At 57.3% G+C, this 109,426-nt stretch carries 115 protein-coding genes and 2 pseudogenes (1 of these 117 cut by a window edge); 68 read left to right on the top strand and 49 right to left on the bottom strand.

Features of this window, described 5'->3' with window-relative positions:
• The 3 genes from ACR0LN_RS16895 to ACR0LN_RS16885 all read left to right on the top strand — a co-directional run.
• Positions 1–419, top strand: the 3' portion of a protein-coding gene (locus ACR0LN_RS16895; protein ID WP_480431276.1) for a gamma-glutamylcyclotransferase. It extends 112 nt beyond the left edge of the window; 419 of the gene's 531 nt are visible here — the last part of the coding sequence; its start codon lies beyond the left edge, outside the window; the stop codon is at positions 417–419.
• 69 nt (positions 420–488) lie between these two features.
• On the top strand, positions 489–1,667 hold the full coding sequence (locus ACR0LN_RS16890) for a biopolymer transporter ExbB (protein ID WP_480431274.1): 1,179 nt from the start codon (positions 489–491) through the stop codon (positions 1,665–1,667).
• A 3-nt stretch (positions 1,668–1,670) separates the two neighbouring features.
• On the top strand, positions 1,671–3,329 hold the full coding sequence (locus ACR0LN_RS16885; RefSeq protein ID WP_480431272.1) for a peptidoglycan -binding protein: 1,659 nt from the start codon (positions 1,671–1,673) through the stop codon (positions 3,327–3,329).
• 3 nt (positions 3,330–3,332) lie between these two features.
• Here the strand turns inward: ACR0LN_RS16885 and ACR0LN_RS16880 are convergent, their stop codons facing one another.
• The 3 genes from ACR0LN_RS16880 to gloB form a co-directional block, all read right to left on the bottom strand.
• Entirely contained in the window at positions 3,333–4,148 is an 816-nt protein-coding gene (locus tag ACR0LN_RS16880; protein WP_480431270.1) for a M23 family metallopeptidase, read from the bottom strand.
• Between the two features lie 144 nt (positions 4,149–4,292).
• Positions 4,293–6,617, bottom strand: coding sequence for an ATP-dependent Clp protease ATP-binding subunit ClpA (gene clpA, locus ACR0LN_RS16875; protein WP_480431268.1), 2,325 nt, complete (start codon positions 6,615–6,617; stop codon positions 4,293–4,295).
• Between the two features lie 166 nt (positions 6,618–6,783).
• A complete protein-coding gene (gloB, locus tag ACR0LN_RS16870) occupies positions 6,784–7,551 on the bottom strand; it encodes a hydroxyacylglutathione hydrolase (RefSeq protein WP_480431266.1) in 768 nt (255 codons plus the stop codon).
• Positions 7,552–7,612: 61 nt separating this feature from the next.
• Here gloB and ACR0LN_RS16865 point away from each other — a divergent pair, with 61 nt between their 5' ends.
• From ACR0LN_RS16865 to ACR0LN_RS16835, 7 genes are all read left to right on the top strand, one after another.
• Positions 7,613–8,347, top strand: coding sequence for a methyltransferase domain-containing protein (locus tag ACR0LN_RS16865; RefSeq protein WP_480431264.1), 735 nt, complete (start codon positions 7,613–7,615; stop codon positions 8,345–8,347).
• Positions 8,348–8,658: 311 nt separating this feature from the next.
• Positions 8,659–9,219 (top strand): F0F1 ATP synthase subunit delta, encoded by a 561-nt coding sequence (locus tag ACR0LN_RS16860; protein WP_480431262.1) that lies wholly within the window; start codon positions 8,659–8,661, stop codon positions 9,217–9,219.
• The gene (atpA, locus tag ACR0LN_RS16855) at positions 9,220–10,758 is read left to right on the top strand and encodes a F0F1 ATP synthase subunit alpha (protein WP_480431260.1); all 1,539 of its coding nucleotides are present in this window, start codon (positions 9,220–9,222) and stop codon (positions 10,756–10,758) included.
• Between the two features lie 12 nt (positions 10,759–10,770).
• Positions 10,771–11,646, top strand: coding sequence for a F0F1 ATP synthase subunit gamma (locus ACR0LN_RS16850; RefSeq protein WP_480431258.1), 876 nt, complete (start codon positions 10,771–10,773; stop codon positions 11,644–11,646).
• Positions 11,647–11,664: 18 nt separating this feature from the next.
• The gene (gene atpD, locus ACR0LN_RS16845; protein ID WP_480431255.1) at positions 11,665–13,089 is read left to right on the top strand and encodes a F0F1 ATP synthase subunit beta; all 1,425 of its coding nucleotides are present in this window, start codon (positions 11,665–11,667) and stop codon (positions 13,087–13,089) included.
• Between the two features lie 12 nt (positions 13,090–13,101).
• Positions 13,102–13,512, top strand: coding sequence for a F0F1 ATP synthase subunit epsilon (locus ACR0LN_RS16840; RefSeq protein ID WP_480431253.1), 411 nt, complete (start codon positions 13,102–13,104; stop codon positions 13,510–13,512).
• A 114-nt stretch (positions 13,513–13,626) separates the two neighbouring features.
• On the top strand, positions 13,627–13,977 hold the full coding sequence (locus ACR0LN_RS16835) for an H-type lectin domain-containing protein (RefSeq protein WP_480431250.1): 351 nt from the start codon (positions 13,627–13,629) through the stop codon (positions 13,975–13,977).
• Positions 13,978–14,016: 39 nt separating this feature from the next.
• Here ACR0LN_RS16835 and rpiB read toward each other — a convergent pair whose 3' ends face one another.
• Complete coding sequence (gene rpiB, locus ACR0LN_RS16830) at positions 14,017–14,457, bottom strand: ribose 5-phosphate isomerase B (protein WP_480431247.1); 441 nt, start codon at positions 14,455–14,457, stop codon at positions 14,017–14,019.
• Positions 14,458–14,518: 61 nt separating this feature from the next.
• Entirely contained in the window at positions 14,519–15,538 is a 1,020-nt protein-coding gene (locus ACR0LN_RS16825; RefSeq protein ID WP_480431246.1) for a ribose-phosphate pyrophosphokinase, read from the bottom strand.
• Positions 15,539–15,647: 109 nt separating this feature from the next.
• On the opposite strand from ACR0LN_RS16825, the gene ACR0LN_RS16820 reads away from it, so the two are divergent.
• Positions 15,648–16,253: a DsbA family protein gene (locus ACR0LN_RS16820; protein ID WP_480431244.1), complete on the top strand. Its 606-nt coding sequence runs from the start codon at positions 15,648–15,650 to the stop codon at positions 16,251–16,253.
• Here ACR0LN_RS16820 and ACR0LN_RS16815 read toward each other — a convergent pair.
• From ACR0LN_RS16815 to ACR0LN_RS16805, 3 genes are read right to left on the bottom strand one after another with little or no spacing between them, the layout of a single operon-like run.
• Positions 16,250–17,284, bottom strand: coding sequence for a threonine aldolase family protein (locus ACR0LN_RS16815; RefSeq protein WP_480431242.1), 1,035 nt, complete (start codon positions 17,282–17,284; stop codon positions 16,250–16,252). The two genes, ACR0LN_RS16820 and ACR0LN_RS16815, sit on opposite strands and share 4 nt — an antisense overlap.
• Positions 17,284–17,757, bottom strand: a complete 474-nt coding sequence (locus ACR0LN_RS16810) for a YcgN family cysteine cluster protein (protein WP_480431240.1) — start codon at positions 17,755–17,757, stop codon at positions 17,284–17,286. The genes ACR0LN_RS16815 and ACR0LN_RS16810 overlap by 1 nt, the downstream gene beginning before the upstream one ends.
• Complete coding sequence (locus ACR0LN_RS16805; RefSeq protein ID WP_480431239.1) at positions 17,754–18,686, bottom strand: bifunctional riboflavin kinase/FAD synthetase; 933 nt, start codon at positions 18,684–18,686, stop codon at positions 17,754–17,756. Before ACR0LN_RS16805 ends, ACR0LN_RS16810 begins: the two co-directional genes overlap by 4 nt.
• Positions 18,687–18,947: 261 nt before the next feature.
• Between ACR0LN_RS16805 and ACR0LN_RS16800 the strand changes: the two genes are divergently transcribed.
• A complete protein-coding gene (locus tag ACR0LN_RS16800; protein ID WP_480431237.1) occupies positions 18,948–19,529 on the top strand; it encodes a methylenetetrahydrofolate reductase C-terminal domain-containing protein in 582 nt (193 codons plus the stop codon).
• Entirely contained in the window at positions 19,526–20,515 is a 990-nt protein-coding gene (locus tag ACR0LN_RS16795; RefSeq protein ID WP_480431235.1) for a methylenetetrahydrofolate reductase, read from the top strand. The genes ACR0LN_RS16800 and ACR0LN_RS16795 overlap by 4 nt, the downstream gene beginning before the upstream one ends.
• 84 nt (positions 20,516–20,599) lie before the next feature.
• Here ACR0LN_RS16795 and ACR0LN_RS16790 read toward each other — a convergent pair whose 3' ends face one another.
• From ACR0LN_RS16790 to ACR0LN_RS16770, 5 genes are all read right to left on the bottom strand, one after another.
• On the bottom strand, positions 20,600–21,043 hold the full coding sequence (locus ACR0LN_RS16790; RefSeq protein WP_480431234.1) for a MaoC family dehydratase: 444 nt from the start codon (positions 21,041–21,043) through the stop codon (positions 20,600–20,602).
• Positions 21,044–21,143: 100 nt separating this feature from the next.
• On the bottom strand, positions 21,144–22,019 hold the full coding sequence (locus ACR0LN_RS16785; protein WP_480431231.1) for an HAD family hydrolase: 876 nt from the start codon (positions 22,017–22,019) through the stop codon (positions 21,144–21,146).
• 102 nt (positions 22,020–22,121) lie between these two features.
• A complete protein-coding gene (locus ACR0LN_RS16780) occupies positions 22,122–23,198 on the bottom strand; it encodes a DUF389 domain-containing protein (RefSeq protein WP_480431230.1) in 1,077 nt (358 codons plus the stop codon).
• Between the two features lie 126 nt (positions 23,199–23,324).
• Entirely contained in the window at positions 23,325–24,245 is a 921-nt protein-coding gene (locus ACR0LN_RS16775) for a manganese-dependent inorganic pyrophosphatase (protein ID WP_480431228.1), read from the bottom strand.
• Between the two features lie 110 nt (positions 24,246–24,355).
• Positions 24,356–25,336, bottom strand: a complete 981-nt coding sequence (locus tag ACR0LN_RS16770; RefSeq protein ID WP_480431226.1) for a TraB/GumN family protein — start codon at positions 25,334–25,336, stop codon at positions 24,356–24,358.
• Between the two features lie 135 nt (positions 25,337–25,471).
• On the opposite strand from ACR0LN_RS16770, the gene ACR0LN_RS16765 reads away from it, so the two are divergent.
• The 6 genes from ACR0LN_RS16765 to ACR0LN_RS16740 all read left to right on the top strand — a co-directional run bounded on the left by ACR0LN_RS16765 (position 25,472) and on the right by ACR0LN_RS16740 (position 31,259).
• Positions 25,472–26,146 (top strand): DUF2161 domain-containing phosphodiesterase, encoded by a 675-nt coding sequence (locus tag ACR0LN_RS16765; RefSeq protein WP_480431224.1) that lies wholly within the window; start codon positions 25,472–25,474, stop codon positions 26,144–26,146.
• 150 nt (positions 26,147–26,296) lie between these two features.
• The gene (gene groES / locus ACR0LN_RS16760; protein ID WP_039523824.1) at positions 26,297–26,584 is read left to right on the top strand and encodes a co-chaperone GroES; all 288 of its coding nucleotides are present in this window, start codon (positions 26,297–26,299) and stop codon (positions 26,582–26,584) included.
• A 55-nt stretch (positions 26,585–26,639) separates the two neighbouring features.
• Positions 26,640–28,280: a chaperonin GroEL gene (groL, locus tag ACR0LN_RS16755; RefSeq protein ID WP_480431222.1), complete on the top strand. Its 1,641-nt coding sequence runs from the start codon at positions 26,640–26,642 to the stop codon at positions 28,278–28,280.
• A 176-nt stretch (positions 28,281–28,456) separates the two neighbouring features.
• The gene (locus tag ACR0LN_RS16750) at positions 28,457–29,299 is read left to right on the top strand and encodes a DMT family transporter (protein ID WP_480431220.1); all 843 of its coding nucleotides are present in this window, start codon (positions 28,457–28,459) and stop codon (positions 29,297–29,299) included.
• A 38-nt stretch (positions 29,300–29,337) separates the two neighbouring features.
• Entirely contained in the window at positions 29,338–30,111 is a 774-nt protein-coding gene (locus ACR0LN_RS16745; RefSeq protein WP_480431218.1) for an alpha/beta fold hydrolase, read from the top strand.
• Entirely contained in the window at positions 30,108–31,259 is a 1,152-nt protein-coding gene (locus ACR0LN_RS16740) for an alpha-D-ribose 1-methylphosphonate 5-triphosphate diphosphatase (RefSeq protein WP_480431217.1), read from the top strand. The genes ACR0LN_RS16745 and ACR0LN_RS16740 overlap by 4 nt, the downstream gene beginning before the upstream one ends.
• A 60-nt stretch (positions 31,260–31,319) precedes the next feature.
• Here ACR0LN_RS16740 and ACR0LN_RS16735 read toward each other — a convergent pair whose 3' ends face one another.
• The 3 genes from ACR0LN_RS16735 to purE are packed head-to-tail and all read right to left on the bottom strand — an operon-like array spanning position 31,320 to position 33,628.
• Entirely contained in the window at positions 31,320–32,387 is a 1,068-nt protein-coding gene (locus tag ACR0LN_RS16735) for a 5-(carboxyamino)imidazole ribonucleotide synthase (protein WP_480431216.1), read from the bottom strand.
• Positions 32,388–32,390: 3 nt separating this feature from the next.
• Complete coding sequence (locus ACR0LN_RS16730; protein ID WP_480431214.1) at positions 32,391–33,146, bottom strand: NAD(P)-binding domain-containing protein; 756 nt, start codon at positions 33,144–33,146, stop codon at positions 32,391–32,393.
• Complete coding sequence (gene purE / locus ACR0LN_RS16725; RefSeq protein ID WP_480431212.1) at positions 33,143–33,628, bottom strand: 5-(carboxyamino)imidazole ribonucleotide mutase; 486 nt, start codon at positions 33,626–33,628, stop codon at positions 33,143–33,145. The genes ACR0LN_RS16730 and purE overlap by 4 nt, the downstream gene beginning before the upstream one ends.
• A 159-nt stretch (positions 33,629–33,787) precedes the next feature.
• On the opposite strand from purE, the gene ACR0LN_RS16720 reads away from it, so the two are divergent.
• On the top strand, positions 33,788–35,173 hold the full coding sequence (locus ACR0LN_RS16720; RefSeq protein WP_480431210.1) for an FAD-binding oxidoreductase: 1,386 nt from the start codon (positions 33,788–33,790) through the stop codon (positions 35,171–35,173).
• A 45-nt stretch (positions 35,174–35,218) separates the two neighbouring features.
• On the opposite strand, the gene ACR0LN_RS16715 is transcribed toward ACR0LN_RS16720, so the two are convergent.
• On the bottom strand, positions 35,219–35,443 hold the full coding sequence (locus ACR0LN_RS16715; protein ID WP_170325931.1) for a YdcH family protein: 225 nt from the start codon (positions 35,441–35,443) through the stop codon (positions 35,219–35,221).
• A 164-nt stretch (positions 35,444–35,607) separates the two neighbouring features.
• Between ACR0LN_RS16715 and ACR0LN_RS16710 the strand changes: the two genes are divergently transcribed.
• From ACR0LN_RS16710 to ACR0LN_RS16700, 3 genes are all read left to right on the top strand, one after another.
• Positions 35,608–36,021, top strand: a complete 414-nt coding sequence (locus ACR0LN_RS16710) for an Hsp20 family protein (RefSeq protein WP_058275530.1) — start codon at positions 35,608–35,610, stop codon at positions 36,019–36,021.
• Positions 36,022–36,026: 5 nt separating this feature from the next.
• A complete protein-coding gene (locus ACR0LN_RS16705) occupies positions 36,027–36,251 on the top strand; it encodes a DUF1150 family protein (protein WP_480431208.1) in 225 nt (74 codons plus the stop codon).
• Between the two features lie 86 nt (positions 36,252–36,337).
• Complete coding sequence (locus tag ACR0LN_RS16700; protein WP_480431206.1) at positions 36,338–37,216, top strand: PhzF family phenazine biosynthesis protein; 879 nt, start codon at positions 36,338–36,340, stop codon at positions 37,214–37,216.
• Positions 37,217–37,454: 238 nt separating this feature from the next.
• Here the strand turns inward: ACR0LN_RS16700 and ACR0LN_RS16695 are convergent, their stop codons facing one another.
• The 3 genes from ACR0LN_RS16695 to trxB form a co-directional block, all read right to left on the bottom strand.
• Positions 37,455–39,173, bottom strand: a complete 1,719-nt coding sequence (locus ACR0LN_RS16695; RefSeq protein WP_480431204.1) for a bifunctional sulfate adenylyltransferase/adenylylsulfate kinase — start codon at positions 39,171–39,173, stop codon at positions 37,455–37,457.
• A 217-nt stretch (positions 39,174–39,390) separates the two neighbouring features.
• Entirely contained in the window at positions 39,391–41,061 is a 1,671-nt protein-coding gene (locus ACR0LN_RS16690) for an adenylate/guanylate cyclase domain-containing protein (protein ID WP_480431202.1), read from the bottom strand.
• Positions 41,062–41,185: 124 nt separating this feature from the next.
• Entirely contained in the window at positions 41,186–42,127 is a 942-nt protein-coding gene (trxB, locus tag ACR0LN_RS16685) for a thioredoxin-disulfide reductase (protein WP_480431200.1), read from the bottom strand.
• A 224-nt stretch (positions 42,128–42,351) separates the two neighbouring features.
• On the opposite strand from trxB, the gene ACR0LN_RS16680 reads away from it, so the two are divergent.
• The gene (locus ACR0LN_RS16680; RefSeq protein ID WP_058280045.1) at positions 42,352–42,852 is read left to right on the top strand and encodes an Lrp/AsnC family transcriptional regulator; all 501 of its coding nucleotides are present in this window, start codon (positions 42,352–42,354) and stop codon (positions 42,850–42,852) included.
• A 116-nt stretch (positions 42,853–42,968) separates the two neighbouring features.
• Here the strand turns inward: ACR0LN_RS16680 and ACR0LN_RS16675 are convergent, their stop codons facing one another.
• The 5 genes from ACR0LN_RS16675 to lgt form a co-directional block, all read right to left on the bottom strand.
• A complete protein-coding gene (locus ACR0LN_RS16675) occupies positions 42,969–43,751 on the bottom strand; it encodes a Hint domain-containing protein (protein ID WP_480431198.1) in 783 nt (260 codons plus the stop codon).
• Between the two features lie 331 nt (positions 43,752–44,082).
• Complete coding sequence (locus ACR0LN_RS16670) at positions 44,083–44,211, bottom strand: hypothetical protein (protein ID WP_480431196.1); 129 nt, start codon at positions 44,209–44,211, stop codon at positions 44,083–44,085.
• Positions 44,212–44,480: 269 nt separating this feature from the next.
• Positions 44,481–45,239 (bottom strand): peptidoglycan editing factor PgeF, encoded by a 759-nt coding sequence (pgeF, locus tag ACR0LN_RS16665; protein WP_480431194.1) that lies wholly within the window; start codon positions 45,237–45,239, stop codon positions 44,481–44,483.
• The gene (locus tag ACR0LN_RS16660) at positions 45,236–46,303 is read right to left on the bottom strand and encodes a class I SAM-dependent methyltransferase (protein WP_480431192.1); all 1,068 of its coding nucleotides are present in this window, start codon (positions 46,301–46,303) and stop codon (positions 45,236–45,238) included. Before ACR0LN_RS16660 ends, pgeF begins: the two co-directional genes overlap by 4 nt.
• Positions 46,300–47,187, bottom strand: coding sequence for a prolipoprotein diacylglyceryl transferase (gene lgt, locus ACR0LN_RS16655; protein ID WP_480431190.1), 888 nt, complete (start codon positions 47,185–47,187; stop codon positions 46,300–46,302). Before lgt ends, ACR0LN_RS16660 begins: the two co-directional genes overlap by 4 nt.
• A gap of 97 nt (positions 47,188–47,284) precedes the next feature.
• Between lgt and ACR0LN_RS16650 the strand changes: the two genes are divergently transcribed.
• The 5 genes from ACR0LN_RS16650 (at position 47,285) to ACR0LN_RS16630 (ending at position 50,477) form a co-directional block, all read left to right on the top strand.
• A complete protein-coding gene (locus tag ACR0LN_RS16650; protein ID WP_050604795.1) occupies positions 47,285–47,533 on the top strand; it encodes an accessory factor UbiK family protein in 249 nt (82 codons plus the stop codon).
• Positions 47,534–47,843: 310 nt separating this feature from the next.
• A complete protein-coding gene (locus tag ACR0LN_RS16645) occupies positions 47,844–48,344 on the top strand; it encodes a type III secretion system chaperone family protein (protein WP_480431188.1) in 501 nt (166 codons plus the stop codon).
• A 36-nt stretch (positions 48,345–48,380) separates the two neighbouring features.
• Positions 48,381–49,196: a pyrroline-5-carboxylate reductase gene (proC, locus tag ACR0LN_RS16640; RefSeq protein ID WP_480431186.1), complete on the top strand. Its 816-nt coding sequence runs from the start codon at positions 48,381–48,383 to the stop codon at positions 49,194–49,196.
• Positions 49,189–49,527, top strand: coding sequence for a tRNA-binding protein (locus ACR0LN_RS16635; protein WP_480431184.1), 339 nt, complete (start codon positions 49,189–49,191; stop codon positions 49,525–49,527). Before proC ends, ACR0LN_RS16635 begins: the two co-directional genes overlap by 8 nt.
• Positions 49,527–50,477, top strand: coding sequence for a 2-hydroxyacid dehydrogenase (locus ACR0LN_RS16630; RefSeq protein ID WP_480431183.1), 951 nt, complete (start codon positions 49,527–49,529; stop codon positions 50,475–50,477). Before ACR0LN_RS16635 ends, ACR0LN_RS16630 begins: the two co-directional genes overlap by 1 nt.
• On the opposite strand, the gene ACR0LN_RS16625 is transcribed toward ACR0LN_RS16630, so the two are convergent.
• Positions 50,474–51,052, bottom strand: a complete 579-nt coding sequence (locus ACR0LN_RS16625; protein WP_480431181.1) for a thymidine kinase — start codon at positions 51,050–51,052, stop codon at positions 50,474–50,476. The two genes, ACR0LN_RS16630 and ACR0LN_RS16625, sit on opposite strands and share 4 nt — an antisense overlap.
• 356 nt (positions 51,053–51,408) lie before the next feature.
• Here ACR0LN_RS16625 and ACR0LN_RS16620 point away from each other — a divergent pair, with 356 nt between their 5' ends.
• Positions 51,409–51,870, top strand: coding sequence for a hypothetical protein (locus ACR0LN_RS16620; protein ID WP_480431180.1), 462 nt, complete (start codon positions 51,409–51,411; stop codon positions 51,868–51,870).
• 107 nt (positions 51,871–51,977) lie between these two features.
• Here ACR0LN_RS16620 and ACR0LN_RS16615 read toward each other — a convergent pair whose 3' ends face one another.
• From ACR0LN_RS16615 to ACR0LN_RS16600, 4 genes are all read right to left on the bottom strand, one after another.
• Positions 51,978–53,687 carry an adenylate/guanylate cyclase domain-containing protein gene (locus ACR0LN_RS16615; protein WP_480431178.1) on the bottom strand — a complete coding sequence of 570 codons (1,710 nt, stop codon included), beginning with the start codon at positions 53,685–53,687 and terminating at the stop codon, positions 51,978–51,980.
• A 498-nt stretch (positions 53,688–54,185) separates the two neighbouring features.
• Positions 54,186–54,650, bottom strand: coding sequence for a CoA-binding protein (locus ACR0LN_RS16610; RefSeq protein WP_170389882.1), 465 nt, complete (start codon positions 54,648–54,650; stop codon positions 54,186–54,188).
• A gap of 3 nt (positions 54,651–54,653) precedes the next feature.
• Positions 54,654–55,013, bottom strand: coding sequence for a 2Fe-2S iron-sulfur cluster-binding protein (locus ACR0LN_RS16605; RefSeq protein WP_480431177.1), 360 nt, complete (start codon positions 55,011–55,013; stop codon positions 54,654–54,656).
• Between the two features lie 2 nt (positions 55,014–55,015).
• A complete protein-coding gene (locus tag ACR0LN_RS16600; protein WP_480431175.1) occupies positions 55,016–56,371 on the bottom strand; it encodes a selenium-binding family protein in 1,356 nt (451 codons plus the stop codon).
• Positions 56,372–56,441: 70 nt separating this feature from the next.
• Between ACR0LN_RS16600 and ACR0LN_RS16595 the strand changes: the two genes are divergently transcribed.
• The 3 genes and pseudogenes from ACR0LN_RS16595 to ACR0LN_RS16585 all read left to right on the top strand — a co-directional run bounded on the left by ACR0LN_RS16595 (position 56,442) and on the right by ACR0LN_RS16585 (position 58,493).
• On the top strand, positions 56,442–57,203 hold the full coding sequence (locus ACR0LN_RS16595) for an IclR family transcriptional regulator (protein ID WP_480431173.1): 762 nt from the start codon (positions 56,442–56,444) through the stop codon (positions 57,201–57,203).
• Between the two features lie 96 nt (positions 57,204–57,299).
• A complete protein-coding gene (locus ACR0LN_RS16590) occupies positions 57,300–57,653 on the top strand; it encodes a putative quinol monooxygenase (protein WP_010437910.1) in 354 nt (117 codons plus the stop codon).
• Positions 57,654–57,859: 206 nt separating this feature from the next.
• Positions 57,860–58,493: pseudogene (locus ACR0LN_RS16585) on the top strand (tyrosine-type recombinase/integrase).
• A gap of 369 nt (positions 58,494–58,862) precedes the next feature.
• On the opposite strand, the gene ACR0LN_RS16580 reads toward ACR0LN_RS16585, so the two are convergent.
• A complete protein-coding gene (locus ACR0LN_RS16580) occupies positions 58,863–59,789 on the bottom strand; it encodes a LysR family transcriptional regulator (protein ID WP_480431172.1) in 927 nt (308 codons plus the stop codon).
• Between the two features lie 103 nt (positions 59,790–59,892).
• Here ACR0LN_RS16580 and ACR0LN_RS16575 point away from each other — a divergent pair, with 103 nt between their 5' ends.
• The 11 genes from ACR0LN_RS16575 to ACR0LN_RS16525 are packed head-to-tail and all read left to right on the top strand — an operon-like array spanning position 59,893 to position 70,747.
• Positions 59,893–60,954 carry a maleylacetate reductase gene (locus ACR0LN_RS16575; RefSeq protein ID WP_480431170.1) on the top strand — a complete coding sequence of 354 codons (1,062 nt, stop codon included), beginning with the start codon at positions 59,893–59,895 and terminating at the stop codon, positions 60,952–60,954.
• A 25-nt stretch (positions 60,955–60,979) separates the two neighbouring features.
• Positions 60,980–62,254: an ABC transporter substrate-binding protein gene (locus ACR0LN_RS16570; protein WP_480431169.1), complete on the top strand. Its 1,275-nt coding sequence runs from the start codon at positions 60,980–60,982 to the stop codon at positions 62,252–62,254.
• A 49-nt stretch (positions 62,255–62,303) separates the two neighbouring features.
• Positions 62,304–63,023, top strand: coding sequence for an ABC transporter ATP-binding protein (locus tag ACR0LN_RS16565; protein WP_480431167.1), 720 nt, complete (start codon positions 62,304–62,306; stop codon positions 63,021–63,023).
• Positions 63,023–63,733, top strand: coding sequence for an ABC transporter ATP-binding protein (locus tag ACR0LN_RS16560; RefSeq protein ID WP_480431166.1), 711 nt, complete (start codon positions 63,023–63,025; stop codon positions 63,731–63,733). Before ACR0LN_RS16565 ends, ACR0LN_RS16560 begins: the two co-directional genes overlap by 1 nt.
• On the top strand, positions 63,730–64,593 hold the full coding sequence (locus ACR0LN_RS16555) for a branched-chain amino acid ABC transporter permease (RefSeq protein ID WP_480431164.1): 864 nt from the start codon (positions 63,730–63,732) through the stop codon (positions 64,591–64,593). The genes ACR0LN_RS16560 and ACR0LN_RS16555 overlap by 4 nt, the downstream gene beginning before the upstream one ends.
• Positions 64,593–65,660, top strand: coding sequence for a branched-chain amino acid ABC transporter permease (locus tag ACR0LN_RS16550; RefSeq protein ID WP_480431162.1), 1,068 nt, complete (start codon positions 64,593–64,595; stop codon positions 65,658–65,660). The genes ACR0LN_RS16555 and ACR0LN_RS16550 overlap by 1 nt, the downstream gene beginning before the upstream one ends.
• A gap of 3 nt (positions 65,661–65,663) precedes the next feature.
• The gene (locus tag ACR0LN_RS16545) at positions 65,664–66,245 is read left to right on the top strand and encodes a VOC family protein (protein WP_480431160.1); all 582 of its coding nucleotides are present in this window, start codon (positions 65,664–65,666) and stop codon (positions 66,243–66,245) included.
• A 28-nt stretch (positions 66,246–66,273) separates the two neighbouring features.
• Complete coding sequence (locus tag ACR0LN_RS16540) at positions 66,274–68,031, top strand: FAD-dependent oxidoreductase (protein ID WP_480431159.1); 1,758 nt, start codon at positions 66,274–66,276, stop codon at positions 68,029–68,031.
• 40 nt (positions 68,032–68,071) lie between these two features.
• Positions 68,072–68,956: an intradiol ring-cleavage dioxygenase gene (locus ACR0LN_RS16535; RefSeq protein WP_480431157.1), complete on the top strand. Its 885-nt coding sequence runs from the start codon at positions 68,072–68,074 to the stop codon at positions 68,954–68,956.
• Position 68,957: 1 nt separating this feature from the next.
• On the top strand, positions 68,958–69,788 hold the full coding sequence (locus tag ACR0LN_RS16530) for a 3-oxoadipate:acetyl-CoA acetyltransferase (protein ID WP_480431155.1): 831 nt from the start codon (positions 68,958–68,960) through the stop codon (positions 69,786–69,788).
• On the top strand, positions 69,785–70,747 hold the full coding sequence (locus ACR0LN_RS16525) for an alpha/beta fold hydrolase (RefSeq protein ID WP_480431153.1): 963 nt from the start codon (positions 69,785–69,787) through the stop codon (positions 70,745–70,747). The genes ACR0LN_RS16530 and ACR0LN_RS16525 overlap by 4 nt, the downstream gene beginning before the upstream one ends.
• A gap of 421 nt (positions 70,748–71,168) precedes the next feature.
• Here ACR0LN_RS16525 and ACR0LN_RS16520 read toward each other — a convergent pair whose 3' ends face one another.
• Positions 71,169–71,984 carry a TRAP transporter large permease subunit gene (locus tag ACR0LN_RS16520; protein ID WP_480431298.1) on the bottom strand — a complete coding sequence of 272 codons (816 nt, stop codon included), beginning with the start codon at positions 71,982–71,984 and terminating at the stop codon, positions 71,169–71,171.
• Between the two features lie 11 nt (positions 71,985–71,995).
• On the opposite strand from ACR0LN_RS16520, the pseudogene ACR0LN_RS16515 reads away from it, so the two are divergent.
• A pseudogene (locus tag ACR0LN_RS16515) lies at positions 71,996–72,325 on the top strand (transposase); the annotation flags it as partial.
• 297 nt (positions 72,326–72,622) lie between these two features.
• On the opposite strand, the gene ACR0LN_RS16510 reads toward ACR0LN_RS16515, so the two are convergent.
• On the bottom strand, positions 72,623–73,747 hold the full coding sequence (locus tag ACR0LN_RS16510) for a beta-ketoacyl-ACP synthase III (RefSeq protein WP_480431150.1): 1,125 nt from the start codon (positions 73,745–73,747) through the stop codon (positions 72,623–72,625).
• Positions 73,748–73,914: 167 nt separating this feature from the next.
• On the opposite strand from ACR0LN_RS16510, the gene ACR0LN_RS16505 reads away from it, so the two are divergent.
• Genes ACR0LN_RS16505 through ACR0LN_RS16495 form a run of 3 tightly spaced genes read left to right on the top strand, consistent with a single transcriptional unit; the run spans position 73,915 to position 78,468 of the window.
• On the top strand, positions 73,915–74,382 hold the full coding sequence (locus ACR0LN_RS16505; protein ID WP_480431148.1) for a MarR family winged helix-turn-helix transcriptional regulator: 468 nt from the start codon (positions 73,915–73,917) through the stop codon (positions 74,380–74,382).
• Positions 74,379–75,416 carry an efflux RND transporter periplasmic adaptor subunit gene (locus ACR0LN_RS16500; RefSeq protein ID WP_480431147.1) on the top strand — a complete coding sequence of 346 codons (1,038 nt, stop codon included), beginning with the start codon at positions 74,379–74,381 and terminating at the stop codon, positions 75,414–75,416. Before ACR0LN_RS16505 ends, ACR0LN_RS16500 begins: the two co-directional genes overlap by 4 nt.
• A 10-nt stretch (positions 75,417–75,426) precedes the next feature.
• Positions 75,427–78,468, top strand: coding sequence for an efflux RND transporter permease subunit (locus ACR0LN_RS16495; RefSeq protein WP_480431144.1), 3,042 nt, complete (start codon positions 75,427–75,429; stop codon positions 78,466–78,468).
• An 18-nt stretch (positions 78,469–78,486) separates the two neighbouring features.
• On the opposite strand, the gene ACR0LN_RS16490 is transcribed toward ACR0LN_RS16495, so the two are convergent.
• Positions 78,487–78,897, bottom strand: coding sequence for a VOC family protein (locus tag ACR0LN_RS16490; RefSeq protein WP_480431142.1), 411 nt, complete (start codon positions 78,895–78,897; stop codon positions 78,487–78,489).
• Between the two features lie 200 nt (positions 78,898–79,097).
• Positions 79,098–82,442: a carbamoyl-phosphate synthase large subunit gene (carB, locus tag ACR0LN_RS16485; RefSeq protein ID WP_480431141.1), complete on the bottom strand. Its 3,345-nt coding sequence runs from the start codon at positions 82,440–82,442 to the stop codon at positions 79,098–79,100.
• Between the two features lie 176 nt (positions 82,443–82,618).
• Here carB and ACR0LN_RS16480 point away from each other — a divergent pair, with 176 nt between their 5' ends.
• From ACR0LN_RS16480 to aspS, 4 genes are all read left to right on the top strand, one after another.
• The gene (locus ACR0LN_RS16480) at positions 82,619–83,746 is read left to right on the top strand and encodes an aminodeoxychorismate synthase component I (protein ID WP_480431139.1); all 1,128 of its coding nucleotides are present in this window, start codon (positions 82,619–82,621) and stop codon (positions 83,744–83,746) included.
• Positions 83,701–84,348, top strand: coding sequence for an aminotransferase class IV family protein (locus tag ACR0LN_RS16475; RefSeq protein ID WP_480431137.1), 648 nt, complete (start codon positions 83,701–83,703; stop codon positions 84,346–84,348). The genes ACR0LN_RS16480 and ACR0LN_RS16475 overlap by 46 nt, the downstream gene beginning before the upstream one ends.
• Entirely contained in the window at positions 84,345–85,016 is a 672-nt protein-coding gene (locus ACR0LN_RS16470; protein WP_480431135.1) for a CPBP family intramembrane glutamic endopeptidase, read from the top strand. Before ACR0LN_RS16475 ends, ACR0LN_RS16470 begins: the two co-directional genes overlap by 4 nt.
• 79 nt (positions 85,017–85,095) lie before the next feature.
• The gene (gene aspS / locus ACR0LN_RS16465; protein WP_480431133.1) at positions 85,096–86,871 is read left to right on the top strand and encodes an aspartate--tRNA ligase; all 1,776 of its coding nucleotides are present in this window, start codon (positions 85,096–85,098) and stop codon (positions 86,869–86,871) included.
• A 217-nt stretch (positions 86,872–87,088) separates the two neighbouring features.
• Here aspS and ACR0LN_RS16460 read toward each other — a convergent pair whose 3' ends face one another.
• A complete protein-coding gene (locus ACR0LN_RS16460) occupies positions 87,089–87,805 on the bottom strand; it encodes a response regulator (protein ID WP_480431131.1) in 717 nt (238 codons plus the stop codon).
• Between the two features lie 134 nt (positions 87,806–87,939).
• Here ACR0LN_RS16460 and mce point away from each other — a divergent pair, with 134 nt between their 5' ends.
• A complete protein-coding gene (mce, locus tag ACR0LN_RS16455; protein WP_109313240.1) occupies positions 87,940–88,344 on the top strand; it encodes a methylmalonyl-CoA epimerase in 405 nt (134 codons plus the stop codon).
• 16 nt (positions 88,345–88,360) lie between these two features.
• The gene (locus tag ACR0LN_RS16450) at positions 88,361–88,636 is read left to right on the top strand and encodes a DUF1467 family protein (protein ID WP_480431129.1); all 276 of its coding nucleotides are present in this window, start codon (positions 88,361–88,363) and stop codon (positions 88,634–88,636) included.
• A gap of 3 nt (positions 88,637–88,639) precedes the next feature.
• Here the strand turns inward: ACR0LN_RS16450 and ACR0LN_RS16445 are convergent, their stop codons facing one another.
• Together ACR0LN_RS16445 and ACR0LN_RS16440 are read right to left on the bottom strand one after the other, a co-directional pair.
• Entirely contained in the window at positions 88,640–89,335 is a 696-nt protein-coding gene (locus tag ACR0LN_RS16445) for an EI24 domain-containing protein (RefSeq protein WP_480431296.1), read from the bottom strand.
• Positions 89,335–89,913, bottom strand: a complete 579-nt coding sequence (locus tag ACR0LN_RS16440) for a nitroreductase family protein (protein WP_480431127.1) — start codon at positions 89,911–89,913, stop codon at positions 89,335–89,337. Before ACR0LN_RS16440 ends, ACR0LN_RS16445 begins: the two co-directional genes overlap by 1 nt.
• 137 nt (positions 89,914–90,050) lie before the next feature.
• Between ACR0LN_RS16440 and ACR0LN_RS16435 the strand changes: the two genes are divergently transcribed.
• Entirely contained in the window at positions 90,051–90,326 is a 276-nt protein-coding gene (locus ACR0LN_RS16435) for a DUF167 domain-containing protein (protein WP_480431125.1), read from the top strand.
• Here the strand turns inward: ACR0LN_RS16435 and ACR0LN_RS16430 are convergent.
• Positions 90,314–90,562: a hypothetical protein gene (locus ACR0LN_RS16430; protein WP_480431124.1), complete on the bottom strand. Its 249-nt coding sequence runs from the start codon at positions 90,560–90,562 to the stop codon at positions 90,314–90,316. The two genes, ACR0LN_RS16435 and ACR0LN_RS16430, sit on opposite strands and share 13 nt — an antisense overlap.
• Before the next feature lie 122 nt (positions 90,563–90,684).
• Between ACR0LN_RS16430 and ACR0LN_RS16425 the strand changes: the two genes are divergently transcribed.
• From ACR0LN_RS16425 to ACR0LN_RS16405, 5 genes are all read left to right on the top strand, one after another.
• Entirely contained in the window at positions 90,685–91,392 is a 708-nt protein-coding gene (locus ACR0LN_RS16425) for a M48 family metallopeptidase (RefSeq protein ID WP_480431122.1), read from the top strand.
• Positions 91,389–91,757: a YigZ family protein gene (locus tag ACR0LN_RS16420; protein ID WP_480431120.1), complete on the top strand. Its 369-nt coding sequence runs from the start codon at positions 91,389–91,391 to the stop codon at positions 91,755–91,757. The genes ACR0LN_RS16425 and ACR0LN_RS16420 overlap by 4 nt, the downstream gene beginning before the upstream one ends.
• Positions 91,758–91,827: 70 nt before the next feature.
• Positions 91,828–92,079 carry a DUF6455 family protein gene (locus ACR0LN_RS16415; protein ID WP_480431118.1) on the top strand — a complete coding sequence of 84 codons (252 nt, stop codon included), beginning with the start codon at positions 91,828–91,830 and terminating at the stop codon, positions 92,077–92,079.
• Positions 92,080–92,094: 15 nt separating this feature from the next.
• On the top strand, positions 92,095–92,364 hold the full coding sequence (locus tag ACR0LN_RS16410; protein ID WP_480431117.1) for a DUF6455 family protein: 270 nt from the start codon (positions 92,095–92,097) through the stop codon (positions 92,362–92,364).
• The gene (locus ACR0LN_RS16405; RefSeq protein WP_480431115.1) at positions 92,364–92,624 is read left to right on the top strand and encodes a DUF6455 family protein; all 261 of its coding nucleotides are present in this window, start codon (positions 92,364–92,366) and stop codon (positions 92,622–92,624) included. Before ACR0LN_RS16410 ends, ACR0LN_RS16405 begins: the two co-directional genes overlap by 1 nt.
• Here the strand turns inward: ACR0LN_RS16405 and ACR0LN_RS16400 are convergent, their stop codons facing one another.
• Positions 92,625–92,867, bottom strand: coding sequence for a CDGSH iron-sulfur domain-containing protein (locus ACR0LN_RS16400; protein ID WP_480431113.1), 243 nt, complete (start codon positions 92,865–92,867; stop codon positions 92,625–92,627).
• Between the two features lie 229 nt (positions 92,868–93,096).
• Here ACR0LN_RS16400 and ACR0LN_RS16395 point away from each other — a divergent pair, with 229 nt between their 5' ends.
• Together ACR0LN_RS16395 and ACR0LN_RS16390 are read left to right on the top strand one after the other, a co-directional pair.
• On the top strand, positions 93,097–93,285 hold the full coding sequence (locus ACR0LN_RS16395) for a hypothetical protein (protein WP_480431111.1): 189 nt from the start codon (positions 93,097–93,099) through the stop codon (positions 93,283–93,285).
• Positions 93,286–93,416: 131 nt separating this feature from the next.
• The gene (locus tag ACR0LN_RS16390; RefSeq protein WP_480431110.1) at positions 93,417–93,773 is read left to right on the top strand and encodes a diacylglycerol kinase; all 357 of its coding nucleotides are present in this window, start codon (positions 93,417–93,419) and stop codon (positions 93,771–93,773) included.
• Positions 93,774–93,788: 15 nt separating this feature from the next.
• On the opposite strand, the gene ACR0LN_RS16385 is transcribed toward ACR0LN_RS16390, so the two are convergent.
• Positions 93,789–94,193 (bottom strand): hypothetical protein, encoded by a 405-nt coding sequence (locus ACR0LN_RS16385; protein ID WP_480431108.1) that lies wholly within the window; start codon positions 94,191–94,193, stop codon positions 93,789–93,791.
• 104 nt (positions 94,194–94,297) lie between these two features.
• Entirely contained in the window at positions 94,298–95,686 is a 1,389-nt protein-coding gene (gene rimO, locus ACR0LN_RS16380) for a 30S ribosomal protein S12 methylthiotransferase RimO (protein WP_480431107.1), read from the bottom strand.
• A gap of 96 nt (positions 95,687–95,782) precedes the next feature.
• On the opposite strand from rimO, the gene ACR0LN_RS16375 reads away from it, so the two are divergent.
• A complete protein-coding gene (locus tag ACR0LN_RS16375; protein ID WP_480431106.1) occupies positions 95,783–97,744 on the top strand; it encodes an AsmA family protein in 1,962 nt (653 codons plus the stop codon).
• Positions 97,745–97,777: 33 nt separating this feature from the next.
• Here the strand turns inward: ACR0LN_RS16375 and ACR0LN_RS16370 are convergent, their stop codons facing one another.
• Genes ACR0LN_RS16370 through ACR0LN_RS16355 form a run of 4 tightly spaced genes read right to left on the bottom strand, consistent with a single transcriptional unit; the run spans position 97,778 to position 102,339 of the window.
• Entirely contained in the window at positions 97,778–99,274 is a 1,497-nt protein-coding gene (locus ACR0LN_RS16370) for a phosphomannomutase/phosphoglucomutase (RefSeq protein WP_480431104.1), read from the bottom strand.
• Positions 99,275–99,288: 14 nt separating this feature from the next.
• Complete coding sequence (gene kdsA, locus ACR0LN_RS16365) at positions 99,289–100,122, bottom strand: 3-deoxy-8-phosphooctulonate synthase (protein ID WP_480431102.1); 834 nt, start codon at positions 100,120–100,122, stop codon at positions 99,289–99,291.
• Positions 100,123–100,127: 5 nt separating this feature from the next.
• Positions 100,128–101,702 carry a KpsE/RkpR family capsule polysaccharide export protein gene (locus ACR0LN_RS16360; protein WP_480431101.1) on the bottom strand — a complete coding sequence of 525 codons (1,575 nt, stop codon included), beginning with the start codon at positions 101,700–101,702 and terminating at the stop codon, positions 100,128–100,130.
• Entirely contained in the window at positions 101,680–102,339 is a 660-nt protein-coding gene (locus ACR0LN_RS16355) for an ABC transporter ATP-binding protein (protein WP_480431099.1), read from the bottom strand. Before ACR0LN_RS16355 ends, ACR0LN_RS16360 begins: the two co-directional genes overlap by 23 nt.
• A gap of 232 nt (positions 102,340–102,571) precedes the next feature.
• Here ACR0LN_RS16355 and ACR0LN_RS16350 point away from each other — a divergent pair, with 232 nt between their 5' ends.
• A complete protein-coding gene (locus ACR0LN_RS16350; RefSeq protein WP_480431098.1) occupies positions 102,572–103,159 on the top strand; it encodes a uracil-DNA glycosylase family protein in 588 nt (195 codons plus the stop codon).
• Positions 103,152–103,940 carry an SseB family protein gene (locus ACR0LN_RS16345; RefSeq protein ID WP_480431096.1) on the top strand — a complete coding sequence of 263 codons (789 nt, stop codon included), beginning with the start codon at positions 103,152–103,154 and terminating at the stop codon, positions 103,938–103,940. Before ACR0LN_RS16350 ends, ACR0LN_RS16345 begins: the two co-directional genes overlap by 8 nt.
• A 38-nt stretch (positions 103,941–103,978) precedes the next feature.
• Here ACR0LN_RS16345 and yghU read toward each other — a convergent pair whose 3' ends face one another.
• The gene (gene yghU, locus ACR0LN_RS16340; protein ID WP_480431094.1) at positions 103,979–104,857 is read right to left on the bottom strand and encodes a glutathione-dependent disulfide-bond oxidoreductase; all 879 of its coding nucleotides are present in this window, start codon (positions 104,855–104,857) and stop codon (positions 103,979–103,981) included.
• A 231-nt stretch (positions 104,858–105,088) separates the two neighbouring features.
• Between yghU and ACR0LN_RS16335 the strand changes: the two genes are divergently transcribed.
• Positions 105,089–105,607 (top strand): YHS domain-containing (seleno)protein, encoded by a 519-nt coding sequence (locus tag ACR0LN_RS16335; RefSeq protein WP_480431092.1) that lies wholly within the window; start codon positions 105,089–105,091, stop codon positions 105,605–105,607.
• A gap of 47 nt (positions 105,608–105,654) precedes the next feature.
• On the opposite strand, the gene ACR0LN_RS16330 is transcribed toward ACR0LN_RS16335, so the two are convergent.
• The gene (locus ACR0LN_RS16330) at positions 105,655–106,254 is read right to left on the bottom strand and encodes a J domain-containing protein (protein WP_480431091.1); all 600 of its coding nucleotides are present in this window, start codon (positions 106,252–106,254) and stop codon (positions 105,655–105,657) included.
• Between the two features lie 266 nt (positions 106,255–106,520).
• Complete coding sequence (gene metF, locus ACR0LN_RS16325; RefSeq protein ID WP_480431089.1) at positions 106,521–107,387, bottom strand: methylenetetrahydrofolate reductase [NAD(P)H]; 867 nt, start codon at positions 107,385–107,387, stop codon at positions 106,521–106,523.
• 94 nt (positions 107,388–107,481) lie between these two features.
• Between metF and ACR0LN_RS16320 the strand changes: the two genes are divergently transcribed.
• Positions 107,482–108,387 carry a LysR family transcriptional regulator gene (locus tag ACR0LN_RS16320; protein ID WP_480431087.1) on the top strand — a complete coding sequence of 302 codons (906 nt, stop codon included), beginning with the start codon at positions 107,482–107,484 and terminating at the stop codon, positions 108,385–108,387.
• 96 nt (positions 108,388–108,483) lie between these two features.
• Positions 108,484–109,269: an inositol monophosphatase family protein gene (locus ACR0LN_RS16315; RefSeq protein WP_480431085.1), complete on the top strand. Its 786-nt coding sequence runs from the start codon at positions 108,484–108,486 to the stop codon at positions 109,267–109,269.
• Positions 109,270–109,426: the final 157 nt, after the last annotated feature.

Here is a 109,426-nt window from a genome sequence, read left to right as displayed (position 1 = left end):
CGATCCACCACCGCGGTACCGAAGACCACCCAGGTCTGGTGCTGGCGCTGGATGAACAGGACGATGCCCACTGTAAAGGGTTGGCCCTGGCTGTTGAGCCCGGTCATGAAGACCGTACCCTGCACGAGCTGCGCGAGCGTGAATTGGTCTCTTCGGCCTATCTGGAAAAGATGCTGGATGTGCATTTGGACAATGGTGAGGTCGTCAATGCGGTCACCTATGTGATTGATGCCGACCACGTGCAATATTGCGGCGGCATGCCGCTTGAGGAGCAGGCCCAGATCATTGCGCATGCCGTTGGGGGGCGGGGGCCGAACACCGAATACCTCTATAACACCGCCGAACATCTGGCCGAGATCGATCTGCGTGACTCCGATCTTGAGTGGTTGGCGCAACGGGTGCGGACCATCACCGCATAAACCCTTGGCGTCAACGGTGTTATTTCGCTAGATTCGTCACAGAGCAGGCAAAAATCGGGAGCCACGCGCATGGCGCAGGCACATCAGGGCGCGAGACCGCATTTCTCGCAACCCATTCGTCAGATCGTTACGATGCTGGTCGCGATTGGTTTGGCGGGGCTGGGCATCTTTTTGGCGCTGCCCTATGTTTTGCCGGTTTTCTACGCCAACCCTTACCTCAACGGCTTTATCCTGATGGTCTTTGTGATCGGTGTTTTCGCCTGTTTCTATCAGGTGACTCAGCTGATCGGTTCAGTCCGCTGGATCGAGGGTTTTGTCGGCGGCGTAGTTCGCGAGGATGCGCGTACTCCGCAATTGCTTGCGCCGCTGGCTTCGCTTCTGCGTGAACGGGGCGCGCGCTCTCAGATCAGTTCGACGTCCACCCGGTCTATTCTGGACTCGGTCGCCGAGCGGATCGAGGAAGAGCGTGAGATAACCCGATACATCACCAACGTACTGATCTATTTGGGGCTTTTGGGCACGTTCTTTGGGCTTGCCACGACAGTCCCAGCCATCGTCGACACCATCCGCAGCCTCAACCCGCAAGAGGGCGAAGAGGGGATGGCCGTGTTCAATCGCCTCATGGTCGGGCTGGAATCGCAATTGCAAGGCATGGGCGTGGCGTTTGGATCATCGCTTTTGGGTCTGGCCGGATCACTGATCGTTGGCTTGCTGGAGGTGTTTGCAGGCCATGGTCAAAACAGGTTTTACCGCGAGCTTGAGGAATGGTTATCCTCGATCACCCGCGTTGGCTTTGCAGCCAGTGACGAAGGTGGCGCTGAGCTGGCTGTTTTGACGCCGGTTCTGGATGCCATGTCCGAGCAAATGAACGCATTGCAGGATTTGTTTGCTGCACAAGAGGCGGATCGCGCAGCGGTATCATCCCGTCTGGGCCAGTTGGCGGACTCGATTGGCGAGATGAACCAGCGGCAACAGAACACTGACGGCGTAACCGCAGCCTTGGAGCGGGTTGCACTTGGTCAGGACGCCCTTTTGGATCACATGCGCGATCAGGGCTCTGGTGAGGGGATTGATGCGGAAAGCCGCATGCGCCTGCGTTCAATGGACGTGCAGTTGCTACGCATTCTCGAAGAAATCTCGGCTGGTCGACAGGAGAGCATGAGCGAGCTGCGCAAGGACATAGAATTGCTTGTCAAAGCCCTGACATTGCCCCGAGGCGCCGTACGTACCGCTCCGGAAGGAGAGTAACTTATGGCCCTTTCCCGACGCACAGGTCAGCGTTTCCAGGGGTCTGTCTGGCCCGGATTCGTGGATGCTATTACCGGGCTGTTGATGGTGCTGACCTTCGTATTGACCATCTTCATGGTGGTTCAATACGTGTTGCGGGAAACCATTTCCGGGCAAGAGGATGAGCTGACCGCTCTGTCTGACGAAGTCGCTGCACTGGCCGGAGCGCTTGGATTGGAGGAGCGGGAGAACAGCCGACTGCAAGCGCGGCTAGGTGTGCTGAATTCTACCCTGAACCAGGTCGAAACAGAGTTGGAGCAGGCGCAGGGGCAGCTGACCGATTTTGAGGCGCAAGTTGCCGCTCTGCTGTTGGAACAGGAGCAGGCGCAAGGTGAAATCGCCGAGCTGCAAGGCGAACAGGACGCATTAAATCTGGCTTTGGCACAAAGCCGGGCCGAGATCGACGAACAGACCGAAGCGGCCCGGTTGGCTGCGGCCCAACGTGAAGCGCTAGAGGCGTTGGTCGCTGATCTGGAACAAAGCGACGCAACGCAGGCCACTCGGATTTCCGAACTGGAAGAGCAGTTAAGTGCAGAAGAGGCCGCGAAACTGGCCGAAGCTGCCGCTGCGGAAAACCTGCGCAATCGGTTGCAGAATGCCGATGCCGAACTAACGGCAATGACACTGGCTCTTGAGGCGCAGCGTAAAGAAGCTGAGGAAACGTTGACTCTCCTGGCAGCTGCGCAGTCCGCCAAGGCGGAGCTTGAGCGTCAATTCGGTGAGCTAAACGCAGAAGACCTGAAGGCCCAGCTTGAGGCGGCGCTTGCAGCGCGGACAGAGGCACAGGCTGAAGCTCAGGAACAACGCTCTCTGGCCGAACAGCGTGCAGCTCTGCTGGCTGTGGCGCGTGACACGTTGTCGGCTGAACAGGTCATTTCTGAAAAGGCGCAGCGCGAAACCGCTTTGCTAAATCAGCAAATGACAGCATTGCGCGAACAATTGGGCGGTTTGCAGGCCCTTTTGGACGACTATGAAGAGCGAAACGCCGCCGCCGATATCCGTATCCAGACCTTGGGCCAGGACCTGAATGCCGCGTTAGCCCGAGCCGCCTCGGAAGAACGTCGACGTCGATTGTTGGAAGAAGCCGAACGTGTCCGCCTTGAAGCAGAGGCTGAAGAACTGGCCGCGCAGGCAGAAAACCTTGCGGCCCAGGCCGAGGATCTGCAGCGATACCGGTCCGAGTTCTTCGGCCGCTTGCGTGACGTGCTGGGGGATGAGGAGGGCGTGAGGATTGAAGGCGATCGGTTCGTTTTTTCATCTGAGGTTTTGTTTGATACAGGATCCGCGGTTTTGTCGCCGATCGGTCGGCAGGAGGTGGCGAAAGTGGCCAATATCTTGCGTGGCGTTGCGGCGGAGATCCCAGAGGGGCTCAATTGGGTGATCCGGGTGGATGGCCACACGGACAACGTGCCTTTGGCCGGGTCAGGGCGGTATCGCGACAATTGGGAGCTTAGCCAAGGCAGGGCGTTGTCGGTTGTGCGCTACATGGTTGAAGGGCTGGGCATTCCACCGAACCGGCTGGCGGCCAACGGCTTTGGAGAATTCCAGCCGGTTGACCCGGCCGACACGCCCGAAGCCCGTGCCCAGAACCGTAGGATCGAATTGAAACTGACCGAAAGATAGCAGTTATTGCAGTTCAACCATCGTGGATTCGCGGCTGATTACGCGCCCGTCCCGGATCATTGACACTGTGCCAGTGTAAGCACCCGTTGGCCAACTCGGCTGCTTCAATCGCAGCCCGGTCGCGCGATAGACCTGCGCCTGTGTTTTTTCCAGTTCGACATCGTGGTCGAATACATTTCCTTGCGGCCCAACAACCTCGAGCCGAAGAATATCGCCAGCTTGGCTGCCAAATGCATGGCCATACAGAACCAGTGCTGGCGCTTCCCCTGGCAAGCTGTCACGCGCAGCGGTCCCGGCCAGTACCGCGTCATAGTCAGGAATACCATCTGCAAATCCCAGCGAAACTATCCCGCCCGGGACATAGTCGGGGGGGGTCTGCCACAGGGTATTCGTTGATGGTTGGCAATCCAGCTCGCCGTCGGGTACGAATGGGTCAACAACCTCGCCATCCTTGCGTACGGATAAATGCAGGTGGGGGAACTGAGTTAATCCGCTCAGCCCGATTTTTCCCAATACTGCGCCAGCTTCAACCCTATCGCCCTTCGTAACGGTGACAGAACCACGTTGCAGGTGGCAATATTGCGTTTCCCACCCATTTTCATGTTCGATCACCATGCCGTTACCGCATTCCCGTCCAGACACCGAGGGCGTATTTCCGGGGTCGTATCGCTGGTCGACCATTCCGTCGCGTACGCCCCGAATAATCCCAGGGGCAGCGGCCAAGACGTCAACGCCCTTTGCCATTTCAGCCAAGGTCGGCAACGCAAAATCTGTGCCTTTGTGTCCGTCGTACACCAAGTCACCGCACCGAAAATCCATTGCCGCCTCAGACGGCTGGTGGTCGACATAGTTCTGGATGTGACAGGTCTCACCCAAGTCGCAATCAACGGGTATCTGCAAAAGAAAATCGCTCGCTGCCGGTGAGGCAGCGAGCGATATCGCAAATATCAGACCAGACCGCATTTAGTCTGCGGTCAGCAGAGGTGGTTTATCACCCGGGATACGGCGCTGATCCGGGCCGAGGATTTCAAGGTCCAGCTCGCCTTTCTTGACCGACACACGCACAACCCCGCCTTTGGCAAGCTTGCCGAACAGCAACTCTTCGGCCAACGGCTTTTTGATATGCTCCTGGATCACCCGACCCAGCGGACGCGCGCCCATCTTGTCGTCATAACCTTTGTCGGCCAGCCATTCGGCAGCCTTCGGCGTCAGGTCGATGGTCACGTTGCGATCCAACAACTGCGCCTCAAGCTGCAGCACGAACTTTTCGACCACCTGCAGGATGACCTCTTTCGGCAGTGGCGCGAAGGAAATCACCGCGTCCAGACGGTTGCGGAATTCCGGCGTGAACATACGCTCGATCGCGGCTGTGTCTTCGCCTTCGCGGCGATCGCGGCCAAAGCCGATGGCGGCCTTGGCCTGTTCCTGCGCACCTGCGTTTGAGGTCATGATCAGTACCACGTTGCGGAAGTTCACAGTGCGGCCGTTGTGATCAGTCAACTCGCCGTGGTCCATTACCTGCAACAGAATATTGAACACGTCCGGGTGCGCTTTTTCAATCTCGTCCAGCAGCAGAACGCAGTGCGGATGCTGGTCGACGCCGTCGGTTAGTAGACCGCCCTGATCAAAGCCGACATAGCCCGGAGGCGCACCGATCAGACGGGAAACCGCATGTTTCTCCATGTATTCGGACATGTCGAAGCGCAGCAGTTCCACACCCAGCGTATCCGCCAGCTGTTTCGCCACTTCGGTTTTACCGACACCGGTGGGGCCGGCGAACAGATAGTTGCCGATGGGCTTTTCAGGCTCACGCAGACCGGCACGTGCCAGTTTGATCGCACTGGACAGCGCCTCAATCGCTTCATCCTGACCGAACACTACGCGTTTCAGCGAGGCTTCGAGGTCTTTCAGAACCTCGGCATCGTCCTTTGTGACGTTCTTGGGCGGAATGCGGGCGATCTTGGCAACCACGGCCTCAATCTCTTTCACGCCGATGGTCTTGCGGCGTTTGCTTTCCGCAACCAGATGTTGCGCGGCACCGGCCTCATCAATCACGTCGATCGCCTTGTCGGGCAATTTGCGGTCATTGATATACCGCGCCGACAGTTCCACCGCGGTTTTGATCGCATCCGCTGTGTATTTGATCTCGTGATGCTTCTCGAAATAGGGTTTCAGGCCGCGCAGGATTTTTACGCTGTCCTCGACCGAAGGTTCGTTCACGTCGATCTTCTGGAACCGGCGGCTCAGCGCGCGGTCTTTTTCGAAATGCTGACGGAACTCTTTGTAAGTGGTCGAGCCCATGGTGCGCAGCTTGCCGCCCTGCAGAGCAGGCTTAAGCAGGTTCGACGCGTCCATCGCGCCGCCCGAGGTGGCACCAGCACCAATCACGGTGTGAATCTCGTCAATGAACAGCACCGCGTCGGGGTGTTCTTCCAACTCGGTCACCACTGCTTTCAGGCGTTCTTCGAAATCGCCACGATAGCGGGTGCCTGCAAGCAGCGCGCCCATGTCCAGTGAATAGATTGTGGTGTTGGACAGAACATCGGGCGCTTCACCGGCCACGATCTTATGGGCTAGCCCCTCGGCAATTGCAGTTTTGCCCACACCCGGATCACCCACCAGCAGCGGGTTGTTCTTGCGGCGACGGCACAGCACTTGGATGCAGCGTTCAACCTCGTCGGCGCGACCAATCAGCGGATCAACGTCGCCTGCGCGCGATTTCGCGTTCAGATCGATGCAGTATTTACCAAGCGCGCTTTCCTTTTGCTCGCCATCGCCTGCGGTTGCCTGCGCTTCTTCTTCCACCTGGTCCGCGCCCGACACCGAGCGGTTTTCACCATATGCCGGGTCTTTGGCTACACCGTGCGCTATGAAGTTCACCGCGTCATAGCGGGTCATGTCCTGTTCCTGCAGGAAGTAAGCCGCGTTGCTTTCACGTTCGGCAAAGATGGCGACAAGTACGTTGGCGCCAGTCACTTCGGTCCGGCCCGAGCTTTGGACGTGGATCGCGGCACGTTGAATGACACGCTGGAAGGCGGCTGTTGGTACAGCCTCGGACCCGTCTATATCGGTCACCAGATTCGACAAATCCTCATCAATGAATTCGACCAGAGTGCTGCGCAGCTCATCCAGATCGACGCTGCAGGCTTTCATGACGCGGATGGCATCAGGTTCCTCAAGCAGCGCCAGCAGCAGATGCTCCAGCGTTGCAAATTCATGGCGCCGTTCATTCGCAGCCGCCAAGGCCGCGTGAATGGCTTGTTCTAATGTGCTCGAGAATGAAGGCACGCGGGTGCTCCTCTGTCTTGGGTCGCAAGGGGGCTGATACGGCCCCGCTCCAACCATGTCCTCATACTATTAGAGTTTGGTTGATCGTGGCCCGGCTTCAAGGGTTTTCTTTCACTTGACAGTCACATTTAACGTGACCGTTGCCGTGAAGAGAGCGAAATAGGCATTAGAACCGATCTTTTCTAGCCCTGATTTCAGCAAAAACCGCGACCGGTTCCGCATTTTCCATGCCCAAATGGGCCTGAATCGCCGGATCAGTGGCGCGCAGAAAGGGATTTGTTGCTTTTTCCAGCGCCAAAGTCGACGGTACGGTGGGTTGTCCAGCGGCTCGGGCAGTGTCAATTTCGGCCATACGTTGCCGCAGTGCGGCATTGTCCGGGTCGACGGTAACAGCAAATTTGGCGTTGGATTGTGTATATTCGTGGCCAGAGCAGACGATTGTTTCGTCAGGCAAGGCGGCCAGTTTGGATAGCGACGCCCACATTTGCTGAGGTGTGCCTTCAAACAGGCGCCCGCATCCAAGGGCCATCAGGCTGTCGGCAGTGAACACAGCGCCGCTTTCCGGCATATAGTAAGCAACGTGCCCGACCGTGTGGCCTGACACATCCAGCACCTGCACTGGCTCGCCGCCAACTTCAAACGAGTCGCCCTCGGCCACTTGTTGATCCAGCGAGGGCAGGCGGTAGGCGTCGGCAGCTGCACCAATGACCTTGGCTGATTGCTGTTCCAGTATGGCACCCAGACCGTCCACGTGATCCCAGTGGTGATGGGTCAGCAACACATGGCTGAGGCTCCAGCCTCGCGCGTCCAACTCGGCTAATATCGGGCCAGCCTCGGGCGCGTCGACCAACGCGGTCTGGCCATTGACGGCATCATGCGCCAGAAATGCGTAGTTGTCGCTAAGGCAGGGGATGGTGACGATCTCAAGAGGCATGGCCTTTTGCCCTTTCGTTGCTAGACTGCGCCCAGCTAAGCCGATTGACCGGGTGTCCGCAATGCATCTTGATGTGCAGGATTTGAGGAATTTCTACTACCGCAGCACTCTGGGTCGTGCGGCGCAGGCGGCTATACGCGGGCGGCTTACCGAAGTGTGGCCCGAGGCCAAAGGGCAGACTGTGGTGGGCTTCGGCTTTGCAGTGCCGCTGTTGCGGCCCTATCTGGCAGACGCGCGACGCGTGATTGGCCTGATGCCGGGCCCGCAGGGGGTGATGCCATGGCCCGCCGGAATGCCTAATGTTTCGGTCCTGACCGAAGAGACGCTGTGGCCAGTCGAAACCGGTCACGTCGACAAGTTGGTGGTTATGCATGGGCTTGAAACCTCAAGCCGCCCCAGCGAATTGCTGAATGAGTGTTGGCGGGTTCTTGGCCCCGGTGGTCGCGCGGTTTTCATTGTGCCGAACAGGGCCGGGCTATGGTCACGTACCGACAAGACACCGTTTGGTTTTGGGCGTCCGTATTCCGCGTCGCAGCTTGAGAGCCAGCTGAAGGCTCATCATTTCATCCCGGAAAGCCATTGTTCGGCACTCTATATGCCACCTTCATTTCGCCGTTTCTGGCTGAAGTCGGGAAGTCTTATCGAAAAAACCGGTCAGCGAGTGCCAACCGTAATGGCAGGAGGGGTTTTGATGGTCGAGGCGACCAAACATATCCGGCCACCCAGCGGCAGCGTCACCAAAGATGCTGAGCGCCGTCCGATCAAGGCGCTGGATGGGTTATTGAAACCCGCTTAAGCGGCAGTCGCGTTATGAGACGCGAAAACTGCGGAAATTGCGGGAAAAAGGTCACAGGAATCGCAAAAACCTACACTTTGGTAACATTTTTCTCGTGCCCCAATCGGATAAAAGGGTCGCACCCGGCTTAACTATTTGAAAAATAACGTTTTGTGGATAAAGTGCTTGCCGTGATAATATATTGCTAGGTTGGTTCACCTCTGCTACATCCCCGGTGATTTTGATCCCCGGCCAACTGGACGGGGTTTCCTCACGCCCCGAAGTAGCGGCCGCTACACAAACTCGGGGCCTCAAATATCGGAAGGGTGGACGTGTCCGAACCAGCTTCGATTTCCACGGGCATTGCCGAGCGCTATGCCACGGCGATCTTCGAGATCGCGAAAGAGAATAATGACCTTGCGGGTCTGGAAACCGGAATCAATGATCTGTCAGCAGCATTGGGCGAAAGCGCCGAATTGCGCGACCTGATTGCGTCGCCTTTGGTTTCCCGCGCGGAACAAGAAGGCGCAATCACCGCCGTCGCTGACAAGATGGGTCTGCACGCGATCCTGCGCAACACGCTGGGTCTAATGGCGCAAAAACGCCGCCTGTTCGTCGTGCCGCAACTTGTTCAGGTATTGCGCGACATGCTGGCCGATGAGCGTGGCGAAGTGACCGCCGATGTCGCATCTGCCAAGGCGTTGACCAAAACCCAAATGGATAAACTGTCCAAGACGCTGTCTGAGCGTGTGGGCAAGACCGTGACAATCAATGCGACCGTGGATGAAAGCCTCATCGGCGGTCTTGTCGTTAAAGTGGGCTCGAAAATGATCGATAGCTCGATCCGTTCGAAGCTGAACTCCCTACAGAATGCAATGAAAGAGGTCGGATAAATGGGAATCCAAGCTGCAGAGATTTCTGCAATCCTGAAGGACCAGATCAAGAATTTTGGTCAGGAAGCCGAAGTGGCCGAGATCGGCCGCGTGCTGAGCGTCGGTGACGGGATTGCCCGTGTATACGGCCTGGACAACGTGCAAGCGGGTGAGATGGTCGAATTCCCCGGTGGCATCATGGGCATGGCCCTGAACCTTGAAAGCGACAACGTCGGTGTCGTTATCTTCGGTTCTGACCGTGACATCAAAGAAGGTGACACTGTTAAGCGCACCAACTCGATCGTGGACGTTCCGATCGGCGACGAGCTGCTGGGCCGCGTTGTTGACGGTCTGGGCAACCCGCTGGACGGCAAGGGCCCGATTAACGCGTCGAAGCGTGGCGTTGCAGACGTCAAAGCCCCCGGCATCATCCCGCGTAAATCGGTGCACGAGCCGATGGCAACCGGCCTTAAATCGGTTGACGCGATGATCCCGATTGGCCGTGGCCAGCGTGAGCTGATCATTGGTGACCGTCAGACCGGTAAAACTGCCGTCGCTTTGGACACCATCCTGAACCAGAAAACCTACAACGACGCAGCAGGCGACGACGAGTCGAAGAAACTCTACTGCGTCTACGTTGCGGTGGGTCAGAAGCGTTCGACCGTTGCCCAGCTGGTGAAGAAACTGGAAGAGTCCGGCGCGATTGAATATTCGATCGTTGTGGCCGCGACCGCGTCCGACCCGGCGCCGATGCAGTTCCTGGCGCCTTACGCCGCGACCGCGATGGCCGAGTACTTCCGCGACAACGGCCGCCACGCGCTGATCATCTATGATGACCTGTCGAAGCAGGCTGTTTCTTATCGTCAGATGTCGCTGCTGCTGCGCCGTCCGCCGGGACGTGAAGCGTATCCGGGTGACGTTTTCTACCTCCACTCCCGTCTGCTGGAACGTTCGGCGAAGCTGAACGAAGACTTCGGTGCAGGCTCGCTGACCGCTCTGCCGGTTATCGAAACTCAGGGTGGTGACGTTTCGGCCTTTATTCCGACCAACGTGATTTCGATCACCGACGGTCAGATCTTCCTGGAAACCGAACTTTTCTACCAGGGTATCCGTCCTGCTGTGAACACCGGTCTGTCGGTTTCGCGTGTGGGCTCTTCGGCTCAGACCAACGCAATGAAATCGGTTGCTGGTCCGGTTAAACTGGAACTGGCTCAGTACCGCGAAATGGCTGCGTTTGCGCAGTTTGGTTCCGACCTCGATGCCGCAACCCAGCAGCTGCTGAACCGTGGCGCGCGTCTGACCGAGCTGATGAAACAGCCGCAGTACTCGCCGCTGACCAACGCGGAAATCGTCTGCGTCATCTTCGCGGGCACCAACGGTTACCTCGACAAGATCGAAGTGTCCGACGTTGGCCGCTATGAGGCCGGTCTGCTGGCGCACCTGCGCGGCAAGCACGCTGACCTGCTACAGTGGCTCACCGACGAAGATCCGAAGATCAAAGGTGACGCGTCCGACAAGATCAAGGCAGCGATCGACGAATACGCCGCGACCTTCGCTTGATAGGAGGTTCCGATGCCTAGTCTGAAGGACCTTAAAAACAGGATCGAGTCGGTCAAATCGACCCGCAAGATCACCAAGGCCATGCAGATGGTCGCGGCCGCTAAACTGCGCCGCGCCCAGGAATCTGCCGAAGCCTCGCGCCCCTATGCCGAGCGGTTCAATGCCGTGATGGCGGGGCTGGCGGCTTCGGTCGGGGGCAGCGACAGCGCCCCCAAACTGCTCCGTGGTACGGGCAGTGATGATGTGCATCTGCTGGTTGTGATGACAGCTGAACGCGGCCTGTGCGGCGGCTTCAATGCGAACATCGCCAAGCTCGCCCGCGCCAAAGCGGAAGAGCTGCGCGGCAAAGGCAAGACGGTCAAGGTTCTGACCGTCGGCAAGAAAGGCCGCGACGCGCTCAAGCGTGATTTTGGCGATCTGTTTGTTGGGCATATCGACCTGAGCGAGGTCAAGCGCATTGGCTATATCAACGCGCAAGACATCGCCAAGGACGTCCTGTCCCGCTTTGACGGGGGTGAGTTCGACGTTGCCACGATCTTCTACTCGAAGTTCGTCAACGTTGTGACCCAGATCCCGACGGCACAGCAGGTCATCCCCGCCTCGTTCGAGGACACCGAGGGTGACGACAGCGGTGCGGTATTCGACTACGAGCCCAGCGAAGAGGCCATTCTGGCCGACCTGCTGCCCAAGGGGGTTGCGACCGCGATCTTCTCGGCTCTGCTCGAAAACGGAGCGTCTGAACAGGGTGCACGGATGTCCGCGATGGACAACGCTACACGCAACGCGGGTGAGATGATCGATAAGCTGACGATCCAGTTCAACCGCTCGCGTCAGGCCGTGATCACCAACGAGCTGATTGAAATTATTTCCGGCGCCGAAGCGCTGTAAGAAAACCGGAGACGAAACATGGCGAATGCAAAAGGCAAAGTCACACAGATCATCGGGGCCGTCGTCGACGTGCACTTCGAAGATCAGCTGCCTGAAATTCTGAACGCGCTGGAAACCACCAACAACGGCAAGCGCCTGGTGTTGGAAGTTGCTCAGCACCTGGGTGAAAACACTGTCCGCACCATCGCGATGGACGCGACCGAAGGTCTGGTCCGTGGCGAGGCCGTCACCGACACCGGCGCACCGATCTCGGTTCCGGTTGGCAACGCAACCTTGGGCCGCATCCTGAACGTTGTCGGCGAGCCGATCGACGAAAAAGGCCCGGTCGAAGCTTCTGAGGCCCGTGCGATCCACCAGCCTGCGCCGACCTTCGACGAACAGTCGACTGAATCGGAAGTTCTGGTGACCGGCATCAAGGTTGTTGACCTGCTGGCCCCCTATGCCAAAGGCGGTAAGATCGGCCTGTTCGGCGGTGCCGGCGTTGGTAAAACCGTTCTGATCATGGAACTGATCAACAACATCGCAAAAGTACACTCGGGCTTCTCGGTGTTCGCGGGTGTTGGTGAACGGACCCGTGAAGGGAACGACCTGTACCACGAGATGATCGAATCGAACGTTATTAAACCGGACAACCTGTCGGAATCGCAGGTGGCCCTGGTTTACGGTCAGATGAACGAACCTCCGGGAGCCCGTGCACGTGTTGCTCTGACCGGTCTGACCCTGGCCGAGCAGTTCCGCGACCAGTCCGGTACCGACGTTCTGTTCTTCGTCGACAACATCTTCCGCTTCACGCAGGCGGGTTCCGAGGTTTCGGCTCTGCTGGGTCGTATTCCTTCCGCTGTGGGCTATCAGCCGACACTGGCCACCGACATGGGCGCCCTGCAGGAACGCATCACCTCGACCAAGTCGGGCTCGATCACCTCGGTGCAGGCGATCTACGTGCCTGCGGACGACTTGACCGACCCCGCGCCGGCAACCTCGTTTGCGCACCTGGACGCGACCACCGTTCTTAACCGTGCGATCTCGGAAAAGGGTATTTACCCTGCGGTTGACCCGCTTGACTCGACCTCGCGTCTGCTGGATCCGGCTATCGTTGGTGAAGAGCACTACAAGGTTGCGACCGACGTTCAGCAGATCCTCCAGCGCTACAAGTCGCTGCAGGACATCATCGCCATCCTTGGCATGGACGAACTGTCGGAAGAGGACAAACTGACCGTGGCCCGCGCTCGTAAGATCGAACGCTTCCTGTCGCAGCCGTTCGACGTGGCCGAAGTCTTCACCGGTTCGCCCGGTGTTCAGGTTCCTCTGGATGTCACCATCTCGTCGTTCAAGGCCGTTGTGGCTGGCGAATACGATCACCTGCCCGAAGCGGCCTTCCTGATGGTTGGCGGCATCGAAGAAGTGATCGCGAAAGCCGAGAAGATGGCAGCAGAAGCCGCCTAAGGAGTATCCCTGATGGCAAACACGATGCAATTCGACCTCGTCAGCCCCGAGCGGAGCCTTGCTTCGCTTGAGGCCACCGCGGTCCAGATTCCCGGCGCGGACGGGGACATGACTGCGATGCCGGATCATGCCCCCACCATCACCACGCTGCGCCCGGGCATCCTAAAGGTCGAGGCACCCGAAGGGGCCAGCGAATACCTGGTCACCGGAGGGTTTGCCCAGATCAACGGCGATAGCCTGTCGGTTCTGGCTGAAAAGGCCATTCCGGTTGCCGAAGTAACCCGGTCGCATCTGGACGACCTGATCGCCGAGGCCCGCGCCTCGCACGAGGCGGCAAAGGAAGGCGATGACCAAACCATCGTTGACGACGCCGCCAAGCTGCTGGCCGATATGGAAGCCCTTGGAACGCATATGAGCCTGTAAGGCTCAGTAAATGCTAAAGAAAAAAACGGCTCCGCCAGCGCGGGGCCGTTTTTTGTCGTGATTTTGCCGAAGGCGCAGGGTAAGTGTATTGGATAATTAGACAAAGATATCAGAATGAAGACATTTCGAACCCACCCGATTGGTATTGACCAAGGCGAGGCAGTGCTATTTTCCGATTTTGCTGATGGCGGGGATATGTGGACAGGTGAGGGCCCGCGTGAGCGGCGTTCAACCATCACATTCAGCCAACCGTTCCGCTCGGCGCCCGTTGTTCAAATCGGCGTATCACTGTGGGATGTGGATACGTCCTCGGTGCTGCGCGCCGAAGTGGCAACTTGTGACATCACACCTGAAGGATTTATTGCGGTCTTCCGAACCTGGTCTGACACGCGTATTGCCCGGACCCGGGTGAACTGGACCGCAATTGGAGAGATCAGCCACGAGGATGACTGGCATGTATTCTAGCGCGCCAGCAGCGACGCGCTAGACGAGGCGTCCGCCGTTTTACGCTTCAATCATATCCACGCGAGTTGCGTGGCGGCCACCTTCGAATTCGGCGCTCAAAAACGCATCGACGATATCAAGTGCCGTTCCTTCACCGATAACGCGCGCGCCGATGGACAGCATGTTGGCGTCGTTGTGCTGACGGATCATCCGAGCCGAGAAGGTGTCCGAGCACACGCCACAGCGGATGCCGGGCACTTTGTTGGCGGCCATCATAATGCCCTGACCAGTGCCGCACAGAATGATCCCAAGCGCGCAATCACCTGAGGCCACCGCCTCGGCCGCGGCTTTACCGTGCAGAGGGTAGTGCGTGCTTTCCGGTGTGGTTGGGCCGATATCGACCACGTCCCAGCCCTGTGCGGCAATGTGGTTGGCTATAGCCTGGCGCAGTTCAATGGCTGCGTGGTCGCTTGAGAGGACGATGCGTTTTGAAGAGGTCACGAAAAGGTCCTGCTTTTGTGTGTGAGCGTAAAAGGGCGACCCACTGGGCCGCCCATCAGACTTAATCCATGTGGTACATGGATTCGTAGATCGGGGTCAGGGTCTTGTCCTCGAACAGGGACGACACGCTGGTGCCGTTCCAGATGTTCAGGATTGCCTGTGTAAAGATCGGTGCCGTCGGCACGATCCGGATGTTCTTGGCTTTGTTGATCTCGGGCGTCGGTTGGATCGTGTCGGTCAGCACCAGGGATTTCATAACCGAGTTCGTCACACGCTCGACCGCAGGGCCGCTCATGACGCCGTGAGTGATGTAGGAGTGGACCTCTTTCGCGCCATTATCCATCAGAACCTGCGCCGCTTTGCACAAAGTGCCAGCAGTGTCACACATGTCGTCCACGATCAGGCAGATCTTGTCTTTAACGTCGCCAATCACAGTCATCTCGGCCACTTCGCCCGCCTTTTCGCGACGTTTGTCGACGATCGACAAGGGGGCATTTATCCGTTTGGCAAGCTCACGGGCACGTGCCACGCCGCCAACATCCGGTGAAACAACCATGATTTCGTCCAGTCTGTCCTTAAACTGATGTTTCACATCAAGGGCAAAGACCGGCGAAGCATAGAGGTTGTCGACCGGAATATCGAAGAAACCCTGAATCTGGGCGGCGTGCAGGTCCATGGTCAGAACGCGCTCGATCCCGGCGCCGGTCAGCATGTTGGCGACCAGTTTGGCGGAAATAGGCGTACGGGCCTTTGTGCGGCGGTCCTGACGGGCATAGCCAAAATAGGGGATGACTGCGGTGATCCGCTGGGCCGAAGACCGACGCAGTGCATCGGCGATGATCAGCAGTTCCATCAGGTTGTCATTGGCGGGGTTCGAGGTTGGCTGGACAATGAACATGTCCTCGCCCCGGACGTTTTCGAACACTTCGACGAAAATCTCGCCGTCATTGAACCGTTCGACCCGCGCATCGACCAGACCCTGATCGACACCGCGATACAGGCTCATTCGGCGAGCAATGGATTCGGCAAGCGGAAGATTGGCGTTCCCAGCGATAAGCTTGGGTTCGTTGAGTGTCGGCATCGGCTGAGGTCCCCGGGCAGCAATGGCAGAATGTGACAGATTCGTGATGTTGACACCGCTTAGCATGGCCTTACCGTCCAGCAAAGATAACGCAGTGGAGAAAGTGCACATGGCCGATATTGACTACTTTTTTGCGACAATCTCGCCATACACGTATCTGGCGGGCAACCGGCTTGAGGAGATTGCGGCCAAGCATGGTGCAACGATCAACTACAAACCGCTGGACATCATGTCGCTGTTCGGGCGCACGGGTGGAACACCCCCGAAAGATCGGCATAAGTCGCGCGTCGAATACCGAGTACAGGAACTGCTGCGCCAGTCAAGAAACCTGGGAATGGCGTTCAATCTGCAACCGGCGCATTGGCCGACCAATGCCGCGCCGTCCTCTTACGCGGTGATCGCTGCATCGAAAGACGGTGCAGGAGATGTGGGGAAGCTGGTTCATTCCCTCCTACGAGCCTGCTGGGCCGAAGAAAAGGACATCGCGCAGGACGATGTGATCCGCGATTGCCTGACGCAAGCTGGGTTTGATCCGAACCTTGCCGATAGCGGCCTGTTGGTCGGAGCCGAGACTTATGCCGCCAATCTGGAAGAGGCCGTTGACCGCGGTGTTTTCGGCGCGCCGTTCTATATCACCGAAGATGATCAAAGGTTCTGGGGACAGGATCGTCTTGACGATCTGGACCGGCACCTGACCGAGATGAAGGGCGCCTAAAGCAGGGCGAGGAACCGGTCGATTTCATCTGCGCTGATAGACCAATCGCAGACAAGACGGCAGGCAAGTATCTCGTCATCATTCGCGCCGTCCAACTCGGCCCCCCAGAGGTGATAGACAGCCCCGGCCTCGTGTAGTTGCTTGTGCCGGGCGCGGGAAAACTGGGCAAAGATCATGTTGGCATGCGGTTCGTGCAGGAACGAGGCACCTTTGGCGCGCAGTCCATCGGCCAGACGGGCACAATTGGCATTGGCCTGACGCGCCAATTGCAGCCACAAGTCGTCCTGTAAATAGGCCGCCATCTGGGCCGACAGGTAGCGGTGCTTCGAGAACAGATGCGCGCCGCGTTTGCGGCGCAGCTCAAACTCCCAGGCTTTGGATTCGTCAAAGAAAACGACGGCCTCAACGCCCATCAAGCCGTTCTTGGTGCCGCCAAAACTGACCACATCGACACCCGCTTTCCAGGTCATATCAGCCGGAGAGCAGTTCAGCGCCACCAATGCGTTGGTAAAGCGCGCACCGTCCAGATGAACAGGCAGACCATATTCCTTGGCTACGCCGCATAGTGTTTGCAGTTCTTCCAACGTGTAGACCGAGCCGCGCTCGGTTACTTGAGTGATCGAAACAGGGCCACGCTGCGGGCCGTGCACGCCACGGGTCTCTTCGGCCAGAATCGAGCGACGCAGAGCCACAGGCTCCATCTTGTCGCCGCCGGGCACCAGGGTCAGCTTAGCGCCGCTATAGAATTCCGGCGCGTTGCACTCATCTTCGTGGATATGGGCCACGGGAGAGCAAAACACGGTATCCCACGGGTTCGACAGCGTTGCCAATGCCAGCGAATTCGCCGCAGTGCCAGTCGCCACCAGATAAACCGCCGCGCCCGGAGCCTCAAAGATACCGCGGATGCGATCCCGTACCTCGTTCATCAGCGTATCGGCCCCATAGGCCATCTGATACCCTTGATTGGCTTCGTTCAACGCGGCCATGACATTTGGGTGAACCGGACCGGAATTGTCAGAAGCGAAGTACATCAGTTGGGCTCCTCGATAATATAGTCTTCCCATTCTTCCATGGGTGTCTCGAACTCGGACACTGTGCGCCCCTGAACCGAAACGCCCGCGGCGTGCACGCTGTCCGGCGTACCAGATATCAAAGGGTGCCAGTCGTAAAGAGGTTTCCCTTCCCACAACAGCCGATAGGCACAAGTCTGCGGCAGCCAGTAGGCGTGGTCGTCGATGTTGTCAGGCTTCATCACGATACATTCCGGCACAAATTGATGGCGGATATCGTATTGCGTGCAGCGGCAACTCTCATCGTCCAGCAGGCGGCAGGCAACGCAAGTCAGTGCGACCTCGCCGGTGTCTTCGTCTTCCAGCTTGTTCAGGCAGCATTTGCCGCAGCCGTCACACAACGCCTCCCATTCGCGCTGATTCATTTTGGTCAGCGGTTTACGCTCCCAGAACCGGGGGCTCAGGCCGTTGCGATCAATCGGGTCGGTCGTCATAACGCTGCCAACAGGGCGCGGGCCTTGTCGCAATCGGCATCCATTTGCGTGATAAGACCATCCAGCCCGTCAAATGTCATCTCGGGGCGCAAGTATTCGACCAGTCCAACCGACAAGGTTGCGCCATATAGATCGCCCGAGAAGTCGAACAGGAAGGTTTCGATATTGGGCACCTCTCCGTTGAACATCGGTCGGGTGCCAACGGACGCAGCGCCGTGATAGCTGCCTTCGTGCGGCCCATCCAATACATCAACCAGCACAGCGTAGACGCCGAATTTCGGTGGGTGCAGCCCTTCGATGGACATATTCGCAGTGGGGAAACCCAAATCGCGCCCGCGTTGTTCGCCGCCGATCACTTCGCCCTCGATCCGGTGCCAATGGCCCAGCATCGCGGCTGCATTGCGGGGGCGGCCTTCGGTCAATGCAGTGCGGATCGCCGTTGAAGAGACCACATTCTCGGACCGTTCCATCAGTGGCGCGATGGTGACGCCAAAGCCCATTTGTTGCCCAAAACGGACCATGTCTTCCGCCGTTCCGCTGCGGCCCTTGCCGAAACAGAAATCGGACCCAACGACCACATGCGAGATACCCAGCCCGTCGCAGATCACGTCGCGCGCGAATTCCGCCGGGGTCAGCCCTGCCAAGGCCGCGTTGAAAGGCAGTTCATAGAGTTGTTGAACCCCAAGCTTCTCAAGTCGGTGCGCCCGCGCATTGCTGCGCATCAGGCGAAAGGGTGGGGCATCGGGGGCGAAATATTCACGCGGATGCGGCTCGAAAGTTAGCACACCCAACGGCGCGTCCGGGGCAGCACTACGCGCCAGTTCGATCACCGACTGGTGACCGACGTGAACGCCGTCAAAATTCCCGATCGCCACACTGGCGCCGCGGTCTTCAGGTTCGGTAAATTGGAAATCCCGGATGATGCGCATAGGCGAGTGCGTAGCGGCGCGAGTCAATTTGTTCAAGCTGCAGTTTGAATTTGAAGAACGCGACCCGACAAAATAACGCTAAACTGACCAATATGCCGGATAATGCTGGCGGTGATATCAAGCAAAACACGCTGATTGCGGACAACAGCTTGATTCGAAAAAAAACTTAAGTGTAGACTACATACCCGGTTTTCAGAAATTGCTGCGATCCGGATCGAGGCCCGGCCAGGTTCACATGAACCCAGCACAGGAGGCAGACCCATGTATCGATTGCGATTGTTCGCGATCCGCCATGCCCGCACTTTCGAGTGGATTTACAAATGTGTCGAACGCGGCATGGTCGCTATGGACCCGGTCTTTGCTAAGATCGGTTACAACCGCGTCGAACGTCCGATCGCGCTGGTCGAGAAAGGCGTCAAAACCCTGCTGTTTGACTGCAAGATGTGTGGGCAATGCGTGTTGTCTTCTACCGGCATGTCCTGTCCGATGAATTGCCCAAAGCAATTGCGTAATGGCCCGTGTGGCGGCGTACGTCCCGGTGGATTCTGCGAGGTAAAGCCAGACATGAAATGTGTCTGGGCATTGGCGTGGGATGGGGCGAGCCGCATGCGTGACGGAGGCGACAAGATCAAAGAAGTCTTGCCGCCGGTGGAACATACGTTACGCGGATCTTCATCCTGGTTGCGCGTCAGCCGAGAGATTGCTGCACATGAACGCGAAGCCCGTGACGCCGCGCGAGTGACCCTGGCGCAAGCGTTCCCAGAGGCGCGCGAGAATGAACCCTCAGCGGCACCTCTGGCCGCCGAGCCGCCCAACGCCGTGAATCGGGAGCTGAAGAAATGAACGACGCCCCCCGCAGCGAGATCGAGCCGATCGGCTACGTTCCCGTTCCCGAAGGATATGTGTCGCACAGTCGTTTGGAGAGAGTTTTGCGCTCGGGTCGTTTCGCGGTTACGGCAGAGTTGAACCCACCCGACAGCGCGGACCCCGAGGACGTCTTTCAGGCGGCTCAGCCGCTTGGTGAAGTAGCCGACGCTATCAATGCAACTGATGCTTCAGGTGCCAATTGCCATATGTCTTCCATCGGAATTTGTGCGTTGCTTACGCGTGCGGGCTATTCTCCCGTCTATCAGATTTCTTGCCGAGATCGAAACCGGATCGCAATTCAGGGCGACGTGTTAGGTGCCGCGGCGTTGGGTGTGAGCAATGTGCTTTGTTTGACCGGTGACGGCGTAGGTGTAGGGGATCAGCCGGGGGCAAAGCCGGTGTTCGACTTCGATTCCCTGACTTTGTTGCGTACAATCCGCACAATGCGCGATCAGGGAACGTTTCTTTCTGGCCGTAAGATCACCCGCGCGCCTCAGTTGTTTCTTGGGGCGGCGGAAAATCCTTGCATACCACCTTATGACTGGCGTCCGGACCGGCTGGCAAAGAAGGTTGAAGCAGGTGCCGAATATATTCAGACCAACTATATCTACGACATTCCGTTATTTGAGAAATTCATGGCTCGGGTGCGGGATGCCGGTCTGGACAAAAAAGTTTTCATTATTGCTGGTGTAGGTCCTCTCGCCTCGGCGCGTGCGGCACGCTGGATGCGCAGCAATGTGCCTGGAATTCACATCCCGGATCAGGTCATTGAGCGGATGGAAAAGGCGGAAAAGCCTGGTGACGAGGGAAAAAAGATTTGTATAGAACTGATCCAGCAGATCCGGGATATCGCCGGTGTTTCTGGTGTTCACGTGATGGCTTACAGGCGTGAGCATGTAGTTTCGGAGATCATTCTAGAATCCGGGGCGTTGAAGGGGCGAAATCGTGCGCGCTCAACTTGAAAACCGTATGGAATTCAGTAATTTTTATGGGAGCTAACAGCAAAAGGCACAAGTTCTGCGCCTTTGCTTGGGTTGCTTCGCCAATCAGTCGAATTTGCGTGACGGGGCAAGAACCATCGCTTCGCCAATCAAAACTTTCTTGCCATCAACGGCGCAGTGACAATCCAGTTTAACCCGGCGCTTAGCGAAGTCGATGTCGATCACCTTGACCTCAGCATAAACCATGTCGCCAGGGCGGACAGGGGCAAGGAACTTCAGCGACTGGCCCATATAAACCGTGCCGTGACCGGGCAATTGCTCACCAATCACAGCCGAGATCAGACCGGCGGTCAGCATGCCATGCGCGATGCGGCCTTCGAATATCGTGTCACGGGCATATTCGTCATCCAGATGCACCGGATTCCGGTCGGTCGACACCTGCGCGAACATCTCGATATCTTCATCTGTCACCACTTTGCGCAGGTGACGGGTCATGCCCATTTCGATGTCTTCAATACAGATCGTGCCGCGCGGAAGATTGTCCAACATGTCGCCCTCACTTCGATTCATTGGGCAACAAAACAATCAAAGTTGCCCGTGTTCGGCAACTTTATTACTTCGCAGTCGCAGAAAATCAAGCATTTTCTGCTTACCTCAGACGGCCGATCGTATAGGTTGGATTGATGTTTTCCCTTGCAATATAATCGGTTAGAGATTCATGGTGCGGATGGTGCGACGTTTTGGTTTCGGCGGCAGCCAATCCGCCCGATATGAACAGAGAATCAATCCCCTCTCCCATGCCTCCCAGAATGTCGGTATGGGGGCCGTCGCCGATCACCAGAATGTCGCCGTCGGGGATATCGTGACCCAGTTCCTGCAGCCGGCGCCGGGCCAGATCGTAAATCGGCGGGTGCGGCTTGCCGAAATAAAGGCTCTCTCCGCCCATTTCGGTATAGAGTTTTGCCAACGCCCCGGCGCACCATTCCCGTACCTCGCCGCGATCAACCACAATGTCAGGATTGGCGCAGAGCAGTTTCATGCCTTTCTGTTTGGCGTACAGAAAATCCGGACGGTTCACCGCCGGGTCCGCCATAGGATCAAACGGGCCACAGCAGACGATCCCTTCGGCCTCATCCAGAGGCACACGTTCGATGTGGATCGGTTGGTGCAGCAGCTTGAGCGGCTCAAAAAAGCCTGCATCCCGCTGCCATTCGCCCATGAAATAAACCTTTTCACCAACCGCGCCCCGAAACATCGCCGAGCGTGCCGAGTCGCCGCTGGTGGCGATGGTGTCATAGGCGTCGGCGGGAACGTTGAAGTGAACCAATTGCTCGGCCACGCCCGCGCGGGGTTTCGGAGAGTTCGTGACCAGCACCACAACTCCACCCTTTGCGCGGTATTCCTTGAGGGCGGCAACGGCCTCCGGGAAGGCGGTAATCCCGTTATGAACACAGCCCCAAAGGTCGACGAACAGAGCCTTATAACGGTCAGAAACTTCGGACAGGGCGTGGATGATCTGGGTCATTGAAGGCCTCGGGGAATAAATTGAGAAGTTGCGTCAGCTATCGCAAAGCTGGAGCGTTTTGACCATCCCGCAAAGTGGATTGCCGTTGAAATACGGCTGCTGTCAGTTTTCTTCTGTGATTTTTTGTACGTCTGGTGCTTGCTGAACGGCGTCGGTGCCCAGAATGATCTGCGCACCTATTCGGTTCTGGAAACGAACAACAACCAGATAGCCCGGTCCAAGTTCCCCCCTCAGAACGTCAACCAAAGGTGTCTCGCGCAGGCTTTCTGGCAGAAGTCCCACGATCGAAGAAACTTTGTAAGCCGCTTCGATGGGAAGGTCGACGATCAGCCAGATATCGGCATGTTTGTTTTTGGCGTTCACGTCGACACGGATGATCTCGACCGATACGGGATCGGCCCAATCGCGGATGGTTTGTGCAAGCTGCGCCTCGGTCCGGGTTTCGAGGTAACGGTTGTACGTTGATTTGCCCAGTTGAAGGACGACGAAGGCAAGAAAGGCCAATGTCACCACAACGCTGGCGGTAAAGTTCAGTTTGCGGCGCCCCTTGCTGAACACGACCGAGCGGGCTGCATAAACGATATAGACGGCACACGCGGACAGGATGATCGCGCCCAGGTTTGTGGCGAACAGCAAACCTGCCTCGTATGCTTCGGCCGGTTCGCCGAAATAGAGCAGAACGCCCGAGGCTGATAGTGGGGGCACCAGTGAAACGCCGATGGCCGCACCGGGCAGCAGGCTGGCCTCGGACCTGTTGATCTGCACATATGCACCTGCCACGCCTGCGGCTAGGGCGACGATCAGGTCTTCGGTGCCTGGATCGGTACGGGCCAGAACCTGGTCGGGGATCAGGATGCCACGCGGAACGTCGGCGACATATACCAGACACCAAGCGAGCAAAACGCACAGAACGGCCGCGCCGCAGACGATCAGCGCGAGGCTAAACGCGCGGCCCAACCACCCCATGACCATAGCGGCAGCTACGCCAAGAATGGGTGTCATCAGCGGGGCCACCAGCATCGCGGCGATGACCACAGCTCCGGAATTACGCAACATTCCCATTGTGGCAATCACGACGGACAGCGTCAGCAGCATGGCAAAGCGCCGCCAATAGGCCGCTTTGTCACTGCCTTCGAACCGCAGGATGCTGCGCGTTATACTTAACTTACGCGTACTCATACTTTGGATTTGATCCGGTACCCCTTGTGTCAACCAGCTTAACAACGGATGTGGTTCGAGCAAATCCTGGAAGGCAATGAAAAAAGGCGCCCACTTGGGGCGCCTTATTCTGAAGTGTTCCGAAGATCAGACTTTGAGGTTCGGGATGATCTGTTTTTTACGGCTCATGATGCCGGGCAGGACCACGGCGTCGCCGTCGACGCTTGCGCCAAAGCTTTTCTCGGCTACGCCCTTCACCAGATCATTGGGAACCAGCAGGGTGGCTTCTTCGTTCAGGATGTCGACGACGAACAGCAGAACCTGATCAACGCCGTCTTCCTTGGCGACGTCGACCATCGAACCCGCCAGGCTGGCTTTGCGGTCCAGCACGACGCCCGGCGCGGTGGTTTCCAGAACCGAGACGCGGAACTTGGTGCCATCGACTTCGTATTCCTTGCTGTCCATGCGGATCAGTTCAGCGTCCGAGAACGAGGAGACGTCGGATTTCGCCGCGAACATGTCGGCGGCATAGGCCGAGACGTCCAGACCCAGATCGGCAGCCAGTTTCTCGGCCACGTCGCGGTCATGCGCGGTGGTGGTGGGCGAGCGGAATTCCAGTGTGTCCGACAGGATGCAGGTCAGCGCAGCGCCCTTGACGGCGTCGGGCATCTTGGCGGCGTCGTCACCCATCAGGTCGACCATGATGGTCGCAGTGCAGGCCAGCGGGCGCACGGTGATGTCGATCGGGCCCTTGGTTTCCAGACCACCGACCAGCTTGTGGTGGTCGATGATGGCGCGGATGTCGGCGCTGTTGACGTTGGCCGGCAACTCGGCCGGGTTGTTGGTGTCAACAATGACAACCGGCGCGTCCGCTTCGACATCGTCGATGATGCGCGGCTTCGGCAGGTCCCAGCGATGCAGCATGAACGCGGCTTCGGTGTTGGGTTCGCCCAGCAACACAGGCTCGGCCTGTTCGCCTTTGATTTCGTTCAGGTACCACGACCACAGGATCGGAGAGCCGGTGGAATCGGTATCGGGGGATTTGTGACCAAATACGAGGGTTGTCATGTCAACGTCCTGAGGATGATAAATTTGCGCGCCTTATAGGGCGCTCTGCCGGGGTTGTCACCCGGCAGTGATCATGCTGCGACGGTTGGTCTGATTTTTAGTTCGTTCGGTCAGAAAGGCGCACGCGTCAGCGAATAACCGGCTTGCTGCAACTGGTTCAGAAGACCGTGTTCTCCTCCCAGATGTCCGGCACCCACTGCGATCACCGCAGTCTGATCCTGGATGTTCAGAATATGTTTCATCCAGTTATTGTTTCGCTCGACAAGAAGCCGCTGTTCGAACCCATCCCACTCTTCGTCGAAAACCTCGTGCGACAGCCCCGAGGCATCGCGCCCCTGCAGGCGCGCCAACTGAATGATCTCGGCGTGCTGTTCTTCGATATAGGCATTGGCCATCGTCGCCAACTGATCCTCGCTGCCCCCAAACGCATCGGCCATTCGAACAAGGGACTGCACTTGTTTCTCGATGGGATGACTATCGAACATGGTCATCAGATCTTCGATCTCTTCAAGCGAGTATTGTGGAATGCCATATTCTTCGGCCAGATCACTCAGGCGCGCATCCATTCCGTGTTTGGCAGTTGGGTCCTGGATCATGCAGGGTGGAATGCCCAGCATCATACTGAGGAACCACGGACGCATTTTTGCAGCCATCCAACTGGGGATTCCGCGTTCGGCCAGCCCGCCGGAAAGGGCGGCCCAGTCCTTATCTGACATCATTTCTATCAGAGTCGGCCCCGAGGTTATCAGAACGGGGCTAAGGTCGCTGGCCAGGGTCTTTTCAAATGCCGTCAACTTATCTTCGGTGACTTCAAAGAAAAATGCGTCAGCTTGGCTGAGTGTGGGTGTCAGACGTTCGACCACCGTATCCATACGCGGGTCGTTGCTGTGAAGGGTTCCGATCAGGTGCAGCACCGTGTCGTCTTTGGTTGCGATCCAGTGGTTGCCTTCGGGAAAGGGGGTCTCAGCCAGCGTGTGTTCGATTTCGGCCCGCAGTTCGGGCGCTAAGTCTGCTCTTAGATCCTGACCTTCACAAGCTGCATAGGCGCAGACCGGCAGGAACAAGGAAATGAAGAGGAACAACAGTCGCATCAGAGTCATCCAGTATACTCAGCAAGGGTTTCTTAGGTGACCTTGCAGTGGCCGAGGCGTTGGTTCAAGCAACTTGCTGTGTTGTTCGGCTCATCTGTGTCTGGCATTCCACAACAATTCGCCTAGCATGCGGATATGGAGCGTGAGCAGGATCTTTATCCCCCGATCAAGGCGCTGTTAGAGCGCCAGGGCTATACCGTGAAAGGCGAGGTCGGTGCAGCCGATATCGTGGCCGTTCGGCTCGGGGAAGAGCCCGTGATTGTCGAACTGAAACTGCGGTTTTCTCTGGCACTGTTCCATCAGGCTATCACGCGGCTCAAGGCGACCGATCAGGTTTATATCGGCGTCTGCAAACCCAAGGGCCGTACGGCGCGGCGGGCTCTGAAAGATAATCTGGCATTGTGCAGGCGGCTGGGTCTTGGGCTGATTACCGTACGCTCTGATGGCGCTGTCGAGGTTCAGTGCGATCCCGGCCCCTACGCACCACGTAAGAACAAAGCCAAGGCCGCCCGGCTGCTGCGTGAGTTTGACCGGCTGGAGGGCGATCCCAATGCGGGCGGTGCTACGCGACATGGAATTGTAACGGCTTATCGTCAGGACGCTTTGAAATGCGCGGCGCATCTCGCCGAATGTGGTGCGACCAAAGGATCGGACGTGGCCAAGGCGACCGGCGTTACAGCGGCCACCCGTCTGATGCGGGAAAATCACTATGGCTGGTTCGACAAGGTTGAAACGGGAATTTACGCCCTGACCGAAGCCGGACAGGAGGGTCTGAAACACTGGGCTTATAGTTGGGAAACGACCGACTGAGGCTGATTGTCAAAAAATCCATCACAGCTTGTTGACTCGGGGTTTTAGACCCCCTAGCTATTCGTCGTTATCACTCGCAAGGGTCGAGTGCTAACGCCTCGCCAGATGGCGGGGGGGATAAACAAACTTTGAGCCCAAGGAGCTGCAAAGATGGCATTGAAACCGCTTCATGACCGCGTGCTGGTTCGCCGTACCGAAAGCGAAGAGAAAACCGCAGGCGGCCTGATCATTCCTGACAGCGCAAAAGAAAAGCCCAGCGAAGGCGAAGTCGTTGCAACCGGCGAAGGCGCACGCAAGGACAGCGGCGAACTGATCGCAATGGCTGTAAAAGCTGGTGACAAGATCCTGTTCGGCAAATGGTCGGGCACTGAGGTTCAGGTCAACGGCGAAGAGCTGCTGATGATGAAAGAAAGCGACATCATGGGGATCATCGAGTAAGCCCGCGCGCTTCCTCTGATCTTCATTCCAATACATTTTCTCAAGGAGAAACGACATGGCTGCAAAGGACGTCAAGTTCGACACCGATGCCCGTAACCGCATGCTGGCAGGTGTGAACATCCTGGCCGATGCTGTTAAAGTGACCCTCGGCCCCAAAGGCCGCAATGTGGTTCTGGACAAATCCTTCGGCGCACCGCGCATCACCAAAGACGGTGTATCGGTTGCCAAGGAAATCGAACTGGAAGACAAGTTCGAAAACATGGGCGCGCAAATGGTGAAAGAAGTCGCCAGCCGCACCAATGACGAAGCCGGTGACGGCACCACCACCGCGACCGTTCTGGCCCAAGCCATCGTTCGCGAGGGTCTGAAGCAGGTTGCTGCTGGCCTGAACCCGATGGACCTGAAGCGCGGCATCGACCTGGCGACAGCCAAAGTTGTTGCAGGCATCAAAGACGCGTCGCGTGAAGTCAAAGACTCGGCAGAAGTTGCTCAGGTTGGCACCATCTCGGCCAACGGCGAAGCCGAAATCGGCCAGCAGATCGCAGACGCGATGCAAAAGGTTGGCAACGAAGGCGTTATCACCGTCGAAGAAAACAAAGGTCTGGAAACCGAGACCGATGTTGTCGAAGGTATGCAGTTCGACCGTGGTTACCTGTCGCCTTACTTCGTCACCAACGCAGACAAGATGATCGCAGAACTCGACGACTGCATGATCCTGCTGCACGAAAAGAAACTGTCCTCGCTGCAGCCGATGGTTCCGCTGCTCGAGCAGGTGATCCAGTCGCAGAAGCCTCTGCTCATCATTGCCGAGGATGTTGAAGGCGAAGCGTTGGCAACTCTGGTTGTCAACAAACTGCGCGGCGGCCTGAAAATTGCTGCTGTCAAAGCACCGGGCTTCGGCGATCGCCGCAAAGCGATGCTGCAGGACATCGCGATCCTGACCGGCGGTCAGGTCATCAGCGAAGATCTGGGCATGAAGCTCGAGTCCGTCACCATGGACATGCTGGGCACCGCCAAGAAAATCGAAATCACCAAAGACGAAACCACTATCGTCGACGGTGCTGGCGAGAAGGCCGAGATCGAAGCACGTGTTGCTCAGATCCGTACCCAGATCGAAGAAACCTCGTCGGACTATGACCGTGAGAAGCTGCAAGAGCGCGTTGCCAAGCTGGCAGGCGGTGTTGCCGTGATCCGCGTCGGCGGCATGACTGAAGTTGAAGTGAAAGAGCGTAAAGACCGTGTGGACGATGCTCTGAACGCAACCCGCGCTGCCGTACAGGAAGGCGTTGTTGTCGGCGGTGGTGTTGCTCTGGTTCAGGCCGGTAAAGCACTGAACGATCTGGAAGGCGCAAACGCAGACCAGAACGCAGGCATCAATATCGTTCGTAAGGCAATCGAAGCGCCTCTGCGCCAGATCGCTGAGAACGCAGGCGTGGACGGTGCCGTTGTTGCTGGCAAAGTGCGCGAGTCCTCGGACGCGGCCTTCGGCTTCAACGCGCAGACCGAAGAATATGGCGACATGTTCTCGTTCGGCGTGATCGACCCGGCCAAAGTTGTCCGTACCGCTCTGGAAGACGCGGCATCGGTTGCTGGTTTGCTGGTCACAACCGAAGCGATGGTTGCAGACAAGCCGCAGAAAGACGCACCTGCCGCAGGCGGCATGCCCGACATGGGCGGCATGGGCGGCATGATGTAAGCTGCTTAGGCCATAGTGCTTAAGAGCGGGGTCGCCTTCGGGCGGCCCCGTTTCGCGTTGAATGGCCGCTCTGCGGCCATACCTCCGGCGGGAGTATTTTCGAAAAGATGAAGCGCGCGTGGTTTTCCGTGGGAAAGTAAGTGTGCAAACCCCCTTGAAATCGCTATGCGGTTGATATGCGACTGTTCCTACTCACCGCGCTGACCATGTGCGCCTTTGCGGCGAATTCGATCCTGAATCGTCTGGCTATTGATAGCGGCGCCAGTGATCCGGCGGGGTTTGCCGTTGTTCGTGTTCTGACCGGTGCCTTGGTGCTGACCGGTCTCGTTTGGTTGAGGCGCGGGCATCTGCCGCTAGGCAATCGGCGAAGGGTCGCTGGGGCAGGATCACTTGCGCTCTATATGATTGGGTTTTCCATCGCCTATCTTACGCTGGACGCCGGGCTTGGGGCGTTGATCCTGTTCGGCGTGGTGCAGATTACCATGTTTGTGGTGACATCCGTGACGGGCAATAGCCCAACCGCGCGCCAGATTGCCGGAGCTGCGATCGCTCTGGCGGGTTTAGCCTATGTGCTTTGGCCGTCGGGCACGGTGCAGGTCGATCCGACTGGCGCGGCTCTGATGACCGCAGCCGGGATCGGCTGGGGATTCTACTCGCTGGTCGGTCGGTCTGAACCAGACGCACTGGCGGGGACGGCCGCCAATTTTGTCGTTTCGCTGCCAGTGACGGCACTGGCGCTTGTGATGGTCGGAGGGGATTGGCAGATGACTGGCACAGGCTATGTGCTAGCAGCGGTTTCCGGTGGGATCACGTCAGGCATGGGGTATGCGCTCTGGTATCGAGTGCTGCCGCAATTGACGTCAGCAACAGCAGCAGTAGTACAACTGAGCGTGCCGATCATCGCCATTCTCGGCGGCGTTCTCCTGCTGGGTGAGGTCGCCAGCTTGCGTCTGATCTTGGGGGCATTGCTGGTTCTGGGTGGCATTGCGTTGGCCGTCCTGCGCCTAACGCCGCGCTAGGGGTTTCATCGCCAGCGCTTAGGGCTTATCTGGCGGCTATGAGATACCTGCTTGCACTGATATTGTTCCTTGTCCCCGCCGTGGTCCACGCGAAATGCGTGGTGCTGCTGCATGGGCTGGCGCGTACAGAAGCATCCTTCACAGTTATGGAGCAACTTTTCCAAGCGCACGGTTACAGCGTGGTCAGGCCGGGATACCCATCGACCGACCTTCCGATCCCGGAGCTGGCTGACCAGACGCTTCCGAATGCCTTTGCAGAATGCGGCGATGATACGGTGAACGTCGTGGCCCATTCGATGGGCGGCATCCTGCTGCGCTATTGGCTGCAGGACCATACCCCTGAAAATTTGGGCCGCGTTGTCATGCTCGGGCCGCCAAACCAAGGCAGTCAGTTGGTGGATGAGCTTGGTGCGTGGGAGGTGTTCGGCATGCTGAATGGCCCCGCCGGGCTGGCCCTGGGCACTGGCCCCGAAGGTATCCCGCGAAAACTGCCGCCGGTAGAATTCGAACTGGGTGTGATTGCGGGCGAAAACTCATTGAACCCATTGTTTTCTTCGATGATTGACGGTCGGGATGATGGCAAAGTGTCGATCGAGACCACAAAGGTCGAAGGTATGGCGGATCACATCGTTTTGCCGGTGACCCATACCTTCATGATGAACAACCCCCGCGTGATGGCGCAGGCGTTGCATTTTATCGAATATGGTCAATTTGATCCGCAGATCACCTGGCTGGACGGCGTAATGGACGTCATCGACGAAATTTGTATCGGGCAGGACTGTTCAGAGCCCGTGTCGGAGCTATCCCAATGACAGCATTGAACCTGACCCTGACCGGTGCGGAGGTGCTGTTGCCAGAGCAGGGCCTTGTGCCCACCGATCTGTCATTAGCTGAGGGTAAAATTCAAAACGACCCGAGCGAACGTCGGATCGACCTGTCAGGTTACCTTGTGCTGCCCGGAATCATCGACCTGCACGGTGACGGGTTCGAACGCCACATCGCGCCGCGTCGTGGGGCGATGAAGCAAATGGACGAAGGCATTCTGTCGGTCGAAGCTGAATTGGCCGCCAATGGCATTACCACCGCTGTTCTGGCCCAGTTCCATAGTTGGGAAGGTGGCGTGCGCGGCCCTGAATTTGCCGGGCAGGTGTTTAACGCCATCGCTTCGGTCAAGGACCGGGTTGTTACCGATCTAATGCCGCAGCTCCGGTTCGAGACGCATATGCTGGATGACTATGAGGGCCTGCCCGAACGTATTGCCGCGTGGCAAGTTCCCTACGTTGTGTTCAACGATCACCTACCGCATGACCGTTTGGCGGAAGGGCGCAAACCGCCTCGTCTTACTGGCCAAGCGCTAAAGGCAGGAAGAAACCCGAACGCCCATTTTGAGATGCTGTTGTCCATGCATGCCCGCAGCGGCGAAGTTCCGGCCGCGCTGGATGAACTTTGCGCCCAATTGGCCAATCAAGGCGTTTGCATGGGCAGCCACGACGACGCCACCGCCCAAACACGCGCCGAATGGCGCGCACGCGGGGCGCAGATTGCCGAATTCCCCGAAACGATTGAAGCAGCCGAGGCCGCCCGGTCTGCGGGTGACTACATCATCCTTGGATCACCCAATGTCGTACGCGGTGGCTCGCACAAGGGAAATGCCAGTGCGCTGGACTTGATCACAATGGGGTATTGCGACGCGCTGGCCTCGGACTATCACTACCCCAGCCCCAGACGGGCGGCGCTGATGCTGGCCAGGTCCGGGTTGGTGGATATGGCTGCGGCCTGGGCATTGGTATCGTCAGGCCCCGCACGAGTGCTTGGATTGGATGATCGGGGAACATTGGCAGCCGGAAAACGCGCCGATCTGACCATATTGGACAGGCAGACCCACCGCGTTGCCGCAACTCTGTCAAGTGGCCGCGTCAGCTATTTGGCCGGAGATATCGCGGCCCGGTTCATCGGCTGATCCGCGCTTCATCTGGCCCAAAATATCTCCGCCGGAGGCATCGCGCGGCAGCGCGATTCCCTAGCGCGAAATTCGATTGAAATGCCCCATCTTGCGACCGGCCTTGACTTCGGCCTTTCCATATAGGTGCAGGGCCACGTCGCGTTCCTGTGCCAGTTCGGGCACGCGGTCCATGTCGGCTCCGATCAGGTTCTCCATGACCACATCCGAATGGCGTTGTCCATCGCCCAGAGGCCATCCGGCTACGGCACGGATATGCTGTTCGAACTGGTCCACCGCGCAACCATTCTGCGTCCAATGGCCCGAGTTATGTACCCGTGGCGCGATTTCGTTCACGATCAGACCAGCGGGCGTCACGAACAACTCGACCCCCATCACACCTACATAGTCCAGTGCGTTCAAGATATTGGCCGCCAACAGAACCGCGTCGGTGCGCTGCGACGGAGGCAGACGGGCAGGGACTGTCGTGGTGTGCAGAATGCCGTCGCGATGGACGTTCTCACCGGGGTCGAAACAGGCGACCTGACCGTCCAGCCCACGGGCTGCGATGATCGAGACCTCGTGAGTAAATTCCACGAACCCCTCAAGGATCGCCGGGGCACCAGCCATATCGGCCAGAGCTGACACGGCATCTTCGGGCGTACGCAGCCGTGCCTGTCCTTTGCCGTCATAACCAAAACGGCGTGTTTTCAGGATCGCAGGTACGCCAATCTGTTCGATTGCCGCATTCAGGCTGGCCAGGTCGGTGATATCCGCAAACGGCGCGGTTTGCAGGCCGAGCCCTTGCAGGAAATTCTTCTCGGTCAGGCGATCCTGACTTACCCGCAGCGCCTCGCGCCCCGGACGGATGGGGCGGTGGGCCTCAAGAATATCCAGCGCCTCGGTCGGAATGTTTTCGAACTCGTACGTGATAACGTCGACCGACTCGGCGAAGGCTTTCAATGCCTCGGCATCGTCATAGGCCGCAGTGGTCACGCGGTCGGCCACCTGCCCAGCGGGCGGGTTGGCACCGGGTTCGTAAATATGGGTCACAAACCCAAGGCGGGCCGCTGCAACAGACAGCATCCGGCCCAGTTGCCCGCCGCCAAGAATGCCAATTGTGGCACCGGGTGTAAGCATGTCGGTCATTAATCAGGTCTCCAGCCGTTTGCCGATTGCAGTCAGGGCATCGCGCAAGGCTTCATGGGCCTTGTCCGTTTGCAGGGCCTGCGTCATCTGCAGGCTAAGGGTTCCGTCAGTTGCCAGTGCGTCACGTTCGGCGGCAAGACGCCCAGCCTGCCCCTTGTTCATGGTCGCAAGAAAGCCTGCCATCAATTGGGTCGTGTAAAACTCAGCCCCGTCGGCATCACCCGTCTGATCGGCCAGCCATTCCGAGCCGGTCGCCAACAGATCCAGAATGCCGGGAACCATCGCGCAGATCGCAAAATGTGCGTTCAATGATGCTTCGGTCGCCACTTTGACGACCGGGTTCTCGGGGGCAAGCAGGTCGGCCAACAGCTGATCGTTTCCGTAAGCCGCCATGGGGCAACCGCCCTGTTCCAGAAAGCCAAGAGGGATCGTTTGAACGAAAACTTCAGCAGGCGCGCAAAGCGATCTGAGTTCTGCTTCGGAAACCGCTGCCATTACCGAAACGATCCGTTGCTCGGGCCTGAATGTCAGGGGGGCAAGCACCTCGGTCGCGATATGGGGGCGCAGGCACAGAAACACGATTTCGGACTGGTCGATCACAGATTGCGGATCGCTGACCGTAGCGTTGATTTCGGCTTTCAATGCTGCCGAGACCGAGGCGTTACGCTCGGTGACATAAATCTCGTGCCCCTTGCGGGCCAACAGGCGTGCGATCGGCGCCGCGATATGGCCAGTGCCGATGAACCCGACGCGGCTCATTCTTGAGGCTCCTCGGGGATCGAAGCCGACAACGCTTCGCGCCATGCGTCCAGCCGTTTAGCCAGGGCCTCATCCTGCAGGGCCAGAATTCCGGCGGCCATCAGGCCCGCATTCGCGCCGCCCGCTGATCCGATTGCCATGGTTGCCACCGGGAACCCCTTGGGCATCTGAACGATGGAATACAACGAGTCGACGCCCGACAGCGCCCGTGTCTGTACCGGGACGCCAATCACCGGAACTCGGGTTTTCGAGGCCATCATGCCGGGCAGATGCGCGGCGCCTCCGGCCCCGGCAATGATCACATCCAGACCACGCGCAACGGCGGTTTTGCCATAGTCCCACAAGCGGTCGGGCGTTCGGTGTGCCGAGACGATGCGTTTTTCGTACGAGACGCCCAGCTCCTCCAGAATGTCTGCGGCTTCTTTCATCGTGGGCCAGTCCGATTGGCTGCCCATGATGATCCCCACTTTCACGTCGCTCATCCGCTTGTGTCCCTGCCTTTCGAAAGAGCGCGCACTATAGCCAAACCGGTTCCAGAGGCAATGTGGTATGCGGTTCTGACGGTCATTTGCTGGCGTACTGAAAATATATTCAAATTCGTGTATAATTGCTTGGGGGCATTGGCCCCCGAGGAGGTACCCATGTCAACCAAAGTTCTGAAAGATCGGGACGGTAAGACCGTGCCGAAAGACAGTATTGAAGAATTCAAAACACAGATTCGCGGGACCCTGATTTTGCCCGAGGATGCAGAATATGACGGTGCGCGCAGTATATGGAACGCGCTGATCGACAAATATCCTGGCGCTATTTTACGATGTCATGGCACCGCGGATGTCGCTGCGGCCGCGAAATTCGCATCTGCCAACAACATTTTGGTTTCGATCCGAGGGGGCGGTCACAATGTTGGCGGACGCGCAGTATGTGACGACGGGCTTGTCATTGATCTGTCGAATATGCGCGCGGTTCACGTCGACCCGGACGCCCAGACCGTGCGCGCGCAGGGCGGCGCACTTCTGGGTGATGTGGATCGTGAAACCCATCAGCACGGCCTCGCCGTGCCTTTGGGTGTTGTCTCGCAAACCGGAATCGGGGGGCTGACAACTGGCGGAGGGTTCGGTTGGCTGGCCCGCAAATATGGTCCGGCTTGCGATAACGTTATCGAAGCCGAAGTGGTCACGGCGGACGGGTCGATCCGAACAGCCAGCGCAAACAGCAATCCTGATCTGTATTGGGGGATTTGTGGCGGCAGTGGCAATTTCGGAGTGGTGACGTCTTTTCTGTATAAGGCTTACCCGCTGTCTACCGTATTGGGGGGCATGATTGCGTACCCGCGTGCAGCGGCGCCCGAAGTTCTTCGAGGCTACCGGGACGTCATGTCACGGGCACCGGATGAGCTCACGACATATGCCGGTCTGTTGTGGGGGCCGGACGGAACACCGCTGACTGCGTTGGTGCCGTGTTGGATCGGTGATGACAAAGAAGCGGGGCGCCAAGCCATCAAGCCGTTGACCGAAATCGGGGAGCCACTGGTCGCCGATATTCAGGAAATGCCTTTCCCTACCAAGCAATCCATGTTGGATGCAGCTTACGGCCCGGGCAGCCGGAACTATTGGAAATCAGCTTACCTGAGCACCCTGACGGACGAAGCGATTGACACGATCGTCGCGCATTCCGAAGGCATGACCATACCCGGCTCGGGTATTCTGATCGAACATTGTGCCGGGGCGGCGAAGTCCAATGCAAATGGCAATAACGCTTTTGCGCAGCGGGGACATGACTACCTGATCGCGATCCTGCCGCTTTGGACAGACCCGACCGACGACGCAGATCAGATTGCATGGGCGCGAAAGATGCACGATGCGCTGACACCGCATTCAACGGGCGGGACCTATCTGAACTATCTTGGCGCCGATGAAGACAGTGCGATTGAAACGGCTTTTGGTGACAATCTGGGTCAATTGAAAGAGGTTAAACGGAAATACGATCCAACCAATTTCTTCAGCGCCAACACGAACATATCGCCTTGATTGCGGGGATCGACCGACCGGCTGCGGGCAGTGTCCGCAGCCAGATTATGCAATGATATCCGGTGTAAGGCGGTCTTCGATCAGTCGAATGATGTCCTTCAACCGCAGTTTCTGCTTTTTCAGCCGTTTGATTGTCAATTGATCAGCCGTACCAGTGGCTTGCAGCGCCTCGATTGCCTCATCCAGATCGCGGTGCTGGCGGCGAAAAACCTCCAGCTCAACCCGCAAAACCTCGTCTGTTTTCATAGAAAGATCGGTGGGCGCGTTCATAGGCGACTCAGTGGTTGTTGTGGTGCTTGCCACACAAGATAGTGTGTCAGAGTTTATCCGGCCAGACCTTGTGGACATCCCAGCATATTCCCATATTCTATTCTACGCGGTTGCCGGAACGGGGCCGCAAAACACGTCGCTTTGGCAATAAAGGACGATAATACGTGTCAAAACTTACTCTTGGCTCATACCCGCATCTTTTGGGGTTCGAGCAATTGGAACGCCTTCTGGAACGGTCTGCAAAGGCTGGTAACGAAGGATACCCGCCGTATAACATCGAGCAGACCTCGGACTTTTCATACCGCATTACACTGGCCGTCGCCGGTTTCGCGGAAGAGGATCTGTCGATCACCATCGAGGATCGCCAACTGGTGATCCGGGGCCGTCAACGCGACGACAGCGAGGGGCGTATTTTCCTGCACCGCGGCATCGCGGCGCGTCAGTTTCAGCGCATGTTCGTGCTGGCCGACGGTGTCGAGGTTGGCGAAGCGATCATGGAAAATGGTCTGCTGCACGTGGATCTAACCCGCGCCGTGCCCGAAACTGTGGTGCAAACGATCAATATAAGAAAGGGGTAAGAGCTATGGATACACCGATTGAACTCAACGCCGAAGGCGACCGGATCGTTTATGTGAAAGCCGTAGACGTAGCCGATCTGCCTCGGGAAGTGCGTGAACAGGCCGGTGATCTGGATCAGCTGTATGCGGTCCACGATTCCGAAGGCCAGCAACTGGCGCTGGTCGCTGACCGCAAGCTGGCGTTCGTTCTGGCGCGCGAACACGACTTTTCACCGGTGGCCGTGCACTGACTGGCACGATTTCTCCGTGACATCTGATGCCCCGCAGGCGAGATATGCGAACTTGAAACAGTTCGCATATCGAAAAGGGGCGAAGCATGAGCTGGTTTGACTTTGACTGGGTAGACGCCTTTAGCGACCGCGCATTTGGCGGCAACGGTTGTGCCGTTGTTCACGGTGGAGCGGTTCTGTCCGAAGAGGTTTGTACCGCCTATGTCCGCGAAACCTCGTTGGTCGAATGCACGTTTACCGGGCCATCTGACGTCGCAGATATCCGGGTTCGATATTTCCTTGCCAGTCAGGAAATCCCATTTGCCGGTCACCCCACCATTGCGACGGTGGCAGCAATGCGGTCACGCGGTCTGTTTCAGGGAGACGCGCTGACGTTGGAGACAGGTGCAGGTATCGTTGCGATCCGGTTGAACGGTGACGAGATTGAGATGACGCAAGTCGCGCCGCAATTCGGCAACCTCGTCCCCACGGATATGGTGGCTGCCGCTGTCAGCCTCCCCGAGGACGCAATCGTTTCGCCTCCGCAATTTGTGTCTACTGGATTGCCGTTCTGCATTACGGTGCTGCGCGATCATGACGCTCTGCGCGCGGCCAAGCTGGATGTGGACGCGCTGCGAAATGTTGCTGCAAAAGCCGGGTATTCCGGGTCTGACATGGCCGAACCCTTCCTCGTGACCCTCAAAGGCGCAACCGATGAAGGAGACACGTTTTCGCGTCTTCTGATGGCGCCTCCAAGCCCATCCGAGGACCCCTTCACTGGATCAGCGACAGGTGCGATGGCGGCTTATCTGTGGAAACACGGTTTGATGCCAAAGGACAGTTTCATCGCCGAACAGGGCCATGATATGGGGCGTCCGGGTCAGGCCGTTGTTACGCGTGTCGGGTCAGCTGACGCCATGACCGGCATCAAGGTCGCAGGGCGTGGTCATGTTCTGATGCGGGGCCAAGTCGACCTGCCGACCTAGACTAAGTGGTCGGCATTCCACAAAAGTGAAACCGGTCCGTTAAATCAGGTGCAGGCTGAAACTGTCAGAAAGCAAGGCGAACCCTAGCCCCCCGACGGCAAGTTTTGATGGCGCAGTTCACAGAACGATTGGACGTCTGTGATTGCGCCACTGCACCATGTGGATATCGCGATTCGTATAAGACAAAACGAAAACGGCCCCCGGAAACCGGAGGCCGTCAGCATATTGTCAAAAGCGTTTAGGACGCAGCAATCAGGCCCATGCTTTCCAGCTTGAGCAGCACCTGGTGGGCGCAGTTGTCGACGTCGACGTTTTCGGTTTCGACGCTCAGTTCCGGGTTCTGGGGCACGTCATAGGGGTCCGAGATGCCGGTGAACTCTTTGATTTTGCCTTCGCGCGCCAGCTTATACAGCCCTTTGCGGTCACGGCGTTCGCATTCCTCGATGCTGGTCGCAACATGCACTTCGCAGAAGGCACCAAACTGTTCGATCTCTTCCCGAACCGCGCGGCGCGTGGTTGCATAAGGCGCGATCGGCGCGCAGATGGCGATGCCGCCGTTCTTGGTGATTTCGGATGCCACATAGCCGATCCGGCGGATGTTCAGGTCGCGGTGCTCTTTTGAGAAGCCCAGCTCTGACGACAAGTTCTTACGCACAATGTCACCATCCAGCAACGTCACCGGACGACCACCCATCTCCATCAGTTTGACCATCAGCGCGTTCGCGATGGTGGATTTGCCAGAACCCGAGAAGCCGGTGAAGAACACGGTAAAGCCCTGCTGGCTGCGCGGGGGCTTGGTCTTGCGCAACTCGGCTACAACTTCGGGGAAGCTGAACCATTCAGGGATTTCCAGACCTTCGGCCAGACGGCGGCGCAGTTCGGTGCCCGAGATGTTCAGAATCGTGACGTTGTCCTTGTCTTCGATCTCGTCATTCGGCTCGTACTGGGCGCGTTCCTGCACGTAGACCATGTGTTTGAAGTCGACCATCTCGAGGCCGATCTCGTCCTGGTACTGGCGGAACAGATCCTGAGCGTCATAGGGGCCGTAGAAATCCTCACCGGCCGAGTTCTTGCCTGGGCCCGCGTGGTCACGACCAACGATAAAGTGGGTGCAGCCGTGGTTGGCGCGGATCAGGCCGTGCCAAACCGCCTCACGCGGGCCAGCCATGCGCATAGCAAGGTTCAGCAAGCTCATCGAGGTGGTCGATGCCGGGTATTTGTCCAGCACCGCTTCATAACAGCGCACGCGAGTAAAGTGGTCGACATCGCCCGGCTTAGTCATGCCAACGACAGGGTGGATCAGCAGGTTGGCCTGCGCTTCTTTCGCAGCGCGAAAGGTCAGCTCCTGGTGCGCGCGGTGCAGCGGGTTGCGGGTCTGGAACGCAACGATACGGCGCCAGCCCAGCTTGCGGAAATAGGCGCGCAGTTCGTTCGGAGTGTCGCGGCGGCCACGGAAGTCATAGTGAACCGGCTGCTGGATACCGGTTACCGGGCCGCCCAGATAAACCTTGCCCGCGACATTGTGCAGGTAGTTCACCGCAGGGTGCGCGTCGTCGTCGGCACCAAAGACCTTCTCGGCCTCGCGTGCCTTGTTCGGAGTCCAGCGATCGGTCACCGTCATGGTGCCGAGGATCACGCCCTCCTGATCGCGCAGAGCGATGTCCTGACCCAGTTCGATCTGGCCGGCAAATTCTTCGTTGACGTCCAGTGTGATCGGCATCGGCCAAAGGGTACCATCGGCTAGACGCATGTTTTCGACGACGTTGTCGTAGTCGGCTTCGCTCAGGAAACCTTTAAGCGGGTTAAAGCCGCCGTTCATCAGAAGTTCCAGATCGCAGATCTGACGTGGGCTCAGGTCCCAGCTGGTCAGGTCGGCGGCTTCCACTTTCAGTTTCTGCGCCGACTCGTACGAAACGTATAGTTCGGGGATCGGTGCCAGATTGCTTAACATCGTCATAGGAATACTCTTGTCGAAGTTCGGTTTTACCGGTGATTCAGGGGTGTTTGAGGGCGCATTTGCCCCGGCTTTTTGTCGAAGTCCATATACATTCACGAAACAAAGGACGATATGCGCGGTTTTTGCTCGGATTGGAAGGATTTTCCGATGTGGGCGCCTTTTTGCGATCATGTTCCTGCTGGCGCACGACAAATGGCTGGATTTTGCGCGTGTGTTCTTATGTTGCTCCCTGAGCGGCAAGTTCAGCGGCATGCTTTAAAGGAAGGGCGGAAACCGGTTGGTTCACACCACGTAAGGTGAAGGAGCGCATTTCGTTTAGGTCTTCGTCGTGGCCGGCGGCGTGCAGCAATTCCGCCGAGACCAAAAGCTCGACCCCCAGAGCCTTGGTTTCACCTTCCAAGCGGCTGGCCACGTTGACCGCGTCGCCGATGATTGTACGGGCGGCATTGCCTGCTGCACCGATTTCACCAAGTACCAGATCGCCTAAGTGAAGCCCCATTCCTATGCGAATCCGAGGGCTGCCCTCAGCCTCAAGTTGCTGGTTAAACCGATCTAACGCGCGGCTGACATCTGCGGCAGCCTTCAGTGCAGACCGGGCCGAGCTTTGGACGTCGGGCGTTTCAAATACAGCGAGAAGACCGTCTCCCATGTATTTGTCCACTACACCGCCATCCGCCGTGATTGCCGGGACAATCGCATCAAAGAACCGGTTCAAGAGGAAAACGATATCATAGGGCAATTGACCGGTCGTTCGCGATGTGAATCCGCGCATGTCCAAAAAAAGAACCGCCAGTTTGCGTTCCTGACCTTGGCTGGCGTGCGCGCGACGGCGCCCGCCATCCGGGCGAAACATGCGAAACGCCGTAATCGGTTCGGTCGGGCGAATCTGACAGGCCAGCCTTGCACCTTCGGGGGCGCTGACGGCAGCAAGGCTGCGAGCTTCGACATCGCTGGGCTCGGGCAGGTTGTCACCGCCGTTTTCAACGATCACGCGGCAGGTGGTGCAGCGCCCTTTGCCTCCGCACAGGGATGTATGTGGGATGCCGTTAGCCTGCGAAATCTCAAGCAGGGTCATACCCTTTTCTGCCACAACCTCGGGCCCATCGACATATTTGACTCTGACCGAATGCCGACGCCGCCACAGCTTGCGGATGACGAAGACGGCCAGAGAAACTCCCAAGGCCACCCAGAACGCCGTCAGAGCATTGTTTTTGACGCTGAACATGGATTGAAAGGCTTCGGGTGACGGCCAGTTGTAATGTTCTATGTATTGGTCGCGCAGGAACGGGTCTGCGAAATCGGCCCAGATCCGTCGCCCTTCGGTCAATAACCCAGCCAGTGCAAACGATGGCACGAAGACTGCTGCTCCGACCAGGTAAGGCATTACCTTGGACCACCAGCGCGTTAGCCGCAGCCACATGTGCAGGCCGATGCAGCTGTGAATCCAGACCACCAGCAACAGCAGGCTTTGCATCCAGATTGCCGAGTTAGGCCACATCAAAGCGATGATATAGCCCATCTCGTCATTGACGTCGTATATTTCATGGGCATAGCGCGTGTGCACGATATGAGAAATCAGTTGCAGCGGGATCAGCAGGCCCAAAATCACCTGTAACGCCGTGCTGAATGGCATGCGAAAAGTACGGCGCTGGCTGATGGAGTAGAGAGCCAATCCGGCGTGAACGAACAGCGCCAGATAGAGGATCATACTGCCCAGATCATGTCGGGTGACGGTGTGGCGACCATCTTGCATGCCGTGCAAATAGTCGGTGTGGAACAGGCCCAGCCCGATATTAATGAAGTGAAAGAATGCAAATGCGAACAGGATCAGGCCGCTGCTGATCCTCAGCCGGGTTGTCCACCCGCCTTGCCATAACACGCTTTTCACTCACGCCACCTGCATTCGCTGTGCTTGAGGCCGAGTCTGATACGGGCGCGCCAAGGGGTCAAGCGTAGGTTGAATGGGGCAGGGGCAGAATTCCCCGCATCGGTCGGGGAAATCTGTAAGCAGGTTACTCGTGTTCGGCCAGGAACCGTTCGGCATCCAACGCGGCCATACAGCCCATGCCGGCGCTGGTGACCGCTTGACGATAGACGTGGTCGGTCAGGTCGCCTGCTGCGAATACACCGGGCACGGATGTCTCGGTCGTGCCCGGCTTGGTCACGACATAACCACCCATATGAGTTTCCAGCGAATCCTTGACCAACTCGTTAGCTGGCGCGTGGCCGATGGCTACGAATACGCCTTTACAAGGGATTTCGGTGATTTCGCCGCTTTTCACGTTCTTGACGCGTACGCCTTCGACGCCCAGCGGGGCATCGGTGCCAACCACTTCTTCCAACTCGTGAAACCACAGCGGTTTGATCTTTTCGTGCTTCAGCAGGCGGTCCTGCAGGATCTTCTCGGCGCGCAGTTCATCGCGACGGTGGATCAGAGTGACCTTGCTGGCGAAGTTGGTCAGGAACAGCGCCTCTTCCACAGCGGTGTTGCCGCCGCCGATCACCACGATTTCCTGTCCGCGATAGAAAAAGCCGTCACAGGTTGCACAGGCCGAAACGCCAAAGCCCTTGAATTTCTCTTCCGACGGAAGGCCAAGCCACTTGGCCCGCGCGCCGGTGGCCAGAATGACCGCGTCGGCGGTATATACCGTCCCGCTGTCACCTTTCGCGGTGAAGGGGCGTTTCGAGACGTCGAGATCGCTGATGATGTCTCCGATAACCTCGCAACCCATCGCCTTGGCGTGGTCCTGCATACGCACCATCAGGTCGGGGCCCTGAACCTCGGTGTCGCCGGGCCAATTCTCGACCTCGGTGGTAGTGGTCAACTGACCGCCGGGTTCGATACCCTGAACCAGGATCGGATTAAGCATCGCGCGGCTCGCGTAGACGCCCGCAGTATAACCGGCCGGTCCCGACCCGATGATCAGAACCTTAGTGTGACGTGTTTCGGCCATGGTACCCCCAACTCGATCTGCCTGATATGGGCGCGCAGCCCTTGGCGGATGGATATAGCGACCCCTGTGCCGCGCTTAAAGCCCCTTCCTGTCTGGCATCCGTTATGCGCTTGACGCAGGGGGGTAAAAAAGAACATTGAAAATAAACAATATTGCGCATTCGCGAAAGATTATTGCGCATCCTCCGGGTGCTGATATAACAACCGAAAAATCAGGAGTATTCGATGGTCGCGATACGGCTGGATGAAATTGACCGCAAGATTCTGGCAGAATTGCAGGCCGACGGTCGCATGACCAACGTCGAGCTGGCGAAACGTGTGGGTATTTCAGCCCCGCCTTGCCTGCGCCGCGTGCGAACGCTGGAAGAATCGGGTCTGATCCGCGGCTACCACGCCGAGGTAAATTCACGCGAATTGGGATTTGAGGTTCAGGTGTTTGCGATGGTCGGTCTGGAAAGTCAGGCCGAATCCGAATTGAGCGCATTCGAAGAACGCTGCCGGGAATGGCCGCTCGTCCGGGAATGCCACATGCTGAACGGCGAGGTGGACTTTATCCTGAAATGCGTCGCACCGGACCTCAGCAGCTTTCAGCAGTTCCTGACGGGCGAGCTGCTGACCACGCCGAACGTGGCCAGCGTTAAAACGTCGCTGGTCATTCGCGGCGCAAAAGACGAACCCGGCGTTCCCTTTGACGTCCTCGAAGAACGGATGAGCCGAACGGCCTAGCACCCATTGAAGCAGGATGCGGTTTTGTCGGTGGTAGCAAAGCTGTCACCATTAAACATAAAATCCAACTCAGAAATAACTGCATAATGCCCCCACATTGCAGAACTCGTTAAGGTTTAAGCGGTAATCGCATCCACTTCTCCATCCCCGGCGCGCGGATAGACCAACGGCCCGAAATCGTTCAGTGATTCGACATGCGCGAACAGGTTCAGGTAAATCGAACGCAGTGAATGGCTAACCCTACGGACCGCGCTTAGGCCGGGGTGATAGGTTTCGAACTGCAATCCATCGACTTTGATGACCGCGTGCCGTTTGAGGCAGATGTGAAACAACTCAATCGGTGTCGGTGGCAGCGTTTCGATAACACTCGTGCCATCCTGAAACTCATGCACCGGTGTCAAAACTGGGTCGCCTCCGTGCAGATGCCGCAGATGCCCGGGTGTGCCCAGCAGTCGCGCGGCAGGACCGGCGATCACGCCAGACATTGGCTTTTGCATCCCGAACGTATCGGCCATGATGCGCGTTAGCGGGCGCGTTCGACCGTGCGAATCCTGGCGACCAGGAATAAGGGTGACGGAGCCCTTCCATAACACGGTTTCCGATGTGTTGTTCTGCGTCAGAACTGTGTCGCCGGGTAACAGATCTTCGATTGCCGTCGGTCCGTATTCCGTTTCGACAAGCGATCCCCGGGTAAAGGCGCAAAATGCGTCCTCGAAAACTGGCAATGCTGGCGCAATGTGGCGGGTCTGTGCCACATCTCCGTTATCCATCAGTGCACTGACTTCGTAGCGCCGCAGCTGCGCCTTGGGCTTTGTTGTCGTTCTCGGCGTGTCCCGCAGTAGTGCCGAGGTCTCAACGGCATTTCTAGCAGCACGCGCTAAAGAATTTGGAATAGCCATTATAATTCCGTCCCCTCTAGTTTCCGTGCAGGCAGGTTGAACCCCCGTGCAGGCCCGCCTGTTCGGTTCCTTTTTTGCCTTGAAAGAGAACGGTGACCGCAGGATTACAAACGCAAGGAACGTCTGTTTTTTCAAATTTTCCTACACTCTTGGTCATCACATTGACCCCCCAGACAAACTCATACCAACGCAGGCGAAATTGCCGGCGACACACGCCCCGAACCTGGACCGCGCAAAATACTGGCGGCAGGTCACGCAGCGGATCGGAGCACCCCTCCGTTGCGTGTCTTGTACCCCCTGAAGCCGGCAGCTTGGTTCCAAGGGGGGGTGATCAGCGTCTCGTCGCCAGGCGGCGCACAACCCTGATCGATTGACTGGAAACCCGTTTCCACGGCATCTCCAGCTGCTGCTTTCCGGTGGCCGCGATCACGGCGCTGAGAAAGCGTGATTTCGTCTTCATCAAATTGTCCTGCTCGCATTGGGGCGTTCACCCCACTTTCCTCTCATCCTCCAATGTGCCGCGCCAATGCGGCGGCGATAAGGCTGATCCGAGATGAATTCAGGACACACGAAGGTTTGCGATTCCTCTTGGCTTGTATTGCCGCGCTTTACTGGAGCATCGACTGATAAACACCTGACAGCGGACAATAAATGTCGAATTGTTGGGAATCACAAAACACAAAAAATGTGGCAGAAAAGCGGCGAAATCGCCACAATTCAGGCTTAACCTTAAAGTTTTATGGCGGAAATCAGGCGGCCATAGTCAACTTCCTTCGCGTGCGTCGAACGGCGATAGGAATAGAATCTGTCAGGATCAGAGTAGGTACAATGGCGAGTCCATTCAGCTTGACCAATGCCCGCCTGGCGAAGTCTGTGCAGCCCAAAACCTGGTAGATCAAACTGCAGCCTGTCCTCTTTCCCATTTGCAAAGAACTTCAGGTTTTCCTGAGAATTCGCGACAAATTCGTCCAGAAAATCTGGGCCGACTTCGTAGGCGGCTTGCGAGATCGACGGGCCGATCACCGCCATCGTGTTTTCTCGCTTTGCGCCCAGAGCCTCCATCGCATCCAGCGTCGCCTCAAGCACACCATCCAGCGCGCCACGCCACCCGGCATGGGCGGCCCCAATCACATTTGCGTCAGTGTCTGCAAAAAGGACCGGTTGGCAGTCTGCGGTGAGAATCGTCAGAGCCAGACCGGGGGTTGCCGTGACTACGGCATCAGCCTTGGGTTTCTCGCCGTTGATCGGGGCGTCCACAGTGAGAACCACAGGCGAATGAATCTGGTGTACACCGATCATCGCGTCGGGTTCGACCTCCATCGCGCTGGCCACTCGGTTGCGATTAATCGTGACGGCTTCGGTCTGATCAGACGAGCCGTAACCGCAGTTGAGCCCCGCAAAGATACCCGAAGACGCACCACCGCGGCGGCTGAAAAAACCGTGGCGCACGGGGGCCAGCAAATCTGAGGTCAGAATTTCCAAGGTCATGGTTCCAGTCCCGGTGGGGGTGAGGAAGGGGAAGGATAGAGGCCCAGTACTTTGAACAGGTTTCCCATTTCTTCAGGGTGCGTCAACCTGCGATGTGCGGCCATCAGTTCATCACGCTTTGGTCCGTCAAGCTGCGCGGCCAGAACTTCCGCGCGGGTGGAGATCCCCAAACGCTCGAGAAAAACGCCTTGTGGTGTCACGCGCGAATGCGCGCATCCGGCTGCGCGGGTCGCCAATGCCAGCGGTTCAAAGTCCACATGCGCGGTAAGATCGGCTTGTCCGGGCATCGTTAGCGGGTCAAAATGTTCATGCGCGCGCAGCGCCTGAAATGTATCCCCCTGCGAATGCCAGTCGCCGTAATCAACGATCACGCCTGCACCGCCATGCGTCGCGATTCGCCCTGCGATTACGGTAATAATTGGGATCGCCGCCGCGCAAAGCTCGACAACATCGCCGTTCTTGGTGTCGTCCAGCCGATCCGTCAGCGCTACCTGTTCGGCACTTGGGCCCAGCCCCCAGATCAAAGCGCCGCCTTCCGCGCCGATCAGCCGTTCCCGCCATCCATCGTCTTCACGCTGGAACTGGCGGATAGGTAGGGCATCGAAGAACTCATTCGCGACCAGAAACAGAGGTGCTTCGGGCAGGTCCGCCACCGAGTCGATCCAGCGCGGATCGAACTCCATCAATGTTTGCGCCTGAATGCTTCGGAGAGTAGGGGACGCTTCCAGCAGCACGACTTCAGCGGCGTCGAGAAACCCCGGCACGCGGGATGTCGCACGCAGTACGTCCGCCATCAATGTCCCACGGCCAGGTCCAAGTTCAGCCAATATGAAACGGGTGGGGTGCCCCTGATCCAACCAGCTTTGGGCCAGCGACAGACCGATCAATTCTCCGAACATCTGGCTGATTTCGGGGGCGGTGATGAAATCTCCCTGCGCACCCAGCGGGTCGCGGGTAGTGTAGTAGCCGTGCGTTGGGTGCAGAAGGCAGTCAGTCATGAAGTCGGCCACGGTCATCGGGCCGTCCTGTGCGATGCGCGCCAGCAGATGATCCTTGAGACTCATGTTGTCGATCTTGCCCGTAATGCGAACCACAAGCCAAGAGCGATCATCGGCAGCGACAGCAATTGGCCCATCGTCAAGCCGTAGCCGCCGACATGCCACGCCAGCCCCAGCGGATTGTCAGGAGAGATGAACTGCGCATCGGGTTGCCGGAAGAACTCAACAATGAACCGCGAAGCACCATAGCCCACCAGAAACAGGCCCATGATCAAGCCGGGCTTTTGAAAGGCGCCACGGCGATAGGCTAACCACAGCAGCAGCGCGCCGAGCAAAAGCCCCTCCAACGCTGCTTCGTAGAGTTGCGAAGGGTGCCGCGCGCACATTCCGGCTAAAACGCCGGGGCAATTCTGAGCGGCCGCACCGGGGAAAATCACAGCCCACGGTAATTCGCTGGGCCGCCCCCAAAGCTCGGCGTTGATGAAATTTGACAGACGCCCCAACAACAACCCAGGAGGCACCGCGTGGGCGATCAGGTCTGCTAGGGACAAAACCGAAATGTGGTGACGCCGCGCATATATATAGGACGCGATCACAACCCCCAGCAGCCCGCCGTGGAACGACATGCCACCCTGCCACACCTTCAGAATCTCAATTGGATTCGAAAGGTAATAGCCCGGCTGGTAAAACAGCACGAAGCCCAGCCTTCCGCCCAGAATCACGCCAAGGATGATCCAGGTGATCAGGTCCTCAAGCTGTTCAGGCTTCATTGGCGGCGTCTTGTCAGGCCACAAGGCAGGACGCCGCAACGCCATCACCCCCAATCGCCATGCAATCAAGATGCCGACGATATAGGCCAGTGCGTACCATCTCAGGGCGAACTCCATCCCGAACAGAGAGATCGAGAACAATTCGGGCGACAGATCGGGGAAATTCAGAACAGCCTGCATGTGCGTCTCATTGCCCGGGGTTTGCAGGGCAAGTCAACCTTGAGCCCGCGCCAATCATTCCCCATATAGAGACCAACCGCGATTTCGGAGTAAAGCCATGCAAACCCGCAACAAGATCCTCGACGATGTATCCCAGCTGATGACCAACGCCATGGGCGTGGCACAGGGCGCGCGGGAAGAGGCCGAAAATGCGATGAAGTCGATGATTGACCGCTGGCTGGCCGACCGTGATTTCGTCACACGCGAAGAATTCGATGCCGTTCGCGCGATGGCGCAGAAAGCGCGTGAAGAAAACGCGGCGCTTGAAGCCCGCATTGCTGCGCTTGAGGCGAAACTGGACAAGTAACGTCCCTGAACTGGTTTTCGGCTAAAGATATCTGCCGCGCAATCCGGCCTCGGATTGTGCGGTGTTGTGCATTTTGCCGCCCTGCACATTTAAATCAAGACAAAGCTACAAGGCCCGCCAATATTTTGGGCGGCGTTGCCATTCGTCCACAACTTATTGCTGTTATCCCCAAGAAATAGGGTTGCCAGAACACATCTCGCATCGCACCATATTTAGTACAGGCCTATGGGGGAAGCCCGGCTTGTAGAGCAGGCAACTAGCGCTGGGGCGCTGCCAGCCCCGAAATGCTAGAGTATAGTGAGGTGGCATTATGGCCCTTTCCGAGCAGTTTCTCGAAGAAGACCTTCATCCGATCGATATTGTTGAACATCTTGCCGAACATCACGACTGGGACTTTGACCGGATCGGTGATGATCAGATTGCTATGGCTGTCGAAGGGCAGTGGCGCACATACTCGATCACTTTGGCTTGGTCGAACTATGACGAAACCCTGCGCATGGTGTGCTCGTTCGAGATGGAACCTCCATCGGATCGTGAATCCGAATTGTACGAGCTGTTGAACAAGATGAACGATCAGTGCTGGGCCGGGGCGTTTACCTATTGGGCCAATCAGAAGCTGATGGTTTATCGTTACGGTCTGGTTCTGGCCGGAGGTCAGATGGCCAGCCCGGATCAGATTGACACGATGATCACCGCCGCCGTGCTGAGCGCCGAGCGCTACTACCCGGCGATCCAACTGGTCACGTGGGGCAACCGTACCCCCGAAGAAGCAATGCAAGTCGCCATTGCAGAGGCTTACGGCCGCGCGTAAAGCTTTGCCCCAAGCCGAATAAGGGGAGGGGCAATCATGGACATGTCACGCGTCGCCGAACAGGGGCTGGTGCTTCTGGGATGCGGCAAGATGGGATCGGCTATGCTCGCCGGATGGTTGGAGCATGGCCTTCCTGTTTCCTCGGTCTGGGTAATTGATCCGAAACCTTCGGACTGGCTGAAGGAGCAGGGCGTCAATATCAACACGCCTTTGCCCGAAGCGCCCGCTGTGGTGATGGTGGCTGTTAAACCGCAGATGATGGGCGAGGCTTTGCCCGCGATCAAAGCGCTGGGCGGCGGCGGTAGCCTTTTCGTATCAGTTGCCGCGGGGACGTCGATTGCGACGTTTGAAAACGTGCTGGGTTCAAACACTCCGATCGTGCGGGCCATGCCGAACACACCGGCGGCGATCCGGCAGGGGATCACCGCGCTGATCGGTAATGCGAATGCCTCGGATGATGACGTTACGCTGGCTGAGGAGCTGCTGTCTGCCATTGGTGAAACCGTCCTGCTTGAGGATGAGGCACAGATGGACGCCGTCACCGGCCTCAGCGGTTCGGGGCCAGCCTATGTTTTCCACCTGATCGAAACGCTGGCTGCCGCCGGACAGGCGCAGGGCCTGTCGCATGAGTTGGCGATGAAATTGGCGAAATCCACCGTGGCGGGGGCAGGGGCACTGGCCATGGCAGCCGAGGAAGACCCCTCGCAACTTCGCGTCAACGTGACCTCGCCCAACGGCACCACTCAGGCTGCGCTTGAGGTGCTGATGCACGAAGAAGAAGGCTTTCCCGACCTGCTACACCGCGCGGTCAAAGCTGCAACTGACCGATCCAAGGAGCTGTCTCGTGAGTGAGATTACTTTCGATGATTTCCTCAAAGTCGATATCCGCGTAGGCGAGGTGATCCGCGCCGAGCCGTACCCCGAGGCCCGTAAGCCTGCGATCAAAATGTGGATCGACTTTGGCGATGAGATTGGGGAGCGCAAAACCTCGGCCCAAGTCACCGCGCATTATGATCCAGCGTCGCTGGTGGGCAAACAGGTGATGGCCGTGGTGAACTTCCCTCCGCGCCAGATCGGCCGCTTCATGTCCGAGGTCCTTGTGCTGGGCCTGCCCGATGAAAACGGCGAGATCGTCCTGATCGGCCCGGATGGCGAGGTTCCAATCGGCGGGCGGATGCACTAGTGAAACTGCTGATAGCCCGCCCGATGACCGCCGCAGTCGAGGCCCGCGCCCGCGTCGAGTTTGACGTGGAAATTCGCGGAAGCACCCTACCGATGTCGATTGAAGAAATGCTGCGTGCTTTGCGCGAATTTGACGTCGTTGTGCCAACTCTAGGAGATCAGTTCTCAGCTCAGGTTTTCGCTGAGGTGTTTGAGCCCCGCTGCAAACTGATGGCCAACTTTGGTGTCGGATACAATCATATCGACGTGGATGCCGCACGAACCGCAGGTGTTGCCGTTACGAACACCCCGGGAGCCGTGACTGACGCCACCGCCGACATCGCCATGACACTGCTGCTTTCGACTGCCCGCCGCGCGGGTGAGGGCGAACGGCTGGTTCGCGCCGGAGGCTGGCAGGGCTGGCATCCAACGCAAATGCTGGGTCACCACGTGACGGGGAAACGTGTAGGTATCGTCGGAATGGGGCGCATCGGTCAGGCGATTGCGCGCCGGTGTCATTTTGGGTTCGGGATGCAGGTCGCGTATCAGTCTCGCAGCCCAAAGGAAGTAGAGTTCCCAGCCGAATACGTCCCTGATCTGGCAGCTTTGGCAGCGTCAGTCGATTTTGTCGTCCTCGCTGTGCCCGGCGGTGCTGAAACTCGCCACCTGATTGACGCGGATGTTCTGCAGGCCATGAACCCCGCAGGCATCTTGATCAACATCGCACGCGGAGAAGTCATCCACGAAGCCGCGCTGATCGCTGCTCTACAAGCAGGTCAGATCGCAGGGGCAGGGTTGGACGTATACGAATTCGAGCCCGCCGTTCCTCAGACCTTGCGTGAGATGGAGAATGTGACCCTTCTGCCGCATCTTGGCACCGCGACCGAGGAAGTGCGCTCAGATATGGGACACATGGCGCTGGATAACGTTGCGGCCTTTGTCGCAGGCCGCCCGTTGCCGAATCCGGTCTAGGAGCCCACCGCCTCGCGCCAATGTTTGCGGCAGAGCGAAACATAGGTCTCGTTCCCGCCGATCTGCACCTGTGCGCCCTCGGTGATGGTGTTGCCGTTCTCGTCCTGTCGAATCACCATCGTTGCCTTGCGCCCACATTTGCAGATCGTGCGAACTTCTCGCATCTCGTCGGCCAGTGCCAGCAACGCCGCAGAACCTGGGAACAGATGTCCCTGAAAATCGACCCGCAGCCCGTAGGCAAGCACCGGAACTTTCAGGTCGTCCACCGCACGGGCCAGTTGCCAGACCTGTTCCTCGGTCAGGAACTGCGCTTCGTCGACAAAGACACAGGCGATTTCACCCTGGTTCAGTCGCACTTGGATCATGGCAAACACATCATCATTGGTCGCGAACGTATCAGCGTCAGCGGAAATCCCGATCCGTGATGCGATCTTCCCGACACCGGCGCGCCCGTCCAGTGCAGCCGTGATCAGATAGGTGTCCATCCCCCGTTCACGGTAATTGTGTGAGGCTTGCAGCAACACGGTCGATTTGCCCGCGTTCATAGTGGAATAATTGAAATAGAGCTTTGCCATGCGCCCGGGTCTAATTCGCCAGGCCAATCTGGGCAAGGTACCAAAACCCGTAAAGGAAGCGACGTCGCCGTTGTCGTTGCAGAGGCTGAGCGGATGCTCAAAGGGGATGGATCCCCCGCGCCTACAACAGCGACGCCGTCGGCCTACATGCGGCCTATACACAGCAGGGCTGAAATAGCGCCCCACACACACTCGTTACCGGCCAGAACGGCCTCCACTCACTCACAAAACCCCTGCATATCTGAGGGATAGCCAATATATGACATTTCAATTATGACTGGGATATGGGAATTTTCCTGTCCCTTTCCCCCACACTGGCAAATGTTGTGGGTGACGCAGGCAGAAAAGGTAAAAGCATGGCAGATATCGGGGCCTATCTGAAAAAGCATACAGAAGCATTGGTCAAAGACGTAGGCATTGAATCCGCTTGTGAGATCACCGGCAAGTCCAAGGCGACTCTGGGTCGGTATTATTCGGACAATGCCGAACACGCCGACCGGTTCATGCCAGTGGATGCCGTGGCCCGGCTTGAGGCGGTTTCAACCTACCCGCATGTGACCTCGGCGTTAGCGGATCTGAAGAACATCACCCTGTCCTATGACGGTCGCAATACAGATACCCCAAGGACCGGAGGGGTGAACGCAGACGTCATCGCGCTGAGCCAGCGGTTCGCGATGCTGATGACCGAGTATCAGGCCGCCATCGAAGACGGCATCATCACCGTGAACGAGGCCAAGCGCCTGCTGAAGGAAACCAGCTTGCTGCAACAGGTGCTGATCGAGATGAAGCTGCATCTGGAAGAGGAAAGCGTAAGCTGAGGTCTGATCGCGAACCTTGTCTTTACGAATACCTGCTGACACGGGCTTCAAAGGTCTGATTTGCGGACGAAGCCGCCGGACTGCATAGCCTGCTTGATTTTGTTTTCTCAGATTGGAAGGCCTGCTCTTAGCCATCCATCCCTCCATTGCTCCGAGCATTCGGGAACGCTGAAAATGGGGAGTCTCGTTTGTTCTTTAATGTCTAGATCCGGACGAAGCTCCTTCAGTTCAGATACCGCAGCCCTCGCTGACTCTAGGTCTCCGTTTTGAGCCAATGATGCGATGAGCATGAGATGCGTAATCACGAATTTCGCCCTAATGGCCAAGGCGTTTCGATTGGCCTCAACGGCTTCAGCATAGCGGCCAAGTTGGAAAAATGCGGAGGCCTGCCCGACATAGGCTGCGTGCCGCATCGGATCTTTCGGACTGAGATTGATTGAGTGTGTCGCGTGTTCCAGGGCTTCTTCGGGTCTGTCGAGAAAACTCAGATTGATGCTAGCGAGCATGTGAACGGTCGCAGCGTTCGGATTTTCAGCGAGTGCTTGTTTGAAAACTTCGCGAGCTCGCGGCAAGTCTTGTGCAAGCATAGAGATCGAGTGTGCGGCGTAAGCCAACGCAATTCCATCCGCGCGATCACTTAACAATACACGTTCTGCCGCGGCTACGGCGGCCTTCGGCCCTTCTTCAATCGGTTTCAGTCCCTGCACCATCCTTTGGATATGCAACCACGCAAGCAATCCAGCTGCTGACGAATAATCAGGATCACGCTCCAACGCCAAACGTGTAAGGCGAATGGCCTCACGGTTGTCTTCGTCTGTCAGCAGGTGAAAGTGTGATTGAGCCTGGAGGTAAAGTTCATACGCATCGAGGTTTTCTGTCGGTTTCGCCCGAGCGCGGACTGTCTCGGCATGGCGAACGGACGGTTCGATCGCCGCAACAACTTCCTGTGTGACCTGATCTTGAAGGTCAAAAACATCGTCCAGCATTCCATCGAAACGATCGGCCCAAAGATGGCTGCCATTCTTCGCATCAATTAGCTGTCCTGTTATCCGAAGACGCTGGCCTGCGCGCCTTACCGAACCCTCAAGCACATACCTCACGCCGAGCGCCTGCCCAACTTCGCGAATGTCGGTGCTCTTACCTTTAAAAGTAAAAGATGAGTTTCGCGCTACGACCATCAACCAACGAAAACGAGACAACTCTGTTATGATGTCCTCGGTAATTCCATCAGCGAAAAACTCTTGTTCCGGGTCGCCTGACATATTGTCAAACGGCAGCACGGCAATACCGGGTTTCTCAGATTTGACAGTTGCACTTGTAGCCGTCGAACCGACAGGCCACTGCCACACGCCAACTGGGCGTGCAATGTTCTTCAACTCAGTCTTCCGACCGCCAGAGAACGAGGCGGCGGCTTTCCGGTCTAGGCTGTTGTGTGCTGTGTCTGAAAGCAATATCTGCCCCGGTTCCGCTAATGCCTCGAGACGGGCAGCTATGTTGATACCGTCACCGAATATGTCATCGCCTTCCGAAACTACTTCCCCTGTATGTATGCCGATGCGGACTTGAATCTCCTGTGGGCGGTCAGCCGTCTGAACAGCAATCGCGCATTCTGTCGCAGCCGATGCGGAGCGAAACTCAGCAATCCAACCGTCACCCATGCTTTTGATCAATCGCCCTTCATGAATAGCCAAAGCGGGCATTAGATGATCCTCACGGAAAGCCTTAAGCGCTTTGAGTGTTCCGTCGCTATCCTGATCCATCAACGCCGAGTATCCAGCGACATCAGCCGCCAGCACAGCCGCAAGCCTCTTTTCCATGTTTCTCTCCCCGCTTGTTGGAAGCTAGCCTGCAGAGAGAGCACTGTCAGCCCGGTATTTAGAGCAAAGTGGTCCCATCAAGAAAGCGCGATCGCTTTGGGCTCTCAACAGACACGGGAGCCCGTGCAGCATGTGTGATCACAAGGCGCCCTGCCCTTCGAGGACGACCAAAAGCGGCCGTTTGACCTTGACCTCTGTCGCCGCGGTGCGGCCCGTCAAAGGAGATACTCGTTGCACGAGTGAGGCTGGAAGAGGGACGGAGGTCCGAAGAGCGCACAAAGCTGCCGTTCGCCGCTGCGCGGCGCTGGGACGTAGCCTGAATATCCGGTTCGCGGACAAGGTGGCCGTTGGTTCTATATATAAAACGGCCATTCTTGGGTTTAGAGTACGCGGATTTCGTAAAGCGGGCAGGATTATGTGTCTTCTCTTCCGTAAGCACAATATCTCAATTGGCACCCTTATTCGATGCTGAGGAGGCCGCTACCAATCGAATTTCCATCATATCTTTAGGTCCAGGCGCGGCTTCCAAAAAGGGCGGAAGAGTTCAATCTTGGGGCATCGGTTCATCACGACTTTAAGGCCCGCCGCTTCGGCGAGTTGCGCTGCTTTGTCGTCGTACACACCGATTTGACCCCAAAGAACTTTTGCCCCGATTGCGATAGCCTTCTCGGCAAAGGCATACAACTCTTCCTTTGGACGAAAAACGTCTACCATATCAACACGTTTGTCGATCTCTTCCAGCGAGTGGTAGACCTTGAGCCCTCTAATTTCCGAAACATTCGGGTTAGGATTCACCGGTAGAATATCATAGCCGATTTCACTCAGCTGTCGCAGAACGCCATAGCTGAATTTCGTTTTGTCCGCGCTAGCCCCCACCATTGCAATGGTTTTAACCGACTGCAGGATGTCGGCGAGGTATTTGGGGTCGTAATCGTAGATGCGGTCGATATCTGCTTCGGGCATCGGTTAACCTTCCTTCGGCGTCGCAATGTCAGCCTTGAGTTCGTGGGGTTTTAGAGGGTCGAGAAACGGATTGCGGTACAGCTTGTCATGGCTCTCGACCCCGATCTCAAGCGTGATGTCGGATGTCGGACGTGCCACGCAAAGGATCACATAGCCGTTCGCGATTTGCCGATTATTCAGCGCAACCTGTCGGCGTTGATCGATCGCACCACTCTGTAGTTTTGCCGCGCAGGTAATGCAGCCGCCATACTTGCACCCAAAAGGCAAGTCGACGCCCTGTTCTCTCAGCGTTTCCAGAAGTGGACGCCGCGCATCCACACAGTATTGCGCGCCATCTCTGTTCGCGATCGTCACGGTATACATAATCATAGCCAGATGTCGCTTGTGCAATCACCGCCAGGATACCGGCTCTCGTGACAGCGCGATGGACCATTCGGTTCTTTGCCAAAGTCCACAATGAAATCCTCGTTGATCTTCATACCACCGTTTTCAGGGTCGCAATCGATCATCACCATAACCCCGCCCTTTTCGCGGATCTCGGGATAGAACTGGTTATCCCAAGTCGAGAACAGCGAGGTCGTGACATAAAGCCTTCGTCCGTCGAGAGAGAGCTGGAACATTTGTGGACCACCCGCGACCTCGACCCCGTTAACGATCGGAGCTTTACCCAAAAGGCCCCCCATAAACACTTGCCCGGTCAGCTTGGGATTATGCGGGTCGGTGACGTCATACTGGCGCATATCTCCATGCAGCCAATTGTTCAGGTACAAGTATTTGTCGTCCATCGAGATCAGGATCGCCGACATAACCCCCGGCAACGGGATCGGCCATTCGGGGTGCATCTCGTTTTCCACATCGATGATCTTTTCCCACCGCCACTTCTTAGCATCGTCTTGCCACCAATGGATCACATTGGTCGAAAGAGCTGCGCCACAGAACCCATGCGTGCTGTCGGGGTCATGGTGGAACTTAACTTCCAGTGGCAACAGCCCGTCTTCACCCAGATAGAAGCTTTCGACCGGTTCGCGTTTTTCGAAATCCCAAAAATGCAGCTCCCGCCCATATTTCAGATGGCCCACTTCTTCCAGATCGAAGCCCGGCATGAAGGTATTGGGCGCAGCCCATTCGGAACTGACCATCACGTTGTGGCGCGGTTGGTACCAGAAATCGTAGCCAAACTTGATATCGCCCATCGAGGTTTCCCAGCGACCGACGATGTTGAACTCTTTGTCGAGATGCAGATAGCCTCCAGGAGCCTCACCCTTGGCATTTCCAAGGAAGGAAATGATGATTTCCGAGCCCAAACAATGCACCGTATGCGGGCCCGATAAATCTGCCTTGGCCTTGATCTCGGCCCCGTCGATGATCTTATGCAACCGCGGCGCACGCGGGTCAGTGGCTGTATCAACGATGTGAAGGTTGTTAGAGCGTACGCCCGGCAGGATCAGGTATTTGCGGGACATCGAGCCGTCGTCGTGACAGGACGAACAGGCGTTCCACCCCATGTGGTGAAGCTCGTCCCCAATCCCCGGCATTTCCAGCCTATGGATTACCTGAGAATAGGTCGGGCTGTCAGGGTCGACATCCACTGTAGCAAGATAATCAGGTTTCTGGATCCCTGTCCCGGTGTAGATGGCGATCGTGTAGAGTAGCTTTTCTCGGGGGGCTTTGATGGCTTCTTGCGGACTCTTGAAGCCCGGCCCACAGCATTGTCCATCCATCGAGTGCTCCTCCCTTGATTCCCTAAATTTTATCGTATATCGAAAACTTAGTTATCATAAAGTGAGAAAAATGCATCTCGAACGATTAGCGCTGATTTTGGAAATCGTGGGTCAAAAAGGACGTGCGTCTGTAGCGGATATCTGTGCCCAGTCCGATATACCTAAACCGACGGCCTACAGGCTGGTTCAAGACCTTGTTTTGTCCGGCCTCCTTGAATCACCAACCCGCGGTGAGTTCGCGATTGGGATTAGGCTAAAGCGTATCACGTTGAGCGATCACTCTGATCCCGCACTTTTGCAAGTGATTGCGCCTGTCCTCTCTGGCGCCGCGAATGACCATGGCGCTGCGTTTTTCTTGTCTCGGCTACGGGGCCATTGGGTTGAGATTATTCATGTGGAGACACCGCAGACGGGCGTGTCTTTTCTTCATCCAGGTATGGGCAAACGACCAATGCACGCGTGCTCTTGCGCCAAGGCAATCGCCGCTGTGTCGCCTGAGCTGCTGTCTCAAGACCGATTGGATGGGCAGCTTAAGCGGTACACAGATCGCACGATTACAGACCCCAAGGATCTGGCCGCGGAACTCGATGTCATTCGAGCCAAAGGGTATGCCGAATGTGTTGAAGAGCTCGAGCGCGGAATCAGTTCTGTCGCAACAACGCTGACTAAGACAGGTGTTGGTGCGACGCTTTCAATCGGCGCTACGGCGTCTCTTCGGGTGTTTACACCTTCGGAGCGAGAAAAGATTGGCCATACACTTACCACAATGTCACACGAACTTTCTCGCGCGCTAGGATGGGGTGAAGCAGATGAAGAAAGGATATCCGCTTAGGTTCATGGGTATCGCAGTGCTGTAGGTTAATGCCATCCAGCAGGACAGGTGTGTTTTGCGACCTTCGCCGCTTTCAGATCAATGAGGGAGACAAATATGGACGATGCAATGTTTGGTGGGTTCTTCGTGATCAACGTAAAACCTGAGTATCGGCAGCCCTTTTTGGACGCCAGCATCTTCCAAGCGCAAAATGTTGTCAGTGAAGAACCCGAAGTTTTCCAGTTTCATATTATGGTGGATGAAACAAACCCAAATCGTTTCTATTTCTACGAAGTGTTCCGGAACGAAGCCGCAGTCCAGGATCATTGGGAATCTGAAACCTTCAATAACTGGTTAAACACTGTCCGAAAGATGCTGGATGGAGAGATCGAACTTGTTGCTAGGATGCGCTCGCTTTTTCCGACGCCAAAAGGTTTCGAGGCGCAAAAAGCAAGCCTGCTACTATGGTAAAATTGACCGACGTTTGAAACTACCACCGGTACGAGAAAATTATGAGATTTGGTGCTTGTCCGCTTTGGGCTCAAACCAGCCCAATGCACCCGCAGCGTTTCCCGAAGAACAAGCAATCGGACAACGGCCATTCGAACCAACAGTAATATTCTGCTGTCAGCGCGGTGCTGATGTCTGGGCTCGGCGGGGGGATTGGAGGGCCCAATATGCCAAGAGTTCAACTTCCCGCTGTCACCCCCAAAAACGAACAGCCTGGAACAAAGGCCGGATAATCGGGCAGAAGCGGCCGCTGTTGCCGAAACAAGTGTGGGCAATCCGCGCGCTGCTCGAATTGGCCAGGAATCTGCGTGATCTCACTCTGTTCAACGTGCGATTGATAGCAAGCTACGCGGATGCGATTTGGTGAAACTATACGTCAGCGATTTGGTCAGAGATGACCGCGTTCGCGAGAGGGTGTCTGTGATCCAGAGCAAAACCCAGCGACCCGTTCAGTTCGAACTCTCTGAAAACACACGGGACACCATTGCCGCATGGATCAAGTCGCCGGAACTGATCGGCTGCCATTTCATGTTTCCTAGCCGGTTTCATGACAGCCCACATATTTCAACCCGCCAATATGGCCGACTTGTGCGGGGTTGGGTGGCCGTGATTGGGTTAGAGTCCAGCGGCTACGGTACTCATTCGCTGCGCCGGGCCAAGGCGGCGGAGATCTACCGCAAAACCGGAAATCTCAGGGCAGTTCAACTGCTGCTCGGGCAAACAAAGGTTGACAGTATTGTCAGATATCTTGGTGTCGAACTTGAAGATGCGTTGAGCATCGCCGAGCAAATCGACATTTGAACCATGTTGGCGGGCGGCATTTGCCGTTCGCCAATCCAAACCAGACTTACGGCCGCACCGCGGCAGTGGTCCCGTATGAGCCCAAATTGACCTGCGCTGTGAGATCCCCGATGACAGCAATGCGCAGAAAACTGATTTTGAAAAGGCCGGCTGTCGTTCCAGGGTCGACTTATAACGCCCGACCAGAATTCTATGAGAGTAACGAGCGTCATTGTCATTCTAGTTCTCAATGCGTGAAGCAACAAAAAAGGAAATTATCCGTACGATTGAGCCCCGTGGCTGTGCAATACGAAGAAACTTCTCAACAAATGCCGCGGGGAAGTCGAAGTTGCCTTAGGCTGGAGTCATTGACCTGCATTGGCGATAAACTCAGGCCTTACAAATCAGTCGATCCAGGACCTGAAATTTTTGTTCAACAAAATTTATGAACCGGCTTGATGACGGGGACATTCTGCGATCGCAAAGCGTAATACAGCCCAGGTGGCGGTCCGGGTCGCCGATCTTAATTGGAAGGGATGCCAGGGTGTTTTGGCGTTGCATCATAAAGACGACAGAAAACGGCAAAACGGTCAGAGAGTCTGAGCCCGTCAAAACATTTGCAACTGCACTAAGAGACCCTCCGGTGAAGCTTATCTTGAGGTCACGCACACCAATTCCATCCAAGGTATTTCTCAGGTCGCGGAAAAGTGGGCTGTTCGCGGGCGGGGCGATCCAAGGATAGTTGGTAATATCATCGAGTTTCACCTCTTTCTTGCGCGCCAAAGGGTGCCCAATGCGGCAAGCAATAACATTTCGCCCTGGAAGGATTTGGCGAAACTCGTATTCTTCAGACACGTCGGCCGGACGAATGGGAAGAATTGCCACATCCAATGTCTCATTGGAAATTTTCGACAACAGGTCAGCAGGGTATCCATAGGACTGATCAATCCGGATGTTTGGGTGCTCCGACTGAAATTCTGCGATCACGCTCGAGATAACGCCGTCCATGAAGATCGGCGTGCCCGCTACCCGCACCGCGCCGGTAAGACCTTGCCGGTACTCGCCTACCAGACGGCTCGCATGACGACCCGCATCCAGGATCCTCTGCCCCTCACGCGCCAATGAAAGACCAAGTTCGGTCGGTTGCAGAGGTCGTCGAGTGGGCAGGAACAAAGGTTCTCCCACGCGATCTTCCAGCAAGGACACGCTGCGCGAGACGCTGGGCTGGGATTTTCCAAGCAAAACAGCACCTTCGGTCAAGCCACCCGCTTCGACGATAGCCGCGAGAATTTCGAGATGCCGTGGATCCAGCTTCATAACACAAAGTTATATTGTCTGTTTCAAATTCGATCAAGAACCCGTTCGTGCCCTGCTAGCGTTGACCAAATTCACAATTCTGCGCAGGTCGGGAAACCTCCCTATGGGTCTCAGCATCACCAGCATTAATGGTCAGAAGATTCGGTTTGGCGCGGGGTTGCGAAACGGCATTTGTTCCGAGTTGTCCGAACTGGGTTCGGCAAAAGCGTTGATTCTCTCCACGCCGCAACAGGCGGATATGGCGATGGAACTGGCAACGATGATCGGTGATCGCGCATCTGGTGTTTTTACCCGTGCGGCGATGCACACGCCGGTTGAGGTAACCGAAGATGCGGTCGAACACGCCCAGTCAGTTCAGGCGGACAGCGTTGTGGCCATCGGTGGCGGCTCGACGATCGGCCTAGGCAAGGCAATTGCCCTTCGCACAGAGCTACCACAGATCGCAATCCCCACCACCTATGCCGGGAGCGAGGCTACTCCGATTCTGGGTCAGACCGAAAAGGGCCTCAAAACTACTCTTACAGACGCTAAAGTTCTGCCGCGGGTCATTTTGTATGATCCCGAACTTGTGGCCTCCTTGCCGCCTGCAATGACCGTAACCAGCGCACTGAACGCAGTGGCTCACGCGTCCGAAGCGCTCTATGCCAAAGACCGCACAGGGGAAACCACTGCGCTGGCAATCGACGGTTTGAAAGCGTTCGCAGAGGGCCTGCCGATCGTGGCCGAAAACCCCAACGACCTGAAAGCCAGAGAAGAAACGCAGCGCGGTGCGTGGGCCTGCGGCACGGTACTTGGTCTGGTTGGGATGGCGCTGCATCACAAGCTTTGCCATACGTTAGGCGGGTCCTTCAATCTGCCACACGCGGAAACTCATGCAATGGTTCTGCCCCATGCCATTGCCTACAATGCTGTGAGCGTACCCGAGTTGCTGGCCCCTGTGTCAGACATTTTTGGAGGTTCTGAGCCCGGTCAGGCACTTTGGGATTTTGCCAAAACTATGGGCGCTCCGATGGCTCTGAAAAACTTCGGCCTTTCGGAAGACGATCTGGATCGCGCAACCGCAATCGCACTGAAGAATCCGTATTGGAATCCGCGCCCCGTCACGGCTGACGGGCTGCGGGCGCTGCTACGAAACGCCTGGGCGGGCACCGCCCCAAGCGTTTGAGTTCACCGTGTCAAGGGAGGGACACATGATCACACGACGCAAATTGCTGCAATCCAGCGCCGCAACCGGCCTCGGGCTGGCCGCCGGCGCGCTCGCTGCACCCGCTATCGCTCAGGGTACAAAGATAAAGCTCGGATATGTCAGCCCGCAATCAGGGCCGCTGGCCGCGTTTTCCGAGGCAGACAAGTATATTCTGGAGAGTTTCGCCGCGTCCGAGGCTGGTGCAAATTTCGAAGTAATCGTCAAGGACAGTCAGTCGAACCCGAACCGGGCGGCAGACGTCGCGGGTGAGTTGATCGTGGATGATGAGATCGACCTGATGTTGGTCGCCTCAACCCCCGAAACGACAAACCCGGTTGCTTCAACCTGTGAGGCCGAGGAAGTGCCCTGCATTTCGACCGTTGCCCCGTGGCAACCATGGTTCATCGGCCAGCAAGGCAACCCGGGCGATCCAGCCAGTTGGGAGCCGTTCTACTATGCCTATCATTTCTTCTGGGGCCTCGAAGATGTGATCTCTGTCTTCACCGCGATGTGGAACCAATTGGACACCAACAAACAGGTTGGCGCCTTATTCCCGAATGATGGTGACGGCAACGCCTGGGGCGACCCGAATGTTGGCTTTCCACCGGTCTTGTCCGAGTTTGGATACACACTGACCGACCCCGGACGGTACCAGAGTCTGACCGACGATTTCTCGGCCCAGATCAACGCGTTCCGTCAGGCGAATGTCGAAATCGTCACTGGCGTACCGATCCCGCCCGATTTCACCACATTCTGGAGCCAGGCCAAGCAGCAAGGCTTCACCCCTAAGGCGGCCAGCATCGGCAAGGCCATCCTGTTCCCCCAAGCGGTCGAAGCCTTGGGCAGCGCGGGCAACAATCTAAGTTCCGAGGTGTGGTGGTCACCCACGCATCCTTTCTCATCGTCACTGACCGGCGCAAGTTCGGCTGAACTGGCGCAGGGTTACACGGCAGCCACCAGCCGCCAGTGGACTCAACCCATCGGCTTTGTGCACGCGCTGTTTGAAATGGCGGCCAATGTCATGGGCCGCGTCGAGGACGCGGGAGACGGGGATGCCGTGGCCGAGGCCATCGCAGCCACGCAGTTGGACTCCATCGTTGGTCGCATCGCCTTTGATGGTGCGGGCCTGCCACCCTTCGCTGCTCAGAATGTCGCGAAGACGCCCCTGGTGGGAGGGCAATGGAGACTGCTCGACAATGGCAGCTATGACCTTGTAATCGTCGATAACTCCTCGGCAACCGAAATCCCGACCGCGGGTGTGATGGAAGAAATCTCCTGATCGCAATGAAACCAACGCCCCGGACGCTGTTCGTGGCAGGGATACCGGCATGACCATTCTTTCGCTCAAAAACGTCTCCAAAAGCTTCAGTGCGCTCACCGTCACGGACGATGTCAGCTTTGATGTTGAACAAGGTCAAGCCCTTGGGATCATTGGCCCGAACGGGGCCGGGAAGTCGACACTCTTCAACCTGATAACCGGCAACTTGACCTCAGATGTGGGATCGATCCATTTTGACGGAGCTGACGTGACGCGCGTGCCGCCGATGCAGCGCTGCTTGTCGGGGATTGGTCGCTCGTTCCAGATCCCTAAGCCGTTTGATCATCTGACGGTGTTCGAAAACCTGCTGGTGGCCGCGACGCATGGGCAGAGCAAATCCGAACATGAGGTCGAACAGGACTGCGCCCGCATTCTTGAGCAAACGGAACTGCTGGATGTGGCCAATGACATGGCCGCTGGCTTGCGGCTGCTGCAACGCAAGCGGCTGGAATTGGCCCGGGCAATGGCGACAAACCCGAAACTGTTGCTGCTGGACGAGATCGCAGGGGGGCTGACCGACGCGGAATGCACCGCGCTGATCAACACGATCAAGGGGCTGCACAGCAGAGGAGTCACGATCATCTGGATTGAACACGTCCTGCATGCGCTCACCTCTGTTGTTGAGCACCTGCTGGTTCTGGATTTCGGCAAGGTCATCGGTTTCGGTGATCCGGACGAAATCATGAACAGCCGGGAAGTCAAAGAAATCTATCTGGGGATCGAAGTCTGATGAGCCTGCTGGAAACCCATGCGCTAACCGCCCACTACGGGGATTTCCAAGCCCTATTCGGCGTTGATATCCTTCTGGACGAAGGCGAAACCGTCGCCATCATTGGCGCAAACGGGGCCGGAAAATCTACCCTCATGCGCTCTATCTCGGGCGTTCTGACCAACGGGTTCGACCAAGTGCGCTTTGGCGGCCAACCCATCGGAGGCCTGGCAGCAGATGAAATCATGGCGCGTGGTGTGGCAATGGTGCCCGAGGGGCGTCGGTTGTTCCCGTCGCTCAGTGTCGAGGAAAACTTGCTGATCGGAACTTATGGGCGAAAGGTATCAGGCCATTGGTCGTTGCAAACGATCTACGATCTGTTCCCGATCCTTAAAGAGCGCCGAAACCATCCCGGCACCGCCCTGTCTGGCGGGCAACAGCAAATGGTGGCCATTGGCCGCGCCCTCATGAGCAATCCGCGCGTTCTGCTGTGCGATGAGATCAGCCTCGGGCTGGCACCCGTGGTCATCAAGGACATCTACGACGCCGTCCCCCGCATTCAGGAGGCCGGGGCCAGCCTGATCGTGGTGGAGCAGGACATCGGCCAGGCAATGAAAGTGGCAGATCGCGTCTATTGCATGATGGAGGGTCGCGTCACGCTGGAAGGCACAGCAGACACACTCAGCCGCGAGGCCATACACGACGCCTATTTCGGAGGAGCCGCCGCATGATATGGATCGATACCATTATTCAGGGTGTTCTGTTGGGCGGGCTCTACGCGCTGTTCGCAGCAGGGCTGAGCCTCGTGTTCGGGATCATGCGCTTGGTCAATCTGGCCCATGGCGATCTCATCGTCTTTGCCGCCTATCTGGTCCTTCTGTTGGTCTCGCTGCTTGGTCTCTCTCCGTTTTTGGCAGTAATCATTGCCGCACCAATCATGTTTGGTGTGGGTTGGGCTTTGCAGAGACATGTGCTGAACCGCGTGCTGGGGCCTGATATCTTGCCGCCTTTGCTTGTGACATTCGGTTTGTCAGTCGTCTTGCAGAATGCTCTGCTCGAAGGTTTCTCAGCCGATAGCCAACGTTTGCCTGCGGGTGCAATTGCAACGGCTTCCGTTCAAATGGGCGGACTGAACTTGGGTGTTCTGCCGCTGCTGACCTTTGCCTCGGCAATCCTTGTCATCATCGGTCTGAACCAGCTTTTCTATCGCACCGAATTGGGGCGGGCGTTCCGCGCGACGTCGGATGATGCGGTGACAGCGGGTCTAATGGGTATCCGGCCAGAACGTATCTTCGCCACTGCGACAGCCATCGCAATGCTCGTGGTGACGCTGGCGGCGCTTTATCTGGGAATGCGGGCGAACTTTGATCCCAATATCGGCCCGGCACGCCTGATCTACGCTTTTGAGGCTGTGATCATTGGTGGCCTAGGCAGTCTGTGGGGCACACTGATCGGAGGCATCATTATCGGCGTCGCTCAGACTGTCGGGGCAGCAATCAACCCCGAATGGCAAATCCTGGCTGGTCATCTGGCCTTTCTCATCGTGCTTCTGATCAAACCCAGAGGCCTGTTTCCAAGGGCGGTGGACTGATGACAGATACTTCAATGTACCGCGTTCAGACTCAGACCCGCGCATCCTACAGTGCCGGAGCCGTTTGCATCGCTTTGATCATCCTGTTCATCCTGCTGCCGACATTTGCCAGCAGGGGGTTGATTCAAGACCTGTTCTTCATCTTCACCATGCTTGTACTGGCGCAGTTCTGGAACCTGCTGGCGGGGTATGGTGGCCTTGTGTCCGTCGGCCAGCAAGCCTTCGTGGGCATAGGAGCATACGCCATGTTCGGCGGTGTCATCCTGTGGGGTATGGACCCGGTTCCCGCGATCCTGCTGGGAGGTGTTGCGGCCCTGATCGTTGCCATTCCCACGGCCTTTTTTGCCTTCCGCCTGCAAGGGGCTTATTTCGCCATCGGAACATGGGTCATCTCCGAGGTCATGCGCCTGCTGGTGGCCCAATGGAAAGTGCTCGGCGGCGGCACCGGCACCTCTCTGCCGCGCACCGCAACGCGTGAGATGTGGGCTACCGAATGGATTCAGACCACGTTTGACGTTCGCGGAGCTGCTGCGCGCGATATCCTGACCTACTGGCTGGCGTTGGCGCTGGTGATCGCAACGATTGCGGGCATCTACTGGCTGCTCAGAACGAAGCGCGGGCTGGCGCTGGCTGCGGTACGCGATAACGTCGAAGCAGCGAAATCCGTTGGCGTGGATGCGGTGCGGATGAAATGGCTGGTCTACCTTGTTTCAGCGGCGGGAACAGGGCTGACCGGTGCTCTGATCTACGTACAGAAACTGCGCATCTCTCCGGATGCCGCATTCTCGGTCACCGACTGGACGGCTTACGTGATTTTCATCGTCGTGATCGGAGGCATCGGCACCATCGAAGGCCCGATCCTGGGCGTGCTGATCTTCTTCATCTTGCAGAGCCTGCTGGCCGACTACGGCTCTTGGTACCTCATGGTGCTCGGGCTGATCGGGATCGCCGTCATGCTCTTCGCCCCGCGCGGCCTCTGGGGGCTGATCACCGAAAAAACCGGACTTCAAATATTCCCTGTGCGCCGTCGTTTGGTGATTGGCGCGCAGTCGAACAAGGAGGATTGATCCATGAAAACAATCGCGTTGACGGTCGCGGCCGCAGCACTTGGAACTGGCGCACTTGCTGGCAGCTCCCTGCCGGGAATGACGGGCACAGACCACGTGGGATTTACAGTCCCGAGCGTTGATGAGGCTGTCACCTTCTTTCAGGACGTGATGGGATGCAATGTGTTCTACCCGTTGGGACCGTTCTCGGGCGGTGACAGCACCTGGATGGCGGAGCATCTGAACGTCGATGCCAAAGCCGAAATCCCGACGATGCGGCTGGTGCGCTGTGGCGACGGCGCCAATTTCGAAATCTTCAAATATACGGCGCCTGATCAGGATACGAAGCTACCGCGCAACTCGGATATCGGCGGGCATCACATCGCGTTCTACACCACCGATATGGAAGGTGCCGTCAGCTATTTGCAGGACAAGGGCATTCAGGTCCTCGGCAACCCGACAACCATGACCGACGGCCCAAGTGCTGGCGAGACCTGGGTCTATTTCCTCGCCCCCTGGGGCATGCAGCTTGAACTGGTCACCTACCCGGACGGCAAAGCCTATGAGGCCGAATATGACGGCCGCCTTTGGGATCCGCGGTCCTGAGACATTCAAAGAACAAGGGAGAGAGCTTATGGCCACCATTACAACGGATGTCCTGATCATCGGGACCGGCCCGGCGGGGTCTGCAACGGCGGCTTTGCTGTCCAGCTATGGCGTCGAGAACATGGTCATCAACCGCTATCGGTGGCTGGCCAATACGCCGCGGGCACATATCACCAATCAGCGCACGATGGAGGTGCTGCGCGACCTTGGTCATGAGGTCGAGGCCGAAGCCTACATGCACGCGGCGCATCAGGACCTGATGGGCGAGAACGTGTTCTGCGAAAGCCTTGCCGGTGAGGAAATCGGGCGCATGAAAAGCTGGGGCAATCATCCCTTGTCCAAGGCCGAGCACCTGCTGTCCAGCCCGACCATGATGAACGATCTACCGCAGACCTTTATGGAACCGATCCTGTTCGGCACTGCTTGCCGCCGTGGCACTCAGGCACGGATGAGCACCGAATACCTGCGCCATGAACAGGACGCAGACGGCGTGACGACGACGTGCCTTGATCGCTTGTCGGGTGAAGAAATCACCATCCGGTCGAAATACCTGGTCGGTGCGGATGGGGGTAATTCACTGGTCGCCGAACATGCTGGTCTGCCTTTTGAAGGACAGATGGGTGTCGGCGGGTCCATGAACATCCTGTTCCGCGCAGATCTCAGCAAATATGTCGCGCATAGGCCCTCGGTCCTCTACTGGGTGATGCAACCCGGCGCGAATGTCGGTGGCATCGGTATGGGTCTGGTCCGCATGGTTCGCCCGTGGAACGAATGGCTGATCGTCTGGGGCTATGACATCAACCAACCCGCGCCAGAGGTTGACGCGGCGATGGCCACGCAGGTTGCGCGTCAGCTTGTCGGCGACCCCGAGCTTGAGATCGAACTGATCAGCGCCAACACCTGGACCGTCAACAATATGTACGCGACCCATATGCAAAAGGATCGCGTGTTCATCATGGGCGACGCCGCGCACCGCCACCCGCCGTCAAACGGGTTGGGCTCGAATACGTCGATCCAGGACAGCTTTAACCTCGCATGGAAACTGGCGGCTGTGTTGAAAGGTCATGCCGGAGAGAACCTGCTGGACAGCTACAGCGAAGAACGTGCGCCAGTAGCAAAGCAGATTGTCACTCGAGCCAACCAATCCGTCGGCGAGTTCGGACCAATCTTTAAATCGCTTGGAATGGCCGAAGGCGTCGACCCGCAGGTCATGCAAAGCAACCTTGAGGCACGCTCGGGTTCAACGCCTGACGCTGCGGCACAAAGACAGGCCATTCGTGAGGCGATTGCCTTCAAGAAGTACGAGTTCGATGCGCATGGCGTTGAAATGAACCAACGCTACGACTCCTGTGCGATTGAAACGGATGGTCAACCCAATCCCGGTTTTTCTCAGGATGCTGAGTTGCACTACCAGCCGACGACTTGGCCCGGCGCGCGTCTTCCACACGTGTGGGTGTTCGATCACGATACAGGGAACAAGCATTCTACTCTGGATTTGTGCGGTCGCGGAGAATTCACTGTGTTTACCGGTATTGGTGGCGAGGCCTGGGTGACCGCTGCCGAGACTGTGTCACGGGAACTGGGAATGCCCATTCGCTGTCACGTCGTAGGCCCACGCCAAACCTATGTCGATCACACAGGAGACTGGGCACGGGTGTCGGAGATTTCGGATACTGGCTGTTTGTTGGTCCGCCCTGATCAACACGTCGCATGGCGCGCAGCTGACATGGTAGCAGATGCCGAAGCCGAGTTGCGCCGCGCGGTCACCACAGTGCTTTCGCGATGAGAGAATCCGGATCAGGCTTTTTTCAGGTTAGGAGATCATAATGGACACGCATGAGACCGGATACTTCACCGAGGAAAACTCGGCCGAGGTAGTTGCTGCCCGCAACAAAAATGCCGAAAGTGAAAGGCTCAAAGAGGTGATGGAGGTCATCACCCGCAAACTCCACGAAGCGGTAAAAGAAATCGAGCCGACGCAAGAGGAATGGTTCGAAGCCATCATGTTTCTGACCAAGGTAGGCCATATGTGCGATGACTGGAGGCAAGAGTTCATACTTTTGTCCGATGTATTAGGCGTGTCGATGCTGGTTGATGCCGTGAATTCGCGCCGCCCCTCCGGTGCTTCGGAAAACACCGTTTTGGGACCGTTTCATGTCGGCGACGCTCCTGAATACCCAATGGGTTACAACATATGCCTCGACCAGAAGGGCGAAGATATGGTGGTGCGGGGGCGCGTGACAGACGTTGACGGCAACGCGTTGGAAGCCGTCAAAATCGACGTCTGGCAGGCAAACGACGAAGGGTTCTATGACGTTCAGCAAAAAGGCATCCAGCCCGATTTTAACCTGCGCGGTGTTTTTAGAACGGGACCGGATGGACAATACTGGTTTCGCGCTGTCAGGCCCAAACACTATTCAATTCCGGACGATGGCCCAGTTGGCGACTTGTTAAATCGGTTGGGTCGCCATCCCTTTAGACCAGCCCACCTGCACTACATCGTTTCAAAGGACGGGTATGACGAACTGACGACCCACATATTTGATCCAGACGACAAGTACCTTCACTCAGATTCCGTTTTTGGCGTCAAGAAAAGCCTGATCGCTGAGTTCAACCGCGTAGATGACCCAGCAAGGTCCGAGGAAGTTGGTTTTGCTGGACCGTATTGGGAAGTCGAGTTCGATTTCGTCTTAGCACCCAAAGAGGTTTGAAATGGGCGAACCGTGCATAATTTGCGTCGCAATTACCGGGTCGTTGCCAACCAAAGCCAATAACCCAGCCGTGCCAATAACAGTCGATGAACAAATCGAAAGCACCCATGAAGCATTCGAGGCGGGGGCAGCCATCTGCCACGCACATGTGCGCAACGATGACGAGACGCCGTCAAGCGATCCTGAAAAATTCGCGAGATTGAAAGAGGGGTTGGAGAGACACTGCCCTGGCATGATCATTCAGTTTTCGACAGGCGGGCGGTCCGGGGCAGGCAAGACGCGTGGTGGCATGTTGCCTTTGCGACCTGATATGGCCTCATTGTCCGTAGGTTCGAACAATTTCCCGACGCGCGTTTACGAGAACCCACCTGATCTGGTCGACTGGTTAGCAGCCGAGATGGTTAACTACGGTGTCAAGCCCGAGATCGAAGCCTTCGATCTGAGCCATATTCTGAAGGCGGCTGAGATGCACCAGAAGGGGCAAATCAAAGATACGCCTTATGTGCAATTTGTCATGGGTGTCAAAAACGCGATGCCAGCAGACCGCGAGGTTTTTGATTTCTACGTAAAAACTGTTACCAGACTGTTTCCTGGCGCGCCATGGTGCGCCGCTGGGATTGGTCCCAAGCAGATCGTCTTGAACGAATGGGCAATTTCATCCGGAGGCCATGCACGCACGGGTCTGGAAGACAATGTGCGACTGGACAAAAACACGCTGGCCTCATCCAACGCTGAATTGGTCGAACGCACGTCGGATATCTGCGTACAGTATGACCGCCCAGTTGCGACACCTGCGGAGGCAAGAGCTATCCTCGGTTTGCCGTCCAAGTGAGAATTGACGAGGTCAGCGTTGAGCAGTTAACAGCCGTTTCAGTTAAGCTTGGAAAATGGCTCAGCAAACCCAATTTAGAATGCCATAATGATCCTTCGCCGTGCATGTGCTATCTTCGTCATCAATACGATAGAGAGAAGTCAATGCCGACGGTTACCTTAAACGGCGCGCAGATCCACTACGAAGATACGGGTGGCGAAGGAGAGGCGGTCGTCTTTTCTCATGGCCTTTTGTTCAGTGGCGCGATGTTTGAGGCTCAGGTTTCGCAGTTGCGAGGGCGCTATAGGTGCATTACCTTCGATCATCGAGGACAAGGTAAGAGTGGCGTCACGGATGCAGGCTATGACATTGAAACGCTTACTTCAGACGCTGCTGAACTGATCAAGCATCTGGATGCAACGCCGTGCCACTTCGTAGGACTTAGCATGGGCGGATTTGTCGGTATGAGGTTGGCCGCATGGGAGCCAAACCTGGTCAAAACACTGACCCTGCTTGAAACAAGCGCCGATCCTGAGGATCCCCAAAACGTTCCGCGCTATAGAACGCTGAACTTTGTGGCGCGATGGATTGGGTTACGGGCCGTCATTAGACGGGTGATGCCGATCATGTTTGGCCGCACATTTCTCGAAGACACCGAACGAGCTGAGGAAAAAATCAGCTGGTCAAAGGCCATTACAGGAAATGATCGGATCGGCATTACACGCGCGGTCAAAGGAGTGATCGAACGGGCAGGTTGCACTGAACTACTCGCAAATATCAAAATTCCCGTCGGGATTGGCGTCGGGGACGAAGATGTGGCGACGGTTCCCGAAAGGTCCGAGCGAATCCATCAAGAAATCGAGAGTTCCGAACTGGTGGTGTTTCGAGGAGCGGGTCACTCGTGTTCCATTGAAACACCCGATCTGGTGTCGGAATTGATCGAGCGTACAATCCAACGAGCAGCAAATTCAAAAAATTGAATCCGATGGGTGCTTGGCTTGCTGGGAACGGGATACGAGCTACTAGTAGCGTTTATGGGTTGGGTCTTCCTTGCGAAGGCGTGTCGGAGTTTTACGCCTCAAACCCAGATGAAAACCTGAATTTAAAGTTGTGAAGTCGTCTAATAGCACATCAGTAAAGTTTCACGTCCTAAGCGAAAGTCTGCTTCTTTGAACGCTTCAGAAATTGCGAAACTCCATGAAATATTTTCGCTTGTAGTCAGAAGCGACCGTTGAGGCCAAGGCATGTCTAGGCGATCTGCTTCCGCATTGAATTGGCCGAGAGCCATCGCGCCCTCGCACTTTTCAATAGGACAGTTCGTTTGCGCACCTGAAAAAGTATTGAAGTATAAACCACAATCCGAAAACAAAAACCTCTAGAGCGCAAAGCCTTTTAATATCCTCACGCTCGCGCGGCACCGGCGTGCCGAAATAGCCGGTTACCCACAGCCTCGAACACCATTCCCATAAGGATGGCGACGGCGGCAACGAGTATCACCAGCGCGGTCGGCCCAAGTTTCAGTTGGTCGATAAATGCTACCAGAGCAATAGGCATGCCCGTCAGGTTCAGGTATTGCGCTAAAACGCTTGCACCGAAGATGACCATGAAGATCGAGGCGGTTTCGGCGAAAGAGGCACGCCAGGCATCAAAGTTCGTGAGCCAGCCGCGCCAAAGCGCAGTTAGCGCGGCTCCGAAGGCTCCGATCCCGGCGGCTTCCGTGGGCGTAAAGACGCGGAAATAGATGCCGCTGAGCACAAGCGCAAAGAGACCAACGACCGGTAAGGCACCGCGTCGTGCCCGTCGAACTTCGTCCGGGTCTGGCTGGACCGTAACTTCATGCGTGGTGGCGCGAGGCGGAACACAAAAAGCAACCGTGATGAGGAAGACAATCACGAGAAGCAATCCCGGGATGACGCCCGCGAGGAACAACAGGCTGATGTCTTGCTCGGCGACAAGGCCATAGATTATCAGCGGCACCGACTGCGGGATCATGATGCCGAGGGTGCCGCCCGCCGTGATCGTGCCGGTCGAAAGCCGATCTGGATAGCGATAGCGACGCATCGAAGGCAGCGCGACCTTGAATATGCTCGCTGACGTCGCCACTGACGATCCGCAGGCAGCGGAGAAGCCAGCCGAAGCGAGGACCGTGGAATAAGCGAGGGCGCCGGGAAGTTTGTAAAAAACGGCCTTCGCAGTGGTGTAGAGGTCTTGAGACAGGTCTGCACGGTGACCCTGCGCGGTTCAAACGATCCCGAACAGTGGCCGCCCACTTTGGGCTGACACCCCGACGGTTCCAATCCAGTGAGCATGACAACCCCGGACGTATATCCAAAGCCGGGGATCGAGATGTCCGTGCAACCCTCTATGCTGCTGCTAATGCCTTGCTCATGCGAACCATGGCCGGATCGCAGATCAAGTCATGGGGTATGCGCCTGATGCGCACCAAAGGGCGTCGGCGCGCCGTTGTGGCTGTTGCTCGCAATTTGGCTGTCCTGCTTCACCGAATGTGGGCGGATGGAACCGAGTTCCGTTCCGAAAAGATGGAGGGCATGGCATGATCTAAACGCCCCACGTCAATCTGAACGGGGTCGTCCTCATCGGACGAGGTTCGTGGACAAAGCCGAAAATGTCTGCTGCGCCAACAAAAGCGCGTCTCAAAGCGAGGCTCTCCACAACCAATCCGACACATGCGTGCAGCGGTACCCCGCGCGGCGTCAATCAGACAGCGAAGAGAAGCGTGACCCGGATGAGCGACAATAATCTCAAACAACGAAGAAAACCGAGCTTGACCCAAACGCCCGATTAGAGAAGCAGACAACCGAACACTGTCGTACTCTAGTCCTGCAGGCAGGTCCTTACTCGTGCCGCTTTACGATCACCGACCCCACCGAATACCCCGCTCCAAACGAACAGATCAGCCCGATATCTCCATCCGTCAGATCATCTGAATATTTGGAAAACGCGATGATCGACCCGGCAGAGGATGTGTTGGCGTAGTCCTGCAGGATGTTGGGTTGCTCACCGGCTTCGGGTTCGCGGCCCAGCACCTTCTTGCCGACGAAATCGTTCATCGTCTTGTTGGCCTGATGCAGCCACAGGCGTTTCAGGTCATTGCTGGCAACGCCTTCAGCTTCCATATGGTCCAGAATGTGTTTGCTGACCATCGGCAGCACTTCCTTGAACACCTTGCGGCCGTTCTGCATGAACTGCATGTCACGCCGGTCAACCACCCCGTCGGGGCGCGAGCGGCGCAGGAAGCCGTTGTTGTTGCGGATGTTGTTGGAAAAGGATGTCGCGCATCGGGTCGACAGGATTTCGAAATGCGGCCCCTGCGCGTCTTCGATCCTCTCAATCAGGGTGGCGGTTGCCACGTCCCCGAAGATAAAGTGACAATCCCGATCGCGCCATTCCAGATGGCCCGAGCAGATCTCGGGGTTCACCACCAGCGCCGACCGTACCGAGCCCGAGCGCACCATGTCCGCCGCGGCCTGAATGCCGAACGTGGCCGAGGAACAGGCGACGTTCATGTCGAACCCGAATCCGTCAATCCCCAACGCCTGTTGAATCTCAATCGCAATCGCCGGGTAGGCGCGTTCATGGTTTGAGGCGGCGCAGATCACCAGATCGACATCTTCCGCCTTGCGACCGGCTTGTTCCAAAGCCTTCTTGCAAGCATCCACCGCCATCTCGGTCATAATGCCCGGCTCGTCATCGCTGCGCTGGCGCAGCAGCGGGTGCATCACGTCGGGGTCCAGAATGCCGGACTTGTCCATGACATATCGGTTCTCGATGCCCGACGCCTTGACGATGAACTCATCCGAGGAGTGCTGCATCGGTTCCATCTCTCCCGCCGCAATCGCATCGGCATTCGCAGCGTTCTGCTTGTCGGCATAGGCGTTGAAGGCGGCGACAAGTTCGGCGTTGGTGATGACGTTCTGAGGCGTAAAAACACCTGTGCCGGTGATAGCGGGCGTATGCATGGCGGGTCCTGAAGGTTTCGAATCTGCCTAAAATGCAGTCACAACCAGATTTGATCAAGAGAAGGTGACCCAAGGGAATATACTTAGAAAGAACAAATTCAGCTTCACATCTTGAATAGTTCAGAAATCGAAGTATATGGCGCCTCACATGTGTACGGAGCCCCGTAATGTCAGAAAATATCAGTGCCAGACTTGGTCGTCTTAGCCCCGAAATTCAGTCCATCATGGGTGTGTACGCCCTGTACTGGAAACTGGAAGAGACGTTCAATTGCATTGAAACAGACCTGAGCCATCCAGAATGCCACATGCTTATCAAGCTGGATCAACCCAAACGCATGGGCGTTCTGGCGGCAGATATGCTGAGCGTTCCATCGACTATAACTGCCACAGCGGACGGTTTGGAAAAGGCTGGCTATCTGACGCGCGAACGTGACCCCGAAGACCGTCGGGCTTGGCTGTTGGTTTTGACAGAGCAGGGCGAAGAAGTTCGAAATATGTTGGTGTCCGAGGCCGGAGAGTTGTTCCACCGCGCCTCTGGCCTGGACGCTGAAGAAACTGCTGAATTCGCGCGTTTGGCGCGCAAGATCCGAGACAATATCCTTAAAACTGGAATTCCCGAGGGATTGACGAAATGAAATACCTCTCTTTTTTCAGCGCGGTTCTTATCGCGCTGGCAACTTCTGCCACAGCGCAAGATACGGCAAAACCTGTCAAACTCATGCAGGTGCATGAAACCGCGCCGGGTTTCTCGCGTCAGTTCTTTGGTCGCGTGGCCGCGCGGCAGACCGTTGATCTGGCCTTTCAGGTTTCGGGCCAGATTGTCGAAATGCCTGTAACCGAAGGCTTTGTGATCCCCAAGGGTGAGTTGATCGCGCAACTGGACCAGGCGCCGTTTCAACGCCGGCACGACCGCGCGGTCCTGCAAAAAGATCAGGCCGACCGGACCGTGGCGCGTCTGTCTCGTTTGCGAGGCACGACTGCCAGCCAGGTCGCTGTAGACGATGCTGAAACCGAGGCGCAACTGGCCGACATCGCCGTGCGAGACGCCGAATACGATCTGGAACACGCGACCTTGACCGCGCCCTTCGACGCGCTGGTGTCCAGCCGCACTGTCGAGGCTTTTACAACTGTATCAGCCGGTACACCGATCGTTCGCATCCACGACATGTCCGAACTGCGGATCGAGGTCGATGTGCCTGAGATCCTGTTCCAGCGTTCAAGTCAGGAACAAGAAATCTCGATCACTGCGAAGTTCCCGGTCAGCGATGAGGTGTTTCCGCTTCAGGTGCGCGAGTTCGACGCTGAAAGCTCGAGCGTTGGACAAACCTTCCGTATCCAATTTGGCCTGACACCGCCCGAGGGCCTGCAAATCCTGCCGGGCTCATCCGTGACTGTGAATATTCAGGTTCAGGATGGCCAGACGGGTATCGTCGTTCCCGCCTCGGCTATTGTCGCTGACGCGGATGGAACACTGGGTGTTATGGCGTTTTCACCGGTCGGGGCTGACGAAGGCACAATCCGCTACGTGCCCGTAACCATTGAACCGACTCAGACCGGCGAGGTTCGGGTGCTGACCGGGTTGTCGGATGGCGATGAAATCGTGGTCGCCGGAGGCGCCGCCTTGACGGATGGCCAGACCGTGCGCCGTTTTACCGGTTTTGCGAACTGAGGGCAGACAGATGAACATCGCGCGCGCCTCGATCGACCGGCCACTTTATACGTGGCTCATCATCCTTATTGCACTGTTTGGTGGCATCTGGGGTTTCCTGTCGCTGGGCCGATTGGAAGACCCGGCTTTCACAATCAAAAACGCCGTTATTGCGACGCAATACCCCGGTGCCACAGCTGAAGAAGTGGCACTGGAAGTGTCCGAACCCTTGGAATCTGCCATTCAGCAGATGGGAGAGGTCGACACGATCACCTCGGTCAACCAGCCCGGTTTTTCGTTGATTGAGGTCGAAATCAAATCCACTTATGACGGTGACCAACTGCCTGAAATCTGGACCAAGCTGCGCGCCAAAGTGCGCGACGCGGCACGCGACTTGCCCTCTGGGGTGAGCCCACCTTTGGTGAATGACGGGTTCGGCGACGTGTTCGGCTTGTTCTATGCCGTTACAGCCGAGGGTTTTTCGGACGCCGAAAAGCATGAACTTTCCACCTTCCTGCGGCGTGAGCTGCTGACCGTTCCCGGTGTGGCTGACGTTGAGGTGATGGGCCTGCCCAATGAGGCAATCTTTGTTGAGCCTGATCTGGCTATCTCCGTGAACCAGAACGTGCCGATCACGGCCATAAACGAAGCGATTGCCAATGCGGACTCGGTCAACGCATCAGGCTCGGTTCGCACTGACAACGATCGCACAACGATTTTGACCGCCGAAGGGTCGGATACCGTATCGGCCATCGCAGGGCTGTCTTTGGGATCGCAGGGGCAGGTCATCAACCTGTTCGATATGGCGCACGTGTTCCGCGGCCGTCAGACGGACCCCGAAGTCATGATTCGATTCAACGGCGCCGAAGCATTCACGTTGGGCATCGCAGGCCTGTCGACCGAGAACATCGTCGAAGTCGGACAGCGCGCCGATGCCAAGTTCGCTGAATTGGATTCGCAAATCCCATTTGGCGTGGAAATCCTGCCGATCTACCAACAGCACGTTGTGGTCGAGCAGGCCTCGAACGATTTTCTGGTCAACCTCGCCATGTCGGTCACCATCGTTGTTGTTGTTCTTGCGGTCTTCATGGGATGGCGCGCGGCGGTTGTTGTAGGCTCGACCTTGTTGCTGACGGTGGTTGGGACGCTGCTGTTCATGTCAATCTTCTCGATCGAGATGGAGCGGATTTCGCTGGGTGCCCTGATCATTGCGATGGGGATGCTGGTGGACAATGCGATTGTGGTCGCCGAGGGGATGCAGATCGCAATGCTGCGAGGCAAGAATTCGCGCGATGCTGCGGATGAAGCAGCGTCCAAGACGCAAATCCCACTGTTGGGGGCCACAGTCATCGGTATCATGGCCTTTGCCGGCATCGGCCTTAGCCCGGACGCCACGGGGGAATTCCTGTTCTCGCTGTTTGCTGTGATTGCGATTTCTTTGTTGCTGAGCTGGGTGCTGGCGCTGACGGTGACGCCGCTGCTGGGGCATTATTTCTTCAAGCAAGGCGAAGAAGGCGCCGTGGATGCTTATGGCGGTCTTATGTTCCGCCTCTACGGGACGATCCTGCGCGGGGCTCTGCGTTTCCGCTGGCTTGTGATTGCTGGCCTTATAGGCGTGACCGCGGCGTGTTTCGTCGGCTTCGGGCAGGTGCGACAACAATTTTTCCCAGACTCGAACACGCCGCTGTTCTTTGTTCACTATAACCTGCCCCAAGGCACACCCATAGAGCGGACTGCTGAAGATATGGCTGTGTTCGAAAACTGGCTGGCCGAGCGCGACGATGTTGTCTCTGTTGCTACTTTCGTCGGACAGGGGGCAACCCGGTTCCTGCTGACCTATTCGGCAGAGAAACCGAACCCCGGCTATGGCCATATGATCATTCGCACCAACACCTTGGATGAAATCCCGGCCCTGCAGGCAGACCTGGAGGCGTTCGGACAGGTGCAATTCCCCGAAGGCCAGTTCCGCACCAAGCGCCTGATCTTTGGTCCCGGCGGCGGCGACCCGATTCAGGCGCGGTTCTCGGGCAGCGATCCGGCTGTGTTGCGGGAATTGGCGGATGAGGCGGTTCAGATTATGCGTGAAGCCTCGCCCAATGCGCTGAACGTCTATCACGACTGGCGCGAACAGGAGTTAGCCGTTCAGCCGATCTATGCCACCGAGCGCGCCCAGACTGCGGGCGTTTCTCGCGAAGACATTGCCGCAACCTTGCAGTTTTCGACGGACGGCATAGGCGCCGGGGAATTCCGCGAGCGGGATCGTCTGATCCCGATCATTCTGCGCCGTCCTGCGGATGGGGATTATTCGATCGTGGATCAGGTTGTTTTCTCGGAAGAATCGGAAAGGTTCGTTCCGATTGAACAGATGGTCGACGGGTTTGAATACAAACCGCTCAACACACTGGTGCACCGCCGCGACCGGGTGCTGACGATCACGGTGGGGGCCGATATCCCGCCGGATATGACGGCTGCTCAGGTGCACTCCGAAGTACGTGCGGCCATCGAAGCCATGGAACTGCCGCCAGGTTATCGGATGGAATGGGGTGGTGAGTTCGAAAATGCAGGCGAAGCCAATGAAAGCCTGGGCAAGCAATTGCCTCTGAGCCTTTTGATCATGGTGCTGATCTCAGTGCTGATCTTCAATGCGGTACGCCAGCCGATCATTATCTGGCTTTTGGTGCCCATGTCTGTGAACGGCGTGGTGATTGGCCTGCTGGGCACTGGCTTGCCGTTTACCTTTACGGCGCTGCTGGGCTTGCTCAGCCTGTCAGGTATGCTCATCAAGAACGGCATTGTTCTGGTCGAGGAAATCGACCTCGTCCGCGAAACCGGCAAACCCTTGCGTGAGGCGATCGTCGAGGCCTCGGTCTCGCGTCTGCGTCCAGTGATGCTGGCCGCGATCACCACTATTCTGGGGATGGCGCCATTGCTGACTGACGCATTCTTCCGCTCTATGGCGGTGACGATCATGGGCGGTCTGGCTTTTGCCACCATCCTGACCATGGTCGCGGCTCCGGTCTTTTACTTCGTGTTCTTTGCACGGGATGAACGGCGCGAGGCCGCTAGGGCATGATAGAACCGGGCGGCTGTTTCAGTCGCCCGGATCGTTTTCCGGATCATAGTGGTAGTAGAAACAGGATAGTTTGTTGCCATCAGGGTCGCGCAGGTACGCGACGTAGAAGTCTGGGGCGTAATACTCTCGCGTCCCCGGAGGGCCTTCGTCGGTGCCACCATGTTTCAAACCTGCCGCATGAAACTGCCTAACCTGTTCGGCGCTGTCGGCAGGGAAAGCCATCATCGTTCCATTGCCCGCACTAGCTGTACTACCATCATAAGGCGTGCAGACCCAGAACCCGGTTCCGGCGGCTGGCTCAGTTCCCCAGCCTGCGCGATCCTTGGTCCACCCCGGAAGGCGCGGTTGCTTTAGAACGCAAAAGACCGCGTCGTAGAACTGAATGGCCCGTGGCAGGTCATTGGTTCCGTATGTCGTGTATAGCTGCACTGGTCCCTTGCTGTGCGTCGGCCGGGTCAGATCAATGGGATCAGCGGCACGTCACATGCGGCGAGTGTCATCAAGGCAGCAAAAACTATAAACCTGCGCATTTGTTTTTCCTTCTGCTCGTTTTCAAAAAAGATGCGCGCCCGAAGACACAAGGTCAACGGGCGCGTAAGATACATCAGGTTTAAGCGGGTTCAGGCCGGTCAACCTTGCAGTGATTTCACCTCGACATCGCCCTCAGCCTGCGCCTTGATCGCCAGCGCGGCGGCGTGACTGGCAGCCGCAGTGGTATAGTAAGGGATCTTATCATACAGCGCGATCGAGCGGATGGATTTGCTGTCTTCAACCGCCTGCGCACCCTCGGTGGTATTCATCAGCAACTGAACCTGGCCGTCCTTCAGCATGTCGGCAACGTCCGGGCGACCTTCATAGACTTTGTTGACCACGTCGCACGCCACGCCATGCCCGGCAAGCCAGGACTGGGTCCCGCGTGTCGCCACCAGCGAGAAGCCCTGTTGTGTCAGCACCTGTGCGGCTTCCAACATGGCAGAGGTCTTGTCGGCATCCTTGATCGAGATGAAAGCCCGACCCGAGGACGGCAGAACCATGCCCGCGCCCATCTGCGCCTTGAGGAAAGCGCGAGGGAAGTCGCGATCCCATCCCATGACCTCACCGGTCGAGCGCATTTCCGGGCCCAGAATGGTGTCGACACCGGGGAAACGGGCGAAGGGCAGCACCGCCTCTTTCACCGAGAACCACGGCATGTCGGGGTCGGCCAGCGTCATTTGGTCGGCGATCTTGGTGTCGTCAACCGCCTTGTAGGGGGGGCGTTTCGGGAAATCCGCCAGTTTTTCGCCCGCCATGATGCGTGCCGCGATCGAAGCAATTGCGCTGTCGGTTGCCTTGGCGACAAACGGCACGGTGCGCGAGGCGCGGGGGTTCACTTCGATCAGGTAAATCTCATCATCCTTGATCGCGAACTGCACGTTCATAAGGCCCACGACGTTCAGCGCCTTGGCCAGCTTGAACGCCTGATCCTTGATCTGGTCGAGGATTTCCTTCGACAGCGAATAGGGGGGCAGCGAACAGGCCGAGTCGCCTGAGTGGACGCCAGCCTCTTCGATATGCTGCATGATGCCCGCGACATGTACGTCGGTGCCATCGCACAGCGCGTCCACGTCCAACTCAACCGCGCCAGCCAGATAGCTGTCCAGCAGAACAGGGCTGTCGCCCGAGACCACAACGGCCTCGTTGATATAGCGTTTCAGTTGCTCCATATCGCGGACGATTTCCATCGCGCGACCGCCCAGAACGTAAGAGGGGCGGATGACCAGCGGGAAGCCGATTTCTTCGGCGATTTCCAGTGCCTGTTCGTCGGTCGAGGCGATGCCGTTCTTAGGCTGTCTCAGACCCAATTCGTTGACCAGCGCCTGGAAGCGTTCGCGATCTTCAGCCAGGTCAATGGCGTCCGGCGTGGTGCCAAGGATCGGGATACCTTCGGCCTCAAGCGCATTTGCCAGTTTCAGCGGGGTCTGGCCGCCAAACTGAACAATCACACCGTGAAGCGTGCCGTTTTCCTGCTCTTTCGTCAGGATTTCCATGACGTGTTCAAATGTCAGTGGCTCAAAATACAGGCGATCCGAGGTGTCATAGTCGGTCGAGACCGTCTCGGGGTTGCAGTTGACCATGATGGTCTCATACCCCGCCTCGGTCAGGGCAAAGCAGGCGTGACAACAGCAATAGTCGAACTCGATGCCTTGACCAATCCGGTTCGGGCCACCGCCGAGGATCACCACCTTCTTACGGTCGCTCGGACGTGCCTCGCATTCAACGTCGCCCATCATCGGGGCCTCGTAGGTCGAATACATATAGGGTGTCTGCGCTTCGAATTCGGCGGCGCAGGTATCGATGCGTTTGAAGACCGCCGAAACGCCCAGATTGCGGCGGGCGCGGCGGACATTGGCTTCGTCACGGCCGGTCAGGTTACCTAGACGCGCGTCGGTGAAGCCCAGCATCTTCAGCTTGCGGATGCCTTCCTCGGTCATCGGCAAGCCGCCTTTGCGGACCTGACGCTCAGCCTCGATGATCTCGCGAATACGGGCCAGGAACCACGGATCAAACTTGGTGACGCCGAAAATCTCGTCATCGGTCAGACCGTGGCGCATCGCCTGCGCGATGGTACGCAAACGGTCAGGTGTCTGCTGGCTGATCGCCTTGATCACGGCGGCTTTGTCGTCGGCTTCGTCCCAGAGGTCGACATTCAGGCCGGGGATTTCGATCTCATCAAAGCCGGTCAGGCCCGACTCCATCGAGGCCAGAGCCTTTTGCATCGATTCGTGGATGGTGCGACCGATGGACATGGCCTCACCCACCGATTTCATCGCGGTGGTCAGGTGGGGCTCGGAGCCCGGGAATTTCTCAAAGGCGAATTTCGGGATCTTGGTGACGACATAGTCGATCGTCGGCTCGAACGAGGCCGGGGTGACCTTGGTGATGTCATTGTCCAGCTCGTCCAGCGTATAGCCCACGGCCAGCTTCGCGGCGATCTTGGCAATCGGGAACCCGGTTGCCTTCGAGGCCAGCGCCGAAGACCGTGACACGCGCGGGTTCATCTCGATCACGACCATCCGGCCATCATCAGGGTTAATCGCCCATTGCACGTTCGATCCGCCGGTCTCGACCCCAATCTCACGCAGAACGGCAATCGAGCCGTTGCGCATGATCTGGTATTCCTTGTCGGTCAGCGTAAGCGCCGGAGCCACAGTGATCGAGTCACCCGTGTGCACGCCCATCGGATCGACGTTCTCGATAGAGCAGACGATGATGGCGTTATCGGCAGTGTCGCGCACCACCTCCATCTCGTATTCTTTCCAGCCCAACAGGCTTTCATCGACGAGAATCTGGTTCACCGGCGAGGCATCCATCCCCGAGCGGCAGAAATGGATATAATCCTCGCGGTTATAGGCCACACCGCCGCCAGTGCCACCCAGCGTAAAGGCAGGGCGGATGATGGCCGGCAGACCGATTTCTTCCAGTTCATCCAACGCCATCTGCACACCCGCATCCAGATCGGCAGAACCGTCTTCTTTGCGGGGTGCGGTCACGATGGTGGCTTTGGGGTTCTCAAGACCAAGACGGTCCATCGCCTCGCGGAACAGCTTGCGGTCTTCGGCCATTTCGATGGCGTCGCGCTTGGCGCCGATCATCTCAACCCCGAACTCTTCCAGAACGCCCATCTCTTCCAAGGCCAATGACGTGTTCAGGCCGGTTTGCCCTCCCATGGTGGGCAGCAGGGCGTCGGGGCGCTCTTTTTCGATGATTTTGGCGACAACTTCGGGGGTGATCGGCTCGATATAGGTGGCGTCCGCCAAGCCGGGATCGGTCATTATCGTGGCGGGGTTTGAGTTCACCAGAATGACCCGGTATCCTTCTTCCCGTAGCGCCTTGCAGGCCTGAGCGCCGGAATAGTCGAACTCGCACGCCTGACCGATAACAATGGGCCCCGCCCCGATGATCATGATCGACTGGATGTCGGTTCTTCTCGGCATGGCCTTGTTCCTTCGATTGTGTGCGAGTCAGGGCACCCCCAAGCGCCCAAATTGTCCTGCGTTATAGGGACCGCGCGAAAAGGTTCAAGGGGTATCGGAATTGGTGGCGAAATTGCCGCTTTCCCCTCTTTCCCTTGCCGCCGTATTCTCTATACCGCGCAGCACGACAAATGAGGATGCAATTGCGTATTCGTTTCGATCAGGGGCCAGCCGGGCCCGGAACCAGTTTCGACCGGCTAGCCAGTGTGATCCGTGCGGACCAGCCGGACGACGTGCCCCATGCTTTGGCGGCGCTGGATGAGGCACGCGCTGAAGGTGCATGGCTGGCGGGCTATGCAAGTTATGAACTGGGCTATGCGCTGGAGCCGCGCCTGATCGACCGTCTGCCTGCTGATCGACGTCTGCCTTTGCTGTGCTTTGGCGTTTACGATGCGCCTGAGACACGTGATCTTCCCCTTGCATCGGGCGGTGTGACTGGCTTTGACCCTCGGTGGGATGAGGCGCGGTATACTCGTGCTTTTCAACAGGTTCATGACGCCATAGGGGCCGGGGATATCTATCAGGCCAACCTGACCTTTCCGATCGACCTGACTGTCGAAGGCGAAAGCGCTGCGCTTTATGCTGCGTTGGCGTCTGGTCAGCCGGTGGGTCATGGCGCGTTGGTCCAACAGGAAGGTCTGCCCGATTTGCTCAGCCGATCGCCCGAGCTTTTCTTTCGCACGGATGCGGACCGGGGCATCGAGACCCGTCCTATGAAGGGTACCCAGCCGCGCAGCGAAGATATGGCCGAGGACGCGCGCCGCAGGGCGTTCTTGTCGACCGACGACAAGAACAGGGCGGAAAACCTTATGATCGTCGACCTTCTGCGCAATGATATCAGCCGAGTCGCTTTGCCCGGATCGGTCAAAGTGCCCGAACTGTTCAAGGTCGAAACCTATGCAACCGTGCACCAGATGATCTCATTGGTGCAGGCACAACTGCATCTGGGGGCCGAACTGTCGGATATTCTGTCCGCGCTGTTCCCCTGCGGCTCGATCACTGGCGCGCCCAAGATTCGCGCGATGGAGATTCTGTCTGACCTCGAACCCTGGCCTCGCGACATCTATTGTGGCGCCATCGGCTGGGCCGCGCCGGATGGACGGTCCGAGTTCAATGTGGCGATCCGCACGCTGATGGTCGAGGATGGCAAGGCCACGCTGAATGTAGGAGGCGGCGTGGTCTGGGACAGCACAGCCCCATCGGAATATGAGGAAGCGCTATGGAAAGCCCGCTTTGCCCACCAGCTGACGCTGACTTCCGCATAATCGAAACGCTGGCGTTCCGGCCCGAACAGGGCTTTGTGCGGCAAGATCGTCACCTGGCCCGTATGGCGCGGTCGGCCGAGGCGTTTGGCATCGCCTTCGACGTCAGGGCTGCTGTTGAACGTTTGAACGGCGCGGCGGGTGAGGCTCCTCTGCGGTGTCGGTTGACGCTTGCGGCGGATGGACAATTGGACGTGACAACCGGGGCATTGACCGAAAGCCCTGCGGTCTGGCGGGTGGGGATTGCTCAGACGCGTCTGAACGCGGATGACATATGGCTCCGGTACAAGACGACCCAACGCGCACTTTATGATGGCGCCCGCGCGTCCTTGCCTCAAGGGATCGACGAACTTCTGTTCCAGAACGAACGTGATGAGCTGTGCGAGGGAACCATCACCAATCTGTTTGTTCATATGCCCGACGGTCGCCACCTTACACCTCCTTTGTCCAGCGGTGTGTTGCCCGGCATCATTCGCGAAGAACTTCTGGATAATAAACAGATTACCGAGGCCATCCTGACCTTGACCGACCTGAAAAACGCTACAAAAATCTATATGGGTAATTCGTTGCGTGGTCTGATCCGGGCGGAGTTGGCAATACAGTGAGCAAACAAACCGAGTGGGCAGCCAGCGCGGCACCGCATCTGCGGTTGAGACTGGAGTTTGGATTGTTCTTCATCGCCGCGCCGGTGCTGATCGCGGTGTTGTTCCCGCCCGATTGGATGTTCCCGTCCCTGTTTGCGTTCACCGCGTTGGGGATTGTTCTGCTGCACCTGACGCCCGGCTTCGCATGGGCTGAGCTGCGATATAACTGGCGCAACTGGTCCTGGCGCGAGGTTATCATTTTCACCATTGCCATGACGGCGTTCTGCGTCACACTTGTGATGGCCACGCGCCCCGATGCAGCGTTCTTCCTTTTGCGCAACCGGCCTGAATTCCTGCTGGTCATATGGCTCGGCTACCCGCTGCTGTCAGCCTTGCCGCAAGAGCTGCTGTTTCGCTCCCTGTTCTTCCGCCGATACCACGCGATCTTGCCGAATGGACGGACAGCCTATCTGCTGAACGCCGGGCTGTTTTCACTGGCACATCTGATGTACTGGAGTTGGATCGTCGCCATTATGACCTTTGCCGGAGGGCTGCTGTTTACCTGGGCCTATCGCAAGCGTGGTTCGTTTTTTTATGCGGTGCTGCTGCACGCGATTGCGGGGAACATCATCTTTGCTGCAGGTCTGGGCATCTATTTCTATTCCGGCAACGTGCAAAGGCCGTTTTGATGGCGCGACCTGCCTTGACTTTCCAAGCCCGACAGGGTGTATCGGCGCGACGAATTCTGCGCCCGAAGGGATATGATCCATGCACGCCTATCGCAGCCACACCTGCGCCGCTCTGACCGCCGCCAATGTCGGTGAAACCGTCCGCCTGTCTGGTTGGGTGCATCGTGTCCGAGATCACGGCGGCGTGCTGTTCATAGACCTGCGCGACCATTTTGGCGTCACGCAAGTTCTGTGCGACGGCGACAGCGCGGCCTTTGCCGAGCTGGAGAAGGTCCGCTCCGAATGGTGTATCCGCATCGACGGCAATGTCAAAGCGCGTGATCCTGAGCTGGTGAACCCGAAGCTGCCGACTGGTGAGATCGAAGTTTACGTGCGTGAGCTTGAGGTTCTGGGCGCTGCCGACGAACTGCCGCTGATGGTCTTCGGCGATCAAGAATACCCCGAGGAAACCCGCCTGCGCTATCGTTATCTGGACCTGCGCCGCGAGGCGATGCAGCAGAACATGGCCCTGCGTTCGGACGTTGTCGCATCAATGCGTCGCCGCATGTGGGATCAAGGCTTCCGCGAGTACCAGACGCCGATCATCACGGCGTCGTCGCCCGAAGGTGCGCGTGACTTCCTGGTGCCTTCGCGCCTGCATCCGGGCAAATTCTATGCGCTGCCTCAGGCCCCGCAGCAGTTCAAGCAGCTGATCATGGTGTCGGGTTTCGACAAGTATTTTCAGATCGCGCCGTGCTTCCGCGACGAAGATCCGCGCGCTGACCGTTCGCCGACCGATTTCTACCAGCTTGACCTAGAGATGTCGTTTGTTGAACAGCAGGATGTGTTCGACACCATTCAGCCGGTTCTGACCGGCGTGTTCGAAGAGTTCGGCGGTGGCCGCAAGGTCGATCAGGACTGGCCGCAGATTTCCTATAAGGACGCGGCCCTGTGGTACGGCACCGACAAGCCCGACCTGCGCAATCCCATTAAAATGCAAGTGGTCTCCGACCACTTCCGCGGGTCTGGCTTCGCGATTTTCGCGAAGCTGTTGGAGCAGGAAGGCACTGAAATCCGCGCCATCCCAGCGCCGACCGGTGGCAGCCGTAAATTCTGTGACCGCATGAACGCTTTTGCGCAAAAAGAGGGTCTGCCCGGCATGGGCTACATCTTCTGGCGCGATCAGGGCGAAGGGATGGAGGCCGCTGGCCCGCTGGCCAAAAACATTGGTCCCGAGCGGACCGAGGCGATCCGTCAGCAGCTGGGTCTGGGCGTCGGCGATGCGGCGTTCTTCTTGGGGGGCAAACCGAAAGCCTTTGAGAAGGTTGCGGGCAAAGCCCGTGACGTGATCGGTGAGGAACTGAACCTGACCGAAAAAGACCGTTTTGCCTTTGCTTGGATCGTTGACTTCCCGATCTACGAACAGGACGAGGAAACCGGCGCGATCGACTTTGAGCACAACCCATTCTCGATGCCACAGGGTGGGATGGATGCCCTGAATGGCAATCCTCTGGATGTGCGCGGCTATCAGTACGATCTGGCCTGCAACGGCTATGAGCTGGTTTCGGGCGCGATCCGAAACCACAAGCCAGAAATCATGCTGAAAGCATTTGAGCTGGCTGGCTATGGCGAGGATGAGGTGAAAAGCCGCTTTGGTGCGCTATTCAACGCCTTCCACTATGGCGCTCCGCCGCACGGTGGCTGTGCTGCGGGCATCGACCGGATCGTGATGTTGCTGGCTGATGAGGCCAACATCCGCGAAGTCATGATGTTCCCGATGAATCAGCGCGCCGAAGATCTGATGATGGACGCGCCGTCCGATCCAACCTCGGACCAGTTGATGGAGCTGGGTCTGCGGATCATCCCTCAGGAATAATCAATTGCCCGCCGCAGTCTCTGCGGCGGGTATTTCTTTTGGTCCGGCGGCAACAATGACGCGGTTAGAACTCTGCGCGGTTCCATTGCGCGCCGCAATTTCCAACGGGCAAGGCAACGATTTGCGCGCGATCCGAATGTTTCTGGCCGCAATCCAAGCTTGAAAATATGCCCACATGCTGACGATCGCAGCGGTTAGGAAATAAGCCGTCACCATCTCAGATCGCCTCGCGCAGTTCCAGACGTGCCTGAACGAGACCGGCGACTTGTGCGGCCAGCGCAGTGACAGGCGTTCCGCTCGCGCGCGACTCGGCCAGTTTCTGGGCTGCGTTCGCCAGCACTGTATCTTCGGCATCGCGGGCCACACCGCTCAGGAACTGGGCCGCGTAGTCCAGTGTTCTATGATCATTTGGCCCGGCCAGCACGTCCGCGATGTGGGCCATGTCGTCCTGATAGGCCATCGGGTCCGGGCGGATTACCTCATCCCGAATGGCATGCAGGTTGTTGGGGCGTCGATCCTCGGGCAAGCTTTCCAGAATGAGCTGTTGGAAATACGATAGCGATTTTAAGGGTTTATCCAGGAAACCGTCGACCCCTGCACGAAGCGCTGTATCCTGCCCATGCTCATCGCCAGACATGGCCAGAATGGCCCCGATGCGGGGGGCTGCTTCGGTCAGTTCTGCGATCAAATCGGCACCTGACCCATCCGGCAGACCGATATCCACCAATATGACCGAGGGGCGGTAGATTTGCAGGTGACGCCGAGCCGAGGACAAACAATCCGCGCGCCGGATGCGCGCGCCGCTATGCAGGCACATCAGACGGATCGCGTCACAGGCATAGCGGCTGTCTTCAACAACCAGAATGGTTTGCCCCAGCAGAGGCCGTGTGGCCGTCGGCTGTGCGCGAGAGGCGAAGGGGCTCGAATCGTCCATGGCAGAACTCCTAATCAGCAGATGCCTCACGCTAGGAACTTCTGGCTAACACGACGTTAACGGCAATTTGGCGCACTTGTTCTTTGCCCTATCAGCCCTCATAACCGCTGCAACGCAGAACAGAGGAGAGTTCTATGATTGGTCGCCTGAATCATGTCGCCATCGCCGTGCCCGATCTCGAGGCCGCGTCCGAGCAATATCGAAACGCGCTGGGTGCCAAGGTTGGCGCGCCGCAGGACGAACCGGATCACGGTGTGACCGTAGTGTTCATCGAACTGCCGAACACCAAGATCGAACTGCTCTACCCGTTGGGCGATGACAGCCCGATCAACGGCTTTCTGGAAAAGAATCCGGCAGGTGGCATTCACCATGTCTGCTATGAGGTCGAGGATATTATCGCCGCCCGTGACCATCTGAAGGAAACCGGGGCTCGTGTTCTGGGCTCGGGCGAACCCAAGATCGGCGCGCATGGTAAGCCGGTGCTGTTTCTGCATCCCAAGGACTTTAACGGCTGCCTGGTCGAGCTAGAACAAGTTTAACGCAAGAGAGGCTGTCATGACGATTACTGCTGCACTGGTACTGTTTGCCGTCATCTGGTTCATGACGCTGCTGATTGTGCTGCCAATCCGCATCAAGACGCAAGGTGATCTGGGCGATATCGTTCCGGGCACCCATGCGGGCGCGCCGGAAGTGCATCACATGAAGAAAAAGATGTGGATCACCACCGGAATTTCAGTGGTGCTCTGGGCGATCATCGCAGGGATCATCATCTCGGGTGTGATTTCAGTGCGCGATTTCGACTGGCTGAACCAGTTGGAACCACGCGAGTAAGCGTCAGGGCGTTGGCCCTGACAGCTTGTGGTAGATATGGGTGAACGTGGCGGCCCCGAGGATTGGGATCACCAGGTTCACAAGCGGCACCGACAATGGTATCGCCATCAAGGTGCCCGCCAGCCATATCGTCGCGGAATGCTTGGCCCGCAGTTTTCGCGCCCCTTCGCGTCCGATCCGGCGCATCGCCGCCAGCGTGAAGTATTCTCGACCCAGCAGGAACCCGTTCATCGTCCAAAAGATAAACGGCGCCAGCGGCGTAAAGATCGCATAGAGGATCAGTGCCAGCAGGTTGGCTACGATCAGCACACCCATGAACCCCAACGCATCCCGCAACCCTTCGCTGAACGGGATGCCCGGTACGGCGGGCAGGGTGGGATAGTGTTTGTCCTCGACCGCCTGCGCGACCTCTTCCAGAAACATAGAGGTGATGGCCGATGCCACAGGCACCATCAGAAACACTGGCAGGATCAAAACCACGAAAATTCCCGAGTAGTTCAATACGTCGTTCAGCCACGGCACAGCACCGATCCACGGCAACGAAATCTCGTTCCCAGAGGCCCGGTTGATCAGCCAGATGGCAACTGCGCAGGCTGCGATCAACAGCACGATCGTCAGACCAACACCGCGTAACAGGACGGCGCGGAATTTGGGATCTCCGATCTGGCCAAGCGCTGCGAAGAACGCGTTGAGGATCATCATTCCGAAACCCACTCGGTTAGGGCTGCCACATCGGGGCGGGGGCGTTCGGGCGGGACGTTGCTTTCGGTTGCGATATGGATCAATCCGGCGACGCGCTCGTTGTCTTGCAGGTCAAAGGCCCTGCGGCAGAATTCAGGGTCATGCACTTGCCAGCCTGTCAGCCAATTCGCGCCCCAACCCGCTGCAAGAGCCGCGTTCAGAAGGGCCAGACAGACGGCGCCGGCGGAATAGGTCTGTTCGATTGCGGGGATTTTTTCGGATGGTTTCTGAACCTCGATCACTGCGACCGCCAAGTGGCCCATGCCAAACTGGCTGCGGGCTTTGGCAATATCCTCGGGCGTCTTGCCCAAGGCAATGCCACAATCCTGCGTCAGGTCAGACAGACGCGGCATTGCACCTTTTTCCAACACGATAAACCGCCACGGTTCCAATTTGCCGTGATCGGGGCTGCGGGCGGCGGCAGTGAGCAAGGGCAAAAGTTCGTCCCGAGTAGGAGCCGGAGCAATCAGGGTCTTCGCCGGGCGCGACCGGCGCGATTGCAAAAATTCCAGGGCGGCCGGGTTCTTCAAGGACATATGTTAATTTCCTTTACATGGGCAGTTTGTATCTGGTCGAGCGACTTACGCGTTTCAAGGGAAAACTGCTCGAATTGTTGGATCAATTTCATTACCTGCCTTTCTGAGCAAGTGTGTGTGCGGGCAGGAGTCGAATGATGGCCAAACCTAAGCTGCGCGACATGCCGGATCTGAGTGCCTATGCCAAGCCAGGCATGTCCGTTCCGGTACGAGTCGCGCCAAGGGCTGCAAAAGACAGTATTGCAATTGCAGATGAGACGATCCGCATCTCGGTCACCGCTCCGCCCGAGAACGGTAAAGCCAATGAAGCCGTACGCCGGGTGTTGGCCACAGCGATGGGCGTAGCTCCATCAGAGCTGACCCTAAAGAGGGGCGCGACTGCGCGGGACAAGCTGTTTGTTTACGCGTCCTGATCCGGTTTTTCGTGGATCTGATATACCCCTTCCGGCAAGTCCAGTGCGGCAGCCAGATCGCGGACCTGTTCAGGGGACAGGGTGATCCTTTGAATCTGGTTTGTGCGAGGGTCCAATTGCTCAAGCGTCACACATTCGGCGAAGCTGTTGATGACGACATCCTCTTGCAAAGGCTTCTCGCCTTCATCCACCAGAGTAATGACGGTCGAGTCGAATTCATGCTCAATCGAAAACATGAGGTCAGAGTGCAGGGCGACGAACGGCAATGCAACCCGTTGTGTGGCAATCGGCCTGTGGCAACCCTGTCAGGACCGCGCTATGGTTTCTCAAACGGATTTGCCGTTTCAAAGGAATTCCAATGCTCCGTCTGACCTTTTTGCTGTTTCCTCTGGTGCTGGCGGCCTGCGACGCTGGCGTTTTGCGTGTTCAGCCGGCGGCGGAATGGTCACAGGATTCCGAAGAGTTTCTGGTTGAAGCCGCTGCATTTCAAGACATCAGTCGCGCTGTTGGCAAAGAAGCCCGAGCCGAGTGTTTGCGCCAAGCCAGGGTCAGAAACTGCGATTTCACGATTCTGGTCGACCTGAACCCGCGCGCCCCCGCCAACGCGTTTCAAACATTGGATGACAAAGATCAACCGGTGATTATCTTTACCCGAGCGATGATTCAGTCAGCTCAAAATGAGGACGAACTGGCCTTTGTGATGGGGCACGAGGCCGCGCATCACGTTTTGGGTCACATCGCCCGACAATCCGAAAACGCGCAAGAAAGCGCGGCGATCTTCAACGACCTCGGCAAGCTGTATGGCGAAAGCGGGCAAGAGCTTGAACGCTCGAAAAAACTTGGGGCTGAGGTCGGCGTGCAAGTGAACGTTAAAACGTTTGAACTGGAAGCAGACCAACTGGGTACGATCATAACGCACAATGCGGGGTATAATCCCCTGATCGGCGCAAAGTATTTCGATCGGATTCCAGATCCCGGAGATCGGTTTTTGGGCACGCACCCCCCTAATGCCGCACGGGTTCAGATCGTGCAGGAAACGGCAAGGCAACTGGGTCTGACGCAATGACATCCCTGAAAAGGTTGGGTGTGATCCTGACGGATCGCGGTTCGAAATATGCGGTGTCGGGCGCGACGGTACGTACTCGCGCGGATGTGGACGCGGTGCTGCAGGACCTTAAATCAGACAAAGCGTATGCCAAGGCGACCCACAACACATGGGCAGCAGTGTTGCCGACCGGGGCGCTCAAGGCCGATGACGGGGAAAGCGGCGCTGGGATGGTGATCCTACGTATGCTCGAACGTGCCGAGCTGCAAAACCATGTTGTGATCGTCACCCGCTGGTACGGCGGCAAAAAACTTGGCGGTGACCGGTTTCGCCGGGTCCAGGATGCCACGCGCGCGTATCTGGACCAGATCGGAGCCGGGTCTTGACCTGAATCAAAGGCCCAATTGCTGCGCTTGTGTACCCTTTTGACACGTGCGACAGGGAAAGGACCTTTCGATGGCCAACCGAGATACGCTGAAACACCACGCCGGTCTGGTCGACCGGATGGCAACCAAGCTGGGTGTGGACTTGCAACAGTCGGCGATTGACGGCGACATTTTGATAGATGAATTGAGTGATGCAGTTCTGCGGTGCACGGGTTGCCCGAACCCCAATCATTGCCAAAGCTTCCTAAGTGAAACAGCCCAAGCGCAGCAAACACCTGAATACTGCCGCAATCAGGAACTGCTTGGCAAACTTATCCCTTAATCTACGGAATAACTCATGCTGCATCTCGGAGAGATAATGACCCATCTGCGCCTTGTTCTGCGTATGGGGCAGGCGACTGGAACGGATATGGCTGCCGCACATCGCCAAGGTCACCTGACGCAGCAGGACTGGGCCGAGATGGTTCAGCAATGTCGGGGGTGTGGGTGGGCCAACCAGTGCCCGGATTGGCTGGACCGGCATGAAAATGAGGTGGATGCCCCGCAGTCCTGTAGAAATCAGCAACAGTTCGCGGCATTGAAAACCGTGCAAAGGCAGGCAAACTGATGGCACGGGATTTGTTGGGAGATGTTGAAACACATTTCTGGCTAACCCGATCTGTGGCGCGCTGCATGAATATCTCGCTGACCGAGGCAATGGCCGAACGACGCCTGACGGCGGATCGCTATGCACAGATGGTGACACAGTGCCGGGCATCGCAGTGCAGCGGGCAGTGCGCGCTTTGGTTGGCAGAGCAACAATCCGAGGCTCATGCGGCCCCGGATTTTTGCGCAAACGCGGATCTGTTGAACGCGTTGAAGAATTGATCACAACTTAGAGTGTGATCCGTCGCACAGCGGCGCTTTCGTGCTGTGCTTGCAGCCACAGAAAAAGACTTTTTGTGTACTATCAGCGGTGTATTTTATCGGCTCAAATTCTGTGTCTTTATGAGAGCCATCGCAAAACGGCTGCCGCTGTGACTGGCCGCATGCGCACCAGAAATAAATTTTCCCTTCGGTAACCTCGACCGGGAAGGGGCCTTTTTGCGCGATGGTTGGGATGTCTGACATGTGGCTACTCCGCTTTTGGCTAATGTCGTTATATCAGTGCAGGGTAATGCAATAAAATCGGTAGCTTTTATTCAAAAAACCGCTGTTTCAAAGGGAGTTACCGGCGTGGTTTTGCCTTTAATCACATTCACGTGATTCAATTTGTTGCAATAACCAAATCGAAGTCTTATTCTGACATCGGCCTCGAATTCTTAGGCAATATCAGAAATTTAATAGAGGAATGACGGACATGAAACTCAAATTTGCCGCCGTTGGTGCATTTGCTCTTATTCTGGCTGCGTGCTCGCAGCAGGAGGAACCGGCACCGGTTTATATCACTCCTGAGTATGACAAATTCGGTACGCCGAGCTGTCCGGCAGGCACCCAGCTGGCCACGACCGAGGCAGGTCAGACCGTTTGTGATCCGGTCGCACAATAAAAATTTCGCGGGTGGCTTTATTGGAAGCTGCCCGCACTTCGTTTTCGACAGAGCCGCCCATGGGGCGGTTTTTTCTTGCGTGTTACGCGTTGATTAGGCTTCAGTTCAATTCACAAAAAAGCAGAGGGCAGATGAAATACTTCTTTACTCGCCTAAAGGACCGAACACGTTGGAGCTGGCAGGGATTGGCTGCAACGTGGCGGGACGAATACTCGTTTCGCGCGTGGGTTTGGGCGAACCTAGTCTCGGCGGCTTTGGCCCTGTGGCTGCCCTTTGGGGATGGGTTGCGTGTGTCGATATTGGTGCTGGGATTGCTGGTTCTGGTGGCCGAATTGTTCAACACGGCGATTGAGCGGGCTGTTGACCACACGTCGACCGATCACAGCGAGTTGGCCGGTCAAGCCAAAGACGCGGCAAGCGCAGCAGTTGCTTTGACCGCCATCGCCGCAGGGTTGGCTTGGGTTGTCGCGCTTGTTGGGCTGCTCTGAAATTGAAGCACGGCCTCAGTATCTGCCTCGAAAGATCCCATGGCCAAAACTCCGACGTTGGATGCCATAGTTTTGCGGGATGTAGTAGGGCGACGATCGTGTTCTGAGGGCCGTTTGTGGCGCGTTATGCTTGCGTTTTCCCCGTTTGGCATAGTGCGATCGGCGCTTGGGATGGTCATAAACCTTGGATTTGGGCCTATCATAGTAGACCTCGGGTTTTGGCTTGTGGTGAAACACCTTTGGCGCCCCATAATAGCGGTGCACTTTATGTTTGCTGCGGTGCTGCAGGCTCAGAGGTGGTGAGCCGATGATGATGAAACCACTGACGCTGACGTCGTCGGCGGCTGCAGGCACCGCAAAAAATTGAGAAGCAAGCAAAAGCGCAGCGCAGTTCCTAAAAATAAGGCGCAGACAAGACATTGAACCCTCCTTCAAATGAGGCTGAATGTCCTGTCATGATCCATCAAATTGGGACAAAACGCCAATAAACTCATCTCACGCGTCGCCGATCTGGGGTTATTGGGTCAGGCTAACTTGCCCCACAGGTCGTACTCACCGGCCTCATCCACCTCGACCGAGACGATGTCGCCGGGCTTGAGGTTCTCAAACCCTTCGTCGATGAAAAGGTTCCCGTCGATCTCGGGCGCATCCGCCTTGGTGCGGCAGGTGGCGGCCTCATCATCCACTTCGTCCACGATCACGTCGATGGTCCGTCCAACCTTGGCGGCCAGCTTGGCCTCGGAAATTGCTTGTGCTTTCTCCATGAACCGTTCCCAACGCTCTTGCTTGACCTCGGCCGGAACGTGATCGGGCAGGTTGTTCGATCGCGCGCCATCGACGTTTTCGTATTGGAAGCAGCCAACGCGATCCAGTTGGGCTTCGTCCATCCAATCAAGCAGAGTCTGGAATTCAGCCTCGGTCTCACCCGGGTAGCCGACAATGAAGGTCGACCGCAGGGTGATATCGGGGCAGGTCGCGCGCCACGCGGCAATCTCGTCCAATGTTTTGGCGGCGGCAGCGGGGCGCGCCATCCGCTTCAGAACGTCCGGGTGGGCATGCTGGAATGGGATATCCAGATAGGGCAGCACGTTGCAGCCTGCATCCGCCATCAACGGGATCAATTCGCGCACATGCGGGTAGGGGTAAACATAGTGCAGGCGGACCCAAGCATCGAGCTGACCCAGTTCACGCGCCAGATCGGTGATGTGGCTGCGCACCTCGCGGTCTTTCCACGGGTTTACGTCGTATTTCCGATCCAGCCCATAGGCCGAGGTGTCCTGCGAGATCACCAGCAACTCGCGAACACCGTTGTCGACCAGCTTTTCCGCCTCACGCAACACCGCATGGGCCGGGCGGCTGGCCAGTTTGCCGCGCATGTCGGGGATAATGCAGAACTTGCACTTGTGGTTGCAGCCCTCGGAAATCTTGAGATAGCTGTAATGGCGTGGGGTCAGTTGCACGCTGGCGGCGGGTAGCAGGTCCACGAACGGGTCTGGGTCGGGCGGCACAGCGGTATGTACGGCGTCCAACACTTGTTCGTATTGATGCGGCCCTGTCACGGCCATGATGCGGGGATGGTGTTCGCGGATATAATCCGGTTCGGCCCCCAGACAGCCGGTTACGATGACCTTGCCGTTTTCTACCAATGCCTCGCCAATAGCATCCAGAGATTCAGCCTTGGCGCTGTCAAGGAACCCGCAGGTGTTCACAATCACGGCATCAGCGCCGGAATAGTCCGGCGAAATGCCGTACCCTTCGGCCCGCAGGCGGGTCAGAATTCGTTCGCTATCGACCAAAGCCTTCGGGCAGCCCAACGACACCATACCAATAGTGGGCTGGTTCGGGCGTGGCGTGTCGGTGATCCGGGCGGCAGGTGCCAGGTCGGGGCGGAGGTTTGGCGGGTTCGAGCTCATGGCGCGGCATATAGTCGGGAAAGCTTCCCCTTGCAAATGGGGGCCAGGCTTTGAATGATCTTTTCAACGCATGCCCAAAAAGCGGAGAGCAGAAAAATGAAGTGGCTGTTGCGCATTCTCTTCCTATTCGTGGTCGCCTTCGGCCTTGTCATCGGCGCTTTGTTGCTAATGCCTGGCGACAAGCTGGCCGCGATCCTGGCGGAACAGGTCAAAACCGAGACGGGCCGAGACCTGACGCTGACCGGTGATGTGAACCTGTCCTTTTGGCCGGTTCTGGGGATGGAAACCGGCCCGGTCACATTCGGGAACGCCCCTTGGGCTGGGTCCGAGCCGATGCTGAGCGCGGAAAGTCTGGCTATTGGGGTGGATGCCTCGGCGCTGCTGAACGGAGATTTGCGGATCCGTCGGGTCATAGCCGACAACCCGGTGCTGCGGCTTAAGCTGTCTGAGGGGCGTGGAAACTGGGAGTTGGGCAAGGCAGCACCGCAAACGGCCACGGGTTCGACGGCGGACGCCGCTGCATCAGCCGGTTCGCCGCAGGGTGCAGTGACTTTGGACCGTCTGGAACTGACCAACGCTCGGATGATCTATATCGAAAATGGCACGACCAAGTTCGACTTCGCGAATGTCGATTTATCGGCCAGCTGGCCGGGTCCGACCTCTCCGATGATTATGCAGGCGCAGATGGCGGTGCCGGGCGGCAAGGTAAACGTCGATCTCAAAATACCGGACCTGCCGGCCTATGCCTCGGGGGCCGTTACCGGGCTGGAACTGGCCCTGACCGCACCCGGCGGTGAGGTTGGCTTTGACGGTCGCGTTAACCTAGCCGGTGATATGGATGGCGCGCTTGAGGTCAAGACCACCGATACCGAACAGATGCTTGCCGCCTTCGGTCAGGCCGGGGTTGGGGTGCCGCTGGGACTGGGGCGCGTGGCCGATGTGTCGGCGCAGATGACCTATACGCAAGAGGGTCGTATCTCGCTTCGCGACTTGGTGGCGCAATTGGATCACAACCGTTTTGATGGGGAAGCAGATATTCAGATCGCGGACCCGCCCAAAATCACGGCGCGGCTGAAGGGCGGAGATATCGACTTGTCCCGCTACAATGAAGGCTCTGCCCAAACCGGGGGCGGGTCTGGTGTGGGCTCGCCGTCGGTAGACGGATGGTCAAAGGAACCGATCGATGCTTCGGCGTTGTCGCTTGCCAATGGGAAAATTCGTCTGACAGCTTCATCGATCGCGATACCTGACATAGAACTTGGTCCTAGTGATCTCACGCTCAGCCTTGACCGGTCGCGGGCGGTGTTGCGGATGAACCCGGCCACTCTGTTTTCCGGGCAGGTGAATGGGCAAGTGGTTGCAAACAACCGAAACGGTCTGTCAGTTGGGGGAAAGCTGAGCGCGCAGGATGTGGACCTTCAGCAGGCGCTTTCGACCATTGCCGGGATTGATCGTCTGTCGGGCGCAGGATCGGGAGAGTTTGAGTTTCTGGGCGTCGGGCAAACCGAAGATCAGATCATGCGCTCGCTCAGCGGAAAGGGTGGCCTGGCCGTTGGACAGGGTGTTATCTCGGGCTTTGATCTGGACCGCCTGATGGGGCGCAGCCAAGACGCAGGTGGGACAACAGTGTTCAACAGTCTGACGGCCAGTTTTACCATTGATCAGGGCGTTCTGACCAATCGCGATCTGCTGATGTCACTGGATAATTTCCGGGCCGACGGAACAGGGCAGGTCAATATCGGAAGACGCACGATTGACTACCTTTTCACCCCAGTCGCATTACGCGCCAATTCGGGGCAGGGTCTGTCCGTACCCGTGCGCATCATCGGCCCGTGGGAAGACCCGTCCATCAAACCTGACTTTAGCAAAGTGATCGAAGCCGCAGCCGAGGGGCAGCTCAGGGAACTGGAAGATGACGCCAAGCAGAAGGTTTTGGATAAGGTCGGTGATGAACTCGGTACGACCGTGACCGAGACAGAAAGTATCGAAGACGCGCTAAAGAACAAGCTGGAAGAAGAGGCTAAAAAGGGCCTTCTCAAATTGCTCGGCGGGAACTGAAGGGTGGGGCGCCAATCGCGCCCCGATCCCAGATCAGATTGTCTGGTCGTAATCGCCGACGCCTGGTTCGGTTCGGATAACGGCATCAATGTCCGAGAAGATGGCGCGCATTTCGTCCTCGCTGTCGCTGCTTTCGCAGACCACGACCAGGTTCGGCGTGTTCGACGAAGCGCGCACCAGCCCCCAGCTTCCGTTGTCCAGAATGACCCGCGCGCCGTTGACGGTCACAACCTCTTTGATCTCGCGCCCGGCGAAGGTTTCGCCCGCATCGGCCTTGGCGACCAGTTTGTCCACCAATCGTTTGAGGATGTCGTATTTTTCGGTATCGGCTGCATAGGGCGACATGGTCGGAGTTGACCATGTTTTCGGCAGAGCCTTGCGCAGATCGGACATGCTTTTGTCCGGGTTGCGATCCATCAGCTTGCAGATTTCCACCGCCACCCGCATGCCGCAGTCATAACCACGCCCGATTGGTTCAGCCAGGAAGTAGTGGCCCGACTTTTCAAATCCGGCCAGAGCGTTGATTTCCTTGACCCGACGCTTCATGTGGCTGTGACCGGTTTTCCAGTAATCCGCCTTGACGCCATGGGCCTGCAACTCGGGGTCGCTGGCAAAAAGGCCGGTTGATTTCACGTCAGCCACGAAAGTCGAGTTCGGGTACAGCTTGGCCAGATCGCGGGCCATGATCACACCGACCTTGTCGGCGAAAATCTCTTCACCCTCATCATCAACAACCCCGCAACGGTCGCCGTCGCCGTCAAACCCAAGCGCCAGATCGGCGCTGCTGGATTTCACGGTGTCGGACATGTCGTGCAACATCTCCATGGCCTCGGGGTTTGGGTTGTAATTGGGGAAGGTGTAATCCAGCCGATTGTGGCTGGGCACCACTTCGACACCCATCCGCTCGAAGATTTCGGGTGCAAAGGCCGAGGCCGTTCCGTTGCCGGTCGCGCAAACAACTTTGAGCGGGCGGGACATTTTGAAATCACCTACCAGATCGTCGATATACGCCTCTTTCACGCCGTCGACGAATTCGTAAGACCCACCTTCATGGGCGACGCCTTCGCCGTTCAGGACGATGTCACGCAGTTCCGACATCTCATCCGGGCCGTGGGTCAGCGGGCGGTCGAAGCCCATCTTCACACCGGTCCAGCCATTCGGGTTGTGGCTGGCCGTAACCATTGCCACGGCCGGAACATCCAGATGGAATTGGGCGAAATACGCCATCGGGCTAAGGGCCGGGCCGATGTCCTTGACCTGAATACCAGCCTGCATCAGGCCCAGTATCAGCGCATTCTTGATCGCCAGCGAATAGTCGCGATAGTCGTTGCCCACGGCGATCACCGGATCGATCCCGCGTTTGCGAATTTGCGTACCCAAACCCAGCCCCAAGGCCGTCATGCCCGGCAGATTGATTTCTTCCGGATATTTCCAGCGAGCGTCATATTCGCGAAACCCGGTAGGGGTGATCATGGCATCGCGCAGAAAGCTCCAGGTGTTTGGGGTCACCTCGGGGATGGGTTTGGTCATAGTATCACTCGTGATTAAATCTGAATTGGATTGGCTTTGGCCAGTGCATCAAAGCGCATCAATGTGTCAATGAGTTGAGGCATTTGATCCAGGGGGATCATATTCGGTCCATCAGAGGGCGCCGAGTCGGGGTCTTGGTGCGTTTCGATGAACACGGCTCCGACGCCCAACGAGACTGCTGCACGGGCCATAACCGGTGCAAACTCGCGCTGGCCACCAGAGGAACCTCCTTTACCGCCGGGCTGCTGCACCGAGTGCGTCGCGTCCATTACGACCGGGTAACCTGTTTTTGCCATTTGCGGCAGGCCGCGCATATCGGCCACAAGCGTGTTGTACCCGAAAGAGGTGCCGCGCTCGGTCAGCAAGATGTTCTGGTTTCCGGTGCTTTCGACCTTGTCAACGATGTTGCCCATTTCCCAAGGGGCGAGAAACTGTCCCTTTTTGACATTCACAGCTTTTCCGGTGTTGCCAGCCGCAAGAAGCATGTCAGTCTGGCGGCACAGGAAGGCTGGAATTTGCAATATGTCCACAGCCTCGGCAGCCACTGCGCACTGGGCCTCGGTATGAACATCTGTCAGAACGGGAATTTCCATCGTCTTACGAATGCCGTCCAGAACCTTCAGCCCGGCATCAATCCCCATGCCCCGTTTGCCGGACAAAGACGTCCGGTTTGCCTTGTCGTATGAAGCCTTGAAGACATACTGCGCGCCCGCTGCGTCGCAGGCCTCTTTCATTTTGCCCGCAATCATCTGGGCGTGATCGGCGGTTTCAAGTTGGCAGGGGCCAGCAATGATTGTCAGGGGCAGATCATTGCCGACCGTGAGATCGGAGATTTTTACATGTTTCATGTGTCTTACGAGGATACCTGTTCACGAAGGACCGACGCGGTAAGCGAGATCATCAGGTAAATACCAGCAAACAACAGGAAAGCCAAAATCGTATTTTCGAACTTGCGCGGATAGGTGTGCTCCTCGCTGGCTACCGGGTTTACCGACACCGTCAGATATCGCACTTTGCGATTGGCCTCGGTCCGGGTGGTTTCCATTTGTTCCATGGCGGTCTGCAGCATCATGTCCCGGGCAACGAGGTCGGCCTGAGCCATTTGTATTCGAACGCTCAGGCGCGCGAGCGAATTTTCGCCCGCCGACGCGTCAAGCATTTCCGCGTTCAGCCCGGACAGCACCACCTCAAGCCTTTGAATGTCAGCGCGTACGCCATCCACCTTGGCTTGGTTGGGGCGCAGGTTGTCCAGCAGTGCCGCCAGTTGCAGTTCTTTCTCTTGCAGCTCGATTTCGATCGCATTGATGCGTGCCCGCAGTCCGGCGAGGACATTTTCCGGGTCCAGTACCGCACCCTGCAATTGAAGCTCGATCAACTGTTCCTGCGCTTTTCGGCGTTCTTCTTGCGCAATTTCAAAACTGGCAATTGCATCGCGCATCTGATCATCGCGCTTCAATTCTGTCAGGCCGTTGATCGTGTCCTCTGCATAGGACAAAAGCAGGTTGGAAAGCTCGACCGAAATTTCAGGGGCAGGTGCGGCGACCTCCATTCGGATGATGCCATCGCTTGGGTCGTAGCCGATGGTAATCATCCGCCTGAACAGCTTGTACGTGTCTTCCAGTGTCGCGTCTTGAGGCAAGCGCTGGATGGGGTCGATCCAATCTTGTTTGAATATTTCCGAAAAATTCGTGTCCCGCTCCAATCGCAATAGAGCGTCCTTAGATTCAAGGAATTCCTGAGTGGCAACCGAATCCTGCGCAGTGGCGTATTGAGTGCCTGCAAGAAATCCACCAAACGAAGCTCCTCCACCGTCTGCCTGCAAAATCGAAAAGGCAGAGTCGCTCGCGTACATAGGTGTGGCGTAGCGGTAGAAATACATGCCCACGATCAGTGTAGGAAGCAGGACAAACACCGCCAGACGTGCAAAAAGGGCAAACAGCTTGCGTTTGCGGCGGCGAGCAATGTCTTTCTGGATTTCACCGATCTCAAGGTTGCGGCGTTCTGCCGGGCTCAGCTCTGGGCCTGGCAGGTCCTGCGGGGATTGCCTGACTGTTTGAGGCAACTGGATGGTGATCTTGTCTTTGGTCTGATCATCCGTGCGGTTTTTTTCGGCGGCCAAATCCAGCAGGTTGGCGCGCTCGAACGGGTCTATACCCTTTAGGCGAAGCTGGCGGACCGCGTCATAGTCCGAGCTTGCCGTAAGGTCGTTCTTTTGGGCCAAACGACGCGCGATGCGCAGTTGTCGCCCGGTCAGCCCCTCACGCTTAATCTCGTCAATGCCGGTTGCAGGTTGGGCGTCATTCGCCTCATCGGTCGGTTGCATCGCTTTCCTGATGCGCGACATTGCATCGGTCCGTGCCTCCGGCGACTTCGCCTCGTCGCGGTTGCGGCGCCAACGATACTTCTTAGCCTTGGGTTTGGTAGTCATATAGCTGTTTTGCCTCTTCCAAGGTGTCGAACATGTGCAACTTGCCGTCCACCAATACGGCGGCCTGTTGTGCGAATTTTTCCAGAATTTCGGGGCTATGAGACACGATCACCAGCGTTGTTGTGCGCAATCGCTCTCGTAGGATGTCACCTGCTTTTCGGTTGAACTCGACATCGGTTGTCGCGGGCATACCCTCATCTATCAGGTACATATCGAAGTCCAGCGCCAGCATCAGAGCAAAGGTGAACCGCGCCCGCATGCCAGAAGAATACGTTCCTAGCGGTTGATTGAAGTATTCGCCCAGATTGCACAGCCAACTGCAGTACGCTTCGACATAATCGGGGTCCATCCCGTATATCTTGGCGATATAGCGTGCGTTTTCCAGAGCTGATAGTTTCTTTGCCACGCCACCGGAAAACCCCATCGGGAACGAAATCCGACAGTCTTTTCGGATGACGCCTTCGTCTGGTTTCTCAAGCCCGGCCATCATGTTGATCAACGTCGTTTTCCCAGTGCCGTTTGGTGCCAGAACGCCAATAGACCGGCCCAGTTCGATACGGAACGAGACCCGGTCTAGGATCACCTTTCGGCGCGTCCCGGTCCAGAAGGACTTACTGACATTCTCAAACTCAAGCATTCATGGCCTGCTGCTTTGGCGTTTCTTCGGTGTACCGCTTTGTTCGGGTGATTTGCGGTAAATTTAGTAGTCCATGTTGGCTACATTATGTCGAATTGTGAAACAAATGATCAATGCGCGCCCAGGCTCACTATTACGATTGTGACTTTTCCACCGGTTGGCCCCTGACCGCGCGTTGACTATCCTTCACTCTGATCGTCAACCAGTTTGATGCAGGAAGTCTTGCGATCTGATGAATTCGCTGCAGAAAGAGATAAAGTCCTGCCGTATTTGCGCAGGCAGGTTTCGAGCCACGTTTACTGCTCATGAACCGCGCCCTGTGGTGTGGTTCAGGTCTGGTGCGCGGCTGCTGATTGCGGGGCAGGCGCCGGGGGCGCGAGTTCATGCCTCGGGCCAACCGTTCACCGACCCCTCGGGCGACCGGTTGCGCGATTGGCTGGGGATTGACGAGGCGGTGTTTTATGACCGTACCCGTGTTGCGATCGTCCCGATGGCGTTTTGCTTTCCGGGGTACAACGCGCGCAAGGCCGACCTGCCGCCGCCGCCCATCTGTGGGCAGACATGGCATGGCAGAGTGATGGAGGAGCTGGGAGAGGTGCCGCTGACAGTTCTGGTCGGCGGGCATGCGCATAAATATCACCTTGGGCTGCGCACGGCTGTAACGGACACCGTCATCACGTGGCGAGACCATGCGCCGCGTGTGTTTCCCTTGCCTCATCCATCATGGCGGAATACGGCATGGCTAAAGAAAAACCCGTGGTTTGAAGCAGATCTGCTGCCGGTACTGCGCGCGCGGGTGCAAGAGGTGCTGAATGACTGATACGACGGCCCTGGATGCCGCACATGCCACTATGGAGGCCAATCCGAAGGATGACGCGGCACGCTTGCGTTTCTTTGAGCGTCTCGCCGATAGCGAGCTGTTTCTGCTGCTGGCAGAAGAGGCGCATGACGAAAACATCACGCCCGAGCTGTTCGACGTGGCCGATGGCAGATTTGTACTGGTTTTCGATCGTGAGGATCGTCTGGCGCGTTTCGCCGACAGGCCGGTGCCTTATGTGGCGTTGTCGGGGCGGGTGCTGTCCTCGATGCTGGCGGGGCAGGGGATTGGTTTGGGCCTGAACCTTGAGGTCGCGCCGTCATCGATGCTGATCCCTGCTGAGGCGCTGGGCTGGCTGGCAACGACGTTGGAACACGCACCTGAAAAGGTGCAGCAACGTCTGGCCGAGTTTCTGCCGCCAATGGGGTTACCGGATGAACTGCTGAAAGCACTGGATGCGAAACTTGCTACCGCGGTCGGTCTGGCTGAAGCTGCGTTTCTGGTCGGCACCAAGACGGAGGAAGGGCGCGCGGGCCACCTTCTGGGTTTTGTTGGCGCGGTTGAAGGGGCTGAGCCCGCTTTGGCCAAGGCAGCGTCCGAGGCGTTGACCTTTTCCGGGATTGAGGCTGGCGCAATGGATGTCGGGTTTTTCGGCTCGCACGATCCGGCTGCGGCAGCGCTGGCGCGGGTTGGGTTGAAATTCGACCTGCCGCAGCCTGAACAGCGCGTTGTCGAGCGTGTCGCGCCCGGCAGTGACCCGGATAGCCCGCCCATTCTGAAATAAGAAAGCCCCGCAGTCTGGTGAACCGCGGGGCCATTGGGTTATTCTGCCGCTGGTTCCAGCTTGTCCTGCGTACGGGTTTCAAAATCGCTGGCGTCGTGGCGTTCGTGCAGCTGGGTGTGGGGCTCTCCGAAGGCACGATTGACCATACGGCCGCGCTGAACGGCGGGGCGTTCGTCAATCGCCTTGGCCCAACGCATCACGTTTTCATAGGATTCGACGTCCAAGAACTCTGCCGCGCTGTAAAGACGGCCCAGAACCAGTTGACCATACCAAGGCCAGATCGCCATATCGGCAATGGTGTAATCTTCGCCGGTGATAAAAGTCTTGCCGTCCAGTTGCTTGTCCAGCACGTCCAGTTGGCGTTTGGTTTCCATCGTGAAACGGTTGATCGGGTATTCCCATTTTTCGGGCGCGTAGGCGTAGAAATGACCGAACCCGCCGCCCAGATAGGGCGCACTGCCCATCTGCCAGAATACCCAGTTCATCACTTCGGTCCGCTCAGGCCCCGATTTCGGCAGGAAGGCATCGAACTTCTCGGCCAGATGGAACAGGATCGATGCGCTTTCGAACACACGCACCGGCTCATCGCCCGAACGGTCCCACAACGCGGGGATTTTCGAGTTCGGGTTGGCCCCGACAAAGCCCGAGCTGAACTGATCGCCGTCACCAATGTTGATCAGCCAGGCGTTGTATTCGGCCTCTTTGTGACCTAGGGCCAGCAACTCCTCAAGCATCACGGTCACTTTGACGCCGTTGGGTGTCGCCAGCGAATACAGTTGCAGGGGGTGCTTGCCGACCGGCAGATCCTTGTCATGGGTGGCGCCAGCGATGGGGCGGTTGATGTTGGCAAATCTGCCACCGCTTTCGCTGTCCCAGGTCCAGACTGTGGGGGGCGTGTATGGGGATTGCTCGGTCATCTGGTGTCTTTCTCCGCAGAGTTCGGGTGAATTGTCCGTTCGTCACAACAGCTAATGTTGCAAAGCGCCGAGTCCAACCCCGGACGTTACAGCAGATTTGTAACATTCGGGATCGAACCTCTCACGTTTCTTCATTCACGATCACAGCGGCGCGAGGGGGACTGCCCATTCAAGGGTAAATACCTATCCTCTCAGCAAGCGCGAAACACCGAGTTCAAAAGGATTGACCACATGAAACGCTTTGCCCTTACTTTTGCGACCGCACTGACTCTTGCCGTGCCAGCATTTGCCGGTGATCAATATGTTGACGGTACCGGATTTGCCGTCTCGGGTTATGATGTTGTTGCTTACCGCAATCTGGATCAAGTGCCGGTCGGCCAATCCCAACCCGAGGGCGTGCGGGGTCATTCTGACATCACTGCGGAATATAACGGCGCGACCTGGGCGTTTTCGTCCGAAGAGAACCGTGCAAAGTTCCTTGAGAACCCGGCCTATTACGCACCTCAATACGACGGTCACTGCGCCTATGGCGTGTCGAAGGGCGGCAAAGTTCCGGCAAACCCGAACCTGTGGCGGATCGTTGACGACAAGCTGTACCTGAACATTACGGATGTCGTTGTCGGGTTCTGGGAAGAAGACGTGCCCGGCAACATCAACATTGCCGAAGGCAATTGGCCGGGTATTGAAGGCGACGCCGCATCGAGCAGCGTTATTCCGAAGTTTACTTCGGAAGGCCCGATTGCAAACTAAACCACCACTCACAACAGGCAAACCCGGCCATCACCAGGCCGGGTTTTCTAACCAGCCAACCAGAATTCATCCCGCATTTGCTGGTCCGCATCAAACTTAATGCGAACGCTTTTAGCACCTGGGAATTTCCGCGCGGTAATGTTTTCCGGGACCACAACCTCACCACCGCCGGTCTCTTTGGACTGAAAACTAAGCACTTCGGTTTCAAGCCGCCGTGCCGATGCCAAAAACGAGGTCGGAAGCGCCACTCGGTTAGCACCCACTTGAACAGGTGTTGAGACGAAGTAGGTCAGGTTGCGACCGTAAAAGCCGACCGCTTCGGGAATGTGGTCCGCGTCTACTACGCTATTCACCTCAGATTGCGGCCCATCTTCTTCAGGGTTATGCGCCAGCGCTGTGTTTAGAAGTACGCGACAAGCGTCGATATCCGCGCTTTCCAATTCAATCACACGCTTGCGCAGTTTTGGCCGACGCGGTTGGCCGCTGGCCTTGCCTTTTACTGTCAAACCTTCACGGCGAAGAAAGTCATACGCTTCTTTGGCGCGGGCGAAGTTGCTGCAGTCACCATTGGTGTGGTCCGGATGTGCGCGGAACGCGATGTTACGCCACGCATCGCGGATTTCGTCAGACCCCGCAGTTTGGGCCAACCCCAAAGCTCCCAACGCTTCAGCGCGCGCATTGTTTTTTTCTACTGGCTCCATAACCAAAACAACTCGTTAACAAACACAACAATGTCAGTGTGCGGCGGGCTGCTGGTTTGTCAAACTCAGTGAATTTTTGCTGCCCTCTGGGAAACAGTGGTGGAAATTTTATTTCAATTGTCGCGACGCAATGGTGCTCGAAAGATTATTAAAACGTCGAAAAAGCCCGAAACCTGAACAGGTTCCGGGCAAATGGATCATGTTAGGTTGAATCAGGCGACGTTTTGCAGCGCGGTCTTGGGTGTAATGCCCAGAGCAAAACACACATCGCGTGTCAGTTCAGGTCGGTTCAAGGTGTAGAAGTGCAGCTTGTCCACGCCACCTTCGATCAGGTCTGAGCACAATTCCGTGCAGAGCGCGGTGGCGAGCAAATCCTCTCGATCATCCCGGATCGCCTTTTCAAAGGCATTCTCGATCCAATCAGGGATGTGCGCTCCACAGCGGCGGGCAAAGTTGCGCGCACCCTTCCAGTTTTCGATCGGCAGGATTCCAGGCACGATTGGCTTGTCGATCCCAGCCTTTTCGCAGGCATCACGGAACCGGAAATAGGTTTCAGCCTCGAAAAAAAACTGCGTCAGAGCCTCGTCGGCACCGGCATCCAGCTTGGCCTTCAGCCAGTCGACGTCAGCTGCGAAATCCCGCGCTTCGGGGTGTTTGTCCGGGTAAGCACCGACACGGATGCTGAACATTTCGGTCTCGGCCAGCGCTTCAATCAGTTCGACGGAACTGTTGAACCCGTCGGGGTGCGGCACGAAGCGATCCTGACCCTTCGGCGGGTCGCCACGCAGGGCGACAATGTCCTGAACGCCCGCGCGCGCAAAGGTATCGGCGATCTCAAGCGTTTCCTGACGCGAGGCATCCACGCATGTCAGATGTGCCGCAACAGGCAGGCCCGACGATTTGTGCAGGGTGGACACCGCATCGCGGGTCAACTCACGCGTTGTGCCACCCGCACCGTAGGTGACCGAGACAAAACGTGGTTCCAGCGGTGCCAGCGTCTGAACCGTATCCCACAGGCGGAAGGAGGCCTCGAGCGTTTGCGGCGGGAAAAACTCGAATGAAATCTCTGGTGTCGTCATGTCAGCCTCGCAGGTCCAAGTTGTTGCCCTTGTGCCAGCTTTCGCATTGTGAGACAAACTCATATTACTCAAGAACAACATGAGTCACATAGCAATGCACATCGAATTCCGGCACCTGCGTACAATCAAGGCGATCCATGATTGCGGCGGGCTGGCGCGGGCTGCGGATCAATTGAACATCACCCAATCGGCGCTGAGCCATCAGATCAAAGGACTGGAAGATCAGGCGGGCGTTGAACTGTTCCTGCGCCGGTCCAAGCCGATGAAGCTATCGGCGGCGGGGTTGCGCCTGTTACGGTTGGCCGAGCAAATCTTGCCGCAAGTCGAGGCCACACAACAGGAATTCTCGTCTCTGCGCGACGGGCGTACCGGTCGAATGCATATCGCCATCGAGTGTCACGCCTGTTTCGAATGGCTGTTCCCGGTGCTGGAATCCTTCCGAAAGTCCTGGGGTGATGTTGACGTCGATATCCGACCGGGTCTGGCTTTTGACGCCTTGCCCGCCCTTCAAAAAGAAGAGGTTGATCTGGTGGTGTCTTCAGACCCCGAAGACCTGCCGGGCGTCGAGTTCATCGAACTGTTCGACTATGACGCGGTGTTTGTCGCCGCCTCATCGCATCCGCTGGCGCAGAAGGAATACATCGAGGCCGAGGATTTCCGCGGCCAGACCCTAATCACCTATCCGGTCGAGCGAACTCGTCTGGACATTTTCAGCCAGTTGCTGATTCCGGCGCGGATCGAACCTGCTGCGATCCGACAGGTTGAACTGACCGCCGTAATCCTGTTGCTTGTGGCCTCGAACCGTGGCGTTGCGGTGCTGCCGGACTGGGTTGTGCGTGAGGTGAAGTACAATTCCGACTACGTCACGCGCCCGCTGACCAAGGATGGGATCACGCGCAGGCTTTATGCCGCCGTGCGCACCGAGGACCTTGAAAAACCCTATGTGAAAGAGTTGATCGAACTGGCGGGAACCGAGGCGCGTAAGCTCCAAGAACAATAGGCGCAAAACGCGGGTCTGCTATGCGCATCATTCCTCTTGGCAAGGGCGCTTTGCCCCAGTATACGCGCGGTTTGACCGGACAGGAGCCTTTGGACAATGGTTGGCAGTGCAAACCTCAACATCATGATCAAAGCCGCGCGCAAAGCGGGGCGTTCTTTGGTCAAGGATTTTCGTGAAGTCGAGAACCTTCAGGTGTCGATGAAAGGCGCGGGTGATTTTGTCTCCAAGGCCGATATCGCTGCCGAGGAAATCCTGAAAGAGGAACTGCTGGGCGCACGTCCAACTTATGGCTGGCTAGCTGAAGAAGGCGGTTCCATCGACGGCGAAGACCCGACCCGTCGCTGGATCGTTGATCCGCTGGACGGCACCACGAACTTTTTGCACGGCCTGCCGCACTGGGCGATTTCGATCGCGTTGGAGCATAAGGGCAAGATCGTCGCCGGAGTGATCTACGACGCAGCCAAGGACGAGATGTTCTTTGCCGAAAAAGGCGAGGGCGCGTGGATGAACGACACCCGCATCCGTGTCTCGGGCCGTCACCGCATGATCGAGTCCATATTTTCCACCGGTCTGCCCTTCGGCGGCCGTTCGGACCTGCCTGCAACGCTGCAGGATCTGGCCCGTCTGATGCCTGCCTGCGCCGGTGTGCGCCGTTGGGGCGCGGCAGCCTTGGACATGGCTTATGTGGCCGCTGGTCGTTACGAAGGGTTCTGGGAACGTCGCCTGAATGCCTGGGACGTGGCCGCCGGGATAATCATCGTGAAAGAGGCCGGTGGCTTCGTTCAGGCGCTGAACCCTGAAGGCAGTGTGCTGGAGGACGGTGAAGTGATCTGTTCGAATGAGCCGATCTTTGATCAATTCGCCAAGGTAATCCGGGGCTGATCACTTTTAATTGCTGAAAAGCAAGCGCGCCCCAATCGAGGCGCGCTTTTTTTGTTTTACAAGGACGCCGTTTCCGCCAGTCCTGCTTTTTCTGCGAGTTTTGCTGCGACTTGGGCGACGGCGAGGTCTTGTAGTCCGACGCCTGTTCCGTCGAAGA

This window comes from Ruegeria sp. AA6, from assembly GCF_056542865.1.
The sequence above is the reverse complement of the archived record's forward strand: the minus strand, read 5'-3'. Positions and strand labels throughout refer to the sequence as shown.

What these genes read in the sequence shown, in the direction of transcription:
- ACR0LN_RS16510 (WP_480431150.1), bottom strand. Translation starts at nt 73,747, where the DNA reads ATGCATACGCCCGCTATCACCGGCACAGGTGTTTTTACGCCTCAGAAC.
- ACR0LN_RS16345 (WP_480431096.1), top strand. Translation starts at nt 103,152, where the DNA reads ATGACTGATACGACGGCCCTGGATGCCGCACATGCCACTATGGAGGCC.
- ACR0LN_RS16480 (WP_480431139.1), top strand. Translation starts at nt 82,619, where the DNA reads ATGCAATTGCGTATTCGTTTCGATCAGGGGCCAGCCGGGCCCGGAACC.
- groES (WP_039523824.1), top strand. Translation starts at nt 26,297, where the DNA reads ATGGCATTGAAACCGCTTCATGACCGCGTGCTGGTTCGCCGTACCGAA.
- ACR0LN_RS16400 (WP_480431113.1), bottom strand. Translation starts at nt 92,867, where the DNA reads ATGTCAGACATCCCAACCATCGCGCAAAAAGGCCCCTTCCCGGTCGAG.
- ACR0LN_RS16370 (WP_480431104.1), bottom strand. Translation starts at nt 99,274, where the DNA reads ATGACCAAACCCATCCCCGAGGTGACCCCAAACACCTGGAGCTTTCTG.
- ACR0LN_RS16580 (WP_480431172.1), bottom strand. Translation starts at nt 59,789, where the DNA reads ATGAAGCTGGATCCACGGCATCTCGAAATTCTCGCGGCTATCGTCGAA.
- ACR0LN_RS16820 (WP_480431244.1), top strand. Translation starts at nt 15,648, where the DNA reads ATGGCCGATATTGACTACTTTTTTGCGACAATCTCGCCATACACGTAT.
- atpA (WP_480431260.1), top strand. Translation starts at nt 9,220, where the DNA reads ATGGGAATCCAAGCTGCAGAGATTTCTGCAATCCTGAAGGACCAGATC.
- ACR0LN_RS16785 (WP_480431231.1), bottom strand. Translation starts at nt 22,019, where the DNA reads ATGACCCAGATCATCCACGCCCTGTCCGAAGTTTCTGACCGTTATAAG.
- ACR0LN_RS16435 (WP_480431125.1), top strand. Translation starts at nt 90,051, where the DNA reads ATGGCCAAACCTAAGCTGCGCGACATGCCGGATCTGAGTGCCTATGCC.
- ACR0LN_RS16320 (WP_480431087.1), top strand. Translation starts at nt 107,482, where the DNA reads ATGCACATCGAATTCCGGCACCTGCGTACAATCAAGGCGATCCATGAT.
- mce (WP_109313240.1), top strand. Translation starts at nt 87,940, where the DNA reads ATGATTGGTCGCCTGAATCATGTCGCCATCGCCGTGCCCGATCTCGAG.
- ACR0LN_RS16790 (WP_480431234.1), bottom strand. Translation starts at nt 21,043, where the DNA reads ATGTTGGACAATCTTCCGCGCGGCACGATCTGTATTGAAGACATCGAA.
- ACR0LN_RS16750 (WP_480431220.1), top strand. Translation starts at nt 28,457, where the DNA reads ATGCGACTGTTCCTACTCACCGCGCTGACCATGTGCGCCTTTGCGGCG.
- ACR0LN_RS16680 (WP_058280045.1), top strand. Translation starts at nt 42,352, where the DNA reads ATGGTCGCGATACGGCTGGATGAAATTGACCGCAAGATTCTGGCAGAA.
- ACR0LN_RS16570 (WP_480431169.1), top strand. Translation starts at nt 60,980, where the DNA reads ATGATCACACGACGCAAATTGCTGCAATCCAGCGCCGCAACCGGCCTC.
- ACR0LN_RS16670 (WP_480431196.1), bottom strand. Translation starts at nt 44,211, where the DNA reads ATGAAGACGAAATCACGCTTTCTCAGCGCCGTGATCGCGGCCACCGGA.
- ACR0LN_RS16825 (WP_480431246.1), bottom strand. Translation starts at nt 15,538, where the DNA reads ATGCCGACACTCAACGAACCCAAGCTTATCGCTGGGAACGCCAATCTT.
- ACR0LN_RS16720 (WP_480431210.1), top strand. Translation starts at nt 33,788, where the DNA reads ATGTCAACCAAAGTTCTGAAAGATCGGGACGGTAAGACCGTGCCGAAA.
- ACR0LN_RS16560 (WP_480431166.1), top strand. Translation starts at nt 63,023, where the DNA reads ATGAGCCTGCTGGAAACCCATGCGCTAACCGCCCACTACGGGGATTTC.
- ACR0LN_RS16780 (WP_480431230.1), bottom strand. Translation starts at nt 23,198, where the DNA reads ATGAGTACGCGTAAGTTAAGTATAACGCGCAGCATCCTGCGGTTCGAA.
- ACR0LN_RS16385 (WP_480431108.1), bottom strand. Translation starts at nt 94,193, where the DNA reads ATGTCTTGTCTGCGCCTTATTTTTAGGAACTGCGCTGCGCTTTTGCTT.
- ACR0LN_RS16415 (WP_480431118.1), top strand. Translation starts at nt 91,828, where the DNA reads ATGGCCAACCGAGATACGCTGAAACACCACGCCGGTCTGGTCGACCGG.
- ACR0LN_RS16410 (WP_480431117.1), top strand. Translation starts at nt 92,095, where the DNA reads ATGCTGCATCTCGGAGAGATAATGACCCATCTGCGCCTTGTTCTGCGT.
- purE (WP_480431212.1), bottom strand. Translation starts at nt 33,628, where the DNA reads ATGAGCGACGTGAAAGTGGGGATCATCATGGGCAGCCAATCGGACTGG.
- ACR0LN_RS16660 (WP_480431192.1), bottom strand. Translation starts at nt 46,303, where the DNA reads ATGAGTCTCAAGGATCATCTGCTGGCGCGCATCGCACAGGACGGCCCG.
- pgeF (WP_480431194.1), bottom strand. Translation starts at nt 45,239, where the DNA reads ATGACCTTGGAAATTCTGACCTCAGATTTGCTGGCCCCCGTGCGCCAC.
- proC (WP_480431186.1), top strand. Translation starts at nt 48,381, where the DNA reads ATGGACATGTCACGCGTCGCCGAACAGGGGCTGGTGCTTCTGGGATGC.
- ACR0LN_RS16405 (WP_480431115.1), top strand. Translation starts at nt 92,364, where the DNA reads ATGGCACGGGATTTGTTGGGAGATGTTGAAACACATTTCTGGCTAACC.
- ACR0LN_RS16540 (WP_480431159.1), top strand. Translation starts at nt 66,274, where the DNA reads ATGGCCACCATTACAACGGATGTCCTGATCATCGGGACCGGCCCGGCG.
- ACR0LN_RS16835 (WP_480431250.1), top strand. Translation starts at nt 13,627, where the DNA reads ATGAAGACATTTCGAACCCACCCGATTGGTATTGACCAAGGCGAGGCA.
- ACR0LN_RS16810 (WP_480431240.1), bottom strand. Translation starts at nt 17,757, where the DNA reads ATGACGACCGACCCGATTGATCGCAACGGCCTGAGCCCCCGGTTCTGG.
- groL (WP_480431222.1), top strand. Translation starts at nt 26,640, where the DNA reads ATGGCTGCAAAGGACGTCAAGTTCGACACCGATGCCCGTAACCGCATG.
- ACR0LN_RS16545 (WP_480431160.1), top strand. Translation starts at nt 65,664, where the DNA reads ATGAAAACAATCGCGTTGACGGTCGCGGCCGCAGCACTTGGAACTGGC.
- ACR0LN_RS16445 (WP_480431296.1), bottom strand. Translation starts at nt 89,335, where the DNA reads ATGATCCTCAACGCGTTCTTCGCAGCGCTTGGCCAGATCGGAGATCCC.
- ACR0LN_RS16850 (WP_480431258.1), top strand. Translation starts at nt 10,771, where the DNA reads ATGCCTAGTCTGAAGGACCTTAAAAACAGGATCGAGTCGGTCAAATCG.
- ACR0LN_RS16650 (WP_050604795.1), top strand. Translation starts at nt 47,285, where the DNA reads ATGCAAACCCGCAACAAGATCCTCGACGATGTATCCCAGCTGATGACC.
- ACR0LN_RS16360 (WP_480431101.1), bottom strand. Translation starts at nt 101,702, where the DNA reads ATGACTACCAAACCCAAGGCTAAGAAGTATCGTTGGCGCCGCAACCGC.
- ACR0LN_RS16350 (WP_480431098.1), top strand. Translation starts at nt 102,572, where the DNA reads ATGAATTCGCTGCAGAAAGAGATAAAGTCCTGCCGTATTTGCGCAGGC.
- ACR0LN_RS16315 (WP_480431085.1), top strand. Translation starts at nt 108,484, where the DNA reads ATGGTTGGCAGTGCAAACCTCAACATCATGATCAAAGCCGCGCGCAAA.
- ACR0LN_RS16530 (WP_480431155.1), top strand. Translation starts at nt 68,958, where the DNA reads ATGGGCGAACCGTGCATAATTTGCGTCGCAATTACCGGGTCGTTGCCA.
- ACR0LN_RS16390 (WP_480431110.1), top strand. Translation starts at nt 93,417, where the DNA reads ATGAAATACTTCTTTACTCGCCTAAAGGACCGAACACGTTGGAGCTGG.
- ACR0LN_RS16865 (WP_480431264.1), top strand. Translation starts at nt 7,613, where the DNA reads ATGCATCTTGATGTGCAGGATTTGAGGAATTTCTACTACCGCAGCACT.
- ACR0LN_RS16430 (WP_480431124.1), bottom strand. Translation starts at nt 90,562, where the DNA reads ATGTTTTCGATTGAGCATGAATTCGACTCGACCGTCATTACTCTGGTG.
- ACR0LN_RS16730 (WP_480431214.1), bottom strand. Translation starts at nt 33,146, where the DNA reads ATGAGCCGCGTCGGGTTCATCGGCACTGGCCATATCGCGGCGCCGATC.
- ACR0LN_RS16800 (WP_480431237.1), top strand. Translation starts at nt 18,948, where the DNA reads ATGTATCGATTGCGATTGTTCGCGATCCGCCATGCCCGCACTTTCGAG.
- ACR0LN_RS16420 (WP_480431120.1), top strand. Translation starts at nt 91,389, where the DNA reads ATGACATCCCTGAAAAGGTTGGGTGTGATCCTGACGGATCGCGGTTCG.
- ACR0LN_RS16355 (WP_480431099.1), bottom strand. Translation starts at nt 102,339, where the DNA reads ATGCTTGAGTTTGAGAATGTCAGTAAGTCCTTCTGGACCGGGACGCGC.
- ACR0LN_RS16715 (WP_170325931.1), bottom strand. Translation starts at nt 35,443, where the DNA reads ATGAACGCGCCCACCGATCTTTCTATGAAAACAGACGAGGTTTTGCGG.
- trxB (WP_480431200.1), bottom strand. Translation starts at nt 42,127, where the DNA reads ATGGCCGAAACACGTCACACTAAGGTTCTGATCATCGGGTCGGGACCG.
- carB (WP_480431141.1), bottom strand. Translation starts at nt 82,442, where the DNA reads ATGCCGAGAAGAACCGACATCCAGTCGATCATGATCATCGGGGCGGGG.
- lgt (WP_480431190.1), bottom strand. Translation starts at nt 47,187, where the DNA reads ATGCAGGCTGTTCTGAATTTCCCCGATCTGTCGCCCGAATTGTTCTCG.
- ACR0LN_RS16740 (WP_480431217.1), top strand. Translation starts at nt 30,108, where the DNA reads ATGACAGCATTGAACCTGACCCTGACCGGTGCGGAGGTGCTGTTGCCA.
- yghU (WP_480431094.1), bottom strand. Translation starts at nt 104,857, where the DNA reads ATGACCGAGCAATCCCCATACACGCCCCCCACAGTCTGGACCTGGGAC.
- atpD (WP_480431255.1), top strand. Translation starts at nt 11,665, where the DNA reads ATGGCGAATGCAAAAGGCAAAGTCACACAGATCATCGGGGCCGTCGTC.
- ACR0LN_RS16885 (WP_480431272.1), top strand. Translation starts at nt 1,671, where the DNA reads ATGGCCCTTTCCCGACGCACAGGTCAGCGTTTCCAGGGGTCTGTCTGG.
- ACR0LN_RS16575 (WP_480431170.1), top strand. Translation starts at nt 59,893, where the DNA reads ATGGGTCTCAGCATCACCAGCATTAATGGTCAGAAGATTCGGTTTGGC.
- kdsA (WP_480431102.1), bottom strand. Translation starts at nt 100,122, where the DNA reads ATGAAACATGTAAAAATCTCCGATCTCACGGTCGGCAATGATCTGCCC.
- ACR0LN_RS16495 (WP_480431144.1), top strand. Translation starts at nt 75,427, where the DNA reads ATGAACATCGCGCGCGCCTCGATCGACCGGCCACTTTATACGTGGCTC.
- ACR0LN_RS16460 (WP_480431131.1), bottom strand. Translation starts at nt 87,805, where the DNA reads ATGGACGATTCGAGCCCCTTCGCCTCTCGCGCACAGCCGACGGCCACA.
- ACR0LN_RS16705 (WP_480431208.1), top strand. Translation starts at nt 36,027, where the DNA reads ATGGATACACCGATTGAACTCAACGCCGAAGGCGACCGGATCGTTTAT.
- ACR0LN_RS16375 (WP_480431106.1), top strand. Translation starts at nt 95,783, where the DNA reads ATGAAGTGGCTGTTGCGCATTCTCTTCCTATTCGTGGTCGCCTTCGGC.
- ACR0LN_RS16775 (WP_480431228.1), bottom strand. Translation starts at nt 24,245, where the DNA reads ATGACAACCCTCGTATTTGGTCACAAATCCCCCGATACCGATTCCACC.
- ACR0LN_RS16500 (WP_480431147.1), top strand. Translation starts at nt 74,379, where the DNA reads ATGAAATACCTCTCTTTTTTCAGCGCGGTTCTTATCGCGCTGGCAACT.
- rimO (WP_480431107.1), bottom strand. Translation starts at nt 95,686, where the DNA reads ATGAGCTCGAACCCGCCAAACCTCCGCCCCGACCTGGCACCTGCCGCC.
- ACR0LN_RS16615 (WP_480431178.1), bottom strand. Translation starts at nt 53,687, where the DNA reads ATGGAAAAGAGGCTTGCGGCTGTGCTGGCGGCTGATGTCGCTGGATAC.
- ACR0LN_RS16595 (WP_480431173.1), top strand. Translation starts at nt 56,442, where the DNA reads ATGCATCTCGAACGATTAGCGCTGATTTTGGAAATCGTGGGTCAAAAA.
- ACR0LN_RS16770 (WP_480431226.1), bottom strand. Translation starts at nt 25,336, where the DNA reads ATGCGACTGTTGTTCCTCTTCATTTCCTTGTTCCTGCCGGTCTGCGCC.
- metF (WP_480431089.1), bottom strand. Translation starts at nt 107,387, where the DNA reads ATGACGACACCAGAGATTTCATTCGAGTTTTTCCCGCCGCAAACGCTC.
- ACR0LN_RS16840 (WP_480431253.1), top strand. Translation starts at nt 13,102, where the DNA reads ATGGCAAACACGATGCAATTCGACCTCGTCAGCCCCGAGCGGAGCCTT.
- ACR0LN_RS16600 (WP_480431175.1), bottom strand. Translation starts at nt 56,371, where the DNA reads ATGGATGGACAATGCTGTGGGCCGGGCTTCAAGAGTCCGCAAGAAGCC.
- ACR0LN_RS16805 (WP_480431239.1), bottom strand. Translation starts at nt 18,686, where the DNA reads ATGCGCATCATCCGGGATTTCCAATTTACCGAACCTGAAGACCGCGGC.
- ACR0LN_RS16700 (WP_480431206.1), top strand. Translation starts at nt 36,338, where the DNA reads ATGAGCTGGTTTGACTTTGACTGGGTAGACGCCTTTAGCGACCGCGCA.
- aspS (WP_480431133.1), top strand. Translation starts at nt 85,096, where the DNA reads ATGCACGCCTATCGCAGCCACACCTGCGCCGCTCTGACCGCCGCCAAT.
- ACR0LN_RS16675 (WP_480431198.1), bottom strand. Translation starts at nt 43,751, where the DNA reads ATGGCTATTCCAAATTCTTTAGCGCGTGCTGCTAGAAATGCCGTTGAG.
- ACR0LN_RS16890 (WP_480431274.1), top strand. Translation starts at nt 489, where the DNA reads ATGGCGCAGGCACATCAGGGCGCGAGACCGCATTTCTCGCAACCCATT.
- ACR0LN_RS16475 (WP_480431137.1), top strand. Translation starts at nt 83,701, where the DNA reads ATGGAAAGCCCGCTTTGCCCACCAGCTGACGCTGACTTCCGCATAATC.
- ACR0LN_RS16535 (WP_480431157.1), top strand. Translation starts at nt 68,072, where the DNA reads ATGGACACGCATGAGACCGGATACTTCACCGAGGAAAACTCGGCCGAG.
- ACR0LN_RS16735 (WP_480431216.1), bottom strand. Translation starts at nt 32,387, where the DNA reads ATGACCGACATGCTTACACCCGGTGCCACAATTGGCATTCTTGGCGGC.
- ACR0LN_RS16880 (WP_480431270.1), bottom strand. Translation starts at nt 4,148, where the DNA reads ATGGATTTTCGGTGCGGTGACTTGGTGTACGACGGACACAAAGGCACA.
- ACR0LN_RS16610 (WP_170389882.1), bottom strand. Translation starts at nt 54,650, where the DNA reads ATGCCCGAAGCAGATATCGACCGCATCTACGATTACGACCCCAAATAC.
- ACR0LN_RS16555 (WP_480431164.1), top strand. Translation starts at nt 63,730, where the DNA reads ATGATATGGATCGATACCATTATTCAGGGTGTTCTGTTGGGCGGGCTC.
- ACR0LN_RS16395 (WP_480431111.1), top strand. Translation starts at nt 93,097, where the DNA reads ATGAAACTCAAATTTGCCGCCGTTGGTGCATTTGCTCTTATTCTGGCT.
- ACR0LN_RS16645 (WP_480431188.1), top strand. Translation starts at nt 47,844, where the DNA reads ATGGCCCTTTCCGAGCAGTTTCTCGAAGAAGACCTTCATCCGATCGAT.
- ACR0LN_RS16565 (WP_480431167.1), top strand. Translation starts at nt 62,304, where the DNA reads ATGACCATTCTTTCGCTCAAAAACGTCTCCAAAAGCTTCAGTGCGCTC.
- ACR0LN_RS16745 (WP_480431218.1), top strand. Translation starts at nt 29,338, where the DNA reads ATGAGATACCTGCTTGCACTGATATTGTTCCTTGTCCCCGCCGTGGTC.
- ACR0LN_RS16550 (WP_480431162.1), top strand. Translation starts at nt 64,593, where the DNA reads ATGACAGATACTTCAATGTACCGCGTTCAGACTCAGACCCGCGCATCC.
- ACR0LN_RS16505 (WP_480431148.1), top strand. Translation starts at nt 73,915, where the DNA reads ATGTCAGAAAATATCAGTGCCAGACTTGGTCGTCTTAGCCCCGAAATT.
- ACR0LN_RS16440 (WP_480431127.1), bottom strand. Translation starts at nt 89,913, where the DNA reads ATGTCCTTGAAGAACCCGGCCGCCCTGGAATTTTTGCAATCGCGCCGG.
- ACR0LN_RS16625 (WP_480431181.1), bottom strand. Translation starts at nt 51,052, where the DNA reads ATGGCAAAGCTCTATTTCAATTATTCCACTATGAACGCGGGCAAATCG.
- ACR0LN_RS16590 (WP_010437910.1), top strand. Translation starts at nt 57,300, where the DNA reads ATGGACGATGCAATGTTTGGTGGGTTCTTCGTGATCAACGTAAAACCT.
- ACR0LN_RS16815 (WP_480431242.1), bottom strand. Translation starts at nt 17,284, where the DNA reads ATGTACTTCGCTTCTGACAATTCCGGTCCGGTTCACCCAAATGTCATG.
- ACR0LN_RS16795 (WP_480431235.1), top strand. Translation starts at nt 19,526, where the DNA reads ATGAACGACGCCCCCCGCAGCGAGATCGAGCCGATCGGCTACGTTCCC.
- ACR0LN_RS16695 (WP_480431204.1), bottom strand. Translation starts at nt 39,173, where the DNA reads ATGACGATGTTAAGCAATCTGGCACCGATCCCCGAACTATACGTTTCG.
- ACR0LN_RS16605 (WP_480431177.1), bottom strand. Translation starts at nt 55,013, where the DNA reads ATGTATACCGTGACGATCGCGAACAGAGATGGCGCGCAATACTGTGTG.
- ACR0LN_RS16620 (WP_480431180.1), top strand. Translation starts at nt 51,409, where the DNA reads ATGGCAGATATCGGGGCCTATCTGAAAAAGCATACAGAAGCATTGGTC.
- ACR0LN_RS16425 (WP_480431122.1), top strand. Translation starts at nt 90,685, where the DNA reads ATGCTCCGTCTGACCTTTTTGCTGTTTCCTCTGGTGCTGGCGGCCTGC.
- ACR0LN_RS16450 (WP_480431129.1), top strand. Translation starts at nt 88,361, where the DNA reads ATGACGATTACTGCTGCACTGGTACTGTTTGCCGTCATCTGGTTCATG.
- ACR0LN_RS16765 (WP_480431224.1), top strand. Translation starts at nt 25,472, where the DNA reads ATGGAGCGTGAGCAGGATCTTTATCCCCCGATCAAGGCGCTGTTAGAG.
- ACR0LN_RS16335 (WP_480431092.1), top strand. Translation starts at nt 105,089, where the DNA reads ATGAAACGCTTTGCCCTTACTTTTGCGACCGCACTGACTCTTGCCGTG.
- gloB (WP_480431266.1), bottom strand. Translation starts at nt 7,551, where the DNA reads ATGCCTCTTGAGATCGTCACCATCCCCTGCCTTAGCGACAACTACGCA.